General features: G+C 72.7%; 83 protein-coding genes and 5 tRNA genes. 46 read left to right on the top strand and 42 right to left on the bottom strand.

Annotation, left to right across the window (positions count from 1 at the left end; translation table 11 throughout):
* Positions 1 to 124 precede the first annotated feature (124 nt).
* Together AB0K51_RS19665 and AB0K51_RS19660 are read left to right on the top strand one after the other, a co-directional pair.
* The gene (locus AB0K51_RS19665) at positions 125 to 496 is read left to right on the top strand and encodes a hypothetical protein (protein ID WP_363456808.1); all 372 of its coding nucleotides are present in this window, start codon (positions 125 to 127) and stop codon (positions 494 to 496) included.
* A 126-nt stretch (positions 497 to 622) separates the two neighbouring features.
* Complete coding sequence (locus AB0K51_RS19660; RefSeq protein ID WP_363456805.1) at positions 623 to 1,618, top strand: LuxR C-terminal-related transcriptional regulator; 996 nt, start codon at positions 623 to 625, stop codon at positions 1,616 to 1,618.
* 39 nt (positions 1,619 to 1,657) lie between these two features.
* Here the strand turns inward: AB0K51_RS19660 and AB0K51_RS19655 are convergent, their stop codons facing one another.
* The 17 genes from AB0K51_RS19655 to AB0K51_RS19575 form a co-directional block, all read right to left on the bottom strand.
* On the bottom strand, positions 1,658 to 3,274 hold the full coding sequence (locus AB0K51_RS19655) for a DHA2 family efflux MFS transporter permease subunit (protein ID WP_363456802.1): 1,617 nt from the start codon (positions 3,272 to 3,274) through the stop codon (positions 1,658 to 1,660).
* 41 nt (positions 3,275 to 3,315) lie between these two features.
* A complete protein-coding gene (locus AB0K51_RS19650; RefSeq protein WP_363456799.1) occupies positions 3,316 to 4,500 on the bottom strand; it encodes a hypothetical protein in 1,185 nt (394 codons plus the stop codon).
* Positions 4,497 to 5,348 (bottom strand): hypothetical protein, encoded by an 852-nt coding sequence (locus AB0K51_RS19645; RefSeq protein WP_363456796.1) that lies wholly within the window; start codon positions 5,346 to 5,348, stop codon positions 4,497 to 4,499. The genes AB0K51_RS19650 and AB0K51_RS19645 overlap by 4 nt, the downstream gene beginning before the upstream one ends.
* Entirely contained in the window at positions 5,348 to 7,669 is a 2,322-nt protein-coding gene (locus AB0K51_RS19640) for a beta-ketoacyl-[acyl-carrier-protein] synthase family protein (protein WP_363456793.1), read from the bottom strand. Before AB0K51_RS19640 ends, AB0K51_RS19645 begins: the two co-directional genes overlap by 1 nt.
* Entirely contained in the window at positions 7,669 to 8,706 is a 1,038-nt protein-coding gene (locus AB0K51_RS19635; protein ID WP_363456790.1) for an aminomethyl transferase family protein, read from the bottom strand. The genes AB0K51_RS19640 and AB0K51_RS19635 overlap by 1 nt, the downstream gene beginning before the upstream one ends.
* A 60-nt stretch (positions 8,707 to 8,766) precedes the next feature.
* A complete protein-coding gene (locus tag AB0K51_RS19630; protein ID WP_363456787.1) occupies positions 8,767 to 10,800 on the bottom strand; it encodes a GNAT family N-acetyltransferase in 2,034 nt (677 codons plus the stop codon).
* A 54-nt stretch (positions 10,801 to 10,854) separates the two neighbouring features.
* Entirely contained in the window at positions 10,855 to 11,391 is a 537-nt protein-coding gene (gene fabZ / locus AB0K51_RS19625) for a 3-hydroxyacyl-ACP dehydratase FabZ (RefSeq protein WP_363456785.1), read from the bottom strand.
* A 2-nt stretch (positions 11,392 to 11,393) separates the two neighbouring features.
* A complete protein-coding gene (locus AB0K51_RS19620) occupies positions 11,394 to 11,684 on the bottom strand; it encodes a phosphopantetheine-binding protein (protein ID WP_363456782.1) in 291 nt (96 codons plus the stop codon).
* Between the two features lie 58 nt (positions 11,685 to 11,742).
* Positions 11,743 to 12,495, bottom strand: coding sequence for a 3-oxoacyl-ACP reductase FabG (fabG, locus tag AB0K51_RS19615; RefSeq protein WP_363456779.1), 753 nt, complete (start codon positions 12,493 to 12,495; stop codon positions 11,743 to 11,745).
* A complete protein-coding gene (gene sbnB, locus AB0K51_RS19610) occupies positions 12,492 to 13,520 on the bottom strand; it encodes a 2,3-diaminopropionate biosynthesis protein SbnB (protein ID WP_363456776.1) in 1,029 nt (342 codons plus the stop codon). The genes fabG and sbnB overlap by 4 nt, the downstream gene beginning before the upstream one ends.
* Complete coding sequence (gene sbnA, locus AB0K51_RS19605) at positions 13,517 to 14,587, bottom strand: 2,3-diaminopropionate biosynthesis protein SbnA (RefSeq protein WP_363456773.1); 1,071 nt, start codon at positions 14,585 to 14,587, stop codon at positions 13,517 to 13,519. The genes sbnB and sbnA overlap by 4 nt, the downstream gene beginning before the upstream one ends.
* The gene (locus AB0K51_RS19600; protein WP_363456770.1) at positions 14,584 to 16,953 is read right to left on the bottom strand and encodes a lantibiotic dehydratase; all 2,370 of its coding nucleotides are present in this window, start codon (positions 16,951 to 16,953) and stop codon (positions 14,584 to 14,586) included. The genes sbnA and AB0K51_RS19600 overlap by 4 nt, the downstream gene beginning before the upstream one ends.
* A complete protein-coding gene (locus AB0K51_RS19595; protein WP_363456768.1) occupies positions 16,950 to 18,155 on the bottom strand; it encodes a PLP-dependent aminotransferase family protein in 1,206 nt (401 codons plus the stop codon). Before AB0K51_RS19595 ends, AB0K51_RS19600 begins: the two co-directional genes overlap by 4 nt.
* Before the next feature lie 13 nt (positions 18,156 to 18,168).
* On the bottom strand, positions 18,169 to 18,423 hold the full coding sequence (locus AB0K51_RS19590) for an acyl carrier protein (protein ID WP_363456765.1): 255 nt from the start codon (positions 18,421 to 18,423) through the stop codon (positions 18,169 to 18,171).
* Positions 18,404 to 21,016, bottom strand: coding sequence for an AMP-binding protein (locus AB0K51_RS19585; protein WP_363456763.1), 2,613 nt, complete (start codon positions 21,014 to 21,016; stop codon positions 18,404 to 18,406). The genes AB0K51_RS19590 and AB0K51_RS19585 overlap by 20 nt, the downstream gene beginning before the upstream one ends.
* A 93-nt stretch (positions 21,017 to 21,109) precedes the next feature.
* Positions 21,110 to 21,907, bottom strand: coding sequence for an ABC transporter permease (locus AB0K51_RS19580; protein ID WP_363456761.1), 798 nt, complete (start codon positions 21,905 to 21,907; stop codon positions 21,110 to 21,112).
* On the bottom strand, positions 21,907 to 22,863 hold the full coding sequence (locus tag AB0K51_RS19575; protein WP_363456758.1) for an ABC transporter ATP-binding protein: 957 nt from the start codon (positions 22,861 to 22,863) through the stop codon (positions 21,907 to 21,909). Before AB0K51_RS19575 ends, AB0K51_RS19580 begins: the two co-directional genes overlap by 1 nt.
* Before the next feature lie 707 nt (positions 22,864 to 23,570).
* Between AB0K51_RS19575 and AB0K51_RS19570 the strand changes: the two genes are divergently transcribed.
* The 6 genes from AB0K51_RS19570 (at position 23,571) to AB0K51_RS19545 (ending at position 29,157) form a co-directional block, all read left to right on the top strand.
* Positions 23,571 to 24,137, top strand: coding sequence for a TetR/AcrR family transcriptional regulator (locus AB0K51_RS19570; RefSeq protein ID WP_363456755.1), 567 nt, complete (start codon positions 23,571 to 23,573; stop codon positions 24,135 to 24,137).
* Between the two features lie 114 nt (positions 24,138 to 24,251).
* Complete coding sequence (locus AB0K51_RS19565) at positions 24,252 to 25,778, top strand: MFS transporter (protein ID WP_363456814.1); 1,527 nt, start codon at positions 24,252 to 24,254, stop codon at positions 25,776 to 25,778.
* Between the two features lie 2 nt (positions 25,779 to 25,780).
* On the top strand, positions 25,781 to 26,221 hold the full coding sequence (locus AB0K51_RS19560; protein ID WP_363456752.1) for an SRPBCC family protein: 441 nt from the start codon (positions 25,781 to 25,783) through the stop codon (positions 26,219 to 26,221).
* Between the two features lie 86 nt (positions 26,222 to 26,307).
* Entirely contained in the window at positions 26,308 to 27,684 is a 1,377-nt protein-coding gene (locus AB0K51_RS19555) for a carotenoid oxygenase family protein (RefSeq protein ID WP_363456750.1), read from the top strand.
* A 274-nt stretch (positions 27,685 to 27,958) separates the two neighbouring features.
* The gene (locus AB0K51_RS19550) at positions 27,959 to 28,375 is read left to right on the top strand and encodes a hypothetical protein (protein WP_363456747.1); all 417 of its coding nucleotides are present in this window, start codon (positions 27,959 to 27,961) and stop codon (positions 28,373 to 28,375) included.
* Positions 28,372 to 29,157 carry a hypothetical protein gene (locus tag AB0K51_RS19545; RefSeq protein ID WP_363456744.1) on the top strand — a complete coding sequence of 262 codons (786 nt, stop codon included), beginning with the start codon at positions 28,372 to 28,374 and terminating at the stop codon, positions 29,155 to 29,157. The genes AB0K51_RS19550 and AB0K51_RS19545 overlap by 4 nt, the downstream gene beginning before the upstream one ends.
* 7 nt (positions 29,158 to 29,164) lie before the next feature.
* Here AB0K51_RS19545 and AB0K51_RS19540 read toward each other — a convergent pair whose 3' ends face one another.
* The gene (locus AB0K51_RS19540) at positions 29,165 to 29,674 is read right to left on the bottom strand and encodes a carboxymuconolactone decarboxylase family protein (RefSeq protein WP_363456741.1); all 510 of its coding nucleotides are present in this window, start codon (positions 29,672 to 29,674) and stop codon (positions 29,165 to 29,167) included.
* Between the two features lie 261 nt (positions 29,675 to 29,935).
* Here AB0K51_RS19540 and AB0K51_RS19535 point away from each other — a divergent pair, with 261 nt between their 5' ends.
* From AB0K51_RS19535 to AB0K51_RS19525, 3 genes are all read left to right on the top strand, one after another.
* Positions 29,936 to 30,202, top strand: coding sequence for a hypothetical protein (locus AB0K51_RS19535; protein WP_363456739.1), 267 nt, complete (start codon positions 29,936 to 29,938; stop codon positions 30,200 to 30,202).
* On the top strand, positions 30,199 to 30,462 hold the full coding sequence (locus tag AB0K51_RS19530; RefSeq protein ID WP_363456737.1) for a hypothetical protein: 264 nt from the start codon (positions 30,199 to 30,201) through the stop codon (positions 30,460 to 30,462). The genes AB0K51_RS19535 and AB0K51_RS19530 overlap by 4 nt, the downstream gene beginning before the upstream one ends.
* A gap of 98 nt (positions 30,463 to 30,560) precedes the next feature.
* Entirely contained in the window at positions 30,561 to 31,091 is a 531-nt protein-coding gene (locus AB0K51_RS19525; RefSeq protein ID WP_363456734.1) for an NUDIX domain-containing protein, read from the top strand.
* Here the strand turns inward: AB0K51_RS19525 and AB0K51_RS19520 are convergent.
* Positions 31,088 to 32,512 carry a hypothetical protein gene (locus tag AB0K51_RS19520; protein WP_363456731.1) on the bottom strand — a complete coding sequence of 475 codons (1,425 nt, stop codon included), beginning with the start codon at positions 32,510 to 32,512 and terminating at the stop codon, positions 31,088 to 31,090. The two genes, AB0K51_RS19525 and AB0K51_RS19520, sit on opposite strands and share 4 nt — an antisense overlap.
* A 211-nt stretch (positions 32,513 to 32,723) precedes the next feature.
* Between AB0K51_RS19520 and AB0K51_RS19515 the strand changes: the two genes are divergently transcribed.
* From AB0K51_RS19515 to AB0K51_RS19505, 3 genes are read left to right on the top strand one after another with little or no spacing between them, the layout of a single operon-like run.
* Complete coding sequence (locus AB0K51_RS19515) at positions 32,724 to 32,900, top strand: hypothetical protein (protein WP_363456728.1); 177 nt, start codon at positions 32,724 to 32,726, stop codon at positions 32,898 to 32,900.
* Positions 32,901 to 32,956: 56 nt separating this feature from the next.
* The gene (locus tag AB0K51_RS19510; RefSeq protein ID WP_363456725.1) at positions 32,957 to 33,190 is read left to right on the top strand and encodes a hypothetical protein; all 234 of its coding nucleotides are present in this window, start codon (positions 32,957 to 32,959) and stop codon (positions 33,188 to 33,190) included.
* Complete coding sequence (locus AB0K51_RS19505) at positions 33,187 to 33,489, top strand: hypothetical protein (protein ID WP_363456722.1); 303 nt, start codon at positions 33,187 to 33,189, stop codon at positions 33,487 to 33,489. The genes AB0K51_RS19510 and AB0K51_RS19505 overlap by 4 nt, the downstream gene beginning before the upstream one ends.
* 379 nt (positions 33,490 to 33,868) lie before the next feature.
* On the opposite strand, the gene AB0K51_RS19500 is transcribed toward AB0K51_RS19505, so the two are convergent.
* Both AB0K51_RS19500 and AB0K51_RS19495 read right to left on the bottom strand, forming a co-directional pair.
* Positions 33,869 to 33,944, bottom strand: a tRNA-Lys gene (locus AB0K51_RS19500).
* A 145-nt stretch (positions 33,945 to 34,089) separates the two neighbouring features.
* Positions 34,090 to 34,761 carry a nucleotidyltransferase domain-containing protein gene (locus tag AB0K51_RS19495; protein ID WP_363456719.1) on the bottom strand — a complete coding sequence of 224 codons (672 nt, stop codon included), beginning with the start codon at positions 34,759 to 34,761 and terminating at the stop codon, positions 34,090 to 34,092.
* 283 nt (positions 34,762 to 35,044) lie between these two features.
* On the opposite strand from AB0K51_RS19495, the gene AB0K51_RS19490 reads away from it, so the two are divergent.
* Positions 35,045 to 36,235: a crosslink repair DNA glycosylase YcaQ family protein gene (locus tag AB0K51_RS19490; RefSeq protein ID WP_363456716.1), complete on the top strand. Its 1,191-nt coding sequence runs from the start codon at positions 35,045 to 35,047 to the stop codon at positions 36,233 to 36,235.
* A gap of 63 nt (positions 36,236 to 36,298) precedes the next feature.
* Here AB0K51_RS19490 and AB0K51_RS19485 read toward each other — a convergent pair whose 3' ends face one another.
* Entirely contained in the window at positions 36,299 to 36,913 is a 615-nt protein-coding gene (locus AB0K51_RS19485; protein WP_363456713.1) for a transglutaminase domain-containing protein, read from the bottom strand.
* Between the two features lie 137 nt (positions 36,914 to 37,050).
* Here AB0K51_RS19485 and AB0K51_RS19480 point away from each other — a divergent pair, with 137 nt between their 5' ends.
* Together AB0K51_RS19480 and AB0K51_RS19475 are read left to right on the top strand one after the other, a co-directional pair.
* The gene (locus AB0K51_RS19480; RefSeq protein WP_363456711.1) at positions 37,051 to 37,800 is read left to right on the top strand and encodes an SDR family oxidoreductase; all 750 of its coding nucleotides are present in this window, start codon (positions 37,051 to 37,053) and stop codon (positions 37,798 to 37,800) included.
* Between the two features lie 143 nt (positions 37,801 to 37,943).
* Positions 37,944 to 38,645, top strand: coding sequence for a tyrosine-protein phosphatase (locus AB0K51_RS19475; RefSeq protein ID WP_363456708.1), 702 nt, complete (start codon positions 37,944 to 37,946; stop codon positions 38,643 to 38,645).
* A gap of 94 nt (positions 38,646 to 38,739) precedes the next feature.
* Here the strand turns inward: AB0K51_RS19475 and AB0K51_RS19470 are convergent, their stop codons facing one another.
* Positions 38,740 to 39,885 (bottom strand): low temperature requirement protein A, encoded by a 1,146-nt coding sequence (locus AB0K51_RS19470; protein ID WP_363456705.1) that lies wholly within the window; start codon positions 39,883 to 39,885, stop codon positions 38,740 to 38,742.
* Positions 39,886 to 40,054: 169 nt separating this feature from the next.
* Here AB0K51_RS19470 and AB0K51_RS19465 point away from each other — a divergent pair, with 169 nt between their 5' ends.
* Entirely contained in the window at positions 40,055 to 40,354 is a 300-nt protein-coding gene (locus AB0K51_RS19465) for a hypothetical protein (protein WP_363456702.1), read from the top strand.
* Positions 40,355 to 40,420: 66 nt separating this feature from the next.
* Here the strand turns inward: AB0K51_RS19465 and AB0K51_RS19460 are convergent, their stop codons facing one another.
* Entirely contained in the window at positions 40,421 to 41,233 is an 813-nt protein-coding gene (locus AB0K51_RS19460) for a TIGR02452 family protein (protein ID WP_363456700.1), read from the bottom strand.
* Between the two features lie 162 nt (positions 41,234 to 41,395).
* Here AB0K51_RS19460 and AB0K51_RS19455 point away from each other — a divergent pair, with 162 nt between their 5' ends.
* Both AB0K51_RS19455 and AB0K51_RS19450 read left to right on the top strand, forming a co-directional pair.
* A complete protein-coding gene (locus tag AB0K51_RS19455; protein ID WP_363456697.1) occupies positions 41,396 to 41,803 on the top strand; it encodes a YciI family protein in 408 nt (135 codons plus the stop codon).
* A 7-nt stretch (positions 41,804 to 41,810) separates the two neighbouring features.
* Positions 41,811 to 42,950 (top strand): DUF6596 domain-containing protein, encoded by a 1,140-nt coding sequence (locus AB0K51_RS19450; RefSeq protein WP_363456695.1) that lies wholly within the window; start codon positions 41,811 to 41,813, stop codon positions 42,948 to 42,950.
* A 60-nt stretch (positions 42,951 to 43,010) separates the two neighbouring features.
* Here AB0K51_RS19450 and AB0K51_RS19445 read toward each other — a convergent pair whose 3' ends face one another.
* The gene (locus AB0K51_RS19445; RefSeq protein WP_363456692.1) at positions 43,011 to 45,341 is read right to left on the bottom strand and encodes a DEAD/DEAH box helicase; all 2,331 of its coding nucleotides are present in this window, start codon (positions 45,339 to 45,341) and stop codon (positions 43,011 to 43,013) included.
* Positions 45,342 to 45,543: 202 nt separating this feature from the next.
* Here AB0K51_RS19445 and AB0K51_RS19440 point away from each other — a divergent pair, with 202 nt between their 5' ends.
* Positions 45,544 to 46,146, top strand: a complete 603-nt coding sequence (locus AB0K51_RS19440) for a hypothetical protein (RefSeq protein WP_363456689.1) — start codon at positions 45,544 to 45,546, stop codon at positions 46,144 to 46,146.
* A 42-nt stretch (positions 46,147 to 46,188) separates the two neighbouring features.
* Here the strand turns inward: AB0K51_RS19440 and crcB are convergent, their stop codons facing one another.
* Both crcB and AB0K51_RS19430 read right to left on the bottom strand, forming a co-directional pair.
* Positions 46,189 to 46,548, bottom strand: coding sequence for a fluoride efflux transporter CrcB (gene crcB / locus AB0K51_RS19435; protein WP_363456686.1), 360 nt, complete (start codon positions 46,546 to 46,548; stop codon positions 46,189 to 46,191).
* Entirely contained in the window at positions 46,545 to 46,991 is a 447-nt protein-coding gene (locus AB0K51_RS19430) for a CrcB family protein (RefSeq protein WP_363456683.1), read from the bottom strand. The genes crcB and AB0K51_RS19430 overlap by 4 nt, the downstream gene beginning before the upstream one ends.
* A gap of 103 nt (positions 46,992 to 47,094) precedes the next feature.
* Here AB0K51_RS19430 and AB0K51_RS19425 point away from each other — a divergent pair, with 103 nt between their 5' ends.
* The 5 genes from AB0K51_RS19425 to AB0K51_RS19405 all read left to right on the top strand — a co-directional run bounded on the left by AB0K51_RS19425 (position 47,095) and on the right by AB0K51_RS19405 (position 48,535).
* Positions 47,095 to 47,436 (top strand): metallopeptidase family protein, encoded by a 342-nt coding sequence (locus tag AB0K51_RS19425; protein ID WP_363456811.1) that lies wholly within the window; start codon positions 47,095 to 47,097, stop codon positions 47,434 to 47,436.
* 119 nt (positions 47,437 to 47,555) lie between these two features.
* A tRNA-Glu gene (locus tag AB0K51_RS19420) sits at positions 47,556 to 47,628 on the top strand.
* 42 nt (positions 47,629 to 47,670) lie between these two features.
* Positions 47,671 to 47,744: transfer RNA gene (locus AB0K51_RS19415), tRNA-Asp, on the top strand.
* Positions 47,745 to 47,772: 28 nt separating this feature from the next.
* Positions 47,773 to 47,846 (top strand) — tRNA-Phe (locus AB0K51_RS19410).
* 143 nt (positions 47,847 to 47,989) lie between these two features.
* A complete protein-coding gene (locus AB0K51_RS19405) occupies positions 47,990 to 48,535 on the top strand; it encodes a Uma2 family endonuclease (protein ID WP_363456680.1) in 546 nt (181 codons plus the stop codon).
* Positions 48,536 to 48,665: 130 nt separating this feature from the next.
* On the opposite strand, the gene AB0K51_RS19400 is transcribed toward AB0K51_RS19405, so the two are convergent.
* From AB0K51_RS19400 to AB0K51_RS19390, 3 genes are all read right to left on the bottom strand, one after another.
* On the bottom strand, positions 48,666 to 51,293 hold the full coding sequence (locus AB0K51_RS19400) for an RICIN domain-containing protein (protein ID WP_363456677.1): 2,628 nt from the start codon (positions 51,291 to 51,293) through the stop codon (positions 48,666 to 48,668).
* 138 nt (positions 51,294 to 51,431) lie between these two features.
* Positions 51,432 to 52,808, bottom strand: a complete 1,377-nt coding sequence (locus AB0K51_RS19395; protein WP_363456675.1) for a serine hydrolase domain-containing protein — start codon at positions 52,806 to 52,808, stop codon at positions 51,432 to 51,434.
* A gap of 161 nt (positions 52,809 to 52,969) precedes the next feature.
* A complete protein-coding gene (locus AB0K51_RS19390) occupies positions 52,970 to 53,518 on the bottom strand; it encodes a TetR-like C-terminal domain-containing protein (protein WP_363456672.1) in 549 nt (182 codons plus the stop codon).
* Positions 53,519 to 53,802: 284 nt separating this feature from the next.
* Between AB0K51_RS19390 and AB0K51_RS19385 the strand changes: the two genes are divergently transcribed.
* Positions 53,803 to 55,188: an MFS transporter gene (locus tag AB0K51_RS19385; RefSeq protein ID WP_363456669.1), complete on the top strand. Its 1,386-nt coding sequence runs from the start codon at positions 53,803 to 53,805 to the stop codon at positions 55,186 to 55,188.
* Between the two features lie 63 nt (positions 55,189 to 55,251).
* Positions 55,252 to 56,136: a TIGR03620 family F420-dependent LLM class oxidoreductase gene (locus tag AB0K51_RS19380; protein ID WP_363456666.1), complete on the top strand. Its 885-nt coding sequence runs from the start codon at positions 55,252 to 55,254 to the stop codon at positions 56,134 to 56,136.
* Positions 56,137 to 56,179: 43 nt separating this feature from the next.
* Here AB0K51_RS19380 and AB0K51_RS19375 read toward each other — a convergent pair whose 3' ends face one another.
* Complete coding sequence (locus AB0K51_RS19375; protein ID WP_363456663.1) at positions 56,180 to 57,208, bottom strand: glycosyltransferase; 1,029 nt, start codon at positions 57,206 to 57,208, stop codon at positions 56,180 to 56,182.
* 450 nt (positions 57,209 to 57,658) lie between these two features.
* On the opposite strand from AB0K51_RS19375, the gene AB0K51_RS19370 reads away from it, so the two are divergent.
* From AB0K51_RS19370 to AB0K51_RS19340, 7 genes are all read left to right on the top strand, one after another.
* Positions 57,659 to 58,096: a helix-turn-helix domain-containing protein gene (locus tag AB0K51_RS19370; RefSeq protein WP_363456661.1), complete on the top strand. Its 438-nt coding sequence runs from the start codon at positions 57,659 to 57,661 to the stop codon at positions 58,094 to 58,096.
* Positions 58,093 to 58,668: a hypothetical protein gene (locus AB0K51_RS19365; protein ID WP_363456658.1), complete on the top strand. Its 576-nt coding sequence runs from the start codon at positions 58,093 to 58,095 to the stop codon at positions 58,666 to 58,668. The genes AB0K51_RS19370 and AB0K51_RS19365 overlap by 4 nt, the downstream gene beginning before the upstream one ends.
* Complete coding sequence (locus AB0K51_RS19360; RefSeq protein WP_363456656.1) at positions 58,661 to 59,905, top strand: MAB_1171c family putative transporter; 1,245 nt, start codon at positions 58,661 to 58,663, stop codon at positions 59,903 to 59,905. The genes AB0K51_RS19365 and AB0K51_RS19360 overlap by 8 nt, the downstream gene beginning before the upstream one ends.
* On the top strand, positions 59,902 to 60,609 hold the full coding sequence (locus AB0K51_RS19355; protein ID WP_363456654.1) for an oxygenase MpaB family protein: 708 nt from the start codon (positions 59,902 to 59,904) through the stop codon (positions 60,607 to 60,609). Before AB0K51_RS19360 ends, AB0K51_RS19355 begins: the two co-directional genes overlap by 4 nt.
* Positions 60,610 to 60,706: 97 nt before the next feature.
* Positions 60,707 to 61,348 (top strand): TetR/AcrR family transcriptional regulator, encoded by a 642-nt coding sequence (locus tag AB0K51_RS19350; RefSeq protein ID WP_363456652.1) that lies wholly within the window; start codon positions 60,707 to 60,709, stop codon positions 61,346 to 61,348.
* A 97-nt stretch (positions 61,349 to 61,445) separates the two neighbouring features.
* Complete coding sequence (locus tag AB0K51_RS19345) at positions 61,446 to 62,216, top strand: alpha/beta hydrolase (RefSeq protein WP_363456649.1); 771 nt, start codon at positions 61,446 to 61,448, stop codon at positions 62,214 to 62,216.
* Positions 62,217 to 62,352: 136 nt separating this feature from the next.
* Positions 62,353 to 62,994 carry a hypothetical protein gene (locus AB0K51_RS19340; protein WP_363456646.1) on the top strand — a complete coding sequence of 214 codons (642 nt, stop codon included), beginning with the start codon at positions 62,353 to 62,355 and terminating at the stop codon, positions 62,992 to 62,994.
* Positions 62,995 to 63,058: 64 nt separating this feature from the next.
* Here AB0K51_RS19340 and AB0K51_RS19335 read toward each other — a convergent pair whose 3' ends face one another.
* Complete coding sequence (locus AB0K51_RS19335) at positions 63,059 to 64,147, bottom strand: hypothetical protein (protein ID WP_363456643.1); 1,089 nt, start codon at positions 64,145 to 64,147, stop codon at positions 63,059 to 63,061.
* 53 nt (positions 64,148 to 64,200) lie between these two features.
* Positions 64,201 to 64,545 carry a hypothetical protein gene (locus AB0K51_RS19330; RefSeq protein ID WP_363456640.1) on the bottom strand — a complete coding sequence of 115 codons (345 nt, stop codon included), beginning with the start codon at positions 64,543 to 64,545 and terminating at the stop codon, positions 64,201 to 64,203.
* Positions 64,546 to 64,753: 208 nt separating this feature from the next.
* Here AB0K51_RS19330 and hrpA point away from each other — a divergent pair, with 208 nt between their 5' ends.
* Positions 64,754 to 68,725 (top strand): ATP-dependent RNA helicase HrpA, encoded by a 3,972-nt coding sequence (gene hrpA, locus AB0K51_RS19325; RefSeq protein ID WP_363456637.1) that lies wholly within the window; start codon positions 64,754 to 64,756, stop codon positions 68,723 to 68,725.
* A gap of 94 nt (positions 68,726 to 68,819) precedes the next feature.
* Positions 68,820 to 68,893: transfer RNA gene (locus AB0K51_RS19320), tRNA-Asp, on the top strand.
* 302 nt (positions 68,894 to 69,195) lie between these two features.
* Here the strand turns inward: AB0K51_RS19320 and bldC are convergent.
* Together bldC and AB0K51_RS19310 are read right to left on the bottom strand one after the other, a co-directional pair.
* Positions 69,196 to 69,402, bottom strand: coding sequence for a developmental transcriptional regulator BldC (gene bldC / locus AB0K51_RS19315; protein WP_030459248.1), 207 nt, complete (start codon positions 69,400 to 69,402; stop codon positions 69,196 to 69,198).
* 463 nt (positions 69,403 to 69,865) lie between these two features.
* Complete coding sequence (locus AB0K51_RS19310) at positions 69,866 to 70,768, bottom strand: hypothetical protein (RefSeq protein ID WP_363456634.1); 903 nt, start codon at positions 70,766 to 70,768, stop codon at positions 69,866 to 69,868.
* A 172-nt stretch (positions 70,769 to 70,940) separates the two neighbouring features.
* Here AB0K51_RS19310 and AB0K51_RS19305 point away from each other — a divergent pair, with 172 nt between their 5' ends.
* Both AB0K51_RS19305 and AB0K51_RS19300 read left to right on the top strand, forming a co-directional pair.
* Positions 70,941 to 72,083, top strand: coding sequence for a Glu/Leu/Phe/Val dehydrogenase dimerization domain-containing protein (locus tag AB0K51_RS19305; protein ID WP_363456632.1), 1,143 nt, complete (start codon positions 70,941 to 70,943; stop codon positions 72,081 to 72,083).
* Positions 72,084 to 72,454: 371 nt separating this feature from the next.
* Positions 72,455 to 72,700, top strand: a complete 246-nt coding sequence (locus AB0K51_RS19300; protein ID WP_363456629.1) for a DUF3073 domain-containing protein — start codon at positions 72,455 to 72,457, stop codon at positions 72,698 to 72,700.
* Between the two features lie 125 nt (positions 72,701 to 72,825).
* On the opposite strand, the gene purM is transcribed toward AB0K51_RS19300, so the two are convergent.
* The 3 genes from purM to AB0K51_RS19285 all read right to left on the bottom strand — a co-directional run bounded on the left by purM (position 72,826) and on the right by AB0K51_RS19285 (position 76,530).
* The gene (gene purM / locus AB0K51_RS19295; protein WP_363456627.1) at positions 72,826 to 73,908 is read right to left on the bottom strand and encodes a phosphoribosylformylglycinamidine cyclo-ligase; all 1,083 of its coding nucleotides are present in this window, start codon (positions 73,906 to 73,908) and stop codon (positions 72,826 to 72,828) included.
* A 66-nt stretch (positions 73,909 to 73,974) separates the two neighbouring features.
* Complete coding sequence (gene purF / locus AB0K51_RS19290; RefSeq protein ID WP_363456625.1) at positions 73,975 to 75,555, bottom strand: amidophosphoribosyltransferase; 1,581 nt, start codon at positions 75,553 to 75,555, stop codon at positions 73,975 to 73,977.
* A 162-nt stretch (positions 75,556 to 75,717) separates the two neighbouring features.
* Positions 75,718 to 76,530 carry a diacylglycerol kinase gene (locus AB0K51_RS19285; protein ID WP_363456622.1) on the bottom strand — a complete coding sequence of 271 codons (813 nt, stop codon included), beginning with the start codon at positions 76,528 to 76,530 and terminating at the stop codon, positions 75,718 to 75,720.
* 126 nt (positions 76,531 to 76,656) lie between these two features.
* Between AB0K51_RS19285 and AB0K51_RS19280 the strand changes: the two genes are divergently transcribed.
* Complete coding sequence (locus tag AB0K51_RS19280; RefSeq protein ID WP_363456620.1) at positions 76,657 to 77,940, top strand: adenylosuccinate synthase; 1,284 nt, start codon at positions 76,657 to 76,659, stop codon at positions 77,938 to 77,940.
* 129 nt (positions 77,941 to 78,069) lie between these two features.
* The gene (locus AB0K51_RS19275) at positions 78,070 to 78,663 is read left to right on the top strand and encodes a GNAT family protein (RefSeq protein ID WP_363456617.1); all 594 of its coding nucleotides are present in this window, start codon (positions 78,070 to 78,072) and stop codon (positions 78,661 to 78,663) included.
* A gap of 16 nt (positions 78,664 to 78,679) precedes the next feature.
* Here the strand turns inward: AB0K51_RS19275 and AB0K51_RS19270 are convergent, their stop codons facing one another.
* The 3 genes from AB0K51_RS19270 to AB0K51_RS19260 form a co-directional block, all read right to left on the bottom strand.
* The gene (locus AB0K51_RS19270; RefSeq protein WP_363456614.1) at positions 78,680 to 79,102 is read right to left on the bottom strand and encodes a DUF350 domain-containing protein; all 423 of its coding nucleotides are present in this window, start codon (positions 79,100 to 79,102) and stop codon (positions 78,680 to 78,682) included.
* 95 nt (positions 79,103 to 79,197) lie between these two features.
* Complete coding sequence (locus AB0K51_RS19265) at positions 79,198 to 79,689, bottom strand: LURP-one-related family protein (RefSeq protein WP_363456612.1); 492 nt, start codon at positions 79,687 to 79,689, stop codon at positions 79,198 to 79,200.
* An 88-nt stretch (positions 79,690 to 79,777) separates the two neighbouring features.
* Entirely contained in the window at positions 79,778 to 80,569 is a 792-nt protein-coding gene (locus AB0K51_RS19260; RefSeq protein WP_363456610.1) for an aminoglycoside 3'-phosphotransferase, read from the bottom strand.
* Positions 80,570 to 80,670: 101 nt separating this feature from the next.
* Here AB0K51_RS19260 and AB0K51_RS19255 point away from each other — a divergent pair, with 101 nt between their 5' ends.
* Entirely contained in the window at positions 80,671 to 81,327 is a 657-nt protein-coding gene (locus tag AB0K51_RS19255; RefSeq protein WP_363456607.1) for a phosphotransferase, read from the top strand.
* Between the two features lie 10 nt (positions 81,328 to 81,337).
* Here the strand turns inward: AB0K51_RS19255 and AB0K51_RS19250 are convergent, their stop codons facing one another.
* Positions 81,338 to 82,009: a hypothetical protein gene (locus tag AB0K51_RS19250; RefSeq protein ID WP_363456605.1), complete on the bottom strand. Its 672-nt coding sequence runs from the start codon at positions 82,007 to 82,009 to the stop codon at positions 81,338 to 81,340.
* A 143-nt stretch (positions 82,010 to 82,152) separates the two neighbouring features.
* Between AB0K51_RS19250 and AB0K51_RS19245 the strand changes: the two genes are divergently transcribed.
* From AB0K51_RS19245 to AB0K51_RS19230, 4 genes are all read left to right on the top strand, one after another.
* Positions 82,153 to 82,398: a hypothetical protein gene (locus AB0K51_RS19245; RefSeq protein WP_363456602.1), complete on the top strand. Its 246-nt coding sequence runs from the start codon at positions 82,153 to 82,155 to the stop codon at positions 82,396 to 82,398.
* Between the two features lie 109 nt (positions 82,399 to 82,507).
* Entirely contained in the window at positions 82,508 to 82,639 is a 132-nt protein-coding gene (locus AB0K51_RS19240; RefSeq protein ID WP_363456817.1) for a hypothetical protein, read from the top strand.
* 33 nt (positions 82,640 to 82,672) lie between these two features.
* A complete protein-coding gene (locus AB0K51_RS19235) occupies positions 82,673 to 84,211 on the top strand; it encodes a recombinase family protein (protein WP_363456600.1) in 1,539 nt (512 codons plus the stop codon).
* Positions 84,212 to 84,770: 559 nt separating this feature from the next.
* The gene (locus AB0K51_RS19230; protein WP_363456597.1) at positions 84,771 to 85,889 is read left to right on the top strand and encodes an IS630 family transposase; all 1,119 of its coding nucleotides are present in this window, start codon (positions 84,771 to 84,773) and stop codon (positions 85,887 to 85,889) included.
* The last annotated feature ends 151 nt before the right edge of the window (positions 85,890 to 86,040 follow it).

Genomic DNA, 86,040 nt, shown 5'->3' with positions numbered 1-86,040 from the left:
CCGCCCCCCCACATCCACCCGTCCCCACCCACCTTCCCCCCCTCCCCCCGGCTACCGCTCTGGGCCGCCCCCCGCCCCCCCCGCGACCCGGCTGCGCGACCGCCCGGCCTGGGCGGTCGCTGACATGGTGGAGCGGCTGGCCTGCCCGACCCGCCGGGCGCGCTGCCTGCAGACCGCCGACCGCGACCTGATGGCCCTGCTGCGCGCCTCCTACCAGCACCTCGACCGCGCCGAACGGGACTTCAGCCGGCTGATCAGCCGTCATCCGGCGGCCGCCTTCGACGTGGCGGGCGCGGCCGCGATCACCGGGCTGTCCGCCGACGAGGTGGAGGGCCACCTCGACGTCCTGTTCGAGAACAACCTGATCCGGCAGGACGCCCCGGCACGTTTCTCCTTCCACTCCCTGGTGCGCGACTGCACCCGGGACCTCCCGGTCGGCGAGGGCCCCGCCGCCCGTCCGGCAACGGAGCTGGTCGGACAACTTCTCGCCCTCTGATCGCCGCAGCCGTCCGCTGACCGGACACTTCTCCGGAACGCGAGAGTCAGCGGACGGCTACTCGATGTCAGTAAGCTCCCCCGCGTACCTCACTTACTGGCACTGATCGAAAACGGGGACGATCCAATGCTGGATATCCTGGGGCTTGACGCGGAATCAGAAGCCGTCTACCGCGCGATGCTGGCGGACCCGGAGGCCGGGGTGGCCGCGCTCGCCGCCCAACTCGGCGTGACCGAGGAACGGGTGCGCGCCGGGCTCGACCGGCTCAGCGAACTCGCCCTGGTGCAGCCGTCGGCGCGGGAGGGCATCGGGTTCCGGGCGATCGGGCCGGAGACCGCGATGGAGTTGCTGCTGGCCCGTCAGCAGGCGGACCTGGCCGCCCAGCAGATGCGGGTGGAGGCCTCGCGGGCAGCCGCCGCCCAGCTGATCGCCGAGTGCTCGGCGCTCAGACCCACCGCCACCGACGCCTCCTCCGAGCAGCTGATCGGACCGGAGGCGATCCGCGAGCGGCTGGCCGAGCTGGCCGGCTCGGTCTCCCAGGAGGTGGCCACCTTCGCGCCCGGCGGCGCGCACTCCGAGGAGGACCTGCGGGCCAGCCGGCAGCCGAACGCCGCGCTGCTGGAGCGCGGCGTGCAGATGCGCACGGTCTACCTGGACAGCGTCCGCAACCACCGGCCCACCCTGGACCACGTGACCTGGCTGAACCAGCACGGCGGCCAGGTGCGGACCGTTCCGGAGCTGCCGATCCGCATGATCATCTTCGACCGGCGGCAGGCCGTGCTGCCGATCGACACCGAGGACGCCCGGGCCGGCGCGGTGGTGCTGCGCGGCTCCGGCACGGTGGCCGCACTGTGCGCGCTGTTCGAGGGCGTGTGGACCACCGCCATCCCGGTCGGCGACACCCCCTGCTGCACCGGCGACGAACTCCCGCCGCAGGAGCTGGCGGTGCTGAAGATGCTCGCCCAGGGCTACACCGACGAGGCGATCGCCAAGCGGATGGGCGTCTCCCCGCGCACCGCCCGCCGGTTCGCCGCCAACCTGATGGAACGGCTGGACGCCCGCAGCCGCTTCGAGGCCGGGGTGCACGCCGTCCAGGACGGCTGGCTCCCCACCACGCGCTGACCGCGGGCGTCCCCTGACGGATCGCCGGGTGTCGGTCCGTCAGGCGGCGGCCGCCTCCCGGCGCTTCTCGCTGCGGTCCGCGAGGAGCAGGGCCAGGGCCGGCAGCAGGGTCAGCGCGTACACCCCGAGCAGCCAGCCGAAGGAGTGCGCGAAGGCGGCCGGCACCAGGCCGTGCCGCTCCTTCGCCGCGTCGGTCAGCACCACGGTGACCACCGCGATGGCCAGTGCGCCGCCGATCCGCTGGGTCAGGTTGAGCTGCGAGGCGGCGTCCGGGATGGACTCCTGACGGATCGACTGGAAGGCCCGGGTCATGGTCGGCACGATGGTCAGCCCGGTGCCGAGGCCGCGGATCACCAGGCTGCCGCAGAACAGCAGGTACGAGGTGTCGCCGGTGAGCCGGGTGAGCGGCGCGGTGGCGATCATGGTCAGTGCGATGCCGATCAGCACGGTCGCCCCGCCGCCGATCTTCCGCAGCAGCACCCGGGACAGCCAGGCCGCGGTGACCACGCCCAGGCCGCCGGTGGACATCAGCAGGCCGGTACTGACCGAGGACAGGCCGCGGGCGTCCTCGAAGTACAGCGGGATCAGCATCATCGGCGAGTAGAGCACGAAGCCCAGGCAGAAGATGTTCACCACCGCGGTGGCGTACACCGGGATCCTGAACAGCCGCAGGTCCAGCAGCGGGAAGCGCGCCGTCAGCCCGCGCGCCACGAACACCGCGGCGCCCGCGACCGCCAGGCCGAGCGGCACCAGCAGCTCCGGGGTGGCCGTGGCGCCCTGGGCGGCGTACTCGTGGATGGCCAGCACCAGGCAGACGGTGGCGGTCGCCGAGGAGACCAGGCCCAGCAGGTCCAGCGGCTTGGCGCTGCCGCGCGGCGGGGCGTCGTTGCGCACCCAGCGCAGGGTGACCGCGAACAGCGCGACGCAGAACGGGATGTTCACCACGTACACCGCGGACCAGCCGCCCCAGGCGACCAGCAGGCCGCCGATGGTCGGACCGAGCAGCGGGCTGATCAGCATCACCGAGCCGTTCAGGGCCTGCACCCGGCCCAGGTGCTCGCGCGGCACGCCGCGGGTCAGCAGGATGGTGGCGACCGGCGTCAGGATGCCCGCCGCCGCGCCGGACAGGCCGCGCGCCGCGATCAGCTGGTCCAGCGACTGGCTGGCGGCGCAGCCCAGCGAGCCCAGCGCAAACAGCGCGGTCGCAGCGGCGAACACCCGCTTGGCGCCGAACCGGGTGGCCAGCCAGCCGGTGGCCGGCATCACCGCGGCCAGCGCCAGCAGGTACGCGGTCACCACCCACTGCACCTGGTTGATGCCGCCGAACCGGGCGGTGGTCTGCTGCATGGAGACGTTGACGATGGTGGTGTCGAGCAGCGCCAGGAATCCGCCGGTGATGGCGGCGCCCATGGTCAGCAGCGCGGAGACGGACGGACCGGAGTCCGCGGCCGGCGCGGCGGCGGGCTCCGCGGAGGCCTCGGCGGAAGCCTCCTCGGCGGGCTCGTCGTCGGCGCTCTGCTCGGCGGTCGGCTGCTCGGCTGCGGTGTCGGCGGTGTCGGCGGCGTCGGCCGCAGGGGCCTCAGGGGTCTCGGCGGTCGGCGGGGCCTCGTCCTCGGCCTCGGTCACCGGGTTCGGGGCGGGCTTGGTGGTGGGCATCTTCGCAGGTCCTTCATCAGCGGGAGGAGTGTGAGCCGGGGTCAGTCGGCTTCGAGGAGGGCGCGCTCGACCTCGTCGAGGACCGCCTCGGCCGCCGGGCGGGCGTCGGGGCGGTTGCGGCAGGAGAGGGTGAGTTCGGTGCGGTCGTCGAGCTGACAGGTGCTCAGGAACATCTCGGCGTACGGGACGAGCATCGGCAGCGTGTAGTACTCGGTCGGGTGGAACCGCTCGGTGCGGTAGAGGTCGGTGTCGATCCGGCCGTGGTCGGTGAGGATGGCGGTGCACGGGAAGCGGCTGCCGTCCAGCTCCTGGGCCTCGCGCAGCGAGTTGGCGAACGGGTTGCTGCGCAGGAAGTCCCGGTCCAGGACGGCGACTTCGCGCTTGCGGAGCATCGCGGCGAGCAGCTGGCTGTGCAGCCGGTTCCAGCGGTCCTCGTGGTGCAGGTCGAGCACAAGCTGGGAGGTCAGGTTGGCGGTGGAGCGGACCGTGCGGTCGTGCCGGCGCAGGTCGACCGGGATGATCAGCCGGCCGGAGTCGGCGGCCAGGTGCCGGGAGATCGCCGCACCGACCCGGGCGGTCACCGCGGACGGGGTGGCCCGCACGCTGCGGCGCAGCCACAGCGCGGTGCCGTCGGCCGGGCCCTGCCCGAGGATCGCCGGGTGGCCCGGTACCCGCGCCGGGGCGGGGGCGGCGGGCACCGGGGCGGCGGCGGCGCGGAAGTGCGCGTCGTCGACGGTGGCGTCGGCGCCGACCACCGGCTCGCCGCGCAGCGCGCGGAACAGGTCCTCGATCCAGTACCGCAGGCCGCGGCCGTCGGTGACGATGTGGCTGGCCCGGACCACCAGGCGGGTGACCGGCCCGTTGGCCAGGCCCACCTCGCAGACCGGGCCGGCCACCACGTCCAGGTCGCGGTGGAAGAACGGGTGGTCGAGGCCCGCGCCGGCGGGGAGTTCGACCACCGGCGGCAGCTCGTCCCCGGCCCGCCAGGCGGCGCCGCGGCGCCGCACCGCGAGGCCGGGGCTGACGGCGGTGGCCTGCCGGACGGCGTCGGTGAGTTCGTCCAGGCCGATCCGGCCGACGCCCTCGATCACCATCTGGATCAGCTGCGGGGTGCCGGTGGCGGCGGCGTTCAGGTAGCCGCGTTCGATCGGGGAGATCCGGCGGGTGTAGCGGCGGCCCGCGGTGGCGGGCGCGGTCTCGGTGGCCGCGGTGGCGGTCGGGGTCATGCGGCGGGCTCCAGGGTCAGGGCGGCGGTGCGCACCGCCGGCTCGGCCGGGCCCGGCTGCCACCACCAGCGCACCGGGGTGGGCGCGTCGGTGGCGAGGGCCAGGTGCAGGCCGTGGCCGAGGTCGGCGGAGCGCACCAGGTAGCCGACGTTGGTGGGGCGCCAGCCCGGCCGCCAGTCGGGCAGCCGGACGCCGGCGAAGGTCTCCTTGCGGAGGTGCGAGGCCTTGATCAGCGCCTCGCACTCGGCGAAGTCCCGCAGGGTGGCGGCCTCCCCGGCCGGACGGCCGAGCAGCGCGCCGAGCCACTGCATCGCGAGGGGGCGGTCCCGGTGGTCCTGCAGGTCCACCCCCACGCGCTGCCCGGGCGCCAGCGCCACCGTGCTGTACTCCGCGCAGTGCGCCACCGAGGCGTTCAGGCCGAGCTCCGGCACGCTCCAGCGCCGGTGCTCGTCCCTGGCCAGCTGACGGGGGCTCAGCCGGACCCCGTACAAACCGGCCAGCGCCTCGGTGACCAGCCACCGGCCGGCGTCGTTCAGCCGGTGGCCCATCCGGTCCCGCGGCAGGTGCGGGTGCCGGGTGACCAGGCAGTCGATCGCCAGGTCGTCCCGCTCCGCCGGCCCGGCCGGGAGGCCGGTCGAGCGGTTCGCCGGACCGGTGCCGGAGGCGTCCCGGCCGGAGGCGTCAGGCCTCCAGGCCGACCCGCCCCCGGCGGGGCCGGAGCCGTCGACCCGCACCCGGCCCGAACCCGTGCCCGCCCGACCGGTGGAGCCGATGACATGACTGTCCGTCAGTTCATCTCCGTGCGGCGCAAGTTCGGCGGGCCGCAGGCCGGTGGGCGTAGCGGCCATCACGGCCTCGCGTCGAACACGGCCGCCGCGTAGCTGCCGCCGTAGGCGAAGCTGGAGAGCAGCAGCCGGCCGGCCGGGGCCCCGCCGGCCAGCGCGGCCACCAGGCCGAGCGCGCCCGCGCTGCCGTAGGTCTCGCCGAGCTGGGACTTCGGGGTGATCGCGGGCCGGTCGGCCAGGCCGGCCAGGGCCAGCGCCCGGGACTGGGCCAGGTCGACCAGGCTGAACCCGGAGGCCGCGGAGACCACGGTGTCGATCTGCTCGGGCGTGCTGTCCGCCTCGGCCAGGGCGGCGCGCAGGGCGCGGGCCCAGGCCTCGCCGTCGCGGCCGATCCGGCCGATGCCGGCCGACTCGCCGGAGGCCCCGAAGCCGCGCACGTCCGCCAGGACGCCCGCGCCGCGGGCGGCTGCGGAGGCCTCGGACTCCAGCAGGATCGCGGCCGCGCCCTCGCTGAGCACCGCGCCGGTGCGCCCGCCGGGGACGACGTGCGCGGTCCTGGCGTATCCGGGCAGCCGGGCCTGGGTGGCCAGGGCCTGCTCGGGGAACTCGTCGGCGACCACCACCATGATCCGGTCGGCCATGCCGCGGGCGATCACCCGGGCGGCCAGCTGCAGGGCGAGGACCGAGCTGGTGCCGCCGTTGGCGATGGTGGCGGTGTAGCCGCGGTAGCGGTGCAGCATCGCGACGTGCCCGGCCGCGGCGTTGACCACGGTGTTGGCGAAGGTCGCCGGGTTGGCCCCGCTGATGCCCTGCTCCAGCACGCCCTGATGGAAGTTCAGGACCGAGGTGACCGGGCCGTAGCCGGTGGCGAAGACGATGCCGGTGCCCTCGGCCTCGGCGCGGGACGGCTTGCCGTACCGCTCGTACAGGTCGCCGACGGCGCCGGCGGCGAGCACGCCCAGCGGGTCCATCCGGCGGGCCTTGCTGGGGTTGAGGCGCTTGGTGACGGCCTTGACGTCGACCCGGCCGATCGGGCGCTCGCCGACCCCGGCCACCTGCTCCAGGGCGTCGAAGCCGACCCGGCCCTCGGCCAGCACCGCGGTCAGCTCGGCGGTGGTGCCGGCCGAGCCGGCCATCCCGGCGACGCCGGTCACCACCACGTGGTGCACGGGGGCCGTGCGGCGGGCCGAACGGGCGGGCCGGCCCGGCTTGTTGAGCACCACGGTGGCGTTGTTGCCGCCGAACGCGAAGGAGTTGGAGGCGACCACCTCGAGCGGCGCGGGCCGCCCGGTGTCCGGGACGATGTCCAGCCCGAACGGGGAGGCCACCCCGCGGGTGTTGACGGTCGGCGGGATCACGCCCCGGTCGATCGCCATGGTGGAGACGATCGCCTCCACCGCGCCGGCCGCACCGAGGGTGTGGCCGAGCATCGACTTGGTGGAGCTGGCCGGCGGCACCTCGGCGCCGAACAGCAGCTTGACCGCCTTGGGCTCCGACACGTCGTTGGCGGGGGTGCCGGTGCCGTGCAGGTTGACGTAGTCGACGTCCTCGGGGGTGAGGCCGGCCGTCGCGAGGGCCTGGGCCATCGCGGCGGCCGCGCCCTTGCCGCTCGGGTCGGGGGCGGTCTGGTGGTAGCCGTCGCAGGAGAGGCCGTAGCCGCCCAGTTCGGCCAGCGGCGCGGCGCCGCGGGCCGCGGCCCGCTCCGCCGACTCCAGCACCATGAAACCCGCGCCCTCGCCGAGGGTCAGCCCGGTGGAGGCGGACATCGGCGCGCACGGCTCGGGGTCGAGCGCGCCGAGCGCACTGAACCCGTACGCCGAGAGCTGGGCCAGCGGGTCGACGCCGCCGCAGATGACGTAGTCGACGTCGCCCTTCCAGAGCAGCTCGGCCGCGTAGCCGAGGGCGACCGCGCTGGCCGCGCAGGCGTTGGAGAGCACCACCCGCGGGCCGCGCAGGTCGAACTCGGCGGCGATGTAGTCGCCGACGCACGGCAGTTGGGAGGAGGCCGCCTGGGCGGCGTCCAGCCGGCCCTCCTTGACCAGGTCGCGGTGGACGGACTCCAGGGTGGGCATGGCGCCGAGGCTGGAGCCGACCACCACGGCCACCCGGTCGCGGTCCACCGCGTCCAGGTCGAGGCCGGAGTTGCGCAGCGCCTCGCGGATCGCGGTGGCCGCCAGCGCGTAGCAGCGGTCCAGGTCGGCGGGCTGCTCGCCGGTGACCATGCCGGCCCAGTCGGTGAGCAGCTCGGTGGTGTCGAACAGGGTGTTGGTCCGGATGCCGGAGATGCCCTGGGAGATGGCGGCCCAGCTCTTCTCGACGTCGTCGCCGGCGCCGGTGATCAGTCCCAGCCCGGTGAGGGCGATGCGTTCGGTGGTGTTGGTCATCAGTGGATCCGGGTGGTCAGCGAGCGGGCGATGACGCGGGGCTGGGTGACGGTGCGCAGCGGGGTGGCGGCGCCGTCCGCGGCGGTGGCGACGAGCTCCAGGCCGGGCACCCAGAACGGGGCGTCCAGCAGCGCGACGACCAGTTCCTCGTCGGCGTTGGCGGACGGGGCCTGCCAGACCACGGTGCCGATCTTCCGGCCGCCGGCGGTGACCTCGGCGCCGTTCTCGAAGGAGCTGCCGACCGGGGCGGCCAGCGCGGTGATCTTGGCCAGCTCGGCGGTGGGCTTGACCAGTTCCTCGGAGCCGAGGAAGTTGCCGATCCGGTTCCAGTCGACCATCCAGGCCAGGTCGGCCTCGTGCACCGGCAGGCCGGCGAAGCCCGCGGCGTAGACCGCCATGCCGGCCTCGGCCTGGACCCGGGCCAGGCCCTCGGTGCCGACCTCGGCGCCGCCCTCGGCGACGACCGCCTCGACGGCCGCGGCGTGGCCGGCCTCGGGGGCGTTGGAGATCAGCAGGTAGCCGTACTCGCCGGTGGTGCCGACCCGGGCGAGGTGGGCGATGGCGGTGTCGTCACCAGGCACCGCGGACTCGGTGACGGCGTGCAGGGTCAGGCCGGAGATGTCGAACTCGACGAACTTCGCGGCGGCCGACCAGGCCGTGGGGCCCTCGAACGCGGTGGCGCCCCAGCCCTCGGGGGCGATCTCGACGGTGACGTCGGACGGGGTGTCCAGGGCGTCCAGGTAGGCGGACAGCTCCTCGGCGGTGACCGGGGTGCGCGGCAGCAGCCAGGAGTCGTCGCCGATCTCGAAGTGCAGCACGATCGCGAACGGGGAGCCGTCGGCGTTCAGCGCCAGCGCCTCGCGGACGGTGTCCGGCTCGACGTACTCGCTCGCCTTGGCCAGGAACTGGTCCAGCAGGTCGTAGCGGTCCCCGCCGGAGATCCGCACCAGCGGGGCGGTGATCCGGTAGACGCCGATGGTGGAGCGGACGGTGGTGTAGTCGTCCTGCGCGGTACGCACGGCAACGGTGGTGGTCATGGCTGTTCGGTGTCCTTTCGAGGGGTCTTCAGGGTTGGTGGTGCGTCAGGTGGCGGTGCGTCAGATCGCCGGTTCGGCGAGCACGGTCAGCTGCCAGGCGGCCTCGGTGGCGGCCGGGGCGACGCAGCCGACCAGCAGGCCGGAGGCGGTGGTGCGCAGGACGATCTCGTGGTCGCCGCCGCCCTGGACGGGGGCGAGGTGCAGCCACTGGCCGCCGGTGAGCCGGACCGCCGCGGCGGCGGCCCACACCTGCCGGAAGCCGGTGGTCTCCACCTCCCAGCGGGTGCCCGCGGATTCGAGCACCACGGCGGTGGCGGCGGGGGTGTTCGGGGTGAGCCAGAGGACGATCTCCTCGTCCGCGCCGGGGGCGTGGACGTCGACCCGGACCGGCTGGGCGGTCTGCTCGGGGGCGGTGACCTCCCAGCTGATCCGGTCCTGCGGGGCGGCGAGGCCGAGCGGGTGCTTCTGCTCCCAGTCGCCCTCGGTGGGGACGCCCCAGCCGAGGCCGGTGGCGAGGCTGTGCCGGTGGTGCTCGCGGGTCACCCACATCCCGGCGCTCCAGCGCGGGTTGCAGCCGAAGGCGCGGGTGCGGGGGTGGGGGCTGCGGAGCACCTTGGCGCCGTCCTCGGTCCAGCCGGTGACTCCGCCGGCGGCGGCCTGCAGGGTGAGCTGCCGCCGCCCGTCGACGGTGCGCGGCGCGGCGGGGACGCGCGTCGCGGGGTGGCGGTCGGCGCCGGTGGTGAACTCGGTGCGCAGCCGGGCGGTGCCGTCGGCGTCGGGTTCCAGGTGGCGTTCGACCAGGGTGGAGTGGATCAGCCGGACCGGGTGGGTGGCGGGGAGGCTGATCCGGGTGGCGCCGTCGGTCCAGGCGAGTTCGCTGCCGGACGGGGCGGTCTGGGCGGCGGCGACCACCTCGGAGGTGTCGCGGACGCCGATGCCGGTGCCCAGCAGGTGCTGCCGGACGGTGCCGCCGGACGGCTCGGCCAGGGTGAAGGCGCCCTGGCGCAGTCCGACGGTCTGGAAGATCCGGCCGGGCCGGGTGGTGAAGGTGAAGTCCTGGCTGAGCACCCCCTGGTGGAGGGTGATGGTGCCGGTGACCTCGTTGCCGCCGGTGCGCTCGCTGACCCGGACGCCGTGCTCGACCGGGTGGATCTCCAGGTCGCGGGCCTGTCCTTCGCGCCAGCCGGCCGAGCGGTCGGCTTCGGCGCTGGGCCAGGTGGAGACCAGGACCGGGCCGAGGTGTCCCTCGGCGTGCACGGTGAGGGTGCCCTCGCCGGCGTCGAGTTCGGCGGTCAGTCCCGCGCCGCCGAACCGGTGCGGCTCGCCCTGGTGGGCGGCGCGCACCCGGTACGGCGGTTCGGCGACGGCCAGCGCGCGGGTCGCGCCGGCCGGGGTGGTGAGCGCGGCGTCCAGCATCAGGCCGCGGTCCACGTCGATGGTGGCGGAGAGTTCGAACTCGCCCAGCGCCAGAGCGTAGGCGACGGTCCGGATGCCGTCCACCACCCGTACGTCGGACCGGAGTTCGTCGTCCCGGCCGCCCGCGACGCCGCCGAAGCTGCTGAGCTGGCTCAGCGCGGCGATCGCCTCGGGGCCGAGGTCGTCGAAGACGCTGCGCAGGATCAGCGGGATGTAGTTGTGCAGCTCGACGTTGCCGTCCTCGCCGGGGACGGTCTCGCCGACGGAGACGCAGCCGACCCGCCGGTAGAGCTTGAAGGCGACGGTGTTGGCCGGGTTGACGGTGAGGCGGAGCACCAGGCAGCCGCACCGCATCATCCATTCGACCGCCTCGGTGAACAGCCGCCCGGTGATCACGCCGTTGCGGTAGGCCGGGGCGACGAAGAACATGTCGGCGATCAGCTCGCCGGCCCGGGCGGACCGGCGTCCGGTGCTGTGGAACAGCCCGAAGGTGCCCACCACCCGGCCGTCGTCGACGGCCACCAGGAACGTCGCGGTGTCGCGCTCGGCGAGTTCGCGTTCCAGTTCCTCGCCGCTGATCCCGCCGGCCACCGGGTTGGGGTTGTCGCGGTGACGGTTGTAGAGCTCGGCGATGTCATGCGCGTCGCCCTCCTGGTACGGGCGGATCGTGACGGACATTCCACACCTCCTTGTCGTGTCGAATCCGTTGGGTGGGTGGGCCCTGACGGGCGGTCAGCCCTTGCGTCCGGTGGTGACGATCAGCGAGCCGGCGGCGGCCAGCTCGGTGCCGACGGTGGCCCGGACCGAGACCGAGCGCAGGCCGCCCAGCTTCTGGCCCAACTTGGCCTCCAGGGTGAGCTGGTCGCCGGGGACGACCAGCCGGGAGAACTTCATCGAGCTGATCGAGCCGAGGTAGCCGACGCTGGCCGACGGGTCGGCGGGTGCGTCTCCGGCGGCGGGCGCCGGGGCCTCCAGCAGCTCGGCGACGTAGACCACGGCGACCAGCTGGGCCATCGCCTCGATGATCATCACGCCGGGCATGATCGAGTGGTCGGGGTAGTGGCCGGCGAAGAACGGCTCGTTCACGGACACGCTCTTGACGCCGCGTCCGGAGACCCCGGGGACCACGTCGTAGGCGCGGTCGATCATCAGCATCGGCCAGCGGTGCGGCAGCATCCGCTTGATGTCGTCGGAGGAGTAGGCGAAGGTCTTCGGCTTCTCCTTGACGGCGCCAGCCCGGGCGGGCGCCGTCTCGGGGGCGATGGTCATGGTCAGACCTCGCGGGCTTCGATGAAGTCGACCAGGGCGTTGATCGAGCCGAAGGCCTCGAAGTCGTCGTCGCTGATCAGCACGTCGTACTCGTTGTTGATCATGACGACGATCTCCAGGGTGTCCAGCGAGTCCATCTCCAGGCCGCGGCCGAACAGCGGCTGGTTGTCGGAGACGATCTCGGCCTCGGCGTCCAGGCCCAGGCGGTCGATGATCATCGACTTGATCTTGAGGTTCTTCTCCAGGCGCTGCTCGGCCTGGGCGCGGACGTCCTCGAAGGTGGCGGTGGACATGGTGGCGGGTGCCTTTCTGATGGGGTGATGGAACGTCAGTTCGATTACGGAGCGGCGATCAGCTGTAGAGCATCCCGCCGTCGACGGTGAGCACCTTGGCGGTGATGTACGAGGCGGCCGGGCTGGCCAGGAAGACCGCCGCCTGGGCGACCTCCTCCGGGGTGCCCATCCGGCCCAGCGGGATGGCCGCGGCGGCCTCCTTGAGCTGCGCCGGCGGCACCTTCTTCACCATGTCGGTGTCGATGAAGCCGGGGGCCACCACGTTGACCCGGATGCCCTTGGCGGCGCCCTCGTAGGCGAGGGTCTTCGCCATCGCGATCACCCCGCCCTTGGAGGCGGCGTAGTTGGCCTGGCCGACCCGGCCGGCGATGCCGCTGGTGGAGGCGATGAAGACGATCGACCCGCCGGTGGCGTACATCTGCTTGGTGGCCTCACGGGCCGTCAGGAAGGCGCCGGTGAGGTTGGTGGAGATGACCTCCTGCCACTTGGCGGCGCTCATCGCCGCGAAGTGGCCGTCCGCGGTGATCCCGGAGTTGAGGACCGCGACGTCCACGCCGCCCCAGGCGGTGCGGATCTCCTTGTACATCGCGGCGACCTGCGCCTCGTCGGAGACGTCGGCCCGGACCAGCAGCGCTCGCCGGCCGATGCCCTCGATCTTCTCCGCGATCTGCTCGGCCTTCCCGGCGCTGCTGCGGAAGTTGAGGGCCACGTCGCAGCCCTGCTCGGCCAGCGCCAGCGCGATCGCCGCGCCGATGCCGCGGGAGGCGCCGGTGACCACGGCCCGGGTGCCCTCGGTGAACAACTGGCTCATGCCGCACTCCCGGCGAGGTTGGAGGTGACCTTGTGGCTGCCCGGGTCGAAGCCCTCGACCTCGGTGCCCAGGCCCTGGGCGTCGGCCGCGTTCAGCACCGCCTCGGCGACGGCGAGGTCCAGCACGCCGAGGCCGAAGGGCGAGAACACCACCGTGCGGTGGCTGCCGAGCTCGACGGCGCCGTCCAGCAGTGCGCCGATCTCGGCGTGCACGAAGCGGCGGTGGCCGGCCTGCTGCTCGGCCCGGTGCAGCGAGGTCTGCTCGCGCACCGCGTGGTGCGCGTCGTCGACCACGTTGTAGGCGTTCAGCACCGAGGAGACCGACAGGTCGCGCAGCGACAGGTGCAGCACCACCTGGCCGATCGGACGGTTCGGGTGGGCCGCCAGGTCCAGCCAGTAGCTGGAGTCGGTGGTGGCGATCGAGACGGTGTCGGCGCCCAGCGCCTGGCCGAGTCCCGCCGCCCGGAACTCGATGTCCGGGTACTCCGCGGCCAGTTCCCCGGCGAACACCTCGGCCCGCTCCGGGAAGGCGTCCTGCAGCAGCACGGTGCGCAGCTCCGGGTGCACCTGGGAGAGGAAGTGGACCACCCGGTGGTTGATGGTGCCGCAGCCGACCAGGCCGACCGTGCGGACCTCGCGGCCCCGGTTCAGCAGTCCGGAGGCGAGCGCCGCGCTGGCGGCGGTGCGCACCGCGGAGATCTGGCTGCCCTCCATCAGGGCGAGCGGGTAGCCGGACTCCAGGTCGTTCAGGATGCACAGCGAACTGGCGCGCTGCATCCCGCGCTTGACGTTCTCCGGGAAGGACGAGATCCACTTCAGGCCCATCACCGGGGCCGGGCCGCCGAGGTAGGCGGGCAGCGCGATGATCCGGGAGTCGGAGCGGTGCAGCGGGCGCAGGAAGGTGGAGAACGGGAGGTCGGACTTGCCCTGGCTGTGCAGCACGTAGGCGTTGCTGACCAGGTCGATGACGGTGGAGTCGAGGCCCGCCAGGGCGGTGCGGACCTCTTCCCGGCCGAGGATCCTCATGGCTCACTTCTTTCGTGGTCGGACTGCGGCGGTGCGGTCTCCGGCAGGTACTGCCGGAGGTAGTCCTCCACCCACCGGTCGTCGTAGATCGTGTCGAGGTAGCGGTCGCCGCCGTCCGGCAGCACCGCGACGCAGGTGGCGCCCGGCTCGATCCAGGAGGCGGACTGCTGGAGCGCGGCGATCACCGCGCCGGAGGAGCCGCCGGCCAGGATCGACTCCTCGGCCAGCAGCCGGCGGCAGCCGCGGATGCACTCCGAGTCGGTCACCTTGACCACCCGGTCGGCCAGGTCGGGCTTGAGCAGCGCGGGGACGACCGCGGCGCCGTGGCCGGGGATGGTGCGCTTGTGGGAGGACTCCCAGGGCTCCGGCGGGCCGAAGATCACGCTGCCGACGGCGTCCACCGCGATCACCCGGGTGGCCAGCGCCTGGTCGCGGATGTACTCGGCGCAGCCGCGCAGGGTGCCGGTGGTGCCGGCCGCCAGGAACAGGTAGTCCGGGGCCTGCGGGAGGGCCTCCACGATCTCCCGCATGGTGGTGTGGTGGGCGCGCGCGTTGTCCTCGTTGGCGTACTGGTTCGGCCACCAGGCGTCCGGCACGGTCTCCAGCAGGTGGCGCACCCGGGCGATCCGGGCCGGCAGGTACTCGCCGGTCGCCGGGTCGCGGTGCTCGACCACCTCGACCCGCGCCCCGTACGCCCGCATGATCGCGAGGTTCTGCGGGGTGGTGCGGGGGTCGACCACGATGACCAGGCCGAGCCGGTAGAAGTTGCACAGCTGGGCGAGGGCGATGCCCAGGTTGCCGGAGGAGGACTCCACCACGGTGGACACCCCGGGGATCAACCGACCGGTGGCGATGGCCTGTTCGACCATCGACTTGGCGGCGCGGTCCTTGATGGAACCGCCCGGGTTGAACCGCTCGCACTTGGCGTACACCTGGAAGCGGGCGGGCGGGAACAGTCGGTCGAGGGCCACCAGCGGCGTTCCGCCGATCGTGGCGACGATGTCGGGGTCCGACGGCCGGCGCGGGCTGACCCGCGCCACCGGGCCGTCGGGGACGAGCACGGTCATTCCGGCACCTTCCTGCTGATCTGGAGCCGCAGCTCACTGACGTAGCGCTCGCCGTCGGCGTCCGGCAGCCAGGACTCCTCGGGTGCCGGCAGCGGCTCGCTGAGGGTCACCTTGGTGTCGGGGTCCGACTGCACCGCCCGGCGGACGAGGTTGACGAAGGAGAGCACCACCGTCGGGCTGGTGAAGTCGACCAGGGACGGCTTGGTCTCCTCGGGGAACTTGACGAAGGCCCGGTCGGGCAGCGCGTTGGCGCTCACCCAGCGGCGCACCGCCAGGTAGTCGCGGTGCCGGTCGGCCTTGGGCGACAGGCCCAGCTCGTGGAGGGGCAGCCGCCAGGTCTCCCGGAACAGCACCAGGTCGTCGAGGGTGACCCGGGGGGCGTGCGGGCGGTCCAGGCCGATCTTGAAGGCGTCACAGGCGATGATCGAGATCAGCACCGCGAGCAGTTCGCTGATCGTCCAGGTCCGCCCGTCGGAGGTGGTCGCGGTGACGGTTCCGTCGACCTCGGCGAGGGTGACGGCGACGGCCGGCTCGATCCGCTCGCGCCGGTCGAACGGGGCGCGGGTGAAGCCGAGCAGCCGGTCGCCCTCGCCGATCGGGGCGGGCACCATGCGGCCGCTGTTGCGGCGCCAGCCGACCGGCAGCAGCGGCACCAGCCGCCGGGCGCCGATCGCCCGGTTGACCTTGTCGCGCACCGAGCCGTCGTCCGCGGTCCAGTCCAGGAACGGCAGGTCCAGGGTGGCCAGGCAGGCGTGCATCTCGCCCAGCACCACCTGGTAGTCGCCGGCGTTGACGGCCTCCACGGAGCTCGCCACCACCTGCAGGTCGGGGCTGTGCACCGCCAGGTGCGGCGAGCGCACCGGGCCGGTGGCGAACACCTCGCGGACCCGGTCGCGGACCTGGTCGGACGCCAGGTCGACCCGCTGCAGCCCCTCGGGCACCGGGCCGATGACCTGACGCCACTTCAGCGCCAGCTCCCGGGTGGCCTGTTGGACCGGGGTGTTGTGCTCGCCCCAGAACAGCGCCAGGGTCTGCGGCCAGACGTCGGCCAGGGTGACGGTGCGGTGCCGCTCGGCGGCCCGGCGGACCTGGGCGGCGACCTCGGCCTCGACCAGTTCGGCGAGCCGGTTGCCGAACCAGTCGGCGGCGTCGGCGATCAGCGCCAGCGGGGCGGAGACGGCGTCCAGGAGGTCCTGGCCGAGCTCCATCCGGCAGTCCCGCACCGCGTCCTGGTAGAGCAGGGTGCGGCCGGCGTACGCCTTGCCCTCCTCGCGGGAGGCGGACTGCCCGGTGATGCCGACGAAGTAGACGTCCAGCGCGTCGAGCGCGGCGACCAGCTGCTCGGCGTCCTCGGCCCGGCCGATCTCGGCCTTGTGGCGGGCGAGTTCGGTGAGCACCGCGTCGTAGCGGACGAACAGCTGCGGGTCGCCGATCGCCGCGACCCGGCGGCGCAGCACTTCCTCTGCGCGCACGTCGACCGGGATGTTGGCGTCCCAGCCGAGCACCCGCTGCCGCAGCAGCCGGTTCAGCACCTTGTCGGTCTTCTCGCGGGCGGTGGCGGCGTCCCAGCCGTGCTCGGCGACCAGCGCGTCGGCGATCTGCTCGCCGTTGCGGTCGCCGTCGGCGAGCCGCAGCACCTGGGCGTCCTCGGGGCGCAGCCGCATGGTCTTGCGGTTGCCGAGCTGCAGCTGCTCGCCGTCCAGGTGGACGTCGGGGCGCAGCATCGGCGGGAACCACCAGCGGGCGCCGGGCTGTTCGGCCATCCAGTCGGCGACCGCCGCGATCGTCCAGCGCTCGAAGGCGGTGTGGGAGGCGGCGACCAGGCCGGGGCCGGGCTCGACCGCGATGGCGGGCCGGGTGCGGCCGACCGACATCCAGGCGGCGGGGCCGAAGAAGCCGATCGACTCGGCCTTGGCGCAGTACCGCAGCCAGTACATGGCCAGGGTGCGCTCGCGCTGGCGGCGCTTGGCCTCCTTGCCGCCGCCGGCCGCGATCGAGTCGAGCAGGCGGTAGAAGGTGCGGTTCTGCCAGGCGATGGCCAGGCGCAGCTTGGGGTCGGCGGCGAGGGCGGTGAGGCGGGCGCTCTCCTGCTCGACGTCGGCCTGGTAGGCGGCCAGGAACTCCTCGTGGACGCCCTCGCCGGTGGCGAGCCGGTCGGCGGCCTGCGGGGCGCGGGTGCCGCCGATCAGGTCGAGGCCGGAGACCGGGAAGCCGGCGTTGCGCAGCAGGCCGATACCCCAGACCTGCCAGTCGGATCCGCCCAGCGCGCGGGCCGGGCCGAGCTCCGCCCAGTCCACGGCGCGGGCGGCGGGGGTCGCCGCGGTCGTGGCGGCCGTGGCGGTGGCCTCGACGGCGGGGGCGCTCATCCCGCCACCTCCGCCAACTCGCGCTCCGTGGCGGCCGGTTCGGCCAGCGCGGCGGCCAGCCGGGAGATCCCCTCGGCGATCTTCTTGCGCGGCACGTTGCTGAAGCACAGCCGGATGCCGTGGGCGTGCTCGCCGTCGATGCTGAAGTGCCCGCCGGGGACGAACGAGACGCCGTGGGCGGCGGCCGCCCGGGCGTAGCGGGTGGCGTCGACGCCGTCGCGGTGGCGCAGCCAGAGGTAGAAGCCGCCACCGGGGCGCTGCCAGGTCCACGGGCTGTCGGCGCCGAGTTCCCGGTCGAGGGCGTCGGCCATCAGGGTGCAGCGCTCGCGGTAGCTGTCGCGGTAGCGGTCGATCAGCTCGGTCCAGCCGTTGCGGGAGTGGAAGGCCGCGAGGGCGCCCTGGGCGAGCGCGGACGGCGAGAGCGAGATGATCTCGGCGACCCGGGCCAGGTCGTGCTTGACGTGCTCGGGGGCGGCGATCCAGCCGGAGCGCAGGCCCGGGGCGAAGATCTTGGAGAAGGTGCCGAGGTAGACCACCTGCTGCGGGTCGAGGGCCTGGAACAGGGGGGTGGTGGCGCCGTCGAAGCCGAGCAGCCCGTACGGGTTGTCCTCGACCAGCAGCAGGTCGAGCTCGCGGCAGGCGGCGAGGATCTCGGTGCGGCGGTGCACGCCGAGGGTGGCGCCGGTCGGGTTCTGGAAGGTCGGGTTGACGTACAGCAGTCGCACCGTCCGCCCGGCCGCCCGCAACTCCCGTACCGTCGTGCGCAGTTGCTGCGGGTCGAGGCCCTCGGCGTCCTCCGCCGCGGCCTGCAGCTCGAGGCCGGCGGTGCGGAACGCGGCGGTGGCGCCCGGGTAGGCCGGGGTCTGCACCACGATGGTCTCGCCGGGCGCGCCGAGCGCGAGGGCGACGGCGGTGAGGCCCATCTGCGAGCCGCTGGTGGGGATCAGGTTGTCGGCGTCGGCGTGGCCGTCCTCACGCGCCATCAGGTCGGCGACGGCGGGGACGAGGGCCTTGGCGACGTGCGGGGTGGTGTACTGCAGGGCGAGCTTGCCGCCGAGGCGGACGAGCCGGGAGAGCTGGCCGGAGATCGTCTCCAGCGGGAGGACGTCGAGGTCGGGGAGTCCGCCGGAGAGGGATATGACGTCCCCGCCCCGTTCGAACAGCCGGGGCAGTTCGGCCGCCGGTCTGGTGTCGGTCCACATGGCTGTCGGCCTCTCAGATTCCGGCCGGGGCCGGGGCGGCGTCGGCGGCCCAGGACTGCACGTAGCGGAACAGGCCGGCCGGGGAGGCGAGCGCGGGGTCGGCGAGGGCGTCGGGGTCGACCTCGATGCCGAACTCCTCCTCGACGGCCATCACCAGCGCGATGGTGTGCAGCGAGTCGACGCCCAGGTCGACGAGCGGGGTCTCGGGGTCGGTGACCTCGACCGAGCAGATCCGCTCGACGAGCTGGTCAAACTGCGACTGGTTCATGGCTGCTCCTCGGGGAGGTGATGGTCGGCTGGGCGGTCCGGGCGGCGTCCACCAGGCGCTTGGCGGCGGCCCGGTCCGGCTTGCCGTTGGCGGTCAGCGGGACGCTGTCGAGCGGGACGATCTGGTCGGGCATCCGGGCGTGGTCGAGCCGCTCGGCGAGGCGGGCGCGGATCGCGTCCGGGGGGAGCGCGGAGTGCACGGCGAGCACCAGCGGGCCGTCCTCCGGCTCGGGGCGCAGCGCCACCGCGGCGGTGACGCCGGGGATCCGCTCGGCGGCGTCCTCGATCTCGGTGAGCGCGAGGCGGATGCCGCGGCGCTTGATCACGTCGTCGTCGCGGCCGACGAAGTACAGCCGGCCGTCCTCGTCGAGCCAGCCGCGGTCGCCGGTGTGCAGCTCCAGCGAGCCGTCGGGGCGGGCGATGAACCGGTTCTGCGCCTCCAGCGGGATCCGCCAGTAGCCGGCCATCACGGTCGGCCCCCAGACCACGATCTCGCCGGTCTCGCGCGGGCCGAGCTCCGCGCCGTCGGCGCCGACGATGCGCACCGCGTCGCCGGGGATCGGCGGGCCGACCGAGTCGGGGTGCTCGGCGTACTCCGCCGGGTCGAGGATGGAGATCCGCTTGCACTCGGTCATGCCGTACATCGAGGCGAACACCGAGCCGGGGAAGACCTCCAGCAGCTCGGCCATCACCGCCCGGCCGGGGCGGGCCCCGGTGTTGGTGAACAGCCGCACCCGGGTGGGGCGGCGCAGCTTGCCCTGGAGCAGCGTCAGCATCTGGGCCAGCGAGGGCACCAGCGGGACGACGGTGACGCCGGTGCGCTCGATCAGCCGGAGCAGTCCGACGTCCTCGGAGCGGCGGGCCAGCACCAGGGAGCCGCCGACCAGGGTGGCGAGCAGCGCCTGGTAGAGGCCGTAGTCGAAGGAGAGCGGCAGTCGGCAGAGCACCACGTCGGCGGCCTCGTAGCGCAGCCGCTCGTTGATGGCGTGCAGCGCGGCGAGCATCTGGCGGTGCGGGCAGACCACGCCCTTGGGGCGGCCGGTGGTGCCGGAGGTGTAGATCAGCATCGCCACGGCGGTGTCCGGGACGTCGGCCCGGAAGTCGTCCTCGGCGCCGGCCAGCACCTGCTGCCAGGCCTGTTCGGCCTCGACGGTGCGAGCGGCCCGGCGGCCCGCGCCGGGCGGGCAGATCGCCAGCGCGGCCTCGCAGTCGGAGACGATGTGGTCGACCTGGTGGTCCGTCAGGTCCGGGTGGACCGGGACGAAGATCGCACCGATCCGCAGGGTGGCCCAGAACAGCGCGAGGAACGAACGGTCGTTGCCCCCCGCGTACACCACCCGGTCACCCGCGGCGATCCCCTGCCCGCGCAGCCACCCCACCGCCCGGTCCACGGCGGTCCCCAGCTGACGGTAGGTCACCCCGCCCTCGGCATCGGTCACCGCGAGGTGCTCGGCCCGCTCGACGCGCGGGCGGTCGATGAGGTCAGACACGAGCGCCGCGGCAGGCAGGCTTCGCCCGTCGAGGAGCGGCCCGCCGCGCCCGGCTGGGCGTGCCGCCGGAGCGCCCTCGTACTGGGTGTACTCGGGTGCTTCGGCGGGGCGTCCAGGCGGGATGTGTCGGGCCGCGACGGGGCGAAGGCTGCCTGCCGCGGCGCTGGCATTGGCGGGCTCTCCTCGTCTGGCGGGGGCGGCGAGGCGCTCCTGGGCGCGGGTGATGTCGCGGGCGCTGGTGAGGGACAGGACCTCGAGTTCGGGGTGCTGGCGCTTGAGGATGCTCGCCAGGGTCTTGGCGGGCGGGAGGGAGACGGTCAGTTCGGGGGCGAGCGCGGCCAGCGAGGTCAGGCAGAGGTCCCAGCGGACCGGGCTGACCACCTGGTCGACCAGCCGGCGGCGGATCTCCGCGGGGTCCTCGACCAGTGCGCCGTCCGCGTTGGAGAGCAGCAGCTGCCGGGGCCGGGCGAAGCGCACGGTCTCGGCGGCGGCGGCGACCCGCTGCCGGGCGGACTCCATGTACGGGGTGTGGAAGGCCCCGGCGACGGTGAGCGGCTTCACGGTCGCCCCGGGGGGCGGGTCGGACTGCAGCTCGGCCAGGGCGTCGACGGCGCCGGCGGCGACGATCTGGCCGGGGCCGTTGAAGGTGGCGGCGGTGAGGCCGGCCGCGGTGATCCGGGCGAGCACCTCGGCCGGATCACCGCCGACCACGGCGGCCATCGAGGTGGGCGCCTCGGCACAGGCCTCGGCCATCGCCCGGCCGCGGATCGCGGCCAGCCGGACGGCGTCGGCGGGCTCCAGCACCCCGGCGTACACCGCCGCGGTGAGCTCGCCGACCGAGTGGCCGGCGGCGACCGCGCCGCCGTCCTCGACGAGGCCGTCCAGCGCCGCGTGGGCCAGCAGGCCGGCGGCGACCAGCAAGGGCTGGGTGTGCTCGGTCCGGGCGATCTCCGCGGCCGGGGCCTTGGTGCCGAGGTGGACCAGGTCGCAGTCGGCGGCCTCGGACCAGGCGCGCACCCGTTCGGCGACGGCCGGGTCGCGCAACCAGGCGGCCAGCATGCCCGGGGTCTGGGAGCCCTGCCCCGGTGCGATGAATGCGAACATGTGTTCTAACCCCCTTTCGTGTGGGGCCTGCGCACGGCGGGCCTGGCCCGGTGCGGTTCGGTGGCTACGAGGTGCTTGCGGGGCCGGCCGTGGTTACGGGCGGCCGGTGGACTTGCGGAAGCGGCGGATCGCCAGGAAGGAGAAGCCGGCGAACCAGGCCAGCAGGTTGAAGACCGCGCCGGTGACGCTGGAGTGCTCCCCGTGGAAGGAGAAGCCGTCGTTCAGCGGGTAGCGGGCCAGGGTGGCCACGCCGTACATCGGGGTGTAGCGGGAGACCTCGAGCATGGTCCCGGTGAGCGGGATGAACAGGTTGCCGAGGAAGGCCAGCGCGGTCATGGTCAGGCCGGGCATGTGCATCACCACGTCGGGCTTCATCGCCAGGCCCATCCCGATGCCGAGCGCGGCGAAGACCGCGGCCCCGACCCAGGCGACCAGCAGCGAGACCACCCAGACGTTGGTGTCGGCCTGAGCCCCCGTCAGGGCGCCCAGCACCCCGACGATGGCGACCGGCACGCCGGCCATCAGCACCGAGCAGACCACCTTGACCAGCAGGTAGCCGGGCGGGGTGAGCGGGCTCATCGCGATGGTGCGCATCCAGCCGACCGACTTCTCCACCGAGATGGTGGCGGCCGAGCTGACCGCCGCGGTGGCCGCGCCGTACACCGCCTGACCGATCATCATCCAGGCGGCGAAGTTGCCGTGCGGCAGGCTCGCCCCGCCGGACGGGGCGGTGCGGAACAGGGCCAGGTAGAGCACCGCGGGCAGCAGCACCGTGAAGATGGTGGTCTGCCGGTTGAACCGGCGGCGCAGCTCGTAGCGGACGAACGTCGGGTTCACGCCGTTGAAGGCGGAGGTGCGGGTGCGGGCGGCGGGCGCCGTGACGGCGGCCATCAGATCTCCTTCGAAACGGTACGGCGGTGCTCGGTGATGGCCATGAAGGCCTCTTCGAGGCTGCGCGGGGCCACCTCGATGTCCGTCGCGGCGGTCTCGCCGACCAGCACCCGCAGCAGCGCGTCCGAGTCGGTGCAGGTGAAGTACGTGCGCTCACCGCGGACGCTGCTGGAGCGCACCCCGGGCGTCCGGGAGACCACGCCGGCCTCGTACGGGCTGAGCACCGCGGAGACGGTACGGCCGCTGGTCGCGGCGCGGATCGCGGAGGCCGAGCCGTCGGCGACCACCGAACCTCGGTCGATCAGCACCACCCGGTCGGCGAACTGGTCCGCCTCCTCCATGTAGTGGGTGGCGAACATGACGGTCATGCCGCGGGCCGCGTCCTCCCGGACGGCCGCCCAGAAGTCCCGGCGGGCCACCACGTCCATGCCGGCGGTCGGCTCGTCCAGCACCAGGAAGTCGGGGCGGGACAGCAGCGCCAGCGCGAACCGCAGCCGCTGCTGCTCACCGCCGGAGCAGGCCGCCACCCGGCGGCTGCGCAGCTCGGTGATGTTCGCCCGGGCCATGCAGCGCTCCGGGTCGGCGCCCGGGTGCAGCGAGCCCAGCATGTGCATGGTCGCCTCGACCGTCAGGTCGGGCAGCAGCCCGCCGGTCTGCAGCACCGCGGCCACCCGGCCGGCCCGCACCGCCTGCTCGGGCTCCTGCCCGAACAGCCGCACCTCACCCTCGTCGGGCCGGGTCAGCCCGAGCAGCATGTCGATGGTGGTGGTCTTGCCGGCACCGTTCGGGCCGAGGAACGCCACCACCTCGCCCCGCCGGATCCGCAGGTCCAGCCCGTTGACGGCCGTGAACGGCTCGCCCTTGGCGTTGGTGAACCGCTTGACGACACTGGTCAGTTCAGCGGCGAGGGGAGACGCCGTCTCCCTCGACGCCGTACGGCTCTGGTAATCGATCATCTTCCGAGTCCTCACGTTCCGGCGGAGGTCGCCTTCCGGGAACCACTCTCCGACCCCCGGCTATCGGCCCGAACCGACTCGGCTATCCACCCGCTATCCCGCCTGCGGCGGCCCCTCCACCAACCCCAGCCCCGGCACCGACCCGCACACCACCCACCCGGCGCGCCGACCCTCCGCCAACCCCGCCCCCGGCACCAACCCGCACACCACCCCGCCCCGGCACGCTGGCCACACCGACCCGCCCCGGCGCGCCGCCCCCTCCGCCAACCCCGCCTCGGCGCACCGACCCTCCGCAATCCCCGCCCCGGCGTGCCGCCCCGTCCGCCAACCCCACCCGCGACACCAGCCCGTCTGCCATCCCCGCCCCCGGCGCGCCGCCCCCTCCGCCAACCCCGCCCCGGCGCACCGACCCTCCGCCAACCCCGCCCCGGCGCACCGCCCCTCCGCCAACCCCGCCTCGGCGCACCGCCCCTCCGCCAACCCCGCCCCGGCGTGCCGCCCCGTCCGCCAACCCCACCCGCGACACCAGCCCGTCTGCCATCCCCGCCTCCGGCTCGCCGCCCCGTCTGCCATCCCCGCCTCCGGCTCGCCGCCCCGTCCGCCACCCACGCCCCGGCGCGCCGCCCCGTTCGCCAACCCCACCCCCGGCACCGACCCGTCTGCCAATCCCGCTTGACACTCAAAAGTGTGAGTGGTTGAGTACTCACATGAAGACGGAACGCCCCCGCCAGCTCTCCACCGCCGAGGAACGCCGCGAGACGGTGCTCCGCACCGCAATCGGCGCCTTCGCCGCCCGCGGCTACTGGGGCACCACCACCACCGAGGTGGCCAAGGCGGCGGGCATCTCCCAGGCCTACGTCTACCGGCTCTTCCCCAGCAAGGAGCAGCTGTTCACCGCCGTGGTCGAGCACTGCTTCGTCCAGGTCCGGGCCGCCCTGGAACAGGCCGCCGCCGACGCCCGCGGCAGCTCCGCCCAGGTGGTCCTGGACGCCATGGGCGACGCGTACGCCCGGCTGATCAGCAACAACGACCTGATGCTGATCCAGTTGCACGCCCAGGCCGCCGCGGTCTCCGAGCCGGCCGTCCGGGCCGCCGCCCAGCAGGGCTACGCCCGGCTGGTGGAGTACGTACGCGGGGCCTCCGGCGGCACCGAGCAGGAGGTCCAGCAGTTCTTCGCGCTGGGCATGCTGTGCCACCTGATCGTGTCGATCGGCGTGGACGAGGTGGACGCCCCGTGGACCCGCACGCTCGCCGCGGGCATCACGCACTACTGACGCACCGACACCCTTCGCTTGCCGGCGGGGCTCCACGCCTCGCCGTTCTTTCGGCCCAGAGAGTGAGTGGTCAACCACACTAACCTGCACTCGGAAGGAGTAGCCGTGACCCGCATGCGCCGCCCCGGACCCGCCCTCGCGGCCCTCGCCGCCGGGCAGTTCACCGTCCTGCTCGCCACCTCCAACGTGAACGTCGCACTCCCCGACATCGCCGCCGCCACCGCCCTCACCGGCACCGGCCCGACCTGGGTGGTCAACGCCTACGGCCTGGCCTTCGGCGCGCTCCTGCTGCCCGGCGGCCGGCTCGCCGACCGGCTCGGCCGCCGCCGGGTGCTGCTCGCCGGACTTGCCCTCTTCGCCCTCGCCTCGCTCACCGCCGGCCTCGCGAACGGCGCGACCCCACTGATCGCCGCCCGCGCCCTCCAGGGCCTCGGCGCCGCCGCCATCGCCCCCGCCGCACTCGCCCTACTCCTCGACCTGCACCCGCCAGGTCCTGACCGCGGCCGCGCCCTCGCCGTCTGGGGCGCCGTCTCCGGAGCGGGCGGAGCGGCCGGCGTCCTGCTCGGCGGAGCCGTCGCCCAGAGCTGGGGCTGGCCGTGGATCTTCCACCTCACCGCGCTCGCCGCCGCCCTCGCCTTCACCGCCACCGCCCTGCTCGTCCCGGCCACCCCGAGCGCGCTGCGCACCGACGGAACCTCACCCTCCTCCACGCCTTCCCCCGCTCACCTCCCCCCTCCCGCTCCCACTCCCCCCTCCTCACCCACCCCCGCTCTCCCCTCCCCTCCCGCCCGCTTCGACCTCGCCGGTGCCGCCACCGTCACCCTCGCCCTCACCGCCCTGGTCTGGGCCCTGACCACCGCCCGCACCAGCGGCTGGACCAGCACCCCCGTCCTGACCGGCCTCGCCGTCGCCGCGCTGCTGACCGGCCTGTTCGCCCGGATCGAGCGCCGCCACCCCGACCCGCTGCTGCCGCCCCGGCTGCTGCGGAGCGGCACCGTCGCCGTCGGCAACCTGCTGACCGCCCTGCTCGGCTCGGTGTGGATCGCCCTCTTCTACTTCCTGCCGCTCTACCAGCAGCAGGTGCTCGGCGCCGGACCACTGCTCACCGGCCTCGGCCAACTTCCGCTCGCCATCACGATGATGCTCGGCTCGGCGGCCGCCCCACGGCTCGCCGCCCGGATCGGCGACCGGGCCACCCTGCTCGGCGCGCTGCTCGCCGCGGCCACCGGACTGCTCTGGCTCTCCCGGCTGGACGCCCACGGCAGCTACGCCGCCGACCTGCTCGGCCCGATGCTGCTGATCGGACTCGGCCTGAGCACCGCGTTCGTCCAGCTCACCGCCCTCTCGGTGGCCGGCGTCCCGGCCCGCGACGCCGGACTGGCCGGCGGACTGGCCAACACCACCCGCCAGTTGGGCGGCACCCTCGGCCTCGCCGTGCTCGCCACCCTGGCCGGGGCCGCCACCGCCCACGCCGCCCACCAGCCGCTGCCCGAGGCCCTGACGGCCGGCTACCGCACCGCCTTCGCCGTCTCCGCCGCCGTCCTCGCCGCGACCGCCGGCCTGGCCGGCGCCCTCACCTGCCGCCTGCGCACCGCCCCGACCCTGATCACCCGTCAGCCCGCCGTCAGGAAAGGCCTGTAGCCATGATCACCATCGACCCGACCGCCCCCGTCGTCGTCCTGCTCGCCATCGAGATCGACGCCCCGATCGAGCGGGTGTGGAACCTGCACACCGACATCGACCACTGGGCCGACTGGCTCGCCGACATCGACAGCGCCACCCTCGACGGCCCGCTGGCGACCGGCGCCTCCTTCCGCTGGCACACCCACGGCCTGGACATCACCTCCACCGTCCAGGAACTCGTCCCCGGCGAGCGGATCGTCTGGGGCGGACCGGCCTCCGGCATCGACGGAGTCCACGTCTGGAGCTTCGAGCGCCACGGCGACGGGGTGCTGGTCCGCACCGAGGAGTCCTGGGCCGGCGCGCCGGTCGAGGCCGCCACCGAGCCGCTGCGCGCCGCGCTGCACGACTCGCTGACCGCATGGCTCGCCACCCTCAAGTCCCGCGCCGAGCGGTCCGCCTGACCCGCCGACTCGTCCTCTCACCCCCGGCTCGTCCTCTCACCCCCCGCCTCGCCCACCCGCCACTCAGCTGCCTAGGAGACACCGCCATGACCACCGCCACGACGTTCGCCGACTCCGCCAAGCCCTACCTGATCGGCCACTACGAGCCCGCCGTCGACGAGATCACCGCCACCTCGCTCCCCGTCGAGGGCACCCTGCCGACCGAGCTGACCGGCCGGCTGATCCGCAACAGCCACAACCCGAAGGCCGGCGTCACCCCGTCCCACTGGTTCAAGGGCAGCGGCATGGTGCACGGCATCCGGCTGCGCGAGGGCCGCGCCGAGTGGTACCGCAACCGCTGGGTGCAGACGCCCGCGCTGGACGGTGCGCCCTACCTCACCGAGCACGGCCCGGACCTCACCGCCTCCTCCGCCGGCACCCACGTCATCGAGCACGGCGGGAAGCTGCTCGCCCTCTGCGAGGCCAACCTCCCGTTCGAGCTGACCGCCGAGCTGGACACCGTCGGCGCCTACGACTTCGGCGGCCGGCTGCGCACCGCGATGACCGCCCACCCGAAGACCGACCCGGTCACCGGGGAGCTGCACTTCTTCGGCTCCTCGCCCTTCCCGCCGTACCTGATGTACTACGTCGCCGACCCGAGCGGCCGGATCACCGAGGCGATCGAGGTACCGGGGGCGAGTGCCGCGCTCAAGCACGACTTCGCGCTGACCCGCAACCACGTGGTCTTCGTCGAGGGCAACGTCACCTTCGACCCGGCCGAGCACTCCGGCATTCCGTACTCCTGGCAGGACGGGCAGCCCGCCCGGATCGGCGTCATGCCGCGCGGCCCGCGCGGCGCCGAGCAGGTCCGCTGGTTCCCGATCGCCCCCGGCAGCATGCTGCACACCGCCAACGCCTACGAGGACGCGGCCGGCCGGATCGTGCTGGAGGGTCCGACCGTCGACCGCGAGGGCTTCCGCCTCTCCTGGAACTGGTGGGTCGGCGCGCCGGACCGCGGCAGCGAGCCCAACACCCGTTCCCTGAACCGCCGCTGGGTGATCGACCTGGCAGCCGGCCGGGTCCGCGAGGAGATCGTCGACGACCTGGCGATCGAGTTCCCCACCTTCAACGAGGACCTCCTCGGCGCCGAGCACCGCTACCTCTACGCCGTCTCCTTCCCCGACCAGCACGGCCAGGGTGGCTACGGCCTGGTCAAGTACGACCGCACCACCGGCGAGCGCCTGCTCTCCCCCGTCGGCGACGCCCGGATGCCCAGCGAGGCGGTCTTCGTCCCCGCCGACGGCGCCACCCGCGAGGACGACGGCTACCTGCTCACCGTCGTCTCCGACCTCAAGCAGGACGCCTCCCAGCTCCTGGTCCTGGACGCCGCCGACCTCGCCACCGTCGCCACCGTCCACCTGCCCCGCCGGGTCACCGCCGGCATCCACGGCTCCTGGATCCCCGACACCGCCCTGGGCAACTAGGCGCTCGCTACGGCCGGCCCCGGTGGAGCACCCGCTCCACCGGGGCCGCGACACGCCCCGCACCGGGCCTCTGTCCGGCCCTCGCCTTCGCCTTCGCCCCCGCTCTCGCCCTCGCCCTCGCCCTCGCCCTCGCCCTCGCCCTCGCCCTCGCCGGCACTCTCCGCCTGGCCGCCCTCTTCCCCTTCCCATCCGGCCCGGGTCCCGCGCTTGAAAGCGGGTCGGCCGGTGTTGGATGCTGTCTGCACGCATTCAACTTGCTCGGGGAGAGGCAGAGTTGAACTGGTTGGCGGCGGCGGGGTACGGGGCTGTGGGCGGCGCGCTGGTCGAACTGGTGGTCACCAACGGCCGCCTGCTGGCCTGGCAGGCCGCACGGCACCGCGCCCGCGAACACCCCCGCCGCCGGGTGCCGCCACTGCGGAACTTCATCGACCCGTCCGCGGACGTCGCCGCCGCGCTCAGCCGCATCGCCCTCGGCGCACTCGGCGGCTGGCTGCTGCACTCCCAGATCAGCGGCCTGTACGCCGCCGTCGCCGCCGGAGCCTCGGCGCCCGCGCTGCTGCGCCAACTCGGCACCGCCACCAGCCTGCAGAACATCGTCGGTGGCACCGAGCCGCCCCCGCCGAATCCCCCGGACGACCGCCCGCTGGCCCCGCTCCCCGCCGGCAGCCCGACCGGGGAGGTCGGCCCGTGACCTTCGGCAACCGCTACCTCGGCTCCCTCCTCACCCGCACCCCACAGCCGCCCACGCCGACCGGGCACCGTCTCAGCCGCGAACTCCCCTGGTGGCGCCGCTACCTGGCCTCGCTCATCGACGCCCCGGCCACCGCCCCGGCCACCGACGCGGCCGCACCGCTCGCCGCGACCGCCCCGCGCCGCGCCGCCACGGCGCCGCCCGTCCTGGCGTCACCGCCGCAGCGGCTCCGGAGCAGCGTCGGGGCGGGGGCCATCGCTGTCCCCGGCCGCACCGCCCGGGCCTGGCCGGGTTTCGTCGCCGCCGCGGCCGGCCTGGTCAGCGTCGTCCTGGTCTTCGTGGCCGTCAGCATCTCGCCGTCCTCGTCACCGCCCCCGGGCGCCACGACGATGCCCGCCAACCCCACCTCCCCTCCCCACACCGGCAACCCGCGACCCGCGACGCCGACGCCCGAGCCCTCGCCGACTCCGTCCCGCACACCGTCGGTCCGCCTGGTCTGCGACCAGGCCACGCAGTCCCTGGCCGCCTTCCACCGAACCGCCGACGGCACCCCGGACAGCCGGGCGGACGCGGCCGACCGGGCCGTCGTCGAGCTCGACCGCCTGCTCCCGATTGCCTCGGCCGCCCTCTACCGACTGATCGCCGACCTGTCCGACGACCTCGGCCAACTGCGCGGCGACCAACTACGCGGCGACCCGTCCGTCCGGCTCGCGAAGATCGACGCCGACGCCGCCCAGCTCGGTCAGACGTGCGGCGCCCTCACCCGTCCCGCCGACACCTGAGCCCGGCTCAGGTCCACTGCTCGGACGGCTTCACCCCCGGCACCGGCTTGCCGATCAGCGCGAGCGGGACGAAGAAGTTCACCTGCCCGATCGCGAGCACCAGCGTGGTGAGCGCCTTCGGGTCGTAGAGCGCGGCCGCCTCGGCGTACAGCTCGTCCGGGACACGCTCGCCGCGCTGACTCGGCGTCAGCACCGCCTCGACCAGCGCGAGCGCCACCCGCTCCGCAGGAGTGAAGTACGGTGCCGTCCGCCAGGACGCCACCGCGGTGATCCGCTCCTCGGTCTCCCCCGCCTTCCGCAGCATCCCGGCGTTCAGCATCACCAGGTAGGTGCTCTCGACGAGTTGACCGGCCCGCAGGTGCATCAGCGCGATCGTCGTACGCGGCACCGACCGGTTCCCCGTCGCCCGGAACAGCCAGCCCGACAGCTCCTCCAGCTCCGGCACCTGCGCCACCGGGTCCGACATCCGCGACCGGAGTTCCTGGGCCTCGACGCTCTGGGTGGAAACAGTGTTCATGGGTCATCCCTCTCTCGGGTGCGTTCCTCGCTCTCACCGCACTGACCCCGCCCAGCCACCGAATGTGACACGCGCCGCCGACCGCATGCCGCGGCCCCCGCTCGCCGCACACGCATCCGGGGGACCCGCGCTCGGCGCACCCACATCCGGCGAGCACGCGTTCGGATACCCAGGCCCAGCTGGACGCCGCCGCGGCGGCTGGCGCCCGGGCCGCGCTCGGCGCCGCGCTGCCGAAGGGGACCTGACCATGAAGGACTCGACTTGCGCGTCGTCCGTACCGTCTTCGCGGTCGTGGTCGGTGCCGCCGAGGGCATGCCGCTGCTCGTGCACAGTGCCGGGATCCGGGACACCGTGCCGGGCCTGGGTGTCGTGCTCGCGGTCTCCGGTTCCGTTACCCGGCTGCTCGCGCTGCCGCTGGTGGCCGGCTGGCTGCCGTCCTGGCTGCGGGCCTGGCTGCGGGCCGCGCCGGCCAAGGCGTCGCTGCCGCTGATCGAGCCGGTCCCACCGCTCCCGCCGGAGGCCACGTGACGTCCCCACCGCAGGATGGCGGCGTCTCGGTCGCCCTGGAGCTCGCCGAGCTGCGTAGGAGCGTGGACGTGGGATTCGCCCACACGGACGGGCAGTTGAACCTGCTGCTGCAGCGCGCGGACCAGACCGACGCGCGGGTCGCGGACCTGGACAAGCGGGTGGACGGGCCGGAGCGCAACCACTTGCCGCTGCCGGCCCTCGGCGCGTTGACGGGCCTGGCCGCGCTGGTCCTCGCCGCGATCACTCTGATTCAGCACTGAACACGCCCCGCCCCTCGGCTTCGGTCGACGGGCGGGGCGCTTCGTCCTGTCCGGGGTCAACGGCCGTACCGGACAATGCCCGTGGGATGATCACGGGTATGAGCGAGTGGACCGTGTACGGTAGCCGCCCCATCTACACCAGCCCTTGGGTGAACTTGGAGCTGGTCGACGTCGAACCTCCGGGCCAGCCGCGCTACGAGCACCATCTGGTCCGGTTCGCGCCGGTCGCTGCCACCGTGGTGCTCAACAACCGCGACGAGGTGCTGATGATGTGGCGCCACCGCTTCGCTACCGACACCTGGAACTGGGAGATCCCGTCAGGCATCGTCGAGGGCGGGGAGACCTTGGCCGCGGCAGCCGCCCGGGAGGTCGAGGAGGAGACCGGCTGGCGCGTCACCGCAGTCAAACCGCTCGCCTATAACCAGCCCATCGGCGGGATGAGCAACGCCGAGCACCACGTCTTCCTGGCCCGCAGCGCCGAGTTCATCGCCCCGCCCGTCGACACCCACGAGGCCGACCGGATCGAGTGGATCCCGCTCGAGCGGATCCAGGACATGATCGACCGGCGCGAGATCGTGGCCGGCGTCGCCGTCACCGGGCTGCTGCAGGTACTGGCCCGCCGACCCTAGCCGGGGAGCGCCAGGAACTCCGACTCCTCGATCATCTCCCGCAGTCCGGCCACCATCGGACTCCGGACGCCGCGCATCGGCACGTTGGCGGCGACCTCCCGGGCGCGGGCCAGGACGATGCCCGTCCGGTGCTCGGCGGGCAGGGAGTCCAGCGCCATCGTGCCGACCTGCGCGCCGGTGCTGATCTCGCCGACGCCGATCAGGCCGGCTGCCTGGTCGAGCGCGATCAGCGCCCGGTCGAGCCGCTCGGCTGGGGAGTACATGGCCAGGGCCTCGTCGAGGGCGAGCTGGGCGCGCCGGGTGTCGCCGAGAGCGGTGTGCATGCTGCCGATGTGCCAGCGGAGTTGGCGGGCGGTGTAGCCATAGGCGAGGTCGCTGGTGTGCCGGTCGTCGAGGCGCTCGAAGGCGCGCTCGGCGAGCGCCATGGCCGCGCGTGCGTCGTCGGCGCGGCCCAGCCGGGCCAGCGACCGTGCCTCCAGGGCCGGCGCCCACGCGGCGGTCGCGCAAGCCGTGGATCCGGCCACCAGGCGGGCCCGCTCCGCGAGCTGGGCAGATGCCGCTGGGCTGCCGTAGTAGAAGGGGATGACCGCCTCGCGGGCCAGCAGCCACGCTCGCAGCGCGCGGTCGCCCGTCTCCTCCGCAGCGAGCTGCGCGCACCGGAACCACTCCCTCGCCTCGCGGTGCGCGCCGAGCGCTACAAGCGCCATCCCGGCCGCGCCAGCGAGCTGGGCGGCCACGTGGCAGAGGCGACTACGCCGATCGGCAGGCTGCCGGTGCGTCAGGAACTGCTGCACCTCGACGAAGTCGAGCACTGCGCCACCGAGCATCTGCCCCGGGGGGACGACCTGGTACGACTGGCCGTGCTCGGCGGCCGACCGCTCCCACTGGTCGATGGTGGTCTCGGCCAGCCCGTCGGCGAGGGTTTCGGACATGCCATGCCGGGCGGCAGCGAGGGTGTCGAGAACCTGTCCCGACAGGGTCACCCCGAGCCCGTCGAGCAGGCCGTGCAGTATCGCCCGCTGCTCGGCAGGCGCCTGATGCCCGCGTTGTGCGATGCGTCCAGCGAGCGGCGCCGTGTTATGGGCGACGCCTTGCTGGCCGGCTGGGGTGTAGTCCCGCCCGAACCCGAGTCGGTCGGGACGGGTCTGGTACAGCTCGCACAGTCCGTCGAGGTGGGAGTCTCCGGGGCGGACCGCGCCAGTCTCCCAACTGGAGAGCTGCTGCACCGTCACGGGGCCACGGGCCGCACGATATGCCGCCGCTGCCTGGACGAGAGTCCAGCCGCGGGCGAGCCGGTGAGCCTGGGTGAGCGACACGTCGGCAGCCTGGGCGATCCGGGACGCGAGGTCCCACGCCGTCCAGCCCTCCGTCTCGGCGGTCGCACGTAACTGGGCGGCTGTGCTCCGGGCCGACGGGCTCATGCTCACTCCTGCAGCGGTAGTGGCGGTGACACCACGGTAGCGCCGGGGGCTGGCACGCATGGCCGCCTTCACGGGCTGACGGTGAGAACCCTGCTGAAGCATCATCACCACACCGTGAGAACCCGCGGTTGTCATGACGGGACCGTCATTGCCTGCCCCGCAGTCCTGGTCGAACCTGATCGCGATGCGGTCAGCTCGCAAGGAGGAACCCATGGCCGAGACCAGAGAGCACCCCTGCCTCGCCCCCCTGCCGGGCGAGGAGCCGCGGCACCGGCCGTGCGGCACGTGCGGGCGCTGCGTGTCCGGAACTGGCCGGGACCGTAACCCGAACACCACCGACTGCTACGACGACTACCTCACCGCCGCCACGACCTGGCGGTCGGCGTGAGCCGGGTCTCTGCGGCACCAACGCGCCCAGCGGTCACCGTGGGGATCACTGGGATCATGGAGCCCCGCGAGTTCCCCACGCTGCCCGCCGCACTCAGAGTGCTGTGGGATGCCCTGCGGGCGCTGCCGATGGGCAGTGGCCAGTACGACGCGTACCAGTCTCTCCTCTGCGGCGAGGACGCTGCGGAGACCGTCACCCTGCTGTTCGACCGACGGCCAAGTGTGACGTACTCCGTGGTGATCGAGGGGCGAACGCACGCCGTGGTGATCTCACGTCAGGCGGGCGCGTGACGTCCACCATCGCCACGGCGGCATACCGCGAGGTCGTGCTGGACGCCGCATGCCAGTACGTGCGCGGCACTGGGTTCGACGTGGCGATACGGCAGATGCGCTGCCGGTGCTACTACCTGATGGCCATGGCCGACCCGAACTCGCCATCCGACCACGCCGCCATCCTCCAGCTCACGCAGGCTGCTGGCAGGTTGGCGATCAGCGCCAGCAGCGACACCGACACGTTGAGCAACGTCGTGGCCGTGATCGCTGAGCCAATGTGTTCCAGTCGGGAACTCCCGCCCGGGTGGCCGGTGTGAAGGCACCGCAGGCGCCGCCAATTCAGGCGTCCGGGTTCTGTGTGCGGTGCGGGCAGTACGCCCGGGGCGAGCTGGTCGCCTCGATCAACCGGTACGCGGAGTCGATCCGGAACCACCCAGGCTGCCGGCCGGACGCCCGACCGTCGCACCTTCGACGCACCGGCCGCCTAGCTCAAGGCGACTCATACACTAGTTCGATACCATGCGAACCGAACGGATCGAGGGCTGCAGCCCCGACGCCGTCCGAACCTCCGCTCCACCAGCGCGACCTCATCGGCCCGGCTGCCCTTCAAGCGGTCGGGCCGACGCACACCACCGGCGTTCGAATGAAGACGGCCCCTCATCAGGCTCAAGTAGCTGATGAGGGGCCGTCTTACTGTGGTGGGCCGCCAGGGGTTCGAACCCTGAACCTACGGATTAAAAGTCCGCAGCTCTGCCAATTGAGCTAGCGGCCCGGTGGCCGGCGGTTGTCCGGTGGGACAGCGCCTGCCGGGGTGATCCTACCTGGTGACCCGTGGCGGATGGCCAGCGGATTGCCGGGGCGGGTCGCGGGCTCGGCGAGGTGTCGACGGTGGGTCAGGGACCAGGTCGGGTCGCAGGTCAGGCGGTTGGGAGGTGGGCGGCGCGGACGCGGCGGAGCCAGTCCTCGACCGGGCGTTCGTCGGGGGCGTCGGGGAGGACGCCGGGGCGGGCGAGGCGGTGTTCGGCGTCGGCGAGCAGCGCGGCGGCCTCCTGCGGGTGTTCCGCGTAGCGTTCGCCGAGCTCGCGGACGCCGTCCGGGTCGGGCAGCCGGATCTCCAGGCGGCCGGTCTCGTGGAGGTGGACGCCCTGGCGGACCAGCCGGACCAGGTGGCGGGCGTTCTTCGCGGCCTTGGCCCGGCCCCGCGGGTCGGCGGTGTCCCGGGCGGTGAGCTTGCGGAACTGCTGGCCGGCGTAGCCGAGATAGGAGTTGCGGACCGCGCCCGCGCTCAGGAAGCTGCTCCGGATGGCGATCAGCTCCTCGCCGAGCGGCGTCCGGACTTCGTACAACTCCTCGGGCAGCCAGGCCAGTTCGGCGGCGGTCGGGTTGCCGCCGAGCGCGAGGCGGCACCACTTGGCGGCCTCGTGCAGGGTGCGGTCGGGCGCGGTGGTGACGTGCGACTCGGTGGGCCGGTGCAGGCCGTGGAAGGCGACGGTGGGTGCGGCGAACAGGCCGAGCCGGTCGAGGTCGGAGCCCGCGTGGGCGAGGCCGTACGCGGTGGAGCCGACGATGCCGGAGAGCAGGACGTGCACGGGTGGTCGCCTCCCAACGGACGGGCCCTCGCGGGCGTCACGGGCGTCACGGGCGTCACGGGCCTCGCGCGGCCGCAACGACCCGCGACGGCCCGCGGCGACCCTCGACGGCCCTTGACGGGCCTGGATTCGGTTCCGGCAGTCTGACCGCTCCGCACCCGGACACGCGAACGATTTCCGCCCCCCGTCGCCCCCGTCCGCCCGCCCCCCTCGCCCACGCTCCCGACACGGCCCGGGGCCGCCGCTACCGGCCGGGTGCCCGCCGCCGCCGGATACTGGGCGCATGGCGAACGGCGAGATCCCAGCGGCGAAGCTGCGGGCCTGGTGGGCGCAGCGGCAGTGGTTGGACGGCGGCCGACGCGTGGGGGCGTCCGCGGCCGAGGTGTTGGCGGCGACGGGGTGGGCCCGGTCGGTGGGCGGGGCGGCGCCGTACCTGGGGCTGTTCGCCCGGGCGGGCCTGGGGCGGGCGGCGGTGGACGCGGCGGTGGCGGCACTGGAGGTGCACGAGCTGCCCTCCGCCCGGGGCTGTACGTACGTGCTGCCGGCGCGGGACTTCGCGCTGGGCCTGGCCGCGGGCGCAGGTGCGCCGGAGGCGGAGCTCACCGCGGCGGCCAAGCATCTGGGAGTGACCCGGGACGAGGTGGAGCAGCTCTGCCTGACCGTGCGCCAACTCCTGGACGACGAACAGCCGTTGGATCCATCGGCGATTCGCGCCGGAGCGGGCCCGACCGCCCGTTCGCTCGGGGAGCCGGGACGCAAGCGCGGACTGTCGACCACCCTGCCGCTGGCGCTGGGCCTGCTGCAGGCTCGCGGGCTGATCCGCCGAGTGCCGGTCAACGGCCGCCTGGACCAGCAGCGTTACGGTTACGTGCGCTGGGAGCAGCCGGTGCACGGTTCGGCGGCGGAGCTGGCGGAGCGGTACTTCGCCTGGGCGGCGCCCGCCTCGGTGAAGCACTTCCGCTGGTTCTCGGGCTTCACTGCGGCCACCGCCAAAGCCGCACTGACGCCCCTGGAACTGGTCGAGCTGCCGGGCACCGACTTGCTGATGCCCGCCGAACTGCTGGACGAGTTCCAGCAGTTCACCATCCCGACCGAGCCCTCGTACGCGCTGCTGGCCGGTATCGACGGGTTGCACCTGCTGCACCGCGACCTGTCCAGGCTGGTCGACGCACTCGACGCCGGCCGCCCGGTCCCGGCGTCCCGGACCGGGCGGAGCTTCGGCGGCGAGGCCGACCCGCAGACCCACCTGGTGGTGGACCGCGGGCGGATCATCGGCTTCTGGGAGTACGACCCCGAACAGCGCGAGCTGGTGCACCAGTTGTTCGTACCGAAGGACGCCGCGCTGCAGGAGGCGATCGAGCGGACCGAGGCGTTCGTCCGCGACGAGCTCGGCGACGCCCGCGGCTTCAGCCTGGACTCGCCGAAGAGCCGCGCCCCGAAGCTCGCCGCCCTCCGCGCGGCGGCCGACACCTGACGCATCGTCGGCCACCACGTGACGGCCCGCCCGCAGACGCCTGATGTCCCGCCGGTCCCCGTGCTAGCTCGCGTCCGGGAGTTCCAGCGGCAGGTGGTCGAACCCGGCGGTTCCCGGGCGGCCGGTGGCGAGGCCGGCCAGCAGCTCGGGCGGCACCGCGGCGTAGACGGTGCCGTAGTGGTGCTCTCCGAGGGCGGGGTCGTTCGCCCAGGCGGGCTGCTCGTCGGCGGGGCGGACCGCGAAGCGGCCGTCGGCGCCGTTCCGGTTGCCCCGGGCGTCCAGTCGCACCCAGGACGAACTCTCCGGCCAGTACACGGCGTTGAGGCCGTGCAGCACCTCCAGCTTCTGGTAGCAGAGGCCGGTGGGGATGCCGTTGGCGCGCAGCAGCGCGGCCAGCAGGTGGGCCTTGCCGTGGCAGATCGCGTTGCCCGCGGCGAGCACGTCCGAGGCCCGGTACGCGGCGCTCCACTCACCGATGTCGGCGGAGTGGTCGATCTCGTCCCGGACGTAGGTGAACACCGCCTCGGCGGTGGCCTCCGGGTCGGAGCGCCGCAGCGCGGCGGCCCGTTCGCGGATCAGCGGGTGGTGGTGGTCGACCACCTCGTCGGCGGCGAGGTACGCGGCCGGGTCGGCGTGGTCGGGGCTCAGCGGCCCGTGCGGGGAGGCGGGTTGGTCCATGGCGCCGATGCTGCGCGGGCGGACGGGTCGACTGCAAAGGCATTTCGCCCCGTGGACCACGGCATCGACTACGGTCGGTCGTACCTCAACGGAGGTGCTGCCCCGACAGGGGACCGGCCTCACCGGAAGGAGCAGGCATGACCGACGAGGTACTCGTGGTCACCGGCGGCGGACACGGCATCGGGGCGGCCACCGCGGTGCTGGCGGCGGAGCGCGGCTACCGGGTGTGCGTCAACTACCGGGCCGACCAAGGCGCGGCGGACGCGGTGGTGGAACGGATCCGGGCGGCGGGCGGCACCGCGGTGGCGGTCCGCGCGGACGTCACCACCACCGCCGAGGTGGAGCGGCTGTTCGACACCGCGGAGCGCGAACTCGGGCCGGTGACCGCGCTGGTGAACAACGCGGGCACGCTGGAGAAGCAGAGCCGGCTGGACCAGCTCGACGAGGACCGGCTGAACCGGATCTGGGCCGCGAACATCACCGGCCCGTTCCTGTGCGCGGCGGCGGCGGTGCGCCGGATGTCCACCCGGTACGGCGGGCGCGGCGGGGCGATCGTCAACGTCGGCTCGGCGGCGTCCCGGCTCGGCTCGCCGAACGAGTACGTCGACTACGCGGCGTCCAAGGGCGCGCTGGACTCGATGACCCGCGGCCTGTCGCTGGAGGTCGCCGCCGAGGGCATCCGGGTCAACGCGGTGCGGCCGGGGCTGATCCACACCGGCATCCACGCGCTCGGCGGCGAGCCCGGCCGGGTCGACCGGGTCGCCCCCCACCTGCCGATGCAGCGCGGCGGGCAGCCCGAGGAGGTCGCGGAGGCCATCCTCTACCTGCTCTCCCCCGGCGCCTCGTACGTCACCGGCTCCTTCCTGGACGTCGCGGGCGGACGCTGACGCCACGACGCCCGGGCTCGTCCGAGTCCCACGGCGCCGGGCTCCGTCGAAACCCACGCCGGCGTGAACATCACGGAATCCGGCGGTACCGGTTCGGTCAACGCGGGGGCGCGCGGGCCCGCCGCGCGCCTACCGTTGCCCGCATGACCGACAGAGAGCTGGACGCCGCGCCCTTCCTCGCCATCCCCGACGTGCCGAACTTCCGCGACGCCGGAGCGGGGGTGTTCCGCCCCGGGCTGCTCTACCGGTCGGCGACCCTGAACCGGCTCACCGAGGAGGGTGCCGCCAAACTCAAGGAGCTCGGCGTCCGTACCGTCGTCGACCTGCGCAGCTCCGTCGAGCTCGACCACTGGCCGGACCGGCTCCACGGCCTGGACGTCGACTACCGCCACCTGCCGCTGCTGCCCGACCCGGCCACCACCGACCGGGCATGGCCGGAGGACCAGGCCGCGCTCTACCCGTTCATGGCCGAGGTCGGCGGCGTGGCCATCGCCGGCGCCGTCCGCGCCCTCGCCGCCGGCGGGCCCGTGGTCGTCCACTGCGCCGTCGGCAAGGACCGCACCGGCCTGACCATCGCCGTCCTGCAGTCCCTGGCCGGCCTCCCCGCCGCCCGGATCACCGAGGACTTCGTCCGCTCCAACACCGGCCTCGGCCTCGACGGCGGCCCGATCCCGTACACCGACGAGGCCGGTGTCGAACGCCTCTCCCGCCCCGTCGCCGCCGATCATCTCCACTCCGCCCTCACCCGCATCCAGGACCTCCACGGCTCGCTCGAGTCCTACCTCCTCGCCCACGGCACCACCGAGGAGGAACTCACCACCCTCCGCACCCTCGGGCCCGCCTGAGCGACCCGCCAGAGCGACCCGCCAGAGCGACCCGCCAGAGCGACCCGCCAGAGCGACCCGCCGAAGGGACCCGCCGAAGGGACCCGACGGAGCGTCAGGAAGCGGACGTCCGGCGCTCCTCCGCCGCGAAGGCCGCGGCCAGGATGGCGGCGGTGGCGAGGAGTTGCGCGACGGCGGAGAGCTGGGTGCCGAGCGGGACCGCGGCGAGGACGAGGGCGGCGGCGAGCAGACGGGTGTGATGGGGGGTCAGGGCAAAGGTGCGGCGGATGGCGGTGTTGGCGAGCAGGAAGAGGGCGGTGCCGCCGGCCAGGGCGAGGGCTTCGGGGAGGTGCAGCGGGGCGCCGGGGTGGGCGGTGGCGGACTTGGCGCCGGTGGCCAGCAGGATGACCCCGAGCAGGAGGGCGTAGTGGCCCAGGTTGTAGACGCGGACGGCGAGTTGGTTGCGCCGCGCGTCGTCGAGGGCAGCCATCGCCGCCGCCGCGCGCTCGTCGTCGTCGGCGCCGAAGTACGCCCACCAGAGGCCGACGCAGACCGCGAGGGCGAGCAGCGCGGTGCCCACCAGCAGCGGGGTGAGCTCGGTGTCGCCGACGCCCACGCCGATGGCGATCACGGACTCGCCGAAGGCGATGATCACCACCAGGCCGTGGCGTTCCACGAAGTGGTCGGCGCGCAGCCGGAACCGGGGTAGGTCGACCAGGTACGGGTTGGCCAGCTGGATGCCGAACGCGGCGGTCCAGAGCAGGAGTTCCGCCCCGCCCTGGAGATGGCCGCCGATGATCACCAGCACGGCGATGGCCAGGTTGAGCCCGCCCATCCGGGCCACCGCGCCGGGCCGCACCCCGGCGGTGGCGAACATCCCGGTGTGCACGGCGACCACCAGCAGGTAGGCCCAGCCGAAGACCTCGCCGGCGCCCTCGAAGGCGCGCGGCACGCTGAGCGCGATCACCAGGAAGCCGACCATGCCGAGCAGCATCAGCCCGCGCCGCGGGTGGGTGCGCGGTGGCAGCGCGTTGGCGACCCAGATGAAGGCGTCGTACATCCACCAGATCACGGCCAGCATCACCAGCACCCGGGCGAGGCCGCCGGGTGTGAGGTGGTGGGAGAGACTCCCGGTGAGCTGGGTGATCACGAACACGAAGACCAGGTCGAAGAAGAGCTCCAACGGGCTGGCCCGCAGCTCGTTCTCCCCCGCCTGCACCGCCTCGGCGTCCCCCGCCTGCGCAACCTCTCGGTACGTCACGGCCCGAGTATCGCAGTCGCCCGCCACCGCCCCGCGGGGCGGCTCGTTAGCACCGTTACCGTGGACGAACCGTTCCGGCAGCCGCTCCACCCGCCCCACCCCCCAAGCATTCCGTGCCCCACTCCGGACACCCCGTCCCGTGCACCCCACCCTGTGAGGAGTCGATCCCATGGCCCGTTTCCCCGCCACCACCGCCGTCGCCGCCGTCGGACTGCTCGGCGGCTACGCCACCGCCCGGTTCAGCGGTCGCCGCGAACTCGGCGGCGCGGTGCTGGCCGCCGCCGGGACCACCGCCGCGGTGCGCTGGCAGCGCCGTTCCGGCACCCCCGCCGCGGCCGGCCTGACCGCGCTGTACCTGGCCGCGTTCGGCGGCTCGCACCCGCTGGCGAAGAAGATCGGCGCCTGGCCGGCCGTCCTCACCGTCACCGGCGTGGTCGCCGCAGCCTCCGCCCTCGCCACCCGCGACTGACCGGACAACCGGCCGGCCCACGAACCGACCGCCCGGAGAGCCGGCGGACCGCTGGCTGACGCAGCGTCAGGAGCCGAAGCGTGCCTCGAACGCGGCCCGGTTCGCCGACACCGGCGTGCGGTCCCACACCGCGAACACCACCCGCTCGAACGCCGCGCCCCGGCGGTCCAGGGCGTGCGCGAAGGCCTCGGCCACCTCGGCCGGGTCGTTGCGGAAGACCCCGCAGCCCCAGGCCCCGAGCACCAGGGTGCGGACCTCGTGCCGGGCGGCCACCGCGAGGACGCGTTCGGCGCGCTCGGCCAGCACCCCGCGGACGTCCGGCGGCGCGGCGGGCGAACGCAGCGCCAACTGGCCCGCGTTGGGCGCCGGCGAGGTGAGGAAGCCGACCCGGTGGGGGCGGTCCAGCAGCCTGCCGTGGTCGTCCCGGATCACCGGCACGTCCGGCGACCAGATCACCCGGTGGCTGTAGTGCAGGTCGGTGGAGGCCCGGTGCGCCTCGTAGTAGTCGGGGGCCTCCAGCAGGCAGCGGTACAGCAGGGCGCTGCGGCAGAGGTCCTCCTCCTGCGCCTTCGCGCCGCGCAGGTACCCGCCGCCGGGGTTGCGCGCCGAGGCGAAGTTCAGCACCGCGACGCCCGGCCCGCCGGCCTCCACCAGCCGCCGGGCCGCCTGCATGCTGCCCTCCGCGGTCACCTCGACCGTCCCGGCGAACCGTCCGCTCCCGGGCCCGAAGTCGGCCTCCGGCGGGTAGGACACCGTCCCGGCCCGGGCCGCGGCCAGCTGCTCGGCGATCTCCACCGCCACCCCGGCGTCGCTCCGGTAGCCGCCGCGGTCGGCGATCTCCTCGTTCTGCGCGGCGACCTCGCGCTGCCTGCTGCTCATGCCCCGGACCGTAACCGGGCCCGGCGACCCGCCACCACCGCATTTCACCGACGCACCGGCCGCCCGGGAAAAATCTTCGGCGGCGTTGTCGAGAACCCGCGCGCTGCTCCGTCCCCGGGGTGAAGGCGACCACAATGGGTCGCACCGCACCGAGGAGAGACCATGGCCAAGTACCTGCTGCTGAAGCACTACCGCGGCGCCCCGGCCCCGGCCGGCTTCGTGCCGATGGACCAGTGGACGCCGGCGGAGATCTCCGCGCACGTCCAGTACATGCGTGACTTCGCGGCCAAGCTGGAGCAGACCGGAGAGTTCGTCGACGCCCAGGCGCTCGCCCCGGAGGGCACCTGGGTCCAGTTCGACGGCGAGGGCCGCCCGCCGGTCACCGACGGGCCGTTCGCCGAGACCAAGGACCTGATCGCCGGCTGGATGGTGATCGACGTCGACAGCTACCAGCGCGCCCTCGACCTCGCCGCCGAGCTCTCCGCCGCGCCCGGGAAGGACGGCAAGCCGATCCACGAGTGGCTGGAGCTGCGCCCGTTCATGTCCGAGCACCCCGGCGTCACGGAGTAGCCCCACCATGGACGAGGCCCTGCTGCGGAGCCTCACCCCGGGCGTGCTCGCCGTCCTCGTCCGCCGCGGAGCCGACTTCGCGGCGGCCGAGGACGCCGTCCAGGACGCCCTGGTCGAGGCGGTCCGGGTGTGGCCCGCCGACCCGCCGCGCGACCCCAAGGGCTGGCTGGTCACGGTGGCCTGGCGCAAGTTCCTGGACGCGGCCCGCTCGGACACCGCCCGCCGCCGGCGCGAGGACCTGGTCGACGAGCAGCCGCTCCCCGGGCCGGTGTCCTCGGTGGACGACACGCTCTGGCTGTACTTCCTGTGCGCCCACCCGTCGCTGACCCCGCCCGCCGCGGTCGCTCTCACCCTGCGCGCGGCGGGCGGACTGACCACGCGTCAGATCGCCGCCGCGTACCTGGTCCCGGAGGCGACCATGGCGCAGCGGATCAGCCGGGCCAAGCGGACGGTCTCGGCGGCGCGCTTCGACCGGCCCGGGGACGTCGCCACCGTGCTGCGGGTGCTCTACCTGGTCTTCAACGAGGGCTACTCCGGGGACGTCGACCTGTCCGCCGAGGCGATCCGGCTGACCCGGCAGCTGGCCGGCGCGATCGACCACCCCGAGGTGGCGGGCCTGCTCGCCCTGATGCTGCTGCACCACGCCCGCCGGGCCTCCCGCACGGCGTCCGACGGCGCGCTGGTGCCGCTCGCCGAGCAGGACCGGACCCGCTGGGACACCGGCATGATCGCCGAGGGCGTCGCCGTCCTGCAGGCGGCCCTCGCCCGGGACCGGCTCGGCCAGTACCAGTGCCAGGCCGCGATCGCCGCGCTGCACGCGGACGCGTTCGCCGCCGAGGAGACCGACTGGGTGCAGATCGTCGAGTGGTACGACGAGCTGGGCCGGTTCACCGACAGCCCGGTGGTCCGGCTCAACCGCGCGGTCGCGGTCGGCGAGGCCGACGGGCCGCAGGCCGGACTGGCCGCCCTCGACGCCCTCGACGACTCGCTGCCCCGGCACACCGCCGCAGCCGCCTACCTGCACGAACGCGCCGGCGACCGGGGCACCGCCGCCCGGCTGTACGCGGAGGCCGCCCACCGTGCGCCCAACCTCGCCGAACGCGACTACCTGACCCGCCAGGCCGCCCGGCTGCACTCCGCCGGGTAACGCGGACGGGCCCGCCCCACCGAAGTGGAGCGGGCCCGTCGGGCGTGCTGTGACGAGGTGTCAGTTCTTCCAGCGCGGCTTGCGCTCGCCACCGTTGAAGCCACCGCGGTCGCCGCGGTCGTCACGGTTGAAGCCACCGCGGTCGTCACGGTTGCCGCCGAAGGAACGGCCACCGCGGTCGTCACGGTTGAAGCCACCCTGCGGACGCCCACCCGTGCGGTGGTCGTCGCGGCGCACGAACGGACGGCCGGCGCCGCGCTCGCCGCGGTCGTCACGGTTGCCGAAGGACGGACGGTCCGAGAAGGAACGCGCCGGACGGTCACCGAAGGAGCGGCTGCCGCGGTCGTCACGGTTGAAGCCGCCACGCTCACGGTCTCCACCGAAGGAGCGGCCGCCACGGTCGTCACGGTTGAAGCCACCGCGGTCGTCGCGGTTGCCGAACGAGCGGCCACCGCGGTCGTCACGGTTGAAGCCGCCACGCTCACGGTCTCCACCGAAGGAGCGGCCGCCACGGTCGTCACGGTTGAAGCCACCGCGGTCGTCACGGTTCCCGCCGAAGGAGCGGCCACCACGGTCGTCACGGTTGAAGCCGCCACGGTCGTCGCGGTTGCCGAAGGAACGGCCGCCACGGTCGTCACGGTTGCCGAAGGAACGGCCACCGCGGTCGCCACGGTCCTCGCGGTTGAAGCCGCCGCGGTCGCCGCCACGGTCCCGGTCGCGGTCCCGGTTGAACGCCGGGCGCTCGGTGCGGGCCTCGCGGTAGGACGGCGCGCGCTCGTCACGCTGCTCGGCCGCCGGGGCCTCGCCGGTGGTCGGCTCCGCGGCCTCGACGACGGCCTCGGCGGCGACGGTCTCGTCGGCGGCCTCCGGCTCCTCGTCCTCGATGCCCAGGTCGGCACGCTCGCGGGCGGCACGGGCGGCCAGGCGGTCGGCCTCCTCGCGCAGCTCGTTGGCACGGCGCTGGGCGCGCTCCAGCTCGCGGGCGAGCTCGGCGACCTCGCGCTCGGCGGCGCCGGCGATGCCGGCCGCGCTCTCGGCCTGCACCTCGACCAGCGAGCGGGCGCCGGTGATCTTGGCGACCTCGGCGTCGAAGGCGTGGTCGAGGATGTGGCGCGAGGCGTCCACGCCCGCGTCCTCCATCAGGCGGAAGACGCCGCGGCGCTGGTGCGGCAGCACCAGGGTGACGACGGTGCCGGAGCGGCCGGCGCGCGCGGTGCGGCCGGAGCGGTGCAGGTAGTCCTTGTGGTCGCCCGCCGGGTCGACGTTCAGCACCAGGTCGATGCCGTCGACGTGGATGCCGCGGGCGGCGACGTCGGTGGCGACGACCACGTTGAGGTAGCCGTCCTTGAAGTCGCCGAGGACGCGGGTACGGGCGCCCTGGGTCATGCCGCCGTGCAGCGCGTCGGCCTTCACCCCGGCCTCCATCAGCTGCTGGGCGACCCGGTCGGCGCCCATCTGGGTGCGGACGAAGATGATCGTCCGGCCCTTGCGGGCGGCGATGGCGTTGGTGATCGGCGCCTTGTCCTTGGGCTTCACCACGAGGATGTGGTGGGTCATGGTGGTGACCGCGCCGGCCGACGGGTCGACCTCGTGGGTGACCGGGTTCTTCAGGTAGCGCTTGACCAGGGTGTCGATCTCGTTCTCCAGGGTGGCGGAGAACAGCAGGCGCTGGCCGCCGGCCGGCACCAGGTCGAGGATCTCGGTGACCTCGGGCAGGAAGCCCATGTCGGCCATCTGGTCGGCCTCGTCCAGGACGGCGATCTCGACGTCGTCCATCTTGGCGGAGCCGCGGTTGATCAGGTCGCGCAGGCGGCCCGGGGTCGCCACCAGGACGTCCACACCGCGCTCCAGCGCGTAGATCTGGTTGGACATCGAGGTGCCGCCGCAGACCACCTTGAGGCGCAGGCCGAGAACCGAGCCGAACGGCTCCAGCGCGTCGGCGACCTGCATGGCCAGCTCGCGGGTCGGGACCAGGATCAGGCCGCGCGGGTGCTTGGCCCGGGTGCGGTCACCGCCGGCCAGGCGGGTGAGCAGCGGCAGGCCGAAGCTCAGGGTCTTGCCGGAGCCGGTGCGGCCACGGCCCAGGACGTCCTTGCCGGCCAGCGCGTCCGGGATGGTCGCGGCCTGGATCGGGAACGGGGTGGTGACCTCGCGCTTGGCGAGGGCGCGGACGACCTCGTCCGGCAGGCCCAGGTCACCGAAGGTGAGGGTGGGCTCGGCGGCGGCGGTGTCGGTGTCCGCCTCGCCGTCCGTGTCGGCGTCGGCGTCGGCGTCGGTGAGCTCGGCCAGCTCCGCGTCGAGCGCGTCGGTGTCGAGCGAGGTGTCGAGGGTGTCGGCGGCGTCAGACCCGTTCGCGGGCATGGCGAAGCGGGCGTCGTCAACGAGAGACATGCAAAACCTTCCGGAAGTGGCACGCGCCAAAGTCCGGGGTTCTGTTGAAAACCGCCTCTATGCGGTCAGCCACGGATCGCCGGAACGCGCCAAGGGCGCCCTGAGAGTGTGAGAGGCGCCAGCCAAATAGGATCAAACGAACGATCTACCACCATAGGGGAGCCTGGGGATCAGAGGCAAATGCCCTGGCCAGAGCCCTCGAATGAAGGTTCAGTGCCCGCTGGGCGACTCGCTGGGCGCCGCGCTGCCCGGTCCGCTGGGCGTCGCACTCGGCGCCGCGGAGTGCGAGGGCGCCGGGGAGCTGGGCTGCGGGCTCGACGAGGGGCCCGTCCCGGCGGACTGGCTGGGGGCGGGCGTCCCGGGCCCGGCGCTCGGGGTCCCGGACGGCGCGACGCTGCTGCCGCTCGGCGCGGGCACCACCACGGGCGCGCCGGGCAGCCCGGCCGGCGCCGGGGTGGCACCCGGGGGCTCCGCCCCGACGGCGGGGCTGGTGCCGGGTGACGCACCGTCAATGCTCAACGTCCCGCCGCGTTCCCCGCGCTGGCCGCCCTGGTGGGCGGACGTCCCCTGCCCCGCCTTCGCGCTGGCCGTGCCCGTGCCGGACGGCCGCGCCTCGACCGGCCCGTCCGGGGTCTGCGCCCCCACCGACATGCAGCCGCTCATCCCGAGCGCGGCGAGCGTCGCCAGCACCGCGCCCGTCGTCATCCGTCGACGCGCCGACCCAACCGCCATCACCGAGCCACCTTCCGCACGGCCGACCGTTTTCGGTGCCCAACGCTCGGCGGTGCCGCCGGGACACGGGTGACGCCCCAGCATCCGCCGTCCGGGGGTCGTCAGCCGCGGATCGTCAGCCCCAGATCGCCCGGCCGAGCGCCGCGCCCGCGTACACCGCCGCCAGGCCGCCGCCCAGCGAGGCCGCGACGTTGGCCAGCGCCGCCCCGCGGGAGCCGTTCTCGGCCAGCCGCAGGGTCTCGAACGAGAAGGTCGAGTACGTGGTGAGCGCCCCGCACAGCCCGGTACCGAGCAGCAGCCGGACGTCGGCCGGGGCCTCCGCGACGAGCAGCCCGAGCAGCGCGCAGCCCAGCACGTTGACCGTCAGCGTCCCCCACGGGAAGCCGTACCCGACCCGGGAGTGCACCGCCCGGTCGGTCAGGTAGCGCAGCGGCGCCCCGAGCAGCGCGCCCGTGGCGACCAGCAGCCAGTTCACGCGCCCGCCTTCCGTTCGGCCCGGGCCAGCAGCGCCGCCCGGGTCGCCGAGGCGGCCGTCCACACCGCGCCCAGTGCGGCCAGCAGCGTGCCGCCGAGGTAGAGCAGCGCCTTCCCGGGCAGCCCGTGGTCGAACAGCAGTTGGGCGTCGACCGCGTACGTCGAGAAGGTCGTGAACCCGCCGAGGATGCCGGTCGCCAGGAACGGGCGCAGCAACGGGTGCGGCGGCCACGGCCCCTCGGTGAGCAGCACCAGCAGCACCCCGATCGCCGCGCACCCGACGGCGTTCACCAGCAGCGTCGTCCACGGGAAGGCGTCGGGTGCGGTCCGCCACAGCAGTCCCGCGCCGTAGCGCGCGCACGCCCCGAGCAGCCCGCCGGCCGCCACCACGCCGACCGTCGGGCCCTGCCCGCGCAACAACGGCGGTCTCGGCTCGGTACTCATGTCCCCCAGTCAAACACCCGCCGCAGTCGGCCCTGCCGCCCTCCCCCGCCCGCCGCACCATCTGGCATCCCGTCACCCGACTGCCCACAATGGGCGGGTGGAGATGACCCGGGACGAGTTCGAGGCGCTGGTCTCCGACGCGCTCGACCAGATTCCCCCGCAGCTCGCCGCGATGATGGACAACGTCGCGGTCTTCGTCGAGGACGAACCCGATCCCGCCACCCCCGACCTGCTCGGCCTCTACGAGGGCATCCCGCTCACCGAGCGCGGCGAGTGGTACGCCGGCGTCCTGCCCGACCGGATCATCGTCTACCTCGGCCCGACCCTGCGGTACTGCGACACCGCCGAGGAGGTCGTCGCCGAGGTCCGCACCACGGTGATCCACGAGGTCGCCCACCACTTCGGCTTCGACGACGACGAACTCCACGACCTCGGCTGGTCCTGACACCCCCGCCAGCACCCCGCCGCGCCGACGACCGGAAACCGTTTTGGCGTTCCGCCCGGCATCCCATATGCTTCTCGACGTCCCCGAACGCCGGATACACCGGCCGGAAGGGCCCGCAAGCCCTCATCGTCTAGTGGCCCAGGACGCCGCCCTTTCAAGGCGGTAGCACGGGTTCGAATCCCGTTGGGGGTACGCAGTACCGTAGTAAGGTCCTGTGCGGAGCAATCCACACAAGGTCCCGTGGAGCAGTTGGTTAGCTCGCCACCCTGTCAAGGTGGAGGTCGCGGGTTCAAGTCCCGTCGGGATCGCTCGTCTCGTCAAGAGGCGGCGTAGTACGGCCAGGTAGCTCAGTTGGTACGAGCGTCCGCCTGAAAAGCGGAAGGTCGCCGGTTCGACCCCGGCCCTGGCCACAACGTTTGACCAGCAGAAAGCCCCCGAGCGCATCGCGCTGCGGGGGCTTTTTCATGCCGATAACACTTCGCAGGAGCGCTGTCGGCCCCGGCACCGGACTACTCTGAGGGTGTTGCCCGGCGCACCCCAGGAGACACCGCGCATGAACCCGGAGCACTTCGCACTCCTCGATGAGGCCCGACGGAGCCTGCCCGACGGATTCAAGGTGGAGATCTCGGGCGACACCATCGTCATGATGGTCAGCCCCTCGGGCATCCACCAGCGGAACCTGCTTCTGGTCCGCCGCCAGTTCGACAGGCACGCCCCGGTCGATCTGCTGCCGAGCGAGAACACCGACCTGGTGTCGCCCAACGTCGGCAAGAGCCGCAACCCGGACCTGACGTACCTTCCGAGCAAGGCGCTGGAAACGTCCGACAACCAGGTCCCGTCCGAGTTCGCCGCTGTCGCCGTCGAGCTCGTCTCCCCCTCGAACCCGGAGAACGACTGGGTGGGGAAGGTTCGCGACTACCCGTTGATGGGCATCCCGCTGTACCTGCTGGTCGACGCCAGGCAGAAGACCGTCACCCTGTTCAGTCGGCCCGACGGTACGAGGTACCACCGCCGTGAGGACATCGAGTTCGGCGAGACTCTGCGCATCCCCGAGCCGTTCGACTTCGACCTGATCACGAGCGACCTGCTGCCGTACTGACCCACGCCGGCTTGCGCTACCCGCCACTGGTTGACGCCCTGGCCACCAGGTTTGACCAGCAGTCAGCCCCCGGGCGCACGGCGGCGGGGCCGCAGGCTGGTGTGCCTGCGGCCCCGCTCGGGTTTACGGGTCAGGAGGGGTCGCCGTACTGGAGACCGCGTCCGTTGGTGCCGACGTACACCCGGCCGTAGGTGTCGGGGTCACCGGTGACGATGCGGCTGCCGGCGAAGTTGCCCCACTGGTGCGCGTCGTCGTTGATTCGGACCCAGCTCGCGCCCTGGTCGGTGGAGCGGAAGACGCCGGCGACGCCCTTGACGGTGCCGATCAGGTACAGCGCCTGGTACGAGGTGCCCGGTGCGGCCTTGCCGAAGCCGACGGCGGAGGCGGACTCCACCGAGGACAGCCTGGTGAAGCTGCGGCCGCCGTCGGTGGAGTGCAGCAGGCCCGTGCCGTCGCCGGCGAGCCACAGGTCGCCCGCGATGCCGGGGACGGCGCTGAGCTTGCCGCCCGGCAGGTTGCCGGCGCGGGCGGTGAAGTTCGCGCCGCCGTCGGTGCTGGCGTAGAGGGTGCCGCCCGACAGCGAGTAGAAGGTGGTGGCCGAGGACCGGTCGGCGACGACCACGGCATCCTTGCCCAGGCCGTTGACCCGCGACCAGCTCGCACCCCGGTCGGTGGAGCGGTACGGGGCCTGGCCGGCCTCGGTCCAGACGAAGCTGGATCCGTCCGCCGCGATCGCGATGTGGCCGCTGTCCGCGCTGGGCACCGGCTCGCCCTTGAAGCCGTTCCAGGTGTGGCCGCCGTCGGTGGAGAGGGCGCCGTCCTGCGCACCGCCCCGGCCGACCCGGACCACCAGCGAGGGGCTGGACTGGGCGTAGTCGACGGAAGTGCTGTTGTAGATCGTCGGGTTGACCAGGCGGTTGGTGGGCTCCTTCGTCAGGTCGTCGTACACGAAGCCGCCCTGGTCGCCCAGCGAGGTGATGAGGGCGGCGGCGCCGGGCGGGGAGACCGCGTCGTAGTACGCCGTCTCCTCCAGCCCGCGGGCTCCGATGAACCAGTGGCTGGTGCCGCCGTTGTCGGTCGCGTTGGCGTCCTTGCTGGCCCAGATGCCGTTGCCGGTGCCGTACATCACGTGTCCGGAGTCGAACGGGTCGATGCTCAGAGCGGTCATCCAGTGCCCGATGCCGGTGCCGAGGTACGGGGCGATGGAGGCGTCCCGCACGGACCGGTCGGACTGGGTCTTCCAGGTCGTACCGCCGTCGGTGCTGCGGTAGACCTCGTCCTGCGGCCACCAGCGGTCCAGCGTGGTGACCATCACCGTGGACGGCTTCTGCGGGTCGACGGCCAGACCGGCGAACCCGTAGCCGCCCTGGGACGGCGAGATGTTCTTCCACGCCCCGCCGGAGGTGTTGTACTTCCACACCGAACCCGCCGTCACGTCGTTGGGGCCGGGGTTGTTGGAGTACGTCAGGTACAGCGAGCCGTCACCGGAGCGCACTCCGTGCTGCGGCACCTGGCCGGTGGGCTGGCCGGAGACGGCCTGCCAGCTGTTGCCGCCGTCGGTGGAACGGTACAGGTTGGTGGACCGGTCGGCGACGCCGACGTAGACCGTGTTGCTGCCGGACGGGCCGTACGTCACGAAGGAGATGCCGGTGCCGAAGCTCGCCCCGTCCTTGACCGGGAACGAGGAGACCTGATTCCACGTCACACCGTGGTCGGTGCTGCGCCACAGGCCGTTCTTGCGGGTGCCGAGCAGCAGGTTGTCGTGGTTCGCGGGGTCGATCACCAGGCGCTCGCCGGCCCCGCGGCCGTCCTCGTTGCCGCCCAGCTTGAACGGCAGGTCGGTGCGCTGGAAGGTACGGCCGCGGTCGGTGGAGCGCAGGATCGCGCCGTTGCCGGCCCAGTCGTTGGTGTAGGTGCCCGCCGCGAGGTAGAGCCGGTCCGGGTCGACCGGGTCGGTGGCCAGCGACTCGATGCCCAGCAGGTTCCAGTCCTTCTGGCCGATCCAGTCGGTGAGCGGTGTCCACTGCTCGGCGCCGACGTCCCAGCGGTACGCGCCACCCATGTCGGTGCGCGCGTACAGCAGGCCCTTCTCCTTCTGGTTGAAGACCAGGCCGGTGACGTAACCGCCGCCCGCCACCGGGGCGTTCTGCCAGGTGTACGCCCCGGACCCGGGCTTCGCGCTGCTGTCGGCCACCTTCACCAGCTTCCACTGCTGGTTGGTACCACCCCACCCGGGCCACTGGATGATCTGCGTGCCCCGGTCCGTGGAGTTGCCCATGACGTCCAGGACCTGACCGCTCCTGCGGGAGGTGAAGGTGACGGCGTCGGAGCCGCTCACGTCGTCGATCCGCCACTGCTGGGACGCGGCGGACCGGTCCGTCTGCTGCTCGGCCACGGCCGCCTGGGCGGTCGAGTCGCCGGCGATGCCCAGCACCTTGCCGCTGTTGCGGTTCACCAGCTCGAAGTAGCCGTCCCTGGTGGGCTTCAGTTTCCACTGCTGGTTGGCGGTGTTCTGGTCGGTCCACTGCTGGATCCGGGTGCCCTCGGCGGTGGAGAAGGCGTTGACGTCCATCACCTGGCCGCTGCGGACCGAGAGCAGCCGGTAGTAGGCACCTCCGTCGACCATCGCGGCCTGCGAGTCCTCGTGGGTGAACAGGAGGTACGACGCGCCGGCGAGGGGCACGCTGAGCAGCAGAGCGGTGGCGCTCAGGCGACGGCGGTGACGCCCGCGGCGCCCGCCGTTCGGGGGGTTGCTCATGGGTAGGGGTTCTCCTTGCGGACTGTGCACGAGAGAGGGACCGATCCGGCCACCGGGACTGGCCGGGTCTACCTCCTTGTGGTCACGGGCGCCGCAAAGGTTGCCGCGAGCCGGGGACTTTCCCGGATTGGCGGGGCATCAGTTCCCGTGCGGGCGGCGGAGGAAGAGGCGTCCGGCCAGGTCGATGCCGGTGACGGCGCCGGTGGCGGGGTCGCGGGTGAAGAAGCCGCGTTGGCCCTGGAAGGCGCCGGCGGTGATGAGGTAGTCGTCGTCGCGGCCGGGGAGCAGGGCGAAGGGGAAGGGCGGGTAGTCGGCGGGGAGTTCCTTCGCGGAGGCGGCCCGGAGTTCCGGCTTGATGAGCACCTCGAGTTCCAGGCCGGTGTCGTCGGCGCGGACGGCGAGGGTCATGGAGTCGGTGTCGTAGTCGCCGAGCAGGTCGGCGGCGCGGGCCGGGTCGTACGGCAGCGGCTCGGGGTCGCGGTCGACGACGCCGAGGTGGTGCTCGAGGGTCCACCGCAGCACCGCCCGGTTGAAGGCGACGCCGCCGGGGCCGCCGTTGGCGAGGACGGCGACCGCGAAGCCGTGCTCGGGGACCATCAGCAGTTCGGCGAACTGCCCGTTGGCGGAGCCGCCGTGGCCGAAGGTGGCGACGCCGTCGATCTCGCGCAGGAACCAGCACAGTCCGAAGGCGTCGCCGAGGGTGCTGCCGCGCAGGGCGACGGTCTGACGCTGCATCGACTGCCGGGTGTCGTCGGGCAGGACGGCGGCGTCGCCGTCCAGGTGGAACCGGGCCCAGCGCAGCAGGTCCGCGGCGCAGGACACCGCGCCGCCGCCGGGGTTGTTGCCGCGGGTGTCCTTCCACTGGCGGGCGACCACGGGGACGCCGTCGGCGTCGGCGTTGTGGCCGACCGCGAAGCGGCGGGTGAGCGCGTCCTCGGCGGTGAACACGGTGCCGCTCAACTCGAGCGGGCCGAGCAGCAGTTCGGCGACGGCGCGCTCGTAGCTCCGGCCGGTGACCTGTTCGATCACCCGGCCGAGCAGGTTGTAGCCGGCCTGGCTGTACGAGGCGCGGTCGCCGGGGCGGCCGATCAGCTCCAGTTCGGGCAGCCGCGCGACGTACCCGGCCAGCGCGTCGTCGCCGTCGCCGGTCTCGACGATCAGGCGTACGCCGAGTCCGGCGGTGTGGTTGAGCAGCCGGCGCACGGTGATCGTGGCGGCGGTCCGCTCGTCCGCGAGGCACAGCTCGGGCACGTACCGGCGCACCGGGGCGTCCAGGTCGACCAGGCCGTCCGCGACCAGCCGCAGCAGCGCCGTCGCGGTGAAGCTCTTGGTGACCGACCCGATCACGAACAGCGTCCGCCCGTCCACCGGCAGCGGGTTCTCCACGCTGGTCACGCCGTGCCCGACGAACACCTCCCGCCCGCCCACCAGGACCCCGACCGCCGCCCCGGGCACCCCGTGCTCCTCGGCGGCGGCCCGGACGAACTCCTGCAGTGCGGTGGCGTCGTACGCCATGGCTTCCCCCTCGTGTCGTCGCGTCTCCTGCTGACGCCGACCACGCTAACGCGCGCGTTGAACTAAGTTCAAGTACTTAGTTCAAGTCCGGACCCCAGGACGCCTTTCTCCGTGACCACCGGTCGCCGCGGCTCCCGCGGGAGAAGAATCGCGCGGCAGTCTCAGGCCGAGACCAGCGGCATCAGGACTTCGTCGACAATCGACCGCAGGTGCGCGTCCGGCACCGTCGGGGCCTGGTGCACCACGTAGTGCACGATCATCGCCGGGCCGACGGTCGCGACCAGTTCGGAGTCCGCGCCGGGCCGCAGTTGCCCGCTGCGCACGCCGCGGGCGAGCACCTCGGCGATGCGGGCGTCACAGGGGTCCATCACGCGCCGGCCGACGACCGTGTGCATCAGACCGCCGGCTCCGGCGGCCTCGCTGCGCACGACCTGGAAGACCGTGCCGTGGGTGAGCGAGATGGCGTCCCGGATGCAGCCGAGCAGGGTCAGCAGGTCGTCCCGGACCGAGCCGCCGAGCCTGAGTTCGGCCGGGTCGGGCAGGACGCTGCCGAGCGCGGCGGCGACCAGTTCGTCGCGGTTGGCCCAGCGGCGGTAGAGCGCGGCCTTGCCGGTACCGGCGGCGGCGGCGACTCCTTCCATGGTCAGGCCCGCGTAGCCGACGGTGCGGAGCTGGTCGAGGGCGGCGTCCAGGACGGCCTTCTCCAGCACCTTTCCACGCCGTCGCGTACCGGAACTCCCGCCCGCTTCACGAGGGTTGACAACGTCCATGCCCGCGACACCTCCGGATCCGTCGCCACGGACAGCCCTCGCCGACAGCCCTTGCGGACCGCCGCCCGAGCTCCCTACAGTGAACGCGACCGTCTACTTTCCAGCTTGAGCTTTCGCATTTTCACCCACGGGGGAGGACTGTGTCCACCACGTCGACGCCTACCGGCAAGACGGGCGCACAACCAGCTTCGAACTCACGACGCAAGCCCGGAATCGCCCTTCTGGTGATCGTCCTGAGCCAGTTCATGGTGGGTCTCGACGCGACCGTCGTGAACATCGCCCTGCCGAAGATCCACGCCGACCTGGGGTTCTCGGCGACCGGTCTGGCCTGGGTCAGCAGCTCGTACACCCTGGCCTTCGGCGGCCTGCTGCTGCTCGGCAGCCGCCTCGGCGACATCCTCGGCCGCCGCCGGGTCTTCATCGCCGGCTTGGTCCTGTTCGGTGTCGCGTCGCTCTTCGCCGGCCTGTCGGACTCCGCCACGATGCTGCTGGTGTGGCGCGTGGTCCAGGGCGTCGGCGCCGCGGCCGCCGCCCCGAACTCGCTGGCCCTGGTGGCGAGCAACTTCGAGGAGGGCCCGGAGCGCAACAAGGCCTTCGGCGCCGTGGCCGGCTCGTACGCCGCCAGCCTCGCGCTCGGCCTGATCGCGGGCGGTCTGCTCACCTCGGAGGCGTCCTGGCGCTGGGTGATGTTCGTCAACGTCCCGTTCGCCGTCCTGGTGCTGGTCCTCGCCCCGCTCCACGTGATCGAGGCCGACCGCAACCCGGGCAGGTTCGACCTCGGCGGCGTCATCCTGTCGGCCGGCTTCATGACCTCCCTGGTCCACGGCCTGCTGCACGCGGCCGAGCACGGCTGGGGCAACGGCACCACCCTGGGGTCGCTGGCCGCCGCCGCGGTGCTGCTGATCGGGTTCCTGCTGGTGGAGAGCCGGGCCGCGCAGCCGCTCCTGCCGCTGCAGCTGTTCACCAGCCGCAACCGGGCGGGCGGCTACGTCAGCCTGGTCGGCCTGGTCGCCACCATGTCGGCGATGAACTTCTTCGTCAGCCAGTACCTGCAGGACGGCCTGGCGTTCAGCCCGATGACGGCCGGCTTCGCCTTCCTGCCGATGGCCGCGGCGATCCTGGCCTCCGGCGGCCAGGCCGCCAAGCTGCTCGGCAAGGTCGGCGCCAAGCCGCTCATCCTGGTCGGCTCGCTGCTGATCGGCGGCGGCATGGTGTGGATGTCGCTGGTCTCGGACTCCACCACCTACCTGACCGGTGTGCTCGGCCCGATCCTGCTGTTCGGCATCGGCGCCGGCCTGGCGTTCACCGCGCTGTCGGCCACCATCCTGGGCGACGTCTCCGGCGAGCACGCCGGCTCCGCGGCGGGCGTCCTGGAGGTCATGCAGTGGATCGGCTTCACCCTGGGCATCAGCGTGCTGATCACGATCTTCGGTTCGGCCGGCCGTGACGCCGCCGCCAAGGTCCCGGGCGACGCCAAGCACGCGCTGGTGGAGGGCCTGGGCGCCGCGTTCACCGCGTCGCTGGCCTTCGTGGCCGTCGCGATCGTGGTCGCGATGCTGGCCGTCAAGCCGGCCGCGGCGCCCGCCGGCCCGGTCCGCCAGGACCCTTGAGCGCCGGCTCACGGACGACTCACGGCCGGCTCCGACTTCCCGCTCCGGAAAGCGACGTGACGCATGATCAACCCCACACTGGGCACCGGGAACCTCGGCCTGTGGACGAACCAGTTCGATGCGCTGCCGATCGCGCAGGCCGTCGAGGCGACCCGCGAGATCGAGGACCTCGGCTACTCCGCGCTGTGGCTGGGCGAACTGTCCGGCCGTGAGGCGATGACCCAGGCCGCCCTGCTGCTGGGGGCCACCGACCGGCTGACCCTGGCGACCGGCGTGGCCAACGTCTACGGCCGCGACCCGGTGACCATGGCCCAGGCCCAGCGCACCCTGCTGGAGGCCTTCGGCGACCGCTTCGTGCTCGGCCTCGGCATCAGCCACCCGTGGTTCGTCGAGCAGGTCCGGGGCCTCGCCTTCGGGCCCCGGGTGCCCACCATGCGCGCCTACCTGGACACGATGGACGGCTCCCGGTTCGGCCCGCCCGGCGCGCCCGAGCGCGGCCCCCGGGTGATCGGCGCGGTCGGCGCGAAGATGCTCGCGCTGGCCGCCGAGCGTGCCGACGGCGCGCTGCCGTTCGGCGTTCCGGTCGAGCACACCGCACGCACCCGCGCCCTGATGGGGCCGAAGCCCTTCCTCGGCGTCATCCAGGCCGTGCTGCTCGGCCCGGACAACGCCCGGACCCGCCGGCAGGCCCGCACCTACGTGGCGGAGTCGCTGCCGAACCGGGCCGACATGCTGCGCGAGCTCGGCTACTCGGTCGACCTGGCCGGGCCGGGCGCCGACCGGCTGGTGCGGGCCATGGTCGCCTGGGGCGACCGGGACGCCATCGCCGGGCGGGTCCGGGAACAGCTGGCGGCGGGGGCCGACCACGTGTCCCTGTCCGTGATCGGCACCCCGCCCGACGTACTGCCGCGGCGGCAGTGGCGCGAGCTGGCCGGCCTGCTCGACTGACCGGCCCGCTCAGTGCGGGCCCAGGCCGACCGGGCGGGGGAGATCAGCCCCGCAGCTTCTTGCGCGCGTTGCGCACCGCCCGGTGCGCCCGCTGGACCAGGGACAGGGTGCGCAGCCGGTTGGCCACGGTGAGGCGGTACTTGAGGCGCAGGAAGCGCGGGAGGGCGGCGACCCGGTCGGGGCCGATCGCGCTGAGCAGGCGGGTGACGTGCCGCTGGTAGGCGTGCCGGTAGACCCGGTCGCCGTCGGGGACGGTCCAGAAGAACATCGGGAGCTCTTCGACCAGGGTGTTGTGGTCGTAGGCGCGCAGGTGCTCGCGGAAGACCGGCTCGGGGCGGTCGAGGAGCCAGCCGCGGACGAGTTCGATGGAGCGGACCCGGTCGGCGAGGCCGCGCGGGTCGGTGCGGCGCTGGGTGATCGACTGGTCGCCGTCCTCGCGGATGCGCCAGTGGTAGATCGGCTCGGCGAGCACGTCGACCCGCTCGGCGAGGAAGTGGTGCGGGACGCTGACCGGGGCGTCCTCGTAGAGCATGCCCTCGGGGTAGTCGAGGCCGGCCGCGGCGTAGAAGGAGCGGCGGTAGACCTTGTTCCACGCGGTGCGGTCGGTGACCAGGGCGGGCAGTTCGCTGATGTGGGTGCGCAGCCGGGTCTCGGCGAACGGGCGGCGGTGCACGTGCGAGGGCTCGAAGCCGGTGGAGCGCAGGCGCAGGGCGTTGCCCGCGGCGAAGTCGGAGCCGGTCCGGTCCAGCGTGGTGATCATCAGCTGGTAGGCGTCGGCGGGCAGGGTGTCGTCGCTGTCGACGAAGGCGAGGTACTCGGTACCCTCGGCGAGGTGGCGGACGCCGGTGTTGCGGGCCGCGCCGAGGCCCTGGTTCTCCTGCTGGACCAGTCGGAAGCGCTTGTCCCGCTCGGCGTACCGCTCGGCGATGGCCGCACTGGTGTCGGTGGAGCCGTCGTCGACCAGGACGCACTCGAAGTCCGTGAAGCTCTGGGCGGCGATCGAGTCCAGGCAGTCGGCGAGGTAGCGCTCGACGTTGTACACCGGGACGACGACGGAGAGACGGGGGGCCATCGGCTGCGCGGGCCTTTCGAGCGGGGGCGTCGGTCCGAACGGGTGGGCGGACGCCGGGTGTGGTCGGGACCAGGGTTGCGGGTGCGGACGGCCGGTGGGGAAACGGCGGGTGTCGCGGAGTTGGCGGAGCAGTGGCCACCAGAGGGCGCTCCGGAACAGCCTGACACACAGTGAAACGCGCAGGGCCGCCGAACGGTTCTGGGCGCGCGGGCGCACACCGGGGGAACAGGCGCCGCTGCCCACCCCCGTGGGGCAACGGCGCCCGAGCATCCGATCGCCGATCCTGCCGAGAGTGTCGACGGTGTGTCAACTATCGTGGATTCACGGCCGCCCGTCGAGGGCGCCGACCCGTCGCGCGCCCACGATTTCGGCACGATTTCCCCAACGATCGTGCAGATCGGGACCTTCGAGGGATACGCCCGGGGGTAAGGACGTTCTATGATCCGGCACATGCCCACGGACTCCCCCCGCAGCGAGGTTCCGGACTTCGCCAGCCGCTTCCGGCGCCTGATAGCGGTGATCTATCCCAAGGACCTCGGCCGCCCCTGGCGCGACTCGGAGATCGCCGAGGGCACCGGCCTGAGCGGGACCTACATCGGGAACCTGCGCAAGGGCACCCAGAAGCCCAGCCTGGAGAACGCCGTCCGGATCGCCAAGTTCTTCGGCGTCCCGCTGGACTACTTCTCCGACTCGGAGACCGCCCGCGCCGTGGAGCAGGACCTGCGCAAGATCGAGGCGCTGCGCGACTCCCGGGTGGAGCGGATCGCGATGCGCGCAGCCGGGCTGCCGCCGGAGATGCAGGACGCCGCACTCACTATTGTGGAGCAGTTGCGCCGGGCGGTCGGCCTGCCCTCGGGGCAGCCGGACGACACCGGCCCGGCGACGTGACGGAGCACCAGGAACTGCCGCTGGGACACTGGCGGCAGGCCGAGGGGGTGGACGTGCAGGGGTTGGGGAGCGGGCTGGGGCGGACCCGCCGGCGGATGCGCGCGGTCGCACGCGGGCTTCAACTGCCGCCGCTGAGCACGGTGGAGGAGCTGTGCACGGCGGTCTCCGGCCATCTGGACCGGACCATCCGGGTGGCTCCGCGCCGGATGCGGGTGGGCGAGCCGTCCGGGTTCGTGGAGCGGCTGCCGGACGAGGACGTGATCCACGTCGAGCAGGAGACCTCCGGACTGCACCGGGCGCACATCATCTGCCACGAGCTGGCCCACCTGCTGTGCGGGCACCTGGCCGAGCCGGCCGGCCCGGACGAGGACCCGGCCCGGGTCGAACTGCCCACCATCGACCCGGACATGCTCCGGCTGGTGCTCGGCCGCTCGCACTACGACGACGCCGCCGAGGAGGAGGCCGAGGTGCTGGGCGCCGAGCTGATGCGCGTCCTGGTGCTCGCCCCGGGCGCCGGCACCACCTCGCAGCTCGCCCCGGCGCTGGAGCACCGCAAGGGTCAGCATGTCTGAACTGCCTTTCAACTTCGTCTACCTGGGCATCGGCTGCGCGGCCTGGGTGGTGGCCGGACTGAAGCTCCGAGCCTGGCGGCGCGACCCGTCGTTCGGGCTGCTGGTGGTGGCGCTGGCGATCGCCTCGCCGTCCACCGCCTTCGTCTTGGCCTCCCCTTTGCTGTACCGGGCGATCGGCCACCTCAGCGGCGTCGGCAACCTGGCCACCCTGCTGGTGTACCTGGGCATCGTCGGGTTCTCCGCCGCCACCGTGGTGCTGGCGCTGGTGTGGACCCCGCCCGAGGAGCGGGCCGGCACCGAGATCTGGGCGCCGCTCTCCGACGGGCTGCGCCGCCGGGTGCGCCGCCGCACCGCGGTGTTCGCCGTCCTGGTCCCGGTGCTGGCCGCGCTGTTCCTGGCCGGCGGCCCGTACACCCCGGAGACCCCGCTCACCTTCGACACCACCTTCGCCCCGCGGGCCGCCACCGCGGTCTTCCTGGCGCTCTACCAGGGCCTGTTCGCCTACGCGCTGATCGACATCGGCCGGGTCTGCCTCGGCCACGCCGCCCGGCTCCCCGACGGCTGGCTGCGCCGCGGCATCCGGCTGATCGCGGTCGGCGCGCTCACCGCCTGCGGGTACGTGGCGTGCAAGATCGCCGCGATCGCGCTGGCGTACTTCGGCGTCGGCGGCGCCGAGTGGCTGAGCACCGCGCTCGGCCCGGCCTTCGCCGCGCTCGGCGCGATCGGCATCACCTGCGGCTTCGCCGGTCCGGCGGGCGCCGCCTGGACCCGCCGGCGCAGCGACTTCCGGGCGCTGCGGCCGCTGTGGGACCTGGTCTACCGGGCCGACCGCCGGCTCGCCCTGGAGGGCCCGCCGTCCCCCGCCTGGCTGGAGCGCGCCGCGCTGCGCGACCTCGAGTGGCGCACCACCCGGCGCGGACTGGAGATCCGGGACGGCCAGTTGACGCTCCGTCCGTGGATCGACCCGGCCGCCGTCCGGGCCGCCGAGGCGGTCGCCGACCGGTCCGGGCTCGACCCGCGGGAGCGGGACGCGCTCGTGGTCGCGGCGGCGCTGCGCGCGGCGGTGGCGGCGCTGTCCGCCGGTGCGGTGCCTCGGCCGCGCGAGGAGCAGCAGGTGCTGCCGGGGCTGGACGCCGAGCCGGCCCAGGAGCGCGCCCACCTGGTGCTGGTGGCCGGGTACCTCGACTCGCCGCTGGTGGCCGAGGCGCTGTCCGGTGCGGAGGCCGTGGCCGGGTGAGCGGACAGCCCCACGACCGCGCCCGGCACCGGGACGCCTTCGCCGAGTTGGTGCTGCACCGGGCCCCGCAGCGGGCCCGGGTCGGCCTGACCCTGGGCTTCGTGCGGACCTTCGCCGTCCCGGAGATCGCCGAGGTGCTGGTCGGCACCGGGAAGCTGACCGCCGAGCCGAAGGCCCGGGCGAAGGCCACCGGCGCGGTGATGTTCTCGCTGATCGGCCACGGCGTGGCCAGCCCCGAGGGCAGGCGGCTGGTCGCCGAACTCGCGGCGCTGCACCGCCGCCTACCGGGCGCCGGCGGCGACCTGATGCGCTACGTGCTGGCCTGCTTCACCGTGTACCCGGTCGAGTTCACCGCCCGGCACGGCGGGGTCCGTCCGGCCGAGCGGACCGCCGCCTTCGCCTTCCAGGCCGAGCTCGCCCGGGCCCTGGAGCTGACCCCGCTACCCGGTCCGACGCTGGCTCAGACCCGCTGCTGGATGCGGGAGTTCGAGGACGCCAGGTTCGCCCCGAGCCCGGCGGCCCGGCTGCTCTGGCAGGCCACCTCCGGCCTGCTCGCCACCCGCCTCCCCGGCCCCCTCGCCCGCCACGCGCCGGCCTTCGCCGCCGCCCTCCTCGACGCCCCGCTGCGCCGCGTCCTCGACGTCCCCCGCCCCGCCTGGCCGATCCGCACCGCGGCCGCGGCGGCCTTCCGGCTGATCCGCTGACCTGACGCGTCCTCGGCCGCGGGTCTCGCGGCGCGGCCACCGCAAACGGGTAAACTACACGATGTAGTGCAAGTGCCCGTCACCCCCGGAGGCCCCGATGACCCAGCCCCCGCCCGCCCGCCGCGGCATGCCCGAGAAGCGCCTCGCCATCACCCGCGCCGCCCGCACCGTCTTCGGCCGCGAGGGCTTCACCCGGTGCAGCGTGGACGCCATCGCCGCCGAGGCGGGCGTCTCCAAGCGCACCGTCTACAACCACTTCGCGGACAAGGAGCAGCTCTTCCAGACCGTGATCCTGGAGGGCGCCACCGAGGTCGCCGCCGACCACGCGGCCCTCGCCGACCGGCACTTCCGCAAGATCGTCGACCTGCGCGCCGACCTGACCGACTTCGCCAGCGACCGGGTGGCGGGCCTGACCGGCTTCGCCGAGCACTGGGCCCTGGTGCGCACCATCGAGGCCGAGGCCACCCACATCAACCCGGCCGTCCTGGACGCCTGGCAGGAAGCCGGCCCGCGCGAGTCGTACCGCGAACTCACCCGCTGGATGGCCGAGTTCGCCGACCGCGGGCTGCTGGAGATCGCCGACCCCGGGCAGGCCGCCGGCCACTTCAGCCAGCTCACCTTCATGGCCGTCGCCCAACTCACCTTCTACGGCGCCCTCCCGCTCGACGAGCGCCGCGCCGACGAGCTGACCGCCTCCGGCGTCGACGCCTTCCTGCGGATCTACCGGACCGAAAAGTAAACTGCACGGTGCAGTAGAAAGATTGCACTAACCGGTGTACCTTCGTTCCCGGGTCGATTGTCCGACCCGTCCGTCCGCACCAGAAGGAGCACCTCCCATGGCCACCGTCCCCGCCGGCACCGCGACCGTCTCCTACCGCACCGAGGGCTCCGGGCCGGGCCTGGTCCTGGTGCACGGCACCGGCTTCGGCGCGGAGGGCACCTTCGGCCACCTGGTCGAGCACTTCTCGGCCGATCGCACCGTCGTGCTGCCGGACTTCGCCGGCTCCGGCGAGACCGTGGACGACGGCGGCGAGCTGACCGTCGAGCTGCTCGCCGGGCAGGTCATCGCGGTGATCGAGGCCGAGGGCGGCCCGGTCGACCTGGTCGGCTTCTCGCTCGGCGCGGTGGTCTCCGCCACCGTCGCCGCGCTGCGGCCCGACCTGGTGCGCCGCCTGGTGCTGACCGCCGGCTGGGCCCGTCCCGACGACGTCTACCTGAGCACCCACATGGCCACCTGGGCCGGGCTGCAGGGCGACCCGCTGGCCTTCGGCCGGTTCGGCACCCTGACCGCCTTCAGCCCGGCCTTCCTGAACACCATCGGCGCGGACGCGGTGGCCGGCATCGTCGCCGGCAACCTGCCCTCCGACGGGGCCCTGCGGCACATCGCGCTCAACCGGCGCGCCGACCTGCGCGAGCTGCTGCCGCGGATCACCGCCGAGACCCTGGTGATCGGCTGCACCAAGGACGGCACCGTCCCGTTCGCGCTGACCCGCGAGCTCGCCGACGGCATCGCCGGGGCGCGCTTCGCCGAGGTGGAGAGCGGCCACGTGGTGGTCTACGAGCAGCCGGAGACCTTCGTGAAGCTGGTCCGGGAATTCACCGCCTGACCCGCTGCGGAGTTCCTGACGGTCCGCCAGACGGTGACTCCGGGGCCCTCGTTGGCGGTCGGGATTGGTATGTTCTCCAACCGTCCGCCGCCTCGCGCGGCCCACGATCCGTCAGCACCAGGGGGAACCACCGATCATGCGCACCCGCCCGTTCCTGACCGCGGCCGTCCTGCTGGCGGCCACCCTCGGCGCCGCCGCCTGCGACCCGTCCGGCCCGGCGCCCGCCGCCTCCACCCAGGCCGCCCCGCCGGCCGCCTCCAGCGCCCCCGCGTCCGCCTCGCCGGCCGCGAGCAGCGCCGCGCCCGCCAAGTCCTCCGCAGCCCCGGCGGGCGGCGGCCCGGTCAGCGCGGCCGACGAAACCGCCTTCGAGCGGGCTTCCCAGGACGTGGGCGGCTGCCAGGCGTACTACAAGGCGCACAAGGTGATCGCCGTCCAGAGCGCCGACAAGTCCGGCACCCTGACCGGCATGAAGCAGACCGCCACCTGCGGCGCCTACGGCCTGGCCCTGGACGACGAGAAGGGCGCCGCCGCGGTGACCCTGCACGCCGCGGCCGGCGCCAAGGCCACCTACTTCACCGGCGAGGGCAAGAGCGGCGGCCCCAAGTTCACCGCCCGCACCGGCACCTTCGCCGACTTCGCCGCCAAGCAGCAGACCTGCAAGGACCACGGGGACAACCCGCCGGCCGGCACCCTGTGCGTCCAGTCGCTGTTCGAGTACACCCTGGACTCCAGCGGCGCCGTCACCTCGCTGCGCGAGACCTTCATCGCCACCGACTGACGGTCCGTCGACCGCGCGGGCCCCGGCCGGATCCCTCCGCCCGGGGCCCGTCCGGCTCCCGCTGCTACTCGACGCCCTTGCGGCGGAACGGGTGGTACCGCTGGTCGCCGTGGAAGTACGGGTAGGGGATCTCGCGGGAGACACAGCCCGCGTCGCCGCTGTCCTCGATGCCGATGTACTTGGTGTGCGCGGCGTCGGCCCAGCCGCCGAACAGCACGGTGTGCTCGCCCATGATCATCGCGTCGCCGGGCTTGAGGTCGTTCTTGCTGATCTGCTCGGAGACGTCGCTCGCCATCAGGCCGTGGGTGTCACGACCCGGGCCGGGCAGTCCCCAGGCCGCGGAGACCAGGCCGGAGCAGTCCACCCGGTAGCCGTTGGTGATGGCGCCCTGGCTGTAGCCGAGCTTGTGCTCGGCGCGCTCCAGGGCCCGCTCCACGATCGCCGTGCGCTCGGGGGACAGACCGTCCATCTTGGGCTTGGCGACCACGCCGAGGCCCTCGCCGTTCTGCTTGTGGCGCTTGCGGTTGCCGCACCAGGAGTCCCAGCCGCTGCCGTTGAAGATCTTGGTCTTCCAGTCGCCGGTGGACTTGTCCTTGAGCTTCGGCCCGTCGTGCCTGCCGCCGGGACCGCCGGCCGGGGTCCCGGTGCTGCCGGAGCTGTCGCCCGGGGACTCCGGCTGCGAGGGGTGGTGGCTGCCACCGCCGCCCGAGCCCTGCTCGCCGCCCTTGCCGCCCGCGCCGCCGTCGATCCGGGTGCCGGTGCCGGGCGACTTCGGCTTCTCGTGGTCGCCGCCCTTCGGCTTGTTCATCTCCTCGGCGATCTTCTTCTCGATCGCCTGGTAGTGCGAGATGACCTTGCGGATCTTGTCGACGTCCTGGGCCAGGCCCTTGGTGAGCGTCTCCTTGGTCTTCTCCAGGTGGTCGGCCCGGGCCTCGATCTCCTTGACGCTCTTCACCACGTCGCCGACCACCGAGCTGAAGCCGAAGATCCCCGCGAACGGCGCGGAGAAGACGTCCTCGGCGGCGGCCTTGGCGATGGTGGCCTTGATGCTGCCGACCTGCTTGGTCATCTGCTCCATGCGCTGGTTCAGCGTCTGGAAGTCCCGCTCGATCTTGGTCAACTCTTCAATGCGGTAGCCGAACTGATCAGCCATCAGCACACTCCCCCCGTCATGTCGATCCGTCCCCGTCGCGTCGCCCGGACGCGTCACAGAATGCTGGCGAGCCGCTTCACCGCGTCGCCGAGCTGTCCCAGCTCGTCCGCCACGCCGTTCAGCTCACGCACCCGGTTCTGCGCGTGCTGGGTGAACGCGTCCGCGGCGGCCCCGTGCCAGTGCAGCGAGGAGAGCACCGAGTTGACCTCCTGGCCGAGCTCGTCCACCTGCTTGCCCAGCTGCGCCAGCTCGGTAGCGATCTTGTTCAGCTCGGCGTCGGCGTCGCCGAACATCTTGCTGAGCGCCCAGTGTGCGATCTCGGCCGGGGCCATCACGATGTCCTCGCCGACCTTCACCACGTCCCCGGCGAGGTGCTTGACGTCGCCCCACAGGTCCATGACATTCCCCCTGTTTCCCCGTATGCCAGTTCCCCCAAGGCTAGTCAGTATCGGCTCGGGGCGAAACGGGCGGGTGCCCCTTCGACCGGCCGGGCGGCCCGGGCGCGCGCCGGGCGGGCTATTCGCGGTCCGCCCGCCCCGCCTGTGACACTGGAACCGCTCGAAAACCGAGGTGCGCCCCGGCCCTTCCTTTTTGCAACCTAGAGGGATGCCCGCAGTGAGTTCTCCCGTAGCCCCGCAGCCCGCCCCCACCCTCGCGGAGCTGGCCGCCCGGCTGCCCGGACTGATGCTGCGCGACGCGCAGCGCCTCGGCCGCCGACTCGACGGCACCCGCAAGGTCCGCTCCGACGACGCCCGGCAGAAGATCGTCGCCGAGCTGGCCCCCGACTTCGACCGGGCCGAGCTGCGGGTGGCCGAGCGCCGCGCCGCGGTCCCGGTGATCCGCTACCCGCAGGAACTGCCGGTCAGTCAGAAGAAGGACGACATCCTGGCGGCCATCCGGGACCACCAGGTGGTGATCGTCGCCGGTGAGACCGGCTCCGGCAAGACCACCCAGATCCCGAAGATCTGCCTGGAGCTGGGCCGCGGCGTGCGCGGCCTGATCGGCCACACCCAGCCGCGCCGGATCGCCGCCCGCACGGTCGCCGAGCGGGTCGCCGAGGAGCTCGACACCCCGCTCGGCGCGGCGGTCGGCTGGAAGGTCCGCTTCACCGACCAGGCCGGCCAGGACACCCTGGTCAAGCTGATGACCGACGGCATCCTGCTGGCCGAGATCCAGACCGACCGGGACCTGCGCCAGTACGACACCCTGATCATCGACGAGGCGCACGAGCGCAGCCTGAACATCGACTTCCTGCTCGGCTACCTCAAGCAGCTGCTGCCCCGCCGCCCCGACCTCAAGGTGGTCATCACCTCCGCCACCATCGACCCGGAGCGCTTCGCCGAGCACTTCGACGGAGCCCCGATCATCGAGGTCTCCGGCCGCACCTACCCGGTCGAGGTCCGCTACCGCCCGCTGTTCGACGAGACCGACGGCGAGGAGGAGGCCGAGGAGGCGGACCGGGACCGCGACCAGGTCCAGGCGATCTGCGACGCGGTCGAGGAGCTGCAGTCCGAGGGCCCCGGCGACGTCCTGGTCTTCCTCTCCGGCGAGCGCGAGATCCGCGACACCGCCGACGCGCTCACCAAACTGAAACTGAAGTTCACCGAGATCCTGCCGCTCTACGCCCGGCTCAGCTCGGCCGAGCAGCACAAGGTCTTCCAGCGCTCCACCCAGCGCCGCGTGGTGCTGGCCACCAACGTCGCCGAGACCTCGCTGACCGTCCCCGGCATCAAGTACGTGATCGACCCGGGCACCGCCCGGATCTCGCGCTACAGCCACCGCACCAAGGTGCAGCGGCTGCCGATCGAGGCGATCAGCCAGGCCAGCGCCAACCAGCGCAAGGGCCGCTGCGGCCGCACCTCGGACGGCATCTGCATCCGCCTCTACTCGGAGGAGGACTTCCTCTCCCGCCCCGAGTTCACCGACGCGGAGATCCTGCGCACCAACCTGGCCTCGGTGATCCTGCAGATGACCGCGGCCGGCCTCGGCGACATCGCCGCGTTCCCGTTCCTCGACCCGCCGGACTCCCGCAACATCAAGGACGGCGTCAGCCTGCTGCACGAGCTCGGCGCGCTCGACCCGGAGGAGAAGGACCACCGCAAGCGGCTCACCCCGCTGGGCCGCAAGCTCGCCCAGCTACCGGTCGACCCGCGGATGGCCCGCATGGTGCTCGAGGCCGACCGCCTCGGCTGCGTCCGCGACGTGATGGTGATCGCCGCCGCGCTCTCCATCCAGGACCCGCGCGAGCGCCCCGCCGAGAAGCGCCAGGCCGCCGACGAGCGGCACCGCCGCTTCCACTCGGAGACCTCCGACTTCTCCTCCTACCTGGCGATGTGGCGCTACGTCAGGGAGCAGCAGAAGGAACTCTCCTCCTCCGCGTTCCGCCGGATGTGCAAGTCCGAGTTCCTCAACTACCTGCGGATACGGGAGTGGCAGGACGTCTACGTCCAGCTGCGCACCATCGCCAAGCAGCTCGGCGTCACCATCGACGAGCCGCACGACGACGCCGAGCCGGACGCGGACCGGATCCACCAGGCGCTGCTCTCCGGCCTGCTCTCCCACCTCGGCCTGTTCGACGTGGAGAAGCGCGAGTACGCGGGCGCCCGCGGCGCCCGGTTCGCGGTCTTCCCGGGCTCGGGCCTGTTCAAGAAGCCGCCGCGCTGGGTGATGTCCGCCGAGCTGGTGGAGACCTCCCGGCTGTGGGCCCGGATCAACGCCAAGATCGAGCCGGAGTGGGTGGAGCCGCTCGCCCCGCACCTGATCAAGCGCAACTACAGCGAGCCGCACTGGGAGAAGAAGGCCGGCGCGGTGCTGGCCTACGAGAAGGTCACCCTGTACGGGCTGCCGATCGTCGCCCAGCGCAAGGTCAACTACGGCCGGATCGACGCCGAGCTCTGCCGCGAACTGTTCATCCGCAACGCCCTGGTGGAGGGCGACTGGGAGACCCACCACCGGTTCTTCGCGGAGAACCGCAAGCTCCTCGACGAGGTCGAGGAGCTGGAGAACCGGGCCCGCCGCCGCGACATCCTGGTGGACGACCAGACCCTGTTCGACTTCTACGACGCCCGGCTGCCGGAGACGATCGTCTCCACCCGGCACTTCGACTCCTGGTGGAAGCAGGCCCGCCGCGACCAGCCGGACCTGCTCAACTTCGAGAAGTCGATGCTGATCAACGAGTCGGCGGACGGCGTCACCGAGGCCGACTACCCGGACTACTGGCAGCAGGGCAAGCTCCGCTTCAAGCTCACCTACCAGTTCGAGCCGGGCAGCGACGCGGACGGCGTGACCGTCCACATCCCGCTGCCGGTGCTCAACCAGGTGGTCCCGGACGGCTTCGACTGGCAGATCCCGGGCCTGCGCGAGGAGCTGATCACCGCCTACATCCGGTCGCTGCCCAAGGCGGTCCGCCGCAACTTCGTGCCCGCCCCGGACTACGCCCGGGCCGCGATGCGCGAGCTGACGGACCGCCAGGAGCCGCTGCTGCCCACCCTGGAGCGGGTGCTGCACCGGATGTCCGGCCTGCCGATCCCGCCGGAGGCCTGGGACGACGAGCGGGTCCCCGAGCACCTGAAGGTGACCTTCCGGGTGGTGGACGGCAAGCGGAAGCTCGCCGAGTCCAAGGATCTGGAGGAGCTGCGCCGCAAGCTCCAGCCGAAGCTGTCCGCGACGCTCTCCGACGCCGCCTCGGGCCGCGGCATCGAGCGCACCGGGCTGACCTCCTGGCCGGCCGATCTCCCGGTCCTGCAGCGCACCTTCGAGCAGCGCTCCCGCGGCCACTCGCTGCGCGCCTACCCGGCGCTGGTGGACGAGGGCGGCTCGGTCGCCATCAAGCTGTTCGACACCCCGGAGGCCCAGCAGCACGCCATGTGGGCCGGCACCCGCCGGCTGCTGATGCTCCAGGTCAACTCGCCCGCCAAGTCCATCCAGGGCCGACTGGGCAACCAGGCGAAGCTGGCGCTCTCGTACAACCCGCACGGCTCGATCCCGGCCCTGTTCGAGGACATCGTGGCGTCCGCCACCGACCGCCTGATGGAGCTGAACGGCGGCCCGGTGTGGGACGCCGAGGCGTTCGCCGCGCTGTACGACAAGGTCCGCGCCGACCTGTACGAGCTCTCCGCGGACACCACCCTGAAGACCGCGACCGCGCTGATCGCCTTCCACAAGGCGTCGACCCGCCTGAAGTCGGTCTCCAGCCCGGTGCTGCTCTCCGCCGTCAACGACGTCCGGCTGCACCTGGCCTCGCTGGTGCACGCCGGGTTCGTCACCGACACCGGCTGGCCGCGGCTCGGCGACCTGAAGCGCTATCTGATCGCGGTGGACCGCCGCCTGGAGGCGCTGCCCGACCACCCGCAGCGCGACCTGCAGAACCTGCAGAAGGTCCAGGCCGTCCAGCAGGCCTACGGCGAGCTGCTGGCGAAGGTGCCGGCCGGCCGGGAGCCCTCGCCGGAGGTCCGGGCGATCCGCTGGATGATCGAGGAACTGCGGGTGAGTTTCTTCGCGCAGGGGCTCGGCACCCCGAGCCCGGTCTCGGAGAAGCGGATCCTGAAGGCGATGGAGGCCGCCGCGGCCACCCTCTGAGGGCCCTCCGGAGCCGGTTCGACCTGGGGGCTCGGCATGCAGTACGATCTGTCTTGTTCGCAGGCGAGAGCAGGCGGGCAAGGATCAGATCACTGGTCCCGTGGAGCAGTTGGTTAGCTCGCCACCCTGTCAAGGTGGAGGTCGCGGGTTCAAGTCCCGTCGGGATCGCAGTAAACGAGAGGCCCGGAACCGTCAGGTTCCGGGCCTTATCGCATTCCGGCGCCGGGTCACAAGATAACGCCGCTGTGATCACCGTCACTGGACGCCCTCCGGGAATCGACTTCCGGGGCACCCCCCTGAACTGCCCTGATTTAATATGTAAAATTGTACTGGCTTTATCGCTAATCCCCCCCTCTCCCAGCAGCCTCAATGGGAATCCCCAGTTCCGGACCCCGGGCATGCCGAAGGGCCGCACCCCCGACCCGGCGGAGTCGGGGAGGCGGCCCTTCGGAATGCCTGTGCGCCCGGCGTCAGACCTCGGTGCGCTGTGCCGGGATGCCCGCCAGCAGGGCGCGCACCTCTGCCTCGCGGTAGCGGCGGTGGCCGCCGAGGGTCCGGATGGACGTGAGCTTGCCCGCCTTGGCCCAGCGGGTCACCGTCTTGGGGTCCACGCGGAACATGGTGGCGACCTCTGCCGGCGTCAGCAGAGGCTCGGCGTCGGGGGTACGAGCGGTCATGAGCGGCCTCCTCGGGAGAACCGAACCAGGGCGGTTCTATCCTTCAAATTCTGCACCTTGGCCCGCGATGCCCGAAATGGCACGGCCAGGCCGAGTCGGTTATAGGACGAACGGCTTGTCCTGGTGTCTACAACTACACCATCCGTCCAGCCCCATCGGCCAAACCGCCAAAATTGACCCCTCACGGGTTCAAGAGCGACGGAAGGCCATGGACCACCCCATAGCGGACAGTCACGCCGTGGTGACGTCCGGTCACGGTGCGGCACGCCTGAGAGAGCTTGGGCTGGTTGTCCCATTTTGGCACATAGGTCTGAGTTCGCGTCAACGGTGAGTAGTGTCACGTTCCGTGGGTATTGACCCGGTCCGGGACCATGGTCCCGGAAACCGTCTCAATGGTATGGACCATCCTCTCCTGTCGCACTGACATTCGGCCAGCTTCTTTTTCTGATCCGCCGTCAGCACCTCAGGACGCGTACCGCAGCGCCAGCACCTTCCGCCAGCGCCCCGTCAGCTCCTCGTAGACCCGGACCGCCTCGTCGGTGTCCCCGGCCCGCAGGGCGCCCAATCCACCCGCCAGTTCACCCACCGAGTGCTCCTCGGCCAGCCGGCCCGGGCCCAGCAGGTGCACCAGGCCGCCGTAGTCGAGTTCCACCAGCGAGCGCGGGTGGAACTCCTCCAGCCAGCGCCCGATCTCCTCCGCGCCCTGCACCAGCGCCCCGCGCGGCACCCGCTCCCGCAGCACCCGGTAGGCCCGGGCCACCCGGCGGCGGGCCTGCACCATCGGCGTCAGGTAGAACAGCGCCGGGGGCTCCGGCCGTTCGCCCTCGCCCGCGGAGCCGAGCTCCCCGGCCGGCAGGTGGCAGCGGTCCTCCTCGCCGAACGGCAGGAACCAGCGCAGCGGCACCTCCCAGCGGCTGGAGAGGATCCACGGCCGGGCGTCGGGGTGGCGGCTCTGCCACTCCCCGCGGTCGGTCTCCGAGACGTCCCGCAGCGCGGGCGGCAGCACGGTGTCCACCAGGTGCGCGGGCAGCGTCTGGCGCAGCTCCTGCAGGGCCAGCCAGGACCGCAGCCGGGTGGTCCAGGGGCAGACGTAGGTCACCCCGTCCAGCACCCGCACGTAGGCCCGCTCGTCCTCCTTCTCCGGCAGCGGACGGGGCGTCAGGGCGGCCAGGTCGGCCAGCGCGCCGCGCTGCTCGGCGAGCGCCGCGCCGGTCACCGGCCGGGACGGGCCCTCGGCGTCGGGGCCGTGCGCGGCGGCGTACGCCTGCCAGCGGGCCCGGTCGGGTTCGGGGTAGGCGGCCAGCGGTTCGTAGACCCGCAGCTGCGCGGAGTAGGGCGGGAGCACCGAAGTGCGCGGAGCGGTCACGTTCCGCATGTTCGCATGCACCCCGGGCGCGCGTCAGGGGTGTCGCGAGGGTGCCCCTTGTCGTTATGCCTCAGGGACCGTCAGGGGGCAGATCCGGCGGCGGCCCCGGGGCTAGGCTTCGACCAGGCGCCCGCAACCACCGCCGCGGGCCATCATTGCTGGAGTCACCACAGTGACCGACGTACACACCACGCACCCCGCACAAGGCGTGCTGGGCCGAGTCTTCGGCACCGGCCAGGACGGCGAAGGGCACGAGCAGGTCGTGCTCTGCCACGACCGCACCTCAGGCCTCAAGGCGATCATCGCCATCCACTCCACCGCCCTGGGCCCGGCCCTCGGCGGCACCCGCTTCTTCCCGTACGGGAGCGAGGACGAGGCGCTGCAGGACGCGCTCAACCTCTCCCGCGGGATGAGCTACAAGAACGCCCTCGCCGGGCTCGACCTCGGCGGCGGCAAGGCCGTCATCATCGGCGACCCGAACCGCGACAAGAACGAGGCGATGCTGCGCGCCTACGGCCGCTTCGTGCAGTCGCTGCGCGGCCGCTACATCACCGCCTGCGACGTGGGCACCTACGTGCAGGACATGGACGTGGTGGCGCGCGAGACCGAGTTCGTGACCGGCCGCTCCCCGGAGAACGGCGGCGCCGGCGACTCGTCCATCCTCACCGCCTTCGGCGTCTTCCAGGGCATGCGCGCCTCCGCGCAGGCCCGCTGGGGCCAGCCCACCCTGCGCGGCAAGCGGGTCGGCGTGGCCGGCGTCGGCAAGGTCGGCCACTACCTGGTCGGCCACCTGGTCGCGGACGGCGCCACCGTGGTCGTCACCGACGTCTCCGAGGCCGCCGTGAACCGGGTCCGGGCCGCCCACCCCGAGGTCGAGGTGGTCGCCGACACCGCGGCGCTGCTCGGCGCGGACCTGGACGTCTACGCCCCCTGCGCGCTCGGCGGCGCGCTCACCGACGACTCGGTGGCGGCGCTCGGCGCGACCGGCACCTCGATCGTCTGCGGCGCGGCCAACAACCAGCTCGCCCACGCCGGCGTGGAGAAGGACCTGGCCGACCGCGGCATCCTCTACGCGCCGGACTACCTGGTGAACTCCGGCGGCGTCATCCAGGTCGCCGACGAGATCGAGGGCTTCAACTTCGAGCGGGCAAAGAACAAGGCCACCAGGATCTTCGACACCACCCTGGAGATCTTCACCCGGGCCACCGCCGACGGCGTCCCCCCGGCGGTGGCCGCCGACCGGCTCGCCGAGAAGCGCATGCGGGAGATCAGCGCGCTGCGCTCGGTGCTGCTGCCGGCCGCCCGCCGCGGCTGACCGCGACCGTCCGGACACGCGGGGTCGGCGTCGCCGGCCCCGCGCATCACGATGTGGAACCGGATTCTCAGTCCGTCCCTCGATCGGGCGATACCGGGCCCCCCTTCGGGGGATAATCTCGGTAGGAACAACGGGACCGGCAAAGCTCCGGACGGCCTGCGAACGCCCCGAAAATCCCCTGTGACCAGGATGAATCCGGTCCGGGGGGGCTGCGGTGCGCGCCACGTCACACCGGCGACGTACCGTCCGGCGGCGGAAGCAGGTACCGTTAATGCTCCAAGGGACGGTTTCCCACTTCGGGCAGACCGGACCTGATCATCAACACGTGTCAGACTCGGGGCCGTGAGCCCCACCGTTGAGGGGGTCGACCCATGGGGCGCGGCCGGGCCAAGGCCAAGCAGACGAAGGTCGCCCGCGAGCTGAAGTACAACAGCGGCGGGTTCGACGCAAACCGTCTGTCTCACGAGCTGGGCGTATCTCCGTCCACCGCGATCGAGCCGGAGCCGATCGAGGACGACGACGACGAGGACGACCCCTACGCGGCGTACGCGGATCTGTACGACGACGAGGACGACGACGAGGACGCGGACAGCGGTCCCTCGCGGCGTCGGGCGTAACGTTCTTCGACCGGACCGGTCCGGTGCTCCCCGTGAGCGCCGGGCCGGTCTTCGGCGTGCCCGCGGCCGGGTGTCCGCCCGGGACGCGAAAGGCCCCGCCGGAGCGGGGCCGTCGCGTCGGGGTGTCAGCGGGTGAAGCCCTCGTAGTCGTTGTACAGCGCGGCGCCGCCGTCGTGCTCGTCGGTGCGGTCCACGATGTCGCCCAGCAGCCAGGCCTCGACGTCGCGGTCCTCCAGGATGGCGAGGACCACGTCGACCGACTCCGGCGGGACGACGGCGACCATGCCGACGCCCATGTTGAGGGTCTTCTCGATCTCCAGGGTCTGCATCGCGCCGACCTTGGCGACGGTCCGGAAGACCGGCAGCGGGCTCCAGGTGCCGCGGTCGAGGCGGGCGTGCAGGTGGTCCGGGATGACCCGGGCCAGGTTGGCGGCCAGGCCGCCGCCGGTGACGTGCGAGAAGGCGTGGATCTCGGTGGCCCGGGTCAGCGCCAGGCAGTCCAGGGTGTAGATCCGGGTCGGCTCCAGCAGCTCCTCGCCGAGGGTGCGGCCGAACTCCTCGACCTGGCGGTCGAGGCTCCAGCCGGCCTGGTTCAGCAGCACGTGGCGCACCAGCGAGTAGCCGTTGGAGTGCAGGCCGGAGGCGGCCATCGCGATCACCACGTCGCCGGCCCGGACCCGGTCGGCGCCGAGCAGCGCGTCGGCCTCCACCACGCCGGTGCCGGCGCCCGCGACGTCGTACTCGTCCGGGCCGAGCAGGCCGGGGTGCTCGGCGGTCTCGCCGCCGACCAGCGCGCAGCCGGCCAGCGTGCAGCCCTCGGCGATGCCCTTGACGATGGCGGCGACCCGCTCCGGGACGACCTTGCCGACGCAGATGTAGTCGGTCATGAAGAGCGGCTCGGCGCCGCACACCACGAGGTCGTCGACGACCATGCCGACCAGGTCGTGGCCGATGGTGTCGTGCTTGTCCATGGCCTGCGCGATGGCGACCTTGGTGCCGACGCCGTCGGTGGCGGTGGCCAGCAGCGGGCGCTCGTAGCGCTTGAAGGCGGAGGCGTCGAACAGCCCGGCGAAGCCGCCGAGGCCGCCGACCACCTCGGGGCGGTCGGCCTTCTTCACCCACTGCTTCATCAGCTCGACGGCGCGGTCGCCGGCCTCGATGTCGACACCCGCGGCGGCGTAGGTCGCCCCGGTCTCGTTGCTGGTCACCTGGTGTGGCCCTTTCGAAGTGGTGGTACCGCCGCCCCCGGCCTCAGCCGGGGGCGGCTCGCACGTTTACGGGCGTCGCAGCGCGTCCGCCGCGCCCGCGCCACCCAGGAGCGACTGCACGCCGTCGAGGTCGCTGGTCTGCTTGCCGCCGCGGACGGCCGGCTTGGCCTGGCCGCCGGCGATCTCCGCCTCCAGCAGCAGCTTGCCGAGGAGTGCCGGGTCGGGCAGCTCCATCGGGTACTCGCCGTCGAAGCAGGCCCGGCAGAGCTTGTCCTTGGGCTGCTTGGTGGCCTCGATCATCCCGTCGATGGAGATGTAGGCGAGCGAGTCGGCGCCCAGCGAGCGGCCGATCTCCTCGACCGAGAGGCCGTTGGCGATCAGCTCGGCGCGGGTGGCGAAGTCGATGCCGAAGAAGCACGGCCACTTCACCGGCGGCGAGGAGATCCGGATGTGCACCTCGGCGGCGCCCGCCTCGCGCAGCATCCGGACCAGCGCGCGCTGGGTGTTGCCGCGGACGATCGAGTCGTCCACGACCACCAGGCGCTTGCCCCGGATGACTTCCTTGAGCGGGTTGAGCTTGAGCCGGATGCCGAGCTGGCGGATGGTCTGGTTGGGCTGGATGAAGGTGCGCCCGACGTAGGCGTTCTTCACCAGGCCGGCGCCGAACGGGATGCCGCTGGCCTCCGCGTAGCCGATCGCGGCGGGGGTGCCGGACTCCGGGGTCGCTATCACCAGGTCGGCGTCGGCCGGGGCCTCGGCGGCCAGCTTGCGGCCCATCTCCACGCGGGAGAGGTGCACGTTGCGGCCGGCGATGGTGGTGTCCGGGCGGGCCAGGTAGACGTACTCGAAGACGCAGCCCTTGGGCTTGGCCTCGGCGAAGCGCGAGGTGCGCATGCCGTTCTCGTCGATGGCGATCAGCTCGCCGGGCTCCACCTCGCGGATGAAGCTGGCGCCGACGATGTCGAGGGCCGAGGTCTCGGAGGCGACCACCCAGCCGCGCTCGATCCGGCCGAGCACCAGCGGGCGGATGCCCTGCGGGTCGCGGGCGGCGTAGAGCGTGTGCTCGTCCATGAAGACCAGCGAGAAGGCGCCCTTGACGTCCGGCAGGACCTTCCGGGCCGTCTCCTCGATGGTGAGGTCCGGGTGGCCGGCCAGCAGGGCGGTCAGCAGGTCGGTGTCGTTGGTCGCCGCGGTCCGCCCGGAGCGGGAGACGTGCTCCTCGCCGGGCAGTTCGGCGACCATCGCCGCCAGTTCGGCGGTGTTGACCAGGTTTCCGTTGTGCCCGAGGGCCAGCGAACCGTGCACGGTCGCCCGGAAGGTCGGCTGGGCGTTCTCCCAGACCGAGGACCCGGTGGTCGAGTAGCGGGCATGTCCGACGGCGATATGCCCGTGCAGGGATCCCAGCGAGGTCTCGTCGAAGACCTGGGAGACGAGTCCCATGTCCTTGAAGACCAGAATCTGGGACCCGTTGCTCACTGCGATGCCCGCGGATTCCTGTCCGCGGTGCTGCAGGGCATAGAGGCCGAAGTACGTGAGCTTTGCGACCTCCTCGCCGGGAGCCCAGACACCGAAGACGCCGCAAGCGTCCTGGGGGCCTTTCTCGCCGGGAAGAAGATCGTGGTTGAGTCGTCCGTCACCACGTGGCACGTCTTCGAGTCTAGGGCAGGTGGGGGGAAAGGCCTGATGGCAGCCTCGGCGTACGCGCGTAGAGTGCGCCCCTTACCAGGTTTTCGCACAACCGGCGACCCGGTTCGCGCCCTTGTCATCAGGGCTTCGCACAGTGGACGGCCGGCCGGAACGTGAGCCTGCTCACCCGGCGGGCAGCAGCAGCCGCCAGGCCCCCGCGCCGACCGTCCAGGTGCGCCGGCGGACCGGCCCGACCGGGCAGCCGTCCGCCTCGTAGCCGAAGCCGCTGCCCACCACGGTGAGCCGGCCGGCCCGGTGGCGCTGCGGGCGGCCGTCCAGGTCGAGGGCGAGTTCGAGCGCGCCGTCGACCATGGCGACCCGCAGTTCGCGCACGCTCTGGTGGACGTCGGCCAGCAGCCGGCCGTCGACCTCGATGCGCAGTTCCTCCGCACAGGTGGGGCTCGCCTGCTCGGCCGCAGCCAGTTTCGCCCATAGCGAACGCCAGCCACCCGTTCGGCCCTGCCGCGGGCCGTTGAAACGGACCTCGGCGAGCACCACGCCGCCCTCGTCGTCCAGCAGCAGGTCATGGACGCGGGCGCTGCCGCCGAGCACCGCGCGGGCCGCGGCGACCGGTTCGGCGGGGACGCCCAGGGAGCGGGTGGCGGCGGTGGCGAGCGGGCCGCCGACGGGGACCACGCCGACCGGATCGTCCGCCAACTCTCGTTGCCGGTGCAGGGCCTGCAGCACCCGCTGGAGCGCGAGGTCGGATCCGATCACCACCGCGCGGCGCCGTCCGCGGTGCGCCAGCACCCGGTCGAGTTCGGCCGGGCTCTCGGGCAGCGCGACCTTCGCGTCGGCCCCCGCGCAGAGCACGTCCTTGGCGATCCGCACCGACTCGCCGTCCGCCTCCTTGGCCGCCGGGTCCAGCAACAGCAGCAGCGGCCCGGGGCTGTGCGCGTCCGGGGGACGGGATACGGGCGTGGACAGCGACGACACGACCGGTCCTTCCTCAGGTAATCTCTCGGTGCAAGAGCCCCTTGCGCTATTGCGCCAGGGGCTTCGTCTATCTCGGGCCAGACTGCGGTCTACGCAGGATGCCCCAACCGGAAGGGGTGTACGCCTGTGCCGGCACTCGTGCTCGTGGGCGCCCAGTGGGGAGACGAGGGCAAGGGGAAGGCCACGGACCTCCTCGGCGGCTCCGTCGACTACGTCGTCCGCTACCAGGGCGGCAACAACGCCGGTCACACGGTGGTCATCGGCGACCAGAAGTATGCCCTGCACCTGCTGCCTTCCGGCATCCTCAGCCCGAACGTCGTACCGGTGATCGGTAACGGCGTGGTGATCGACCCGGGCGTGCTGCTCGCCGAGCTGAAGGGGTTGGACGAGCGCGGGATCGACACCTCCAAGCTGCTGATCTCGGGCAACGCGCACCTGATCACCCCGTACCACCGGACGCTGGACAAGGTCACCGAGCGCTTCCTCGGCAAGCGCCGGATCGGCACCACCGGTCGCGGCATCGGCCCGACCTACGCGGACAAGATCAACCGCGTGGGCATCCGGGTCCAGGACCTGTTCGACGAGTCGATCCTGCGCCAGAAGATCGAGGCGGCGCTGCACGACAAGAACCAGATCCTGGTCAAGCTGTACAACCGCCGTGCGATCCCGGCCGAGCTGGTGCTCGAGGAGTACCTGGGCTACGCCGACAAGGTCAAGCCGTACCTGGCGGACACCACGCTGGTGCTGGACGAGGCGCTGAAGGCCGGCAAGGTCGTGCTGCTCGAGGGCGGCCAGGGCACGCTGCTGGACGTGGACCACGGGACGTACCCGTTCGTCACCTCGTCCAACCCGACCTCGGGCGGCGCCTGCACCGGCTCGGGCATCGGCCCGACCAAGATCGACCGGGTGATCGGCATCCTCAAGGCCTACACCACCCGCGTCGGCTCGGGCCCGTTCCCGACCGAGCTGCTGGACGCCGACGGCGACGCGCTGCGCCGGATCGGCGGCGAGCGCGGCGTCACCACCGGCCGCGACCGGCGCTGCGGCTGGTTCGACGCGGTGATCGCGCGCTACGCGACCCGGGTCAACGGCCTGACCGACTTCTTCCTGACCAAGCTGGACGTGCTGACCGGCTGGGAGCAGATCCCGGTCTGCGTGGCGTACGAGATCGACGGCCGCCGGGTCGAGGAGCTCCCGTACAACCAGTCGGACTTCCACCACGCGAAGCCGATCTACGAGAACCTGCCGGGCTGGAGCGAGGACATCTCGAAGGCGAAGACCTTCGAGGAGCTGCCGAAGAACGCGCAGGCGTACGTGAAGGCGCTGGAGGAGATGTCGGGCGCCCCGATCTCGGCGATCGGCGTCGGCCCCGGCCGGACCGAGACGATCCAGGTCAACTCCTTCCTGTAGAAGGTCGGGGAGAGGCCCGGCGCCGCTGGTTCACTCCGGCGGCGCCGGGCCTTTTCCATGCCCGCGAATGTTTGCACTAGTGCAGATATCGCTTGCGCCTAGTGCAATGACCGCCCTACGGTGGGGCGCATGACCGCGAAGCTTCCCGCCCCCATTGTCCTGACCGGCCGCCACGTCCGGCTGGAGCCGCTGACCCGTGCGCACGTGCCCGACCTGTTCGAGGCCGGCGGCGGGGACGAGGAGGTGTGGCGCTGGGTGCCGGTGCCGCTGCCGCGCACCCTCGACGAGATGGCCGAGGTGATCGACGCGCGGCTCGCCGACCGCAGCTGCACCCCGTTCGCGGTGGTCTCGCGGGTGGAGGACCGGGCGATCGGGGTGACCTGCTACTTCGACGCCAGTGCGGCGGACGAGCAGGTGGAGATCGGCGGCACCTGGTACCGGCGCTCGCTGTGGCGCTCGGCGGTGAACACCGAGTCGAAGCTGCTGCTGCTGGAGCACGCCTTCGAGGAGCTCGCCATGGGCCGGGTGAGCTGGAAGACCGACCACCTCAACGAGCGCTCGCAGAACGCGATCCGCCGGCTCGGGGCGTCCTACGAGGGCACCTTCCGGCGCGCCAGGCGGCGGCCGGACGGCAGCTGGCGGGACACCGTGTACTTCTCGATGCTGGCCGCCGAGTGGCCCGCCGCGAAGACCCGGCTGAGCGAGCGGCTGGCGGCGGGCTGACCCGGCCGGCGGCCGGTCAGTAGATGGCGGCGGAGACGATCGCCGCGACGGCGAGGTTGGTGGAGGCGGTGACCCAGACCGCCGGGTGCGGCTCCGGGTCGACCAGCACCTCGCCGAGCCGGCCCGGGGTGAACAGGTCGATCGCCCAGAACGAGACGGCCATCAGCACCAGCCCGAACAGGCCGAAGACCCCGGCCGCCGCCAGGCCCTTGCCGAACTCCTGGTAGGTGGAGATCACCGCGGTGAAGACGATCGCGCCGATCGACAGCAGCGCGGAGCTGAGCACCACCGAGGCGTTGCGGTTGCGCTCCACCCAGATCTGCCGGCCGAGCTTGCCGGGCGTCAGCAGGTCGACCAGCCAGACGCCGAGCAGCAGCAGGACCAGCCCGACCGCGCCGTACGCCGCCGCCCTGCCCAGCTGGTCCAGGATGTCGCTCATCCGCCCGCCCCTTCGGTGTCCGTGCCGTTCGCCCGCAGCTCGCGCTGCGGATCGGCAACATAGCGCACCGGGGCGGGCGGCGAGGCGGCCGTGGCTCAGTCGTTGTGCTCGACCAGGCGGTCCAGGCAGACCGCGATCGCCAGCACCAGCGGGACGTCGGCGCCGTCCTCGATCTCCACACCGAAGGTGTCTCGGATCGCGAACCACTTGCGGGAGATCTCGGCGATCCGGTGCCCGTCGGAGTTGACGGTGTACTCCTTGTCGATCAGGTCGCCGTGCACCTCGAACTCGCCGCCGGCCTCCAGCTCCACGTGGTACTTGTCGTGGAACGGCGTGAACAGCTTCTTGCGGACGGTCGCGACCACGTCGCCGTCGGCGTTCTCGATCTTCATCGCGTCGCGGACGGTCAGCACCTTCTCCCGGATGGTGGCGACCTTGTTGCCCTCGACGTCCTGCAGCTCGAAGGTGTCGCGGATGCGCAGCACCTTGCCGTCGACCAGGTACGCCTTCTCCCCGTCGGCGTCCTCGATCCAGTAGTCGTCCCCGATCGAGAACAGCTTCTCCCTGACCACGAACTTCCGACCCATTGCCGCGACTCCCTCGCATCCGTGCCGACTCACCGTCAAACGGTCACCGCCATGGTGCCACCGGCGCGCCCGGGCCTCGCGGTCGGCACTACGTCAGGTCCCACAACAGGCGGTAGTACGCCAGGCGTTCGTGGTCCTCCTCGACCCCGTACGCCTCCAGCAGGGGACGCTCCCAGCCGGGGCCGTAGTTCCACACCGTGCTCCACGAGGCGACCGCCAGGTCCGCCCAGCGGTCGGCGACCCCGAGCGCGCCCAGGTCGACGTGGCCGCCCGGGCGGCCGTCCGCCGCGACCAGGGTGTTCGGGGCGCAGGCGTCGCCGTGGCAGACCACCGGCGGGTGGTCGGGCGGCGGGACGTCGGCGAGCCGGGCCAGCGCGTGCTCGACCGTGCCGAGGTGGCGCAGGTCCGGGTGCCAGTCGGCGGGGTCGCGGCGCAGTTCGGCGGCGCGGGCGACGCGGCGCTCGGCCGACCAGTCGTAGGGGCAGTGCGCGGCGGGGAGCGCCTCGTGGAAGGCGCGCAGGCCCTCGCCGATCGCGCGCACCGCGGTCGCCGGGTCGCGCCGGAACCGCTCGGCCACCGCGCTCTCGCCGGGCAGCCCGGCGGTGAGCAGCCAGCTGCCGTCCTGGTCCGCGCCCTGCTCGAGCACCTCGGGGACGGCGGTGAAGGGCCGGGCCCAGCGCAGCCGTTCGGCCTCGGCGGCGAGGTCGGCGCCGCTGCCGGCCGGGGCCCACTTGGCGAACCGGCGGCCCGGTCCTTCGCCCAACCGGTAGGTCACGCCGCCGAGTTCGTTGCGCCAGACCGCGGCGACCGGGCGGCCCGCGGCGAGTGCGGTGACGCGCGGCGGCGCCTGGGTGTCCGGCTCGGGTACGTAGGCGAACATCCGCGCATTGTCGCGCGCCGCACTGCACCTGCGCGATTGCTTTTCTGATCATTCATCAGTCCGGTCTTCCACTGATCTTCCGCCGCCAGTAGGTTCGCCGAATGGAGATCGGCGAACTGCTGGGCACCGGCCGGACCGCGGACGTGTACGCGCTGGCCGACGGGCGGGTGCTGCGCCGCTACCGGGACGGCCTGGACGCGCGCGGCGAGGCCGAGGTGATGGCCCACGTCGCCGAGCACGGCTACCCCGTGCCCGCGGTCTGGCCCGCCGACCACGCCGCCGACCTGGTGATGGAGCGTCTCAGCGGCCCGACCATGGCCGACGCGCTGTTCGCCGGGACGCTCGGCCCGGGCGACGCCGGCGCGCTGCTCGCCTCCCTGCTGCGCCGGCTGCACGAGATCCCGCCGCGGTCCGCCGCCGACCCGGCGCACCGGGTGCTCCACCTCGACCTGCACCCCGAGAACGTCCTGCTCACCGCCCACGGCCCGGTCGTCATCGACTGGTTCACCGCGGCGGAGGGCGAGCCCGGCCTCGACGACGCGATGACCGCCGTCATCCTCGCCCAGGCCGTCCTCTCCATGCCCGCGGTCGCCGCCCTCGCCCGCCCCCTCCTGGTCCCCCTGCTGCGCGGCCTCCCCCCGCTCACCGACCACCACCTCACCGAGGCCCGCACCCTGCGCGCCGCCAACCCGACCCTCACGACGGACGAGATCGCCGTCCTCGACGAGGCGCTGGAGCTGATTCGCGACTGCGGCTGAGCCGCGGCCGCTACCACCAGGTGTCGGCGGTCTCCAGCGACACCCGGGCACCGGTTGGCGTGCCTATCAGCGACAGGCAGAGCCGGCCCCGGTCGAGCAGCAGGCGGACGTCCCGGCAGCCGGACCACCCGCCGTCGTCGTCCGGGGCCAGCCGCCAGCCGGACGCGGTCAGGTGGTCGTGCAGCCTGCTGACGGTCTCGTCGGGGGACGCGTCGGCCACGCCGCGGATGTCGAGGTCGCGCGAGCAGTAGGTCGAGGAGCCGCCGCCGCAGCCGCGATCGTGGTCGGCCGCGACGGTCAGTCCCGCGGGCAGCGCCGGCAGTTCGTCCGCCGAGGGCACCCACGCCTTCGGCCCCTCCGCCAGCAGCAGCAGGGCGATCAGCGCGCTCGACGTGCTCATCAGCACCGCGCAGAGCGACACCAGCGCCGTCCCGGTCAGCCGCCGCGCCCCGGCATGGGCCCCCGGCCGTCCGGCCACCAGCCCGCAGAACACCACCGGTCCGACCGCGATCCCCGCCACCAGCACCACCGTCAGCCGCACCTCCGCCAACGCCCATCCGCCCACCGCCACCACCTGCACCGCCGCACACCCCGCCAGCAGCGCCCCCACCACCCACCGCACCCGCCCGGGCCCCGCGGCCAGCAGCCAGCACACCAGCGGCGCAACGAAGATCAGCGACATCACACCCGGCACTCTGCCCGGCCCGACCGCGCGCGGGGAAGACCATGACGGCTCACACCCGCGGGCGCACTTCCCCGAACCCCCGGCCGACCTCCTGATGATCCGTCACAATGCGGCTGACACCAGGACAGAAGGGCACCCCCGTGTTCGAGAACCTCACGACCCTCCCGCCCGAGACCGCCGCCCGGAGGACCGCCCTGGTCGAGGAGTGCCGCCCCGTCCTCGCCGCCGAGGGCATGGAGGCCACCCAGGCTCTCCTCGCCGAGCGCGGGACCAGCATCGTCGCCGCGATCGCCATCACCCGAGCCCTCTTCGCACCGGCCGGCATCCCGCTCCCGGTCGCCCAGGAGATCGTGCTGTCCAGCGCCGCCCGCGCGGCCACCGCGTGAGCGCGGTGGCCGTACTCGGCGACGGTGCGGCGTCAGCTCCGACGGCAGGGGGCACCTGGGACCGAGCTCGGCGGAATGCTCCGGCCGCCCCATGAGGTTGGATGGGGGCATGACTTCTCGTGCGCGTGTCCGGGCCCCCGAGCTGGTGGGTAAGGGCGGATGGTTGAACACCGGGGGCAAGGACCTGTCGCTGGTGGATTTCCGCGGCAAGATCGTGATCGCGGACTTCTGGATGTCCTGAACCATTAAAGGCACTCCAGGGGAGAATCATCCCGTGCACCACCACACGATCTGTGACCTGTACCTTCGCCTCTCGCTAGACCGGGACGGCAAGACCGCGATCGACCGCCAAGAGGCCGACTGCCGAGCTTGGGCTGAGCGGAACGGGCTGACCGTCCGCAAGGTCCACATCGACCGGGGGCGCAGCGGGTACAAGGACGTGAGCCGCAAGGGCTTCGATGCAGCGCTTACCGCTGTCACGTCCGGCGTCGTCGGCGTCCTGCTGGTCTGGAAGCTGGATCGCCTGTCCCGCAAGGGAATTGGCGAAGTCGGCACCGCGCTGGATGCCATCGGACGCGCAGGCGGACGGCTTGTCTCCGTGATGGATGGTCTCGACACGGCCAACGACAGCGCCCGGGTGACGATTGCCCTGCTCGCTGAGCTGGCACGCTCGGAGTCCCGCAACATCGGCACTCGCGTGAGCAGCGCCAAGCGCTTCCTTCGCCAGAGGGGCCAGTGGATCGGCGGTCAGCCGCCGTACGGCCTGGCGGTGGATCCCGAGACGAAGAAGCTGGTGCACGACCCGGAGACCGCCGTATACGCCCGGCTGATCGCCGATGAGGCGCTGTCAGGCAAGGCGCTGGTGCACGTCGCCCGCTTCCTCAACGAGCACGAGATTGAGTCCCCGCGCGGCGGCAAGTGGAGCTCCTCCAGCGTCATGCAGCTTCTCCGATCCCCTGCTTTCGCTGGCCTCATGCCGCAGACGGAGTACACGGAAGCGGCGGACGGAACTCGCAAGTACAGCAGTCGAGTTGTGCCCTACCGCGATCCTGAGACGCTGGACACCGTCAGCATAGGCACGGGCATCATCACCCCTGGTGAGCGCGAACTGATCATTCGGCAACTGGAGTCCCGCACGTTCCCGCTCGCCGGTAAACGACACGGCCACAAGCAAGGCACCGCGCTCCTGACCGGCCTTGCCCGTTGCGCGCTCTGCGAGTCACCGATGAGTCAGTCGGGCACCTCCTATGTCTGCGCCAACAAGCGCATGGGCCGAGGATGCTCGGGCGTCACAGCGCGGGTGGAAAGTCTCGACGGCTTTGTGACCGACTCGTTCCTGAGCCGCCTTCCGGCCCTGGAGCCTGATGACCCGTTGCTGGTCGCCATTGCAGCCCGATGGGTTCAGCGACAGGACCCCGAGGTGTTCGCTAAGCGGGATGCGATAGAGGCAGAGATCAGCGAAGAGAGCGCCCGCCTGGCTGATCTCGAAGACGCCCGCTACCTGCGAGGCGAGTTCACCGGGGCTGACGCGATCGAGCGGTACAACCGCCTTGCCGGGCGTCTGCGAGGCCGAATCGATGGCTTGCGCGCTGACTTGGCTCGAATGCCGACCCCGACTGTCGACATCTCTCCACTGTTGGACGGCGAGATTCTGCGGGCAGCATGGGGAGGCGACAACGTCGCAGGACAGCGCGACAGGCTGAAGCTAGCCATCGACCGCGTGACCGTCAGCCGAGGCGAACGGGGCAAGCGTTTCGCGGGCCGTGATCGCTGCGTCATCGAATGGGCCGATATGACCGCAGCAGATCTCTAGGACCTCTAATATCCAACGGCCGCAAGAAAGCCCCTGAAGGCCTCCTGGACGCCCGCCCCCGCCTGGCCCACTTGGTCCAGCGGGGGCTTTTTGCGCCCGCAGACGGCCGCACAGCGATTCGAGCACGACATCGGGGATTGCAGGCGGCCGGTCGCCCGGAACAGCGCGAGGGGCCGGGTGGTGAAGTGGTGAAGTGGAGAAGAAACCCGTATTCCCTATAGAAGTTCTTATAGTGTTACGGGAATACATACAACTTCACCACTTCACCACTCTCCGCAGGTCAGAGAGGGCGCGCTTGCGGGGTCGAGCGGTGAAGGCCCGTCCGGCTCTCCCCGCCGTGTAGTAGGCGCGGCCGGTTTTGACCCTTACGCGTTACCGTTTCGCTGCTTTGTTCAACCCGGCCCGGGTGTCGATCCGCCGCCTTGACGGACCTCCCTGGATCCGCGATCTCGAACCCCATGAAGCCGCACTAGTGCCGTGACCACATAGGTTCGCCGGGTCGGAGTTCACGGCGGTTGGATGTGCGGTGTCGTTCGTCGATCCGACTGTTGGGGGTGTGGTGGCAGAGCCTGTCCGTGTGCGCAGGTTGACCGACCAGGAGGGGCAGAAGCTGCAGCAAATCGTGCGCCGGGGCAGCACCAGTTCGGTGCGGTTCCGGCGCGCGATGATGCTGCTCGCCTCGGCCGGCGGGAACCGGGTCCCGGTGATCGCCCAACTGGTGCAGGCCGACGAGGACACCGTCCGCGACGTGATCCACCGGTTCAACGAGATCGGCTTGGCCTGCCTGGACCCTCGCTGGGCGGGAGGCCGTCCCCGCCTGCTCAGTCCTGACGACGAGGATTTCGTCGTCCAGACGGCCACCACCCGCCCGACCAAGCTCGGCCAGCCCTTCACCCGTTGGTCCATCCGCAAACTCACCGCCTACCTGCGCAAGGTTCACGGGCGCGTGATCCGCATCGGCCGCGAAGCGTTACGGCGGCTGCTCACCCGACGCAACATCACCTTCCAACGCACCAAGACCTGGAAGGAGTCGCCCGACCCCGAGCGCGACGCCAAGCTCGACCGTATCGATCATGTCCTGGACCGCTTCCCCGATCGCGTGTTCGCGTTCGACGAGTTCGGACCGCTCGGCATCCGCCCCACCACTGGCTCGGGCTGGGCGCCCGCAGGTCACCCCGAACGGCACCCCGCGACCTACCGCCGCACCCACGGCGTCCGCTACTTCCACGGCTGCTACTCCGTCGGCGACGACACCCTGTGGGGCGTCAACCGCCGCAAGAAGGGCGCCGCGAACACCCTGGCCGCGCCCAGATCGATCCGCGCGGCTCGCCCGGACGGCGCCCCGATCTACGTCATCCTGGACAACCTCTCCGCCCACAAGGGCGAACAGATCCGGCGCTGGTCCAAGAAGAACCGTGTCGAGCTGTGCTTCACCCCGACCTACGCGTCCTGGGCCAACCCCATCGAGGCTCACTTCGGACCGCTGCGGCAGTTCACGATCGCCAACTCCAACCACCGCAACCACACCGTCCAGACCCGGGCCCTGCACGCCTACCTGCACTGGCGCAACACCAACGCCCGCCACCCCGACGTCCTGGCCGCCCAACGCCGCGAACGCGCGCGCATCCGCAGCGAGAAGGGTCTCCGCTGGGGCGGACGGCCGGCGAAAGTCGCGTGATCTGGCGAACAGCACCGGCAACACTGGGTCGTGTCCCGTGGGGTGGTGTAGTGGTGGTGCGCCAACGGTCATGAAGTAGACGGGAGTTCGTCGAGGCCGGGGTTGTCGGGGTAGATCTTCTCCATGCTGGCCTCGGGCAGGTAGCGGCGAG

This window comes from Kitasatospora sp. NPDC049285, from assembly GCF_040678815.1.
GTDB lineage: Bacteria > Actinomycetota > Actinomycetes > Streptomycetales > Streptomycetaceae > Kitasatospora.
Note: the sequence above shows the minus strand (reverse complement) of the source record. Positions and strands in the feature narration are given on the sequence as shown.

What these genes read in the sequence shown, in the direction of transcription:
- AB0K51_RS19665 (WP_363456808.1), top strand. Translation starts at nt 125, where the DNA reads ATGGTGGAGCGGCTGGCCTGCCCGACCCGCCGGGCGCGCTGCCTGCAG.
- AB0K51_RS19660 (WP_363456805.1), top strand. Translation starts at nt 623, where the DNA reads ATGCTGGATATCCTGGGGCTTGACGCGGAATCAGAAGCCGTCTACCGC.
- AB0K51_RS19655 (WP_363456802.1), bottom strand. Translation starts at nt 3,274, where the DNA reads ATGCCCACCACCAAGCCCGCCCCGAACCCGGTGACCGAGGCCGAGGAC.
- AB0K51_RS19650 (WP_363456799.1), bottom strand. Translation starts at nt 4,500, where the DNA reads ATGACCCCGACCGCCACCGCGGCCACCGAGACCGCGCCCGCCACCGCG.
- AB0K51_RS19645 (WP_363456796.1), bottom strand. Translation starts at nt 5,348, where the DNA reads ATGGCCGCTACGCCCACCGGCCTGCGGCCCGCCGAACTTGCGCCGCAC.
- AB0K51_RS19640 (WP_363456793.1), bottom strand. Translation starts at nt 7,669, where the DNA reads ATGACCAACACCACCGAACGCATCGCCCTCACCGGGCTGGGACTGATC.
- AB0K51_RS19635 (WP_363456790.1), bottom strand. Translation starts at nt 8,706, where the DNA reads ATGACCACCACCGTTGCCGTGCGTACCGCGCAGGACGACTACACCACC.
- AB0K51_RS19630 (WP_363456787.1), bottom strand. Translation starts at nt 10,800, where the DNA reads ATGTCCGTCACGATCCGCCCGTACCAGGAGGGCGACGCGCATGACATC.
- fabZ (WP_363456785.1), bottom strand. Translation starts at nt 11,391, where the DNA reads ATGACCATCGCCCCCGAGACGGCGCCCGCCCGGGCTGGCGCCGTCAAG.
- AB0K51_RS19620 (WP_363456782.1), bottom strand. Translation starts at nt 11,684, where the DNA reads ATGTCCACCGCCACCTTCGAGGACGTCCGCGCCCAGGCCGAGCAGCGC.
- fabG (WP_363456779.1), bottom strand. Translation starts at nt 12,495, where the DNA reads ATGAGCCAGTTGTTCACCGAGGGCACCCGGGCCGTGGTCACCGGCGCC.
- sbnB (WP_363456776.1), bottom strand. Translation starts at nt 13,520, where the DNA reads ATGAGGATCCTCGGCCGGGAAGAGGTCCGCACCGCCCTGGCGGGCCTC.
- sbnA (WP_363456773.1), bottom strand. Translation starts at nt 14,587, where the DNA reads ATGACCGTGCTCGTCCCCGACGGCCCGGTGGCGCGGGTCAGCCCGCGC.
- AB0K51_RS19600 (WP_363456770.1), bottom strand. Translation starts at nt 16,953, where the DNA reads ATGAGCGCCCCCGCCGTCGAGGCCACCGCCACGGCCGCCACGACCGCG.
- AB0K51_RS19595 (WP_363456768.1), bottom strand. Translation starts at nt 18,155, where the DNA reads ATGTGGACCGACACCAGACCGGCGGCCGAACTGCCCCGGCTGTTCGAA.
- AB0K51_RS19590 (WP_363456765.1), bottom strand. Translation starts at nt 18,423, where the DNA reads ATGAACCAGTCGCAGTTTGACCAGCTCGTCGAGCGGATCTGCTCGGTC.
- AB0K51_RS19585 (WP_363456763.1), bottom strand. Translation starts at nt 21,016, where the DNA reads ATGTTCGCATTCATCGCACCGGGGCAGGGCTCCCAGACCCCGGGCATG.
- AB0K51_RS19580 (WP_363456761.1), bottom strand. Translation starts at nt 21,907, where the DNA reads ATGGCCGCCGTCACGGCGCCCGCCGCCCGCACCCGCACCTCCGCCTTC.
- AB0K51_RS19575 (WP_363456758.1), bottom strand. Translation starts at nt 22,863, where the DNA reads ATGATCGATTACCAGAGCCGTACGGCGTCGAGGGAGACGGCGTCTCCC.
- AB0K51_RS19570 (WP_363456755.1), top strand. Translation starts at nt 23,571, where the DNA reads ATGAAGACGGAACGCCCCCGCCAGCTCTCCACCGCCGAGGAACGCCGC.
- AB0K51_RS19565 (WP_363456814.1), top strand. Translation starts at nt 24,252, where the DNA reads ATGCGCCGCCCCGGACCCGCCCTCGCGGCCCTCGCCGCCGGGCAGTTC.
- AB0K51_RS19560 (WP_363456752.1), top strand. Translation starts at nt 25,781, where the DNA reads ATGATCACCATCGACCCGACCGCCCCCGTCGTCGTCCTGCTCGCCATC.
- AB0K51_RS19555 (WP_363456750.1), top strand. Translation starts at nt 26,308, where the DNA reads ATGACCACCGCCACGACGTTCGCCGACTCCGCCAAGCCCTACCTGATC.
- AB0K51_RS19540 (WP_363456741.1), bottom strand. Translation starts at nt 29,674, where the DNA reads ATGAACACTGTTTCCACCCAGAGCGTCGAGGCCCAGGAACTCCGGTCG.
- AB0K51_RS19525 (WP_363456734.1), top strand. Translation starts at nt 30,561, where the DNA reads ATGAGCGAGTGGACCGTGTACGGTAGCCGCCCCATCTACACCAGCCCT.
- AB0K51_RS19520 (WP_363456731.1), bottom strand. Translation starts at nt 32,512, where the DNA reads ATGAGCCCGTCGGCCCGGAGCACAGCCGCCCAGTTACGTGCGACCGCC.
- AB0K51_RS19515 (WP_363456728.1), top strand. Translation starts at nt 32,724, where the DNA reads ATGGCCGAGACCAGAGAGCACCCCTGCCTCGCCCCCCTGCCGGGCGAG.
- AB0K51_RS19510 (WP_363456725.1), top strand. Translation starts at nt 32,957, where the DNA reads ATGGAGCCCCGCGAGTTCCCCACGCTGCCCGCCGCACTCAGAGTGCTG.
- AB0K51_RS19490 (WP_363456716.1), top strand. Translation starts at nt 35,045, where the DNA reads ATGGCGAACGGCGAGATCCCAGCGGCGAAGCTGCGGGCCTGGTGGGCG.
- AB0K51_RS19485 (WP_363456713.1), bottom strand. Translation starts at nt 36,913, where the DNA reads ATGGACCAACCCGCCTCCCCGCACGGGCCGCTGAGCCCCGACCACGCC.
- AB0K51_RS19480 (WP_363456711.1), top strand. Translation starts at nt 37,051, where the DNA reads ATGACCGACGAGGTACTCGTGGTCACCGGCGGCGGACACGGCATCGGG.
- AB0K51_RS19475 (WP_363456708.1), top strand. Translation starts at nt 37,944, where the DNA reads ATGACCGACAGAGAGCTGGACGCCGCGCCCTTCCTCGCCATCCCCGAC.
- AB0K51_RS19465 (WP_363456702.1), top strand. Translation starts at nt 40,055, where the DNA reads ATGGCCCGTTTCCCCGCCACCACCGCCGTCGCCGCCGTCGGACTGCTC.
- AB0K51_RS19460 (WP_363456700.1), bottom strand. Translation starts at nt 41,233, where the DNA reads ATGAGCAGCAGGCAGCGCGAGGTCGCCGCGCAGAACGAGGAGATCGCC.
- AB0K51_RS19455 (WP_363456697.1), top strand. Translation starts at nt 41,396, where the DNA reads ATGGCCAAGTACCTGCTGCTGAAGCACTACCGCGGCGCCCCGGCCCCG.
- AB0K51_RS19450 (WP_363456695.1), top strand. Translation starts at nt 41,811, where the DNA reads ATGGACGAGGCCCTGCTGCGGAGCCTCACCCCGGGCGTGCTCGCCGTC.
- AB0K51_RS19445 (WP_363456692.1), bottom strand. Translation starts at nt 45,341, where the DNA reads ATGTCTCTCGTTGACGACGCCCGCTTCGCCATGCCCGCGAACGGGTCT.
- AB0K51_RS19440 (WP_363456689.1), top strand. Translation starts at nt 45,544, where the DNA reads ATGAAGGTTCAGTGCCCGCTGGGCGACTCGCTGGGCGCCGCGCTGCCC.
- AB0K51_RS19430 (WP_363456683.1), bottom strand. Translation starts at nt 46,991, where the DNA reads ATGAGTACCGAGCCGAGACCGCCGTTGTTGCGCGGGCAGGGCCCGACG.
- AB0K51_RS19425 (WP_363456811.1), top strand. Translation starts at nt 47,095, where the DNA reads ATGACCCGGGACGAGTTCGAGGCGCTGGTCTCCGACGCGCTCGACCAG.
- AB0K51_RS19405 (WP_363456680.1), top strand. Translation starts at nt 47,990, where the DNA reads ATGAACCCGGAGCACTTCGCACTCCTCGATGAGGCCCGACGGAGCCTG.
- AB0K51_RS19400 (WP_363456677.1), bottom strand. Translation starts at nt 51,293, where the DNA reads ATGAGCAACCCCCCGAACGGCGGGCGCCGCGGGCGTCACCGCCGTCGC.
- AB0K51_RS19395 (WP_363456675.1), bottom strand. Translation starts at nt 52,808, where the DNA reads ATGGCGTACGACGCCACCGCACTGCAGGAGTTCGTCCGGGCCGCCGCC.
- AB0K51_RS19380 (WP_363456666.1), top strand. Translation starts at nt 55,252, where the DNA reads ATGATCAACCCCACACTGGGCACCGGGAACCTCGGCCTGTGGACGAAC.
- AB0K51_RS19375 (WP_363456663.1), bottom strand. Translation starts at nt 57,208, where the DNA reads ATGGCCCCCCGTCTCTCCGTCGTCGTCCCGGTGTACAACGTCGAGCGC.
- AB0K51_RS19370 (WP_363456661.1), top strand. Translation starts at nt 57,659, where the DNA reads ATGCCCACGGACTCCCCCCGCAGCGAGGTTCCGGACTTCGCCAGCCGC.
- AB0K51_RS19360 (WP_363456656.1), top strand. Translation starts at nt 58,661, where the DNA reads ATGTCTGAACTGCCTTTCAACTTCGTCTACCTGGGCATCGGCTGCGCG.
- AB0K51_RS19350 (WP_363456652.1), top strand. Translation starts at nt 60,707, where the DNA reads ATGACCCAGCCCCCGCCCGCCCGCCGCGGCATGCCCGAGAAGCGCCTC.
- AB0K51_RS19345 (WP_363456649.1), top strand. Translation starts at nt 61,446, where the DNA reads ATGGCCACCGTCCCCGCCGGCACCGCGACCGTCTCCTACCGCACCGAG.
- AB0K51_RS19340 (WP_363456646.1), top strand. Translation starts at nt 62,353, where the DNA reads ATGCGCACCCGCCCGTTCCTGACCGCGGCCGTCCTGCTGGCGGCCACC.
- AB0K51_RS19335 (WP_363456643.1), bottom strand. Translation starts at nt 64,147, where the DNA reads ATGGCTGATCAGTTCGGCTACCGCATTGAAGAGTTGACCAAGATCGAG.
- AB0K51_RS19330 (WP_363456640.1), bottom strand. Translation starts at nt 64,545, where the DNA reads ATGGACCTGTGGGGCGACGTCAAGCACCTCGCCGGGGACGTGGTGAAG.
- hrpA (WP_363456637.1), top strand. Translation starts at nt 64,754, where the DNA reads ATGCCCGCAGTGAGTTCTCCCGTAGCCCCGCAGCCCGCCCCCACCCTC.
- bldC (WP_030459248.1), bottom strand. Translation starts at nt 69,402, where the DNA reads ATGACCGCTCGTACCCCCGACGCCGAGCCTCTGCTGACGCCGGCAGAG.
- AB0K51_RS19300 (WP_363456629.1), top strand. Translation starts at nt 72,455, where the DNA reads ATGGGGCGCGGCCGGGCCAAGGCCAAGCAGACGAAGGTCGCCCGCGAG.
- AB0K51_RS19275 (WP_363456617.1), top strand. Translation starts at nt 78,070, where the DNA reads ATGACCGCGAAGCTTCCCGCCCCCATTGTCCTGACCGGCCGCCACGTC.
- AB0K51_RS19270 (WP_363456614.1), bottom strand. Translation starts at nt 79,102, where the DNA reads ATGAGCGACATCCTGGACCAGCTGGGCAGGGCGGCGGCGTACGGCGCG.
- AB0K51_RS19265 (WP_363456612.1), bottom strand. Translation starts at nt 79,689, where the DNA reads ATGGGTCGGAAGTTCGTGGTCAGGGAGAAGCTGTTCTCGATCGGGGAC.
- AB0K51_RS19260 (WP_363456610.1), bottom strand. Translation starts at nt 80,569, where the DNA reads ATGTTCGCCTACGTACCCGAGCCGGACACCCAGGCGCCGCCGCGCGTC.
- AB0K51_RS19255 (WP_363456607.1), top strand. Translation starts at nt 80,671, where the DNA reads ATGGAGATCGGCGAACTGCTGGGCACCGGCCGGACCGCGGACGTGTAC.
- AB0K51_RS19250 (WP_363456605.1), bottom strand. Translation starts at nt 82,009, where the DNA reads ATGTCGCTGATCTTCGTTGCGCCGCTGGTGTGCTGGCTGCTGGCCGCG.
- AB0K51_RS19240 (WP_363456817.1), top strand. Translation starts at nt 82,508, where the DNA reads ATGACTTCTCGTGCGCGTGTCCGGGCCCCCGAGCTGGTGGGTAAGGGC.